Genomic DNA, 115,343 nt, shown 5'->3' with positions numbered 1-115,343 from the left:
CGCGGGCACGTCGCCCCGGGACGTCCCGGCCGTGCGCCCGTCCCCGGACGCGCGACGCGGATGTCTGTCATGTTTTCGGGCCATGAACCCACGATTGGCACCCGACACCACGCGCGCTGCCGATCACAGGGATTTCGCCCCATTCGGCGGGCGGACGTGCGCCGTCGTGCCGTCCTCCGCAGACCAAGTCGCGTGCCGCTGGGCGCGCTCACACCCGGATCCGCCGCCACCTACCGCAACGCCGCGCAACGCCATCGATGTGCCGAAGCACGCTGGTTGTCACCAACGACCGCGCCGGGCTGCGACTTCCCGCCGACGAAGCACGCTGGTTGTCACCGGATCGGCACACCGCTTGTCGCCATCGGCCGACAAGGCACACGTGTTGTCCCCGGCCGGATCGCTCCGACCACTCCCCGACCTGCCCAAAAACGTGTCCCTCCGAGCAGAGATCCACGCGCCGGGCCGGATCCTCTCGATCATCCGCGAATCACGCGCCGAAAGCGAAAGCCCGCCCCCGGGATACCTGCCCCTCCTCCGGACCACGAAGGGCACACCACCCGGCAGCACGAACACGACCGCGCGCACGCCTTCCACCCCGCTCCTCCTCGATCGTCGTCCAGCGCTCCTGCTCTGTCATACCGGCCGGGATCCGATGAAGTGAGCAAATCGGCCGAGAAGGCAATCGCACGGGAACCGCCGCGACGCCGGGGGAAGAAGGAGATGGTCCAGTCGTCCGGGACCCTGGGCGTCAACGGTCGGGTGCGGGTCCTGTCCGCCATGCCGGTGGCGGGGCTGCGGCGCAGCGACCGGGCGGCGGCGGTGGGATCGGTGTGGTTGGGCGTGTGGTCGGTGCGCGCCTGTGACGAGCCGACGGACGGCGCGGCCGGGTTGTTGTTGCGACTCGCGGACCGCCGGTTCTTCGGGGCGTGGTGACGTCGACGGTGCCGGCGCCGCGCCCGGGAGGAATCCGGTGTGAGTGGACCGGCGGCCCGTCGGGTGAGGGACAGGATGCGGTCGTCGAGTCCCAGTCGGTGTCGCGTGTGTCGGGGCACGAGTGCGGGTTCGAGGTCGCCGTTGGGATCACGAGGGACCGGGAGGGTGGTCCCGCCCGCGGGGTCGCGGGCGAGGCTGCTGCAAAGCGGAAGCTGTTTTGCCTGATGGTTGCGTACCGTCCGGGCTCGTAGGGGCTCACCACGCACGTCTGGGAGGCAGTACATGTCGATCGGCCACATGCCCGAGGGATACACCGCCGTCACCCCGTGGATCATCTCGCACGACACCGCGGGGCTGCTGACGTGGATGGCGCAGGCGTTCGGGGCCCGGGAGACCGGCCGCTTCGTCAACCCAAACGGGAGCATCGGGCATGCCGAGACCCGCATCGGGGACGCGATCGTCATGGCGTTCGACGCCCCGGCAGAATGGCCCGCGACACCGGCGTTCCTGCGCCTGTACGTGGAGGACGCGCACGCGGTCCACGCCGCCGCGGTCGCCGCCGGCGGGGTGTCGGTCACCGAGGTCACGCACCTGTTCTTCGGCGACCTGGTCGGCCGTGTGCGTGACCCCTTCGGCAACCTGTGGTGGATCCAGACGCACATCGAGGACGTGACCGAGGACGAGGTCGCCCGACGCCTGGCCGACCCGAGGTTCACTGCGGCGATGGAGTACGTCCAGGGCGCGCGGCTCGTCGAGGACTGACCACCGGCGAACACACGGTCGTGGGCCTGTTCGCGCGATCGCGCCCCGGTCGGGCGGGCGGCTCGGGCCGGCGTCGTACCGGGCGCCGAGCCTCCGTGGACCACCGCCGTGCGGGCGCTGCGGCCCCGGCGCGGCTCCTCCGTCCGTCGGCGGCGTCCGTCCGGTTCGCCGGGGACGGAGCGGACACGCCGAACGCCGTCAGCAGCGGCCCGTGGTTGTGCCGGCGCGGGCTCGGCCGCCACGTGCGCGCAATGGACCGGGACCGTCTGGGCAGCAGACGCGGCGACCGGTCGACGGCGACCGTCCTGCCGTGCCCGGGATCGCCGTACACGCACACGACCCCGCGGGCGGCGAACGTGTGGGCGAGCTTCGGACACCGCGCCGAAGCGGCGCGTCGACACCGGGTGCGCGCCGGGTGCGTTCGCACCGGTCTCCGTTCGTATCGCGGGTACTGCTTGTGCTGCGGGTGCGGCGGGGATCGGGCGGTGCCCGGCGGGGCGGGCGCTGGTGCATGCGCGCCAGCCGGCCCGCGCCGGGTGTGGTGTGATCCGGTTTGCTCAGTGGTCGAGTTGGGCCTTGAAGACGGCGGGGTCGAAGTAGGCCCTGGCTTCCTGGATCAGGCCGTTGTCGTCGAGTTCGTAGACATTGATGCCGGACCAGTTGACCGGTTTGCCGGTGGGAGTGACGGCGGCGCCGTACCAGGTGACGGCGACGTGGTTGCCGACGGTGTGGGCATGTGTGGGCGTCAGGCCCAGGAAGGGTCGGAAGCCGGGCACGACGGAGGCGATGAAGTCGCGGATGGCGGTGCGCCCGGTGATCGGCGGGGTGCCTATGGGGTCGTGGAAGACGCCGTCTTCGGCAAAAGCGGCGGCCCAGGTCTCGGCGTCGCCGTCCCGGGAGGCGCGGAAGAACTGCAGCACGGCTGGGGGCATCGCAGGGAAAGTCACGACGGGATCCTTCGGAGTCGCGGGGTTGGTGGTATCGAGACGCACGTGTGCTTGGTGGCCGGGCGAGTGTCGTCCGGATCGACGCGGCCGGAACGGGTGTGTCCCGGATGGGCGTTGCCGGAGCGGGTCGGCCCGAACAGGGCCTTCGTGGAACGGGGCTTGCCCCGACAGGCGGCGCCCGTGCCGACGTTCCCCGGAGCTTCACCGGATCACGACCGTCGGCCGGGCCACCGCGGACGCCGCCGCGCCTTCGCCCGCCCCGGCCCGGCGCGAGAGGAGATGGACGATCAGCGCACCGCCGGCGGCGGTTGCGACCAGGCCGCAGACGCCGGGCCAGCCCAGCCGCGCGAAGGCGTGCACGCCGAGCCAGGATCCGACACTGCCGCCGAGGAACGAGCAGGTCATGTACGCGGTGTTCAGTCGGCTGCGAGCCTGCGGACGCAGCGCGAAGATGCGCGTCTGGTTGGCGACTTGGCCGCATTGGATGGCGAGGTCCAAGAGGAGCAGGCCGACGGCCAGCGCGGTGAGTCCGACGGCGCCGCCGAGGGTTCCGGCGGTCAGGACGGCGGCGGCGCCGAGGGTGGCGAGGACGCAGCCGAGGTTCACCCGGTTTGGGCCATGGCGGTCGACCAGGCGTCCGGCGGCCGGGGCGTAGCCCATGCCGGCCGCGCCGATCAGGGCCAGGAGTCCGACCGCTTGCGCGTCCAGGCCGTAGCGGGGGCCGGTGACCAGTAGGGCGAGCGCCGTCCATACGGCGCTGAACGCGCCGAAGAGCGTGGCTTGGTAGAGCGCGGAGCGGCGCAGGGCGGGTTCGGTGCGCAGCAGCCGTACGGTGTCGGCGAGCAGCTTCGGGTAGCGGGTGTGCCCGGACGGGGTGTCGGTGGGCAAAGCACGGGCCAGTACGACGGCCGAGAGTGCGGTGAGCGCGGCGGCGACGAGGTACGGCGCGCGCCAGCCCAGATGTGTGCCGACGATGCCGCCGAAGGTGCGGGCCAGCAGGATCCCGCCGATCAGGCCGCCTTGCAGGGTGCCGATGATCCGGCCTCGCCGCTCGGGGGCGACCAGGCCCGCGGCCATCGGCAGCAGTATCTGTGGGACCACGGTGGCGATGCCGACGGCGGTGCCTGCGGCGAGCAGTACGCCGAACGCGGGGGCCAGGCCCGCCACGAGCAGGGCGCACGCGGTCACTCCGAGCAGGACCGTGATCAGCGGCCGGCGTGGGAGCCGGTCGCCGAGCGGTACCAGTAGGAAGATCCCGGTGGCGTATCCGAGTTGGGTCAGTGTCGCCACCGTCGCGGCGGCGGCGGGCGTGAGGTCGAGGCCGTCCGCGATGAGCGGGCCGAGGGCCTGGGGGAAGTACACGTTGGCCACGGACACACCGCACACCAGCGCCATCAGCAGGGACAGCCGTCGGCGCGGCGCGGCGGCCGGGGCGAACCGATCAGTCGGGGTGGACTGATCGGGTGGGGCGGACCGATCGGTCGAGGACATCACACGACTCCAAACGAACGAACCAGATAGTTCGGAAGCTTGTCGGAGAGCCTGCCACGACACCACGTGCCCGTCAAACGAACCGGTTCCTTACAATCGATCCATGGCCTACGACTCCGCGGCAACCAGGGAACGCATCCTCGCGGCGGCGACCGCCGAATTCGCCGCGCACGGCGTCGCGGGCGCGCGCGTGGACCGCATCGCGGCCCACGCCAAGGCCAACAAACGCGCGATCTACGAGTACTTCGGCGACAAACAGCAGCTCTTCGCCGCCGTCCTCGAACGCCTCATGGCCGACCTCGCCGAGGCCGTCCCGCCCGGCGACGACGACCTGTCCGACTACGCCGAGCGCCTCTTCGACCACCACCGCGCCCACCCGGAGGCGCTGCGCCTGCTCATGTGGGAGGCGCTCGAACTCGGCGACCAAAGCGTCCCCGGCGAAGACGCCCGCACCCGCCACTACCAGGACAAGATCCGGGCCGCGGCCGGCGTGTCCCCGGACGACGACCCTCGCAGCCGGCTCTTCTTCACCCTGGGCCTCGTCGGTTGGACCCTGTCCATGCCGCACCTGCGTCGAATGATCCTCGGCACCGACACCAACCTCGACCAACTCCGCCCCGCCATCTCCCGTGCCGTCCGCACGCTCCCGTGAACCCGCGCCCACCCCGACGTCCCGGCCGTACCGCCCACCGAGATCGGTGACGAATCGCACGGTGGGTCGATCCCGAACGAGTGGTAGGTCGATCCCGAACGAGTGAGGGCCTTCCGGGTTCGGTGCGGACCGGGACACCCGCACTCGCGGTGGGACACGGGAGCCCTTCGCCGGTGCCGGTGCGCCCCCGACCGAGAGCGGACGCCTCGCCCGGGCCCGCCTGGTCGTCGACGACCGACGGCCGCCGCGACGATCCGCGGAACGCTCCCGGGTCTCGGGCCCCACCGCCGCCCGACGGACGGGCCGCCACCGCGGTGTCCGGGTCGGGGCCGGGGGTGGCGTAGGCGTGAGAGGTGATCTTCGCCCGGGTACGGAACTTCTCCCGCGCGTGCGCCCGGTCGGCGAGGAGCGGGTCCTCGTCGGTCGCGGCATCCCGCCGAGGGTGGAACAGGCGGAGTACGCACGGGACTTGGGAGGCGTCGGAGCGGGGTGTATTTCCGGGTCGGGACGCGGGAAACGAGCGCGGGTGCACGGGCCGGGGGTGCGCGCGACGCCCGCCCCGCACGGCACCGGGCTGGTATGGGCGGTGGGGCGTCCGCCAGGAGGCCAGGTAGCCCGGCTCGAGGGCGGCGACGCGCCGAACGTCGTCGACGACCCGGACGTCCGGTTCCTTCGGCGCGTCGACGCGCACGCCGTCGGTGGCGTCCGTCCGGTTCACGGGGGGACGGAGCGGACACGCCGAACGCCGTGAGCAGCGCGGCCCGTGGTTGTGGTGGCGCGGGCTCGGCCGCCACGTGCGCGGGATGGACCGGGAGCGTCTGGGCCGCAGGCGCGGCGACCGGTCGACGGCGACCGTCCTGCCGTGCCCGGGATCGCCGTACACGCACACGACCCCGCGGGCGGCGACCGTGTGTGCGAGTGCTTCGGCCACAGCGCCGAGGCGGAGCGTCGACACCGGGTGCACGCCGCGTGCATACAACCGCGCGACAGAACGTCGCCTGCGACACGACCCGGGTGCTCGAGGAGCTCCGCCTTCGGTGTCCTTGTCGGCTCCGGCACGCATCTTGCGGTGCGACGCCCTCATGCTCGGACCCACATCCGACAGACACGTCCGGAGAGCGTCGTCCGGCGTGAAACGCCGATGTCCCGGTGTAGCGGCACGGTCCGGCCGGCGTGCCGCGGCCGAGCCGGCGCCACACGGTGTGCTCGGACACCCCCACGGTCTCGGCAGCGACCCGCACGTGCGCGGGTGACGTCACCGGCCTCTCCCAGGGCCGGCCGACGCCGCACCACCACCGGCCGCAACACTGCCGTCGTATCCGAGGAACCCGCAGCAGGATGTACCGAAACCCAAGAACGATTGCTCGCCGTGACAGCCGGCGCACCCGCGCCACGGAGCCCGACACAGGAACGAAGCAACACCACGACAGAACAACCCACTTGTGTCAGGCACCCGACGTCAGTCGAAGGAGACGGCCGCGCAGGAACGTGACGTGCGACGGCCTCGTGCCGGCCGGACGACGCGCCACGCTCACCTGTACCGGAACCCGCTGGGTCGCCTTCGTCGCCTGCAGCAACGAAAAGGTCTACCAGGGCCCGTGAAGTCCGGGAAGCACACGATCGGGTTTGTCTGCCCGCCGAACACCCGGGCGGAAGGGATCGTCGCCTACGACGTCCGACCCGAGACCCCCTCGGCCACGGGAACCCTCGCCGTCCTTCGGGGATCGGCCGGTGGGTGGCTCGGCAGCGGCTCGGGTGGGACGGGCTCAAGGCGGCGCAGCGCGAGCGGCTTCACCGCCCCGAACCTATCCGGCCGAAGACGAATGGAGCACCGGCTCTTGGATGATCAGCTTCCGGGCCAGGGACGGGATCCCCCGGATGCTTTCCATCTCGTAGTTGGACAGGATCGCCGTCACGTACCCGCTGTCCGGGTAGAAGACCAGCTCGGCTGCGGCGCCGTTGGTGGCGCCACCGTTGTGTCCGTACGACCACCGGTCGCCGGCGAGCGTGGCGCCCGGGCCGTAGCCGCCGAACACGGTCAGCCGTTCCGGGCCGGGCGGCGGCGGCGTGGGCAGCTTCGGGCTGAGGGTCAGCCGGGTGTACGCCGGGTTCAGCAGCTTCTCCTCCCATAGCGCGTGGGCGAACCGCGCCATCTGGGCGCAGGTCGCGAACGCGCCGGGCAGGAAGATCTGTTCGCCGAGATTGTCGATCCGGTCCGCCGACCCCGGCGGGCGATAGTAGCCATGGGCGATCCGGCGGTCCTCGCGCATCTGCGGCAGGGTGTAGAAGTCGGCGCTGTCCATTCCGGCGGCGCGGAAGACACGCTCGCGGACGTAGTCGTGGTACTCCTGTCCGGACACCCGCGCGACGATCTCCCCGAGCAGGTGGTACGCCGAGTTGCTGTACCTGCCGCCCGCACCCGGTGGGAAGGCCGGCGTCTCCCTTCTGACGAACTCGCCGATGCCGTCCATCTGCTGCCGCGTGCCGGTCCAGGTGCGGGCCGTCTCCCAGAACCCGGGCGTGCCGAAGTAGTCGCCCAGGCCCGAGGTGTGGGTCAGCAGGTGGTGGATCGTCACCCGGTCGGCGATCTCGGCCGCGAACCCGTCCAGGTGCGTGCCGAGCGTGTCGTAATACTGCAGCTTGCCGCGTTGTGCCAACTGCGCGACCGCCACGGCGGTGAACAGCTTGGCGACCGAGGCCAGGCCGAACAGCGTGCCGGGCCCGTTGGGCACCGACCGCGCCTTGTCGGCCATGCCGTAGGACCGGGAGAGGACGGTTCGGCCCCGGTAGGTGATCAGGAGGGAGCCGGAGAACACGTCCTTGGCCGCCTGGTCCGCGACGAACCGGTCCAACTCGCCGCCGGGCCGCAGGCCCTTCGGTACCCGCCGCGCATCCGCGTCGGCCTTCGCCGACGCGGATGCGCGGGCCGTCAATACTCCGGTGGCGGCGACCGAGGTGGCCCCCAGTAGGCCGAGAGCGGCCCGGCGAGTCGTCATGCGAGATCACCCATTCCCGTCTGGATTTCCGCTTTGGCCGCATCCATCCACCCGAGCCGATCGGCGACCCATACGCGTTGCATAGGTCGCTGTCGCGATAGTTCGGGGATGCGCGTGCCTTGGACAAGGGAACGGTATGGCGTCCTTGCGGCCCGCCCGAACTGATTCACGAACGAGTTGATCGGAGCCCGCCGGAGTGTCCCCATGAACATCCGCGTACGTCTGACCACGACGGATCCAGGTCTGGTGGCCTTCGGCTGCTCACCGGGTCACGAGGCGCTGCGCAGCCTGCACGTGCTCGGCTCGGTCAAGCGGCATCCGCTGCACATTTCCTGGACGCTGAAGGCACGTGAGCGCATGGATGCCGATCTCCGGAGCGAGGCCGACCGATTCGCTTTCTGGTGCCGGGGCCGTCCGCTGGGTTTTCCGCAGATCTGGCGCCCTGGAGAAGTGGCGGCATGGCCGGACGAGCTGGCGGCGCTGCGCGACGCGCCGGTCGGGCATTACGCGGAACAACTGCTCGCCGGAGCACTGGAAGAGAACGGACGCGCGTCTCGCGTCCGGTTGGAGGAATTCCAGGCCACCCCCGCCCTACGCGAGCGGGCGATGAACGCCGTCCGGGCGCGGCACCCGGCCTCGCTGCCCGTTCTGCGGGAGCTCATCGACGATCCCGAGCGCTCGCGCGGACGATTCGCCGGGTTCCTGTCCGCGTACTGGGACGCCTGTCTCGCCCCGGAGTGGCCGTCCATGGAGAGGTATCTGCTGGCCGACATCGCCCGGCGCAGCCGCGCCGGGCACCGCCACGGCCTGGCGTCCATGCTGGACGAACTCGCCCCCCATCAGCGGGTCATCCACGAGAGGGACGAGCTGCTGATCGCGTCGGCACGCGGCCGCGCCGCCGCTCCGATGGAGTTCACGCTCGGACCGGAGGACCGACTCCTGCTCACGCCCTCCCACTTCGCCTGGCCCCTGGTCGCCGTCACCGGCCACCACGACCGCCGGGCGGGCCGTGAACGGCAGAGCGTGCACATCACCTACGCGCTGGACGCCATGCAGTGCAAGGCACACCCGCCGGTCCCCCCGGAGGACCTGCTCCGACTCCTCCGCGCGGCCGCCCACCCCACCCGGCTGCAGATCCTCCAGCTCCTGGCCGAGTACCCGCGATCCACCCGCGAACTCGCCGGCCTGATCGGCCTCACCGACGCGGCCGTCTCCAAACACCTGAAACTCCTGTCCGAGGCGGGCTGGGCGGAGCCCGAGCGGCACGGCTACTACGTCTACTACCGGCTGGCCCCCGGCACACACGACCGGCTCACGGACGCCCTGGACGAGCTGCTCGGCTGAACCCGGGACGTGCCACGCAGCCTGCGCTCACCACGCACAAGGGCGACCGCCACAAGGCCCATGTCACATGGGTGCCGACAGTCCCGTCAACCCGCCGCCCTCGGGCGGGTGGCCCGTCGTTCGCCGACCCCGACGAATCGCCGTGCCGCGACGAGCCCGGCCGTCACGCGCCGCGGATGTGTGCGGCGGCGCAGCGGTTCGGGAGCGAGGCGGCGGCGGGGACGCGGGCGTGGGGACGGGGCCGGGCGCGCATGAGGGCGACCGCGGTGTCGGCGCGTCCGGAGCGCAGGTGCGCGTGGTCGTCCACGAGCACGTTCCAGGCCTCGCACGCCTCGTCCAGGCGCCGAGCCCAAGCAGCGTCTCGGCGAGGATTCCGGAGGAGACGGCGCGGTGGCTGCGTTCGTGGGCGGGGCGGGCCCGGTTGCTGCGGGCCGTCGCGGCGGCCGCGGTCTTCAGGTAGGCCACGGCGGTGGCGCGGACCGCACCGGAGCCGTGCAGTTCCAGGCCCGGACTGCGGTCATCGCCAACGGCCCCGCAGCCGAGGGGGCAAGGGCCCTGCGTCCGGACGACGTCTCGATGGGCTCTGTCTCCGGAAGCGTGAATATGTGACTGCTGGTGACGTCGCCAGCGAGTGTGCAGGATGCGGTGCCGCAGGAGGTCGAGCTTGACCCGGCCGTACATCCGGCGCTTGAGCATCTTGATCCGATTCACGGCGCCTTCGGTCGGTCCGTTGCTCCGGGGCAAGGTGAGCCCGGCGAAGACGGCAGCGTGATCCCGTTGGAGGCTGTTCGCGAAGCTGTGTACCGCAGGAAGATCGTCGGTGCGGACCCGACTGAGCCACTGCGGCAGTCGGGTCCGCCCAGGTATCGGATCATGTCGGCGAAAATGCGTATGTAGGCGTGAACGGCCGCGAGTTCGGGGCAACGGGCGAAGATGCCCTTCAGTTGCGTGGCCGCGCCGGCTGAGAGGTGCTCGGGTTCGGTCAGGATCCACTGCACGACTCGACGCGGCTTGGGTGTGGCCGCAGTGGGTTCGGGAGGGGGTCCCGGGGTCCGCAGGTTCTGGGCGCGACGGGATACGGTGCGCTCGTTTCCGCCCCATCCCAAGTCCCTTATTTCGCGGTGGAGTTCGCTGGCATTGGTGCAGCCCTCGATCCATCGCTTGTGGATGTAGCGCTTGAACCGGTCGAGGGGGTGTCGAGTTCCGGGACGATGTCGAGGTAGGCCGAGGCGCCGGGGGTCAGGCCGGTGAGCGGCCACAGGAAGCCGTAGTCGATCGGCGGGGCGTCGTGCAACGGGACGAACATCATTCCCGGGTGGGAGTAGAAGTCCTTGGCGCGCAGCGCAACGGGGCTGACGCCGACGCCCATGCCGACGTGGACCAGGACCTCGGCCCAGCACCGGTTGGCCGGCCCTTGTGAGATCGGCCGACCGGACGGGGTTCTTCGCGGATAGTGGTAGTCCATCCAGTAGTCGGGTACGTGTTCCGAGGCGAGCGTGACCAGGGTCGTGTCGGCGAGTTCCTCCATCGAGACGGACTCATGCCCAACGAAAACGAGCCGGCGGGCCGCCCGGCCACATCGGCGAGCCCGACGAGATCGAGCACCTCGTCCACGCGCCGCGCGCCCAGCCCGTTGCTGCGGGCCATGGCGAGCAGGTGCCCGTGGGCACTGCGCCTCGGATGCACGGCGCCGGCGTCGAGCAGGGCACCGACCCGGCGCAGCGGATGGGTCAGTTCGGCGTAGGGATTCCCGTCGATCAACGCGGTGCCCGCCGTGGGACGGTCCAGACCCACGATCATGCGCATCGTCGTGGACTTTCCCGCGCCGTTCGGACCGAGGAAGCCCGTCACCGCACCGGATGCGACGTCCGGTGTCAGATCGTCGACGACGGTCCTGCTCCCGTACCGCTTGGTCAAACCCTTCAGGGTGAGCACCGTCACCACGTCCTCCCGTTCGGCGCGAGAGCGGCCACCGGACGGCCTGCGCCGTCGCGGCGTCACGGGCCGGACCGCTCCGAGAGGCGGCCCGGCGGGATCCGGGGTCAGTTCGCCGGCAGCGTCCGCAGATGCCGCCGGCGCCGGAGGCGGAGTGCGGAGACCACGGCCAACGCGAGCGAGAACAGGAGGGCGCACGCCAGGCCGTGGGCGACGCCGCGCACGAGGAAGCCGGTATCGGTGTGGTCGATCGCGTAGGTTCCGATCTCGCGGCCCGACCAGAACGGCATCAGTCGTGCCGTGGTCGTCGCGGGGTCGGCGACCATCTGTATCCCGACGGTGACGAGCAACAGCAGCGTGCCCTCGAACTCGCGTGACACCACGGCGCCCAGGAGCAGGCCGAACGGTGCCGCCACGGCCACACACAGCACCATCGCCACGGCGAGCGCACCGTGGCGCACGCGTGGTTGATCCACCACGACGAGCGCCAGGTAGGGCAGCGTCACCACCGTTCCGATCAGCCACAGGGCCGACATCCTGCCCATCCACAGGTGGTGGGCACGGTAGCCCGAGAGGCGCAGCCGCGGGTCGATGGCGCGCCCGCTGTGCGCGACGAACATGGCGGAGCCGCTGATCGCCCAACTCAGGCCCACGAACAGGAATCTGATCGCCTGTCCGGGGTGCTCGGCGCGTTGGAGCAGATAGAACGGCAGCGGAAACAGCAGCAGGAGGAAGAGCACCGCGCGGCGGCGCAGGATTTCCCGCCCCGTCATCTCGGCTATGGTCGACAGTCGCCTCACCGCGGTTGGGTTCCCTTCGGATGGTGCCGGCCGCGAACACCCGGGGCCGCGTGGGGGGATGGCGTCAGGTCGACGACGGTGTCGGCGCGTTCGAGCCGGTCCAGCAGGTGGGTGACCACGACGATCGCCCGGCCCTCGTTCGCCCATTCCCGGACCCGGTCCCAGAAGTACATGTACGAATCGCGGTCGAAGCCCTGGTAGGGCTCGTCGAGGAGGAGTACGTCCGGGTCTCCGAGCGCGGTCAGGATCACCTCGAGCTTCTGTCGGGTGCCGCCCGACAGGCGCGCGGCCGCGATGGGCGCCGGCCGGGGCCACCACAGGTGTTCGGCCAGGGCCCGGCCGGCTCCGCGCGAGCGGTCGCGGCCGAGCCCGCGACCGGCGCCGACGAGGACGAAATGCTCGTCGGGGGTGAGGAAATCGCTGGTTCCCCCGCCCTGCGGGCAGTAGCCGATCGAGCCGCGCACCACGACGCGGCCCGCGTGCGCGCGCTCGACTCCCGCGCAGATGCGCAGGAACGTGCTCTTGCCGCAGCCGTTGGCGCCGACGATCGCGGCCACCTCGCCGGCGTGCACGGTCAGGTCCACGTCGTGCAGCAGGCGATGCCGGCCGTGCCGTTTGCCGATGCCCGTGGCCTGCAACCGAGGCGCCTCCGCCCGAACCACCTTTCGTCGCGCCGGAATCGGTGGCGTGCCGAGGCTTTCGTGCACCGCCGCCGCGTAGGCCGAGGGCGTGCCGAACGCGCGGGCGGGATCCTCGCCCGCGTCCCACAGATGGGCTCGGGTCTCCCCCAGCACCCGGGTCACCTGATCCTCCGGCAGCCCGCGGAGTCGGAGCTCGCCCGCCAACACGTCGAGCCAATCGGGATCGTCGATCACTGTCGCACCCCTTCCAACATCGTGCCCACGCGCGCGGCGAACACGGACCATTCATCCGCCGCGGCGCGCAGTTCCCCCTCGCCCAGGGGCGTCGACCGGTAGTACTTGCGAGCCGGGCCCGCATCGCCCACACCCCAACGCGACGAGATCAACCCGTCGCGTTCGAGGCGCAGTAGGACGGGATACAACGTGCCGCCGCGAATCGTGCCGAGGCCGGCCGCCTCCAGCGCCTGGGCGAGCCGATACCCGTAACTCTCACCGTCGGCAAGCAGGCTCAGGACGCACAAGTCCAGTACGCCACGCAGCCATTGGCTGTGCCGCTCCGCATTCATGCGGCGATACAGTAGCAGGGCTATCTACTTGGCGCCGCTGACTAGTGTCTCCGTCTGGCCGGCCGGGAGGGGGCGCCGCACGACGGATGAGGGGCCTCGCATTTTTCGGACATGCGCTGCGCGGCGGGCCCGCGCCGGGGGCGTCCGCGTCGGGTCGATCCGTACGAGGCGGACGGCCCGGACGGCGACCCGATGGGGATCCCGGGCCGGCGCCGGACCACCTCGCCGGCATGTCCCTGGTCGACGGCAACGACCCGGCCGCCACCCTCGCCGTGCTGCGCGACGTCGCCACCGCGCGGGAGACGATCGTGAACACCACCACCCGCGCGGGCCGTACCCGATCCGCATCGGAGCGGTGAGCACCTGCGGCGCGATGATCCCCCGTGGTCGACGGCGGCGGTCTTGAACCCCTGGTCCACCAGGCCCTGTGCACCGTGTCGGTGTCGGCGGTGGCCTTGTCCGGCAAGGCGATGCCGGCCGCGTTGTCGTGCGCGGACGCGGCCGGCACCACCACCGCGATCACCAGACCGAGAACATCAACCGCCAGGCCGCAGGCAGGCTTTGGGTGCCGAGCACCACCGGGCTGGGGTCGGCCTTGCGCCCCGGCTTTCGCGGACCTGTCGGCGCAGCAGGTCGTGGATGGTCTGGTCGGTGCCGTCGTCGCGCCACTTGTGGAAGTAGGCGACCGCCACATCCTCGAACTCCGCTTCTGGGACGACCTCACCCAATCCGAGAGCGGCGACCGGCTGGGCTGTCCCGGATGCGCGTCTCCCGCCTGCTCTCCCGTGCCTTCACCACCCTGCGCACCGGCAGGCTCGCCGGCACCCGAACCCCACCGGGGCGAAAGATCCTGTACCGAAAGATCCCGTACCGGGCGAGCCGACTCCCACCGCACCTCGACACACACGTCCGGGACACCCACGACGTCGACGGCGCCGCCTACACCCCACAACGCACCTCCGGCGCCGTGTTCGTCCACGTCGACGCCCGCGCAACACCGTGGACGATGGGGGCTTTCACGAGGTGCTTCTGCTGTCGGTGGTGGGGGCGGGACGGGTTGTGGTGACGGCGACCGTGTTCGCACCGACGATCACCAGCATGGCGAGCCATGCCGTCGCGTCGAGGTGCTGGCCGAGCACGGCGAGACCGATCAGTGCGGCGAAGAGCGGGTTGACGCTCATGAACACGCCGAAGAAGTGCGTGGGAACTCGCCGCAGTGCCAGCAGATCGGCCAGGAAGGGCACGGCGGAGGACAGCACGCCGGCCGCCAGCGCGCAGGTTATGGAGGCTGCGGTGGGGGGATGCAGCCGCAGCGCCAGGACGCCGACGGGAAGGTAGAGCGCGCCCGAGACGGCAGCGGCGGCGGCCGAACCCTCCAGGCCGGGCAGACGGAGGCCCACGATGCGGTTGAGCAGGATGTAGCCGGCCCAGCACACCGCGGCCAGCAGGGCCAGGGCGATGCCCGGGTAGTCGGTGGAGGGCGAGGGGCGGGCCAGGACGACGACCGCGGCCGCGGCGGCCACCGCGCACCAGGCGTCGATGCGGCGGCGTGAACCGGCCAGGGCCACCGTGAGCGGGCCCAGGAACTCCAGCGTGACGGCCAGCCCGAGACCGACGCGGTCGATGGCCGTGTACAGGGAGAGGTTCATCACGGCGAACACCAGCGCCAGTCCCAGGACCGGCCGCCACTGCGCCGCGGTGAACGACCGCGGCCGCGGCCTGCCGGCCGCCCACAGAACGGCGGCGGCCACCCACTGGCGCACGGCCACCACTGCCACCGGGCCGATCACCGGGAAGGCGAGCGCCGCCACCGAAGCTCCGGCCTGGGTCGACAGGCCGCTGCCCAGCATCAGCGCCACCCCGGCCAGGCGCTTGCCGTCCCGGCCGGTACCACCGTCGTGGACGGCGCCGGAGGTGTGTCCGGCGCCGTCATGAGAGATCTTCAGCACCATGCCCTCGACCGTGGAGCCTGCGCGGCAATTCACAAAATGCATCCGCCGGCCCATTGATACGCTGAGCGTATGGATAGGCAGCAGTGGAGTGCCGCCGGCCTGGAGCTGAAACACCTGCGCTGCCTGGTCGCCATCATCGACACCGGCAGCTTCACCGACGCCGGCCTCGAACTCGGCATCTCCCAGGCCGCCGTCTCCCGCAACCTGAACGCCCTGGAACGGTTCCTCGGAGTACGGCTGTTGCACCGCACCAGCCGCACGATCGAGCCCACGTCCGCGGGCGTGCGGGCCCTCGCCCGTGCACGCATCCTGCTCGTCGGCGCCGACGACCTCGTTGCCGAAGCCACCGCCGGCCACGCCCTGCTCCACATCGGCCACGCCTGGTCCGCCTTCGGCCGCCACACCACCGAGTTCCAGCGGCGCTGGCACCAGAGCCACCGCGAGACCGAACTCCGGCTCGTCCGCCACAACTCCCCCACCGGCGGGCTGGCCGAAGGAATGTGCGACCTGGCCGTCGTCCGCGCACCGCTCGACCTCAAGCCCTGGTCGCACGCCCTGGTGGGCCACGAGCCCCGGGTCGTCGCACTCGCCTCCGACGACCCCTGGGCCCGCCGGCGCAGCATCCGCCTGGATGAAATCCCCGCCCGCACCCTCGTCATCGACCGCCGCACCGGCACCACCACCTTGAACCTGTGGCCCGAGAACGAGCGGCCGGCCGTCACCTACACCCACGACATCGACGACTGGCTCGCCGCCATCGCCACCAGCCACTGCGTCGGCCTCACCCCCCAGGCCACCGCCGCGCAGTACCGCCGCGACGGCATCGTCTACCGCCCCCTGCGCAACGCCACCCCCGTCCCCGTCCACCTCATCTGGCGCCGCCAGGACCCCCATCCCGCGACCCACGCCGCCCTCGCCCTCGCCATCGACCTCTACCACGAGAACCGCAAGGCCCCGAGCCCACGGACATGACGGACGGGAGGCTCCACGAGCGCCTGGTTCGATCACGTTCGCGCAGGTCGCCGTGCCCAACGGGCCACGGGCACCCTCACCGCTCAGGCGGCTTGGCCGAGACCGGCGAACGCTCGGGCCCTGGCCGCGGAGCCGGCTGAAGTCGATGTCGAGCTTGGGATCGTATGCCTCGGGCCGGCTGCCGAGTTCGTGAGTGGAGTACTCGCCGAACCGTTCTGACGGATGATCTCCGCGATGGCCGGGGCGTTGTGGAAGATCACCGCGTTCGTGCTGATGTACGCGGTGATCCGTGCGCCGTTACCGCGAGCGGGGTGTCGGCACACCCGAGGGCACGCACTTGAGCGAGCGCGGCATCCCGCGAGGGTGGTCCTGCCGATTTCAACCACGTGGTGAACACGTTCCCAGGGCTTACGCATCCGGCATTGACCGGGGAGCAGTGGCTGCCGGATATCCCGCCTCTCGGCAGCGTCGAGGGATCCGCATCGATGCCTCACGGGTGGAGAGCGTGATCGGCGCCGAGAAATTTGACTCAGGACAGCTCGTGATGCCCGGGAGTCAGCGGATCAAGTAGGTTCCGGGAGTAAACGGGTGGGCCGTGCAGCGACTTGTGATGGACAAGGGGAACTTGCGGTGAAGTGGAATCTGCGCCGGGCGGCCGCCAAGCGCGACATCCGGCAGCTCAGTGACCTGCTCGCCGCGTTCCGACAGGTCGGTTTCAACCCGCCGTTGAGTAGGGCCGCCGCCTTGTGGAACGCCGAGCCGGTCTCGGTCCGGCTCGACGACCTGGACAAGATGTGCGCGGCCCTGGGCTGTACGGTCGCCGATCTGCTGGAGGCCGAGCCGCCGGCCGTTCGGTGAAGGAGGCGAGCGGGAGATCGGCCGCCGGGCGATCGGTAGCGGTGACGACCGGGGCGGGCCGGTGCGGCCGACTCCACGTTGAAGCGGGGGCGGCCCGCGGCGGTCGCCGCCGCCGAACCGACGCCGTGCCGGGCCATCGATCCTGGCCGGTCGGACATGGCCCGGTCTGTCTGGGCTGGGTTAAGAAGCCCCGCAGTTCGTTGATCTCGGCCGGGCGGGCCCAGTCCTGGTGGCTGGTGCGCAGGTAGTGGCGCAGGTGGGAATCGCCGGCCAGGCCGCGCGGCGGCGAGACCGGGGCGGTGATCCCCCGACCGGCGTGGGCCGTCGCCCGGCCGGCTGCGGTGAGCCGCACCTTCACACACGGAGTCATGGCGAACAGGCCGCGGGTACAGTCGTCCCGGCGCTCGACCAAGCCGCGCGAGGCCGGCGCGGCGAGGGTGGAGCCGGCCCCGGGGTCGAGGTGGCCCCGGTACGGGTTTCGGCGTGTTGTGGAACAGGCGTTGATCGACTCGTGCGTCGGTTGGACGCCGGGGGTTGGGAGCGATCTCCCCGACGCAGTGTTTCCCGCGTGCACGGGGCCGACTCCCAGGTGTGGCCGGAATCATCGCCTCTCGGGTTCGATGGCCGGTGCTGTCCGGGATGAGAGATCCGCCAGTACATCCGCGGCCCGGATCGCGGTGGGGTTCAGCGGACTTGGTGAACTCCGTTGACGACCTGACCATGGAACGTCGGATGTCTGAAATCGAAGTGCACTTCGTAGCTCGTGTGCATCTCGTCCGCGGGTGTGCGCTCGCTCTTGAGTTCGCGAGCGATATCGGGATTTTGTGCCAGGTCGGTCCGGACCACCGCGGCCCAGGCCGCGATGTCGTTCCTGAAGGTCGGGTCCGCGGCCACACGAGCCTGCAATGCCTGCTCCAGCCGTTGCGCCCGGTCGAGGTGGGGATCGTCCTGGAGGTCGTCGAGCGCGGCCTTGGCTCGTCGATAGGACACGAACGCGGTCGCGGTCAGGGCGACTGCCGACGCGGGCGGCGTGGCGACGAGGTTTGCAAGGAGCAGCCAACCCCGACGACTCAGGCGGCCTGCTGCCAAGGCTGCGAGCAGCGGCGTGGAGATCGGATCCATCACATCACCCCTTCGTCAACTGTGCCCGAGCGGTGGCACGGTGACCACAACGATTTACGCCGTCTTTAGTCATCGCCGGCGTCCTGGCGTGTCGGTGTGTCGGCTCGTGCGGCGTCGACGGCGACGAGTCCGACGTGCCGCGCCCGGGTTTGCTCACGTAGATCTCCGATCCGTTGGGCTGAAACGGGGTCGTCGGCTCGGGCGAACGCCTCTTCGGCGGCCTCGAAGAGGGTCAGGGCCTCGTCGGTGTGGCCGCTTCGTGCCTGTGCGGTCGCGTAGTTCGCCGTCAAGGTCGCCTCGAGATGTGGGTCGCGCGAGAGGCGGGCGGCGTGGACGGCCTGTTCATGGGCCGCGAGAGCCTCGTCGTCTCGATCGGTCGCCTGCAGTACGAGGGCGAGCTTTTGCCAGATGATCGCTTCGTTGTGTCGATCCGAGTCGTCGCGCAGGAGTTCGATGGCGCGTGCCATGTGGGTGGAGGCGTCGTCGATGTCGCCCATGCGCAGGAGCGTCCCGCAGAGATTGGCCAGGGCGAACGCCTCGTTGGTGCGGTCTCCGGATTGTGTGAAGAGCTGGTGTGCGTCGGCTTGGACCCGGTGGGCCGAGACGAGGTCGTCGGATTCGAGCAGGGCGGTGCCCAGGTTCGCGAGGGCGCATGCCTGGCTGTGGTAATCGCCGGCTTGGCTGAAGAGGTCGGCGGCTTGCGTGTGCGCGTGTCTGGCCTCGTCAAGTCGTCCAAGCCTTCGGAGGGTGACGCCGCGATTGTCTTGTGCCGACGCCTGACCGTGGGTGTCGGCCATGCTTCGGAAGAGTTCGAAGGCGCTTTGGTGGGCGTCTGCGGCTTCCTCGAAGCGTCGGGTGTCGGTGAGGGCGAGTCCGAGGTTGTTCCATGCGATGGCTTGGCCGTGTCGGTCGCCGCTGTGTGTGAAGAGCTCGAGCGCGAGGCGGAGTTCGTGGAGGGCATCCTCATGTCTGCCCATGTCCCAGAGCAGGAGTCCGAGGTTTCCGTGGGCTTGGGCAAGGGCGGGCTGGTCGTCGGTTCGTCGTTGTTGGAGGGCGAGGGCCCGACGATGGGCGGCGAGTGCTTCGTCGAGGTTGCCTGCGCGGCGTAGGGCGAGGCCGAGGTTGTTGGCCGCGAAGGCGAGTGTTCGGGTGTCTCCACTGTCGAAGGCGAGGTGTTCGGCCTCCAGGAGTGCGGATCGAGCCTCGTCGGATCGCCCGAGTTCGTACAGGGCCAGTCCCAGGTTGTTGAGGGTGTCGGCGAGTCCGTGGGGGTCGTCGATGCGCCGCTGCAGGAGGGCGGCTCGCTCGAGGGCGTCGACGGCGTCCGTGTGGCGGCGGTGGAGATGGAGGGTGACGCCGAGGTTGTTCGCGGCGGTGGCCTCGCCTCGGGGGTCGTCGACCCGTGCGAAGAGGTCTTCGGCTCGTTGGAGTGCGGAGGTCGACTCGTCGAAGCGGCGTTGGCCGCGCAATGCCTGTCCGAGGTTGTTCCACGCGGCGGCTTCGGCGGGGGTGTCGTTGACGCGGCGGTAGAAGTCGCGGGCCATGGTGCTGACGGTGTGCCAGTCCTCGAAGTGGCGGCGTTGCTCGAGGTACGGGCCGAGGGTGAGGGCGAGTTCCACGTGCTCGCCCGTGTCGACGGCGACGTGGACCATGGCGATCAGGCACGCGCGTTCGGCATCGAGCCAGGTGAGCGTCGATCGGGTCTCGTCGGGGGCGGGTCGTTTCTCCTGCGGGGCGTGTAGCCCTTGGTGCGTGGTCAGTCGTTGGACCGCGGTGTCCGCGGCGGAGGCGTAGTAGCGAAGGATTCTCCGCTGCGCCGTGGTGTGTTCCGCGGGGTGTGAGGGCGAAAGGTGGTCGCGGAGGTGTTGGGCGTGTGCCCGTACGAGGTCGTGCATGGCCAGGCGAGGGCTGCTCGTCGGGGTGGCGACGAGGTGGAGGAGGCCTGCGGCGACGAGCCGGCGTAGGCGGCGCCGGGCGGTGTCGTGGGCGGTGTCCAGGAGGACGATCGCCGCTTCGAGGGAGATGTCGGGTCCCGGGTGGACGGACATCAGGCGAAAGGTGAGGGCCTCGTCCGCGGTGAGGCGACCGTAGCTTTCGTGGAGGACGGCCGTCAGCGCGGTGTCGGTGGCGTGCGAGGTGTTCGTGTGTCGGATGCGGTGGACGAGGTCGGCGATGGGCTGCCTGGGTTCCGCGACGAGTCTTCCCGCTGCGATGCGTAGGGCCAGGGGCAGATGTCCGCAGAGCGCGGCGAGTGCGCGAGCGTCCTCGGGGTGCTCTTCGACGCGTGTGTCGCGGGGGTCGGCGGCTCTGAGGGATTCGTCGATCAGGGCCAGTGACGCGGGCGGGAGGAGCCTGTCGAGCGTGATCTGCGGGACGAGGCCCTCGGCGACGGGTTGTTCCGCGCAGAGGACGAGTCGGTGGGGTCGGCCGGGGAGGAGGAGTTCCCAGTCGATGGTGGGAAGCACGTTGTCGACGGTCACGAGGACGCGTCGACCCTGGTCGGCGAGTGTGGCCAGAGTGCGGCGGTACAGGTCCGTGCGGTGTCCGGTGCTGTGAGGGATGCGCGTGTCGGGGATGCCCAGGGCGACGAGGAGCGCTTCGAGTGCCTGCCGTTCGAGGGCGGGGGCGACGTCGTCGTGGAGGTCGAGGGTGAGGAAGGTGTCGAACCAGCGTCGTGCCTGGGCGACGCGGGCCGCGGTGAGGGCCAGGGTTGTCTTGCCGACGCCGGGTAGACCGCGAAGGAGCACGCACTCCGGGGGTTGTGATTCGCTCTCGTCGTCGTGGGGGGCCAGGGCATCGAGGAGCAGGTTCAGCTCGGGTCCGCGGCCGGTCATGTCGTGATGGATCGGGGGAAGCGAAGTAAGGACGTGGGGGGTCCAGGACGGGCCGAGGGGTTTGCCGGGCCGAGGTGCGTGTGTCGCGGAGGGTGGTGTCGCGGAGCCGTTGCGGATCTCGGCGAAGGGCGCGCCGGGGGGTGGGGTTTCGCCGGGTCCGTAGAGCCAGGCAGGGAATCCGGGTGTCTTGCCGGCGAGTTCCTCGAGGCGGGCCGAGATCGCGGCGGCGCACTGTCCGACTGCTCGCGGGGGGACGGTTTCGGCGAGGAGCGGGCCGATGTCGTCGTCGAAGGTGAATGCCTGGTCCGGTGGGGCGATCGCACCTCGTGCGTGGTCCGGGGGGTGGAAGCTCTTGAGGAGTCCGGCCAGGACGACTTCGGCGAGGGGGACCGTGCCGGCCTCGCCGAACAGGGCGGAGCGGACGAGGTCCATGACGGGGATCGTGAGGGGTGCCATCGCGGCGAGGTGACCCGCCAGGTGTTTGGCCTCCGGGGACGCGGCGCGGACGAAATGCTCGAGTCTGGCCCGGGGGGAGGGAGGGACGATGTCACCGGTGCCGGCGACCACGTCGGTCCACAGGGGCAGTTCGACGCATTCCTGGCGGGCGGTGACGGCGTGCGCCCACCGGGTCAGGGCTGCGGGTGTCAGGTCCAGGACCGGCACGGGCGCACGGTCGTCGGGGTGCTCGATGGGGAGGGCGGGGTGGGTGACTCGCCACGCGGTGTTGGGGCTGCCGGGGTGTTCCGCGTGGACGAGCCACGGCGCGGCGCGCAGGCTCGATCCGTCCCACAGCTGCGAGGGCAGGGTCTGGATGACCGCGGTGGGGCCGATGCGTGCCCAGTCGTCGACGACGGTCCGCATGCGACCGTCCTTCCAGCCGTTGCCGGCGCCGTCGGTGACCAGCAGGACCATCGTCTGTCCGGAGGGGTCGACGAGGCCGTGGGGGCTCTTGGCGACCCCGGAGGTCTCGAACGGGCGCACGAGTGCCAGGGGTTCGCTGCGGGAGGAGGGGTGGAGCAGGCCGTGGACCTGGATGTGACGGAACGCGCCGGTGCGTTCGAGGATCTGCCTCAGGTGGGTGGTCAGGCGGCGCCACAACAGCATGGAGGGGCCGCCGTCGACGACCAGGGCCAGTCGCAGCCAGCGTTCCTTGGCCGGTCGCAGGACGGGATGGGGGTTCCCGGCGGCCAGTGCCTCGGCGGTGGCGATTTCGTCGAGGACGTTGCGCACCGGGCTGGGGCGGGTGCGTTTGAGGCCGTGCAGCGCCTGGCCTATGTCGAGCTCGCGGGAAAGCGGGCGTTCGCTGGGCAGTGACACGGGGACGGCCGGCCGGGTTCGCCCACCGCGACCTCCCGGGCCGTCGTGGCCGCGTTGGCGGGGCAAGGGCGGCGGGACCGCGATCGCGGGGACCGCCGTATGACCCGTGGTGGGAGCCGGGCGTGGCGGGGCGTCGATGCCGGGCGGGCTTTCCGCGCGATGGGGCGTGGACGGGCGGACGTTGTGCAGGCGCGCGAGTGGCGTGGTGGCGTGGCCGAGACGGGCCGCGAGCCACAGGGTGTCGAGGATTCCTTCCGCGAGGAGGGGGTCGTCGGGCGTCCGCAGGATGGCCTGGATCTTTTCGAACACGGTCACACGACTCCGCTGAGGCGGTGCAGGACCACGCGCAGCAGTTTCTCCGGGTCCAGCGTCGTGCCGCCGCGGCGCAGGAACACCGCGTTGAGGAGTTGGTCGGTGGCGAGTTCGCCGCTGTTGCGTCGGTTGAGGAACGCGGTGACGATGTCGTGGGCCTCGTCGGCGGCCTCGGAGCCGAGGTGGGCTTCGATGATGTCGCGCAGGCGTTCGCCGCCGGGCTCGGGGAGATACAGGGGGATGCAGCGCCGGCGGAAGGCCGGCGGGAAGTCGCGTTCGCCGTTGCTGGTGATCACGACGATGGGGAACTCGGTGCAGTGGACCTGGCCGCGGGGTACCTCGACGTGCTGGTGGGGGTCCGCGGTCAGGACCTTGACCGGGTCGACCAGGTCGGGCAGGCGGGACAGTTCGGTGATGTCGAAGGCGCCTTCCTCGAGGACCGTCAGCAGGTCGTTGGGAAGGTCGATGTCGCCTTTGTCGAGTTCGTCGATCAACAGGACCCGAGGGCGGGTGGAGGGCACGAGTGCGGTCCCCACGGGCCCGAGGCGGATGTAGGTGCCGATGTCGCGGTTGTCGGACTCCGCCGGGCCGCTGATGGTGCGTTGCTGTAACCGGCCGATCGCGTCGTAGCGGTACAGCGCCTCCTGGAGGGAGGAGCGGCTGTTGACGGGCCAGTGCAGGACGGGTCCTAAGACGAGTTCGTGGGCGATGGCCCGGGCCAGGGACGACTTGCCGGTGCCGGGGTGACCGGTGACCAGGAGGGGGCGCCGTAGGTGCAATGCGGCGTTGACGACGTCGATCTCCTCGGGGCCGATGATGTACGAGCGCCCGAACCCGTTCTTCCCGGACTCGCCGTCGCCCGGGGTGGGGTCCGCAGTTGCGGTGTCGCTCCCGGCCCGGCGACCGGCGAAACGGCGCCAGGGAGGCGCGGCGGGCATCGACGTGCGTGGTCGGGGGCGCCCGTCCCCGTGGAACAGTGTCCATTCGTCGTCCGGCGGCGTCGCCTCCTGCGCCGAGGGTGGGGTGGTGGTCATCGGCTACTCCATCGTCGCGTCTGGAAGGGCGGTCTGGACGAGCGTTTCGGGCAGGGCCCGGCTGGGGTCTTCGAGCATCAGCACGTAGTCGGGGGCCGCAGCGTCGGTGAGCGCGCCGGCGCGGTACACGCGCAGTTGTTCGGGGAGTTCGAAGGGGTTCCCGGCGAGGGGCAGCGGGTCGAAGTGATCCTCGGGAACGCCTTCGAGGGCCCGGGCGTCCCACACCACGACCGGGCACCCGACCTCGGCGGCGACGCGGGCGACGTCCAGGCGGTGCCGGGGCGCGGCGAGGACCTTCGCCCGGGCGGTCGTGGGGTGTTCGCGCAGCGCACCGTAGGCCGCGGTCCTGGGGTCGGTCGCGAGCGTCGACGTCGGTGGGAGGGGGACGACGTACGCGTCCTGGTGGCGCGCGTCCCACCGGTCATCGAGCGAGCGTCTGCGGGCTTCGGCCGAGCTGGGGTGGGCGCCTTCGTAGCGCAGCACCACCGGGTGGTCCACGCCCAGGATCTGCGGCAAGGGGCTGCCCGTGGCCGGGGCTCCGTCCCAGGTGTCGGGGCGCGTGCCGAACTCCGTGAACGGAACCAGACATTCGATGACGGCGTCCGAGGCGTTCGCGCGGTCCCCACCCAGGACGTGGTCGACCGCCTTGTTGATGTCCCGCACCACCTCGGCGTCGGAGCAGCCCGTCGCCGTATGGACCAGGTCGAGTTCCCCTTGGCCGCGATCGGTCCAGATCGTGGAGGAATAGCTGCCGGGAACCACCGGTCCGGGCGGGCGTTCCGTACGCAGGCGCACCACGACACGCGGGGTGGCCCTTTTGCGTTCCCGGCCGCGGTCCCACTCCTGGACGAGGTGGCGGTGGCTCGTGAGCTCCCGCACGTCGATGCCCAGACGCTCGGTGACTCGGGCACCCCATCCGTGCAACCTTTTGGTCTGGGACGCGCTCACCACCGCCAGGTACTCGGTGAACCGCAACAGGTGCGGCAGTCTGCCGAGTCCGGGATCCGGGGTGCCGAACGTCTCCAGGTGGGCGCACAGCTTCACGACCCACTCGCCGAAGCCGTCGCCTCGGGCGGGTGCCGCTCCCGGGTAGGGGGCGTCGCCGTCGCACCGGGGTTGCGGCGAGAGCGCGTGATACCGCAGGGAGGCCTTGAGAACGGCGTCGGCCTCCCAGCCCTGCAAGGGTTCGACGGCCCGCAGGACCTCGAGGAGCGCCCGGTGTTCGGCGGGCGACAACAGGAACGGCGACGGCACCTCGCACGTCGTGATCGTGGTGGCCGCGTCGTGACTGCCGCCGAGCCGCAGTTCCTCGATCAACGCCGGCACGGCCCTGGGCACGCCGAGCACGATCGCGGCCAGGGCCCGTGCCGCCATGGGGCGGCGCTGGCGCGGGATGGTAACGCGGCACTGGCCGGCGACGGCGTCGGCGAGCGGTTCCAGGTCGCGGGGCATCCCGGGCGAGCGCAGCATCAGGGCGAGCATCTCGAGGTGGGCCGGGTCGGGGGCGCCCGGGCCGGACAGGAGTTCGTGGTGTTCGTACCCGGGTCCGTAGCTGAGGTAGAACAGGGCGGGTTCGTGCCCGGGGCCGCCCGCTTCCGCAACCGACGCCAGGTGTTTGCGGATGTATGTGGACATGTCCAGGAGGTTCGGCGTCAGTCCGCCGTCCTCCTGGGGTTCGAGCCAGTCCAGCAGGGCCCCGCAGAAACCCTCGCGCCCGGGGTTGTCGCCGGCTCCCTGGCCACGTCCGGCGGAGAAGAGGAAGAACTGTTTCAGGTCTCCGCGCGGCGCACCGACATCGATCCGGCGCGTCATCAACGAGGAGAGTTCGTCCTCGGACAGGAACGTCGCACACGCGTCGACCATGATCAGTTGCCGGGGGAACGCCGGGACGCGATCGGACGACAGGAGCAACGCGAGTTCCTCGACGACGACCGCCCCGCCGACGCCCGGACCGGCGGCGGGCCCGTACAGGATGCGTCGTTGCTCGCCGTCCATCGCGCCGTGGCCGCCCCAGAAGACCCACAGCAGGTCGCCGTCCTCGACCGGGATGCCCGCCAGTGTGGAGACGAACGTCTCGAGGATGAGGTCGAGATCGGTCGCCTCGCGCACCGTCACCGGGTGTGGGGTCGACCCGTTCGGCGAGACGACACCGGCCGCGGGGGGCAGCGTGGAGGACCACCGATGGATCTGCCTCGGTGGCACTCCGCGGGCGAGGAGCCAGTCGGTGAAGCGGGTCGCGTCCGAGTGCGGGCCGCGCAGGTTCCACGCGGTGTCGGTGTACTTCTCCAGCCCGACGACGACGGCGTGTACTCGCTCGGGATCGACCGGACCGAACGTCTCGTTCAGCCAATCCACGACGCCGCCGCCTCCCACACGTGCGGGTTTCCCCAGTAGGCGCTGTGGGACGTCGGGAAAGGCTGCCCGTTGGAGACCTGCACGTCGGTCACCCACGGGCCGAACACCGAGGCCGGGTAGGACAGCATGTCCTGCGGATCGTGGATGTTGAGCCACCTGCGGGGGAAGTGTTCGGGCAGCCCGGCGGGCGCCTCCACGCTGCGCAGCGCACCGATCTCGTGGAAGTAGCCGGCCTGGGATCCCACGGTGATCAACCGGTCGACACGCTCGGGTGGTTCCGTCGCCAGCAGGTCCACGCACGCGATGCCGCCGAGGCTGTGCCCGAGCAGGGTGACCGGGCCGTCGCCGGGCACGTCGTCCACCGACCGCGCGATCAACTCGTGCAGTCCTTCGCCGTGCGCCTGGTACCGCAGGATGTCCCCCAGCATCCGGGTGATCGCGTCGATGTGCTTGCCGCGGCGTGACCGCAGATACAGGGTGCCCAGGTCCTGCACCCATCCCGGGACCTTCTTGCGGATCGCGTCCAGGTCCCGCGCGACGGCCTCGAGCACCACGTTGCGTCCGGCACCGGTCGGCGCCGGCGCCTCCCCCAGGGCCACGATCGCGTACGCGACCAACGCCCGCGCCACCACGTACCGGTGGGCGTGCGCGTCGATCTCCGCGGTCTTCGCCGCCGCCCGCAACTCCGCCGACGCCCGCACCCGCGCGAGCGCCTCGTCGAACGCGGCCGAAAGCCCGTATCCGGTCAGCGTCTTCCGCAGGTCCGGTGACGGCTCCCATTGCTGGATCCCTCGCAGGAACACCTGCTCGGCGGGCTCGGCCCTGGGGCCGGCACGCCTCGCGGTCGCCTTCTGCAGGCCCAGGAGCCGCAACTCCCGCCAGGGGTCGGTGTACAGCACCCGCCACATCGCCGGCTGCTCGTCCTCGGGATCCGCGATCCCGCCGCCGGAGGTCTCGTAGCCCGGCACGGAGGCCTGGCTCGCCGAACTCGCGCCCTCCGCGTCCGCCCAATAGCAACCCCTGAACCGCACGTCCCGGAAGCGCTCCGCGAAGACCCCGGACAACACGCCCATGGTCTCGTCGAAACTCTTCGCCCTCACCCCGGTCCCGTGCACGAACAACACCGAACGCGCCATGCGGACCTCCCCCCGGTCGGCGATCGCGCCACCGCACCGACCGCGGCACCGCCCCCTGATCGCTCCGTAATCGTAGAGTCACGGACGAGCCCGCGACGCGCGAAGACCCGAACTCGGTGGCCGGAAAACGAACCGCGGTGGGACTGTGGAACCAACGGTGGAACCTGATCATGAAAGTGACACCGAGAGATGACTGACGTGATGTCAGAACCTGTGCAGGACGGTGGGGTTGACGTGCCTCCGGTGGATGTGGTCGACGAGTGGCCGATCGACCGGTTGGTGGGCCGGGCTCCTGCTCAGAGCCTGGACCCGGTGGGCGAGGGCGGGCTGTTGCGGCAGCCGGCCGAGCGGATCCTTGAGGGCGGCCCTGCGGCGATGTGAACGGGCCCGGGGCGGGCGAGGGTGGTCGGGTCTCGCGTCGCCCGCGGTGCGTCCGTGCCGTGTGTGCGTGTTCCCGGGGGGCGGGGGTGGTGTTCAGAGGTGTCGGACGAAGTCGTGTACGGCGGTGCCGATTTCGTGTGGGGAGTCCTCTTGGATGTAGTGGATGCCGCGTACGGTGACCTCGGTCTGGTTGGGCCAGGTCCGGGCGAACTCGAGCGCGCGGCCGACGAGGATTGCGCCGGGCTCCGCCGAGATCAGGAGTTTGGGGATCGGGCTGTGGGCGAGCCAGCGTCCGTATTCGTCGACGGCGTGTGCGACGTCGGAGGGCGTTCCGTCGATGGGGAGTTCGCGCGGGAACACCAGGGTGGGCTTCCGGGAGGCCCGGGTTCGGAACGGCGCCCGGTAGGCGTCCATCTCGCGTTCGTCGAGCGGGCGCAGGATGCTCTTGGGGAGGACGGTCTCGATGAAGAAGTTGTCGTCCATGATCATCCTTTCGCCGTCCTCGGAGCGCATCGCGCGAAAGAGCGCGTCGCGGCCGGCGGGGAAGTCCGACCACAGGCGGGGTTGGACGATCGCCTCCATGTAGGCGATCCCCTCGATCCGGTCGGCGTGTCGGCGTGCCCAGTCGAACCCGAGCGCCGAGCCCCAGTCGTGCAGGACGAGTGTTACCGGGCCGGTGGGCAGTACGGCGTCGAACCACGCGTCGAGTCGGCGGGAGTGGTCGGTGAAGCGGTAGGCGCCGTCGGGGGCGGGGTCCGAGTCACCCATGCCGACCAGGTCCGGGGCCAGGCAGCGTCGATCGCCGGCCACGTGTGGGATCACGTTGCGCCACAGGTAGGACGAGGTCGGGTTTCCGTGCAGGAAGACCACCGGGGCCGTGGTGTCGCCGCCGGATCCGGTGTCGACGTGGACCATCCGGGTATCGAGCACGTTCACCGCGGATCGCGGGTGGGTGTCGTCGACGGGGATGCCGAGCGGCGTGCGGGTACGGGTGTCGGTGCCGGTGTGGGTGCCGGTGCCGGTGCCGGTGTGGGTGTGGGTGCCGGTGTGGGTGCCGGTGTGGGTGTGGGTGTTCGTCATGGCAGGTGTCCTTTCGGGCACGAACAGGTTTGGGGGGGTGGCGCGTTCGCCCCGCGCGGGTCGGGACGGCCCGGGCGCGGGGATCGAGTGGAGGGCGTCAGCGGCCGGGTGCCGGTGCGAGCACGGTGGTGAAGACGACCGCCTTGAACCGCTCCAGGGGTTCCGGGTCGCGTTCGACCTTCATCCGCAGGATCGCGCCGTGCCACGACGCCAGCAGGAAGTCGGCGAGGTCGAGGACGGGCACGGTGGGCCGGACGTCGCCGGCCGCGACGGCGTCCTCGAGGCAGCGGGCGAAGGGTTCGCGCCAGCGCGCGAAGTATTCCGCGATGCGGTTGCGCAGGAGTTCGCTGTGCTCGGTGGAATCCAGGCTGGTGTTGCCGATCAGGCACCCGTCGCGCCAGCCGCGGTCCTCCAGGCGGGCGGTGACCGCGTCGAAGTAGGCCCGCAGGCGTTCCAGGGGCGGCCGGGTGTCGTCCTCCAGCGTCGCCGCGACGATGGTCAGCACGTCGCCGAAGTAGCCGTCGAGGACCTCCAGGCCGAACGCCTCCTTGGAGGCGAAGTGGTTGGAGAACGAACCCAAAGGAACCCCCGCGCCCGCGGTGATGTCGCGCACACTCGCCCCCGTCAGGCCCAGCCGCCTCACGGTCTCGGTACCGCCGGCCAGAAGTTGCGTCTTCTTCGATGGTCTCGCCATGACTTCAATATGGACGACCATATTGGAATTGTCAACGGTTCCCCGAGGATCCTTGTCTCCACCGGGCCGGCGTCGGTCGGCCCGGTGGAGTCGGGCTCGCGCCACCTTCACGCCGGACACCGCCGGGCCGGTAATTTCGCGCGCCACCCGGACGATCGGGCGAGGACCGTCCAACACCGGGCGAACGGCCTCGTCCTCGAACTGCGGCGTATATCTCTTCGGCACGTACCTTCTCTTTCCGGCTCCCTGCGAACCCACGCGGGCTGCTGTCCGGAAGGTCGAGGGCGTCTCGGACCCAGCGACGCCGTTTCGAAGGGTCGAGCCCACTCCGGTGTCCAGCCGGGGCCACGACGCGGGAGTATGGCACTCGTCGCACTGCCGGTTCCTCCCGAAGCGGCACCGAGACGCCGGCACGACCACGATCCGGGACCCGGCGACGTCAAGAGAGGCACCGTGCAGCATTCCTTGCCACTTTTCCCGTCCGAGACCTCACCACGTCCCGTACGCGGGCCGGTATCGCCACTGCGCCCGCACCAGCGCGAGGCCGTGGACGCGATCGTCCGCGCCCTGGAGAACCCCGATGTGGACACGGCCCCGGACGGGCCGCACGGTGGCACCAGGGCCACCGCGGTGATGGCCTGCGGCACCGGCAAGACGAGGATCGCCGCAGCCGTGGCCGCAGCCCTCGCGCCGCGCGGGCGGGCGCTGGTCCTGGTCCCCACCCTCGATCTGCTGACCCAGACCGTCACGGCCTGGCGAAACGCCGGGCGCACCGCGGGGACGCAGATCGCCGTGTGCTCCCTGGCCGGCGATCCCACCCTGCACGAAGCCGGCGTGCGGTGTACCACCAGCGCAGCACGACTCGCCCTGTGGGCCAGTAGTGCCCAGGGGCCTTTGACGGTGTTCGCCACGTACCAGTCCCTGAGCGCCGTCCTGACCGCCCAAGCGGGCGTACACGGCCTCGCCCCGGCCGGATTCGACCTCGTGATCGTCGACGAGGCCCACCGCACCAGCGGGTCCGCCGGGAAGGAATGGGCCGCCGTTCACGACAACACCCGACTCCCCGCCACGCACCGGCTCTACCTCACCGCCACCCCCCGGGTGTGGGAGCCGCCCGCGAACAGCGCCTACAGCGAAGCCGCCACGCCGGACGCCGACCCCGAACTGCCCCCGGCCCTGGCCGAGGACGACGTCTGGGAGGACGACGTACGGGAGAACCTCGACGTCGCGGGCGAGACCGGGACGTGGGACGACGAGGGCGGGGACGATCGGCCGGTTCGCGTGCGGGGCGGGCGGCCCGTGCACTCGGCGCTGGAGGCGCGCGCGGTCGCGTCGATGGACGACGAGACGATCTTCGGCCCGGTGATCCACCGCCTGGAACTCGCCGCTGCGGCCCGTATGGGCCTGATCGCGAGGCCGAGGGTGGTGGTCGTCGAGATCACCGATCCGGAGGTCCAGGAGCTCGCCGCGGCCACCGGCAGCGACCTCAACCGAGGTCTCGGCCGGCGCGGCATCGACGAGGTCGAGCGCTACCGGGCAGCGCGCCTGGTCGCGCTGCAGACCGCCGTCCTGCGCGCCGCCGCCGACCACGACCTCGACACCGTCATCGCCTACCACTCCCGCACCCTGGAAGCCCGAGCCTGTGCGGCGAGCCTGCCGGACGTGGCCGCGCGCCTGCACCGGGACGACCCGGAACGCCACCCGGAACCGGTGTGGGCGGACTGGTTGAGCGGCGAACACCCCGCCGAACACCGGCGCGACGTCCTGGCACGATTCGTCGAACGCGCCGACACCGACGGCACCATCGCCCGCAGGGCGGTGCTCAGCAACGTCCGCGTCCTCGCCGAAGGCGTCGACCTGCGTGCCCGGGCGGTGGCCTTCATGGACCCCAAGTTCAGCATCGTGGAGATCGTCCAGGCCATCGGCCGCGCCCTGCGCCAACACCCGGGCGAGGGACGCACCGCCACCATCATCGTCCCCGTCTTCCTCGCACCCGGCGAACGACCCGACGACATGCTCCTCTCCGACAGCTACCACCCCCTCATCCGCACCCTCCACGCCCTCGCCGCACACGACGCACGCGTCCTGGACATGCTCGCCACACCCGCGCCCAGCGGACCCAAGACCCGGGCGCGGGCTGCCGACATCGAGGACACCGACCGCCGAACCGCCGACGCCCGCGAGCACATCGAGGACCGGGACGAGGTAGAGCCCGGTGACGGCGACCAGGACGACGCCGGCGTCGAGGAGCGGTTCCTCGTCCGGTTCATGACCGACCGCGACCCCACACTCCTGCGCGACTTCATCAACCTACGCGTCGTCAACCCCGAACGCCGGGACTGGCGACGCGGATACCACGCCGCCAAACGCTGGCACACCACCCACGGTCACCTGCGCGTGCCGCTGGAAAGCATCGACTACGACACCGAAACCGGGACGTCCTACCCGATCGGACAATGGGTCGGAGACCAACGACGGGCCTACGCGGCCGGGTCGATCACCCCGCATCGGGTCGAGCTGCTCGAACTGCTGGGCATGGTGTGGAACACCGACGACACCGCCTTCGAAACCGGACTCGCCATAAGCCGCGCCTACTTCGCCGTCCACGGCCACCTCGCCGCACCCAAACCCGCCGCGATCAACGGTTACCCCATCGGCCAATTCCTCGCCAACTGCCGACGGCCACTCGAAACCCGCAAGAACCCCGAACGGTGGCACCGACGCTGGGCGCGGCTGGCGGCCATCGACCCCGATTGGAACCCCACCGGACGCGACGACCCGGCCAAGCGGTGGTCGTCGGACTGGCAACGCATGCTCGCCGCCGTACGCCTCCACGTCGAAGCCGGTGGCCGCGTCCGCGACCTGGTGCCCGGACACACCGTCGGCGGCGAGGACGTCGGGGCCTGGCTCCGGCGGCAACGGCGCATCGCGGGGAGTCTGACGCCGGCGCAGCAGGCGGCGTTGGCCGAGGTCGGCGTCGACGTCGACGTCACCGAGCGCACGGAGCAGCCGGCGAGGGCAGCGGCGGCGCGAGCGGACCGATGGGCCCGCACGCTCGCCGCGGCGACCGCGTACCGCGAGCGCGAGGGGCATCTCACCGTCCCCCGCAAGCACGTCGAGACCGTCGAAGACGGTGGCGAGGTACATGAGGTCAAACTCGGCATCGCCCTCGCCAACGCACGACAACGGCGGGCAACGTACCCACCGGAAAGGCTCGACGCCCTCACCGCACTCGGAATGAGATGGACCTGAGTTCGGCACCGGGGCCGGGGCCGGGCGCGGGTGCACTGCGGGCCCGACGCGCGAGCCGGATCCGGTCCGCGATCGGCAACCCGCCCCGGGCGCGGACGACTTCCGGTCGGCGCCATCGACCCCGCCGCCGCAGGGTCTTGCCTCGCGCGGTGTGGGGCGTGCGGTCCCGGGTCACGCCTCGGGTACGGCCCTCGCGTCGAAGGTGCGTCACAGGTGTTTCGAGTGTGCACGAAAGGGTGCGTGGTCGGGTGGCGGTACGCGACGCCCCGGCCGGGGTCTTCCCGCCCGTCGAGGCGTCGGTGGCCATGACGGCCCCGACGGGCGGCTACGTGTCGCGCGTCGCACGGGCCCGCGCTCGGGCGATTGGGGTTCAGGCGGCGAAGCCGACTCCGGTGGCGTATTCGTAACCGCCCCAGTCGGATCCGAGGTCGGCCAGAACCTCGTCGGTCCACTCGTCGTCCAGGGTGCGTTCGTCGCCGGCCGCCCAGGCGCGGACGATGGCGTCCCAGCGGCGGACGTTGACGCTGCGGTGCCCGGCAACGCCCGCCCGGCGGTGTGGCTCGCGTACGCCGGACTGGTCGTGGGGGTGCAGTTCGACGCGGGTGCCTCGCCCGTTGTTGTTCAGCCGGCGGGTCAGCGAGCGGGCCACGTTGCGGCGGCGCAGGTCGCGGTAGGCGGCGTCGATGCGGCGCAGGTTGGCGCGGTTGGGGGTTCGGTCCTCGGCGAGCCAGGCGGCGAGGGTACGTGGGGTGGCGGTGATGCCGGCGGTGTCCATGGCGGTGTAGCCGGCGGTGGAGGCGGTGAGGTAGCGCAGGCGTGCGGCGAGCCCGCGTTCGGTGTCGACGGGGGAGACAACGCCGTCGGCGAGCTCGTCCAGGCGCCGCGCGGCCAGGGCCGAGGCGCGCGTGCCGTGCATCCCGTACTTGCCGGGCTCCAGGGAGCGGTACGGCATCCGCGGTCAGTTCCTTTCCTTGGTCTGGAGGGTGTACGTGTCCTTGATCTTGACGTCGCCGACGCCGCGGCCCTCGGTGAAGACCGTGCGCCAGTCGCCGCCGGTGAGGTGGAGTTCGTCGGTGCCCATCACCCGCACCACGGCGAGGCCGCCCTGGTGGGCCTTGAAGGCCTTGACCCACAGGTTGGAGAACGCCTGGCTGCGGATGATGTGCATCCAGTCGGGGCGGTTGATCTCCCGGTTGTAGTTCGAACCACCCATCGTGGAGACCAGTTTGGCGTACATCTGCTTCACGTAGTCCAACGTGACGTCGTCGCCGTCGGCGATCGCCGTGTCGCGGGCGTCGCGCAACGCGGCCCGCAGCCGCTCCAGGAGGTTCTCGGTGGCCACCGCCGTCCAGGACTCGAGGACCCGCGGTTCCTCGCACAGGCTGCCGTACGCGGGCGACGCGCAGCGCAGGAGGAGACGCAGCGTGGGGTCGGTGATCCACAGCGGGCCGGGCTCGTCGCGGTCGCCGAGGGGGTTCGGGAGGTCTTCGTGGTCCCAGGCCGGGGGGTCGACGAGGTAGATGCCGGCGCGGCGGCGTCTGCGGCCGCGCGGGCCCTCGAAGTCGTCCAGGTCCGGGCCCGCGCGGTGTTCGAGCGGGCCGATCGGCAGATGGGCCTTGAGCGCGGACAGGTACGCGGCGTTCATGTCCAGGGCGGTGACGTCGTGATCGCCCGGCGGCAGGTTTTTGTTGCGCCACTTGGGGCGGGCTTCCCAGATCGCGTCGGATTCCTCCTTGCTGCGCTTGCGCAACAGGTCCGGCAGGGGCGGGTACCAGGTGTGCTCGTACCGCGAACCCGCCCGGGACAGGCGCAGGAGTTCCATCACGTCCGGGATCGCCCGGCGGGCCAGGGCCTCGCCTGCGGCGGTGATGTCGCCCTGGGCGGCGGCGAGTTCCTGCGCGACGGCGGCGGCGATCGTGCCGGGCAGGGGGTCCTCGTCGGTGTCCGGTACGACCCTGCGCGCCTTCGACGCGGCCGGGGCTTTCGGCGCGGCGGACGCGGGGCGGGCACCGGTGCGGGCGGGCGTGGTCGAGGGGCGGGGCGCGGTCGCCGGTGTGCCGGCCGGGGGCCGGTCTTGGCGGCCCCGCGCCTGTTCGCGAGATGCGGGGGCGGGCGGTTCGGCGTTGTCGGCCGGACCGGCCTCGGCCCCGACGGTCGAGGCCGGTGGGGGGTCGGTGAAGCGGACGTGGGCCAGGTCGGCGTGCAGTGCCGCCTGGGCGACCGGGCCGAGGTCGCGTTCGGCGACGATCGCGAACGCCTGCTCACCCTCACGGGTCAGATGCACCACGCTGTCCGCGTCGGCCAACGCCGCTGCGACCTCCGGAGGTTCGCCGGCTCCCGTCTCCCACACGGCCACCACCGGCACGTCGAGATCCGCGGCCAACCGGCGCAACGCGGCCACGCCGTGGCGAACATCGGAAACGGCGGGACCGGCGCTGCCGAGAAGGTGGTTGAGCGGGTCCACCGCGATCAGGCGCAGGCCCGCGATGTCGGCGGCGGTCTCCCGGAGCAGGTCCAGGGTGAGGTCGGCGCCGTCGTCCAGGAGCAGTCCCCCGGCGGCCAGGCGGGCGGACGCCGCGTCGGCGGCGTGGCGTTCGGTCTCGGCGAGGGTGCCCGCACGCAGCCTGCGGTGGTCCACCCCGGCGGCGGCCGCGGTCAGGCGGGCGGCGATGTCGGCGCGGGGGCGGCCTGGCGTGCACGAAAGCACCGTGTGGGGTGTGTCGGGGTCGTCGGCCGGGGCCAGGGTCGCGGACAGCACCGTGCCCGCCGCGAGCAGGCCGGCGCCGGCTCCGGGCGCACCGACGACCAGGACCAGGCGGCCGGGCAGCGCGCCGCCGCCCAGGGCCTCGTCCAGGGCGGCGGGGCCGAAGGAGACGGCGCGGCGACGGGCGGTGGTCGCCTCGCCCAGCGCGGTCGCGAACCCCGCGACACGACGGCCGGTCTTCGGGGTGGCGGGCGGGTCCGGCGCGGTGGTGTCGGGGTCCGGGCGCGTGGTCGTCGGCGGTGCGGGTCGGACGGCGGCCGGGGGTGCGTTCGCGGGTGTCGGCGCGGCCGAGAGATGGGTGATCTGGGCGTAGACGGTGCGGTAGCGCAGCAGCAACTGCGGCGTGCCCTCCGCCGCCGCCCGAACCAGGTTGCCCAGGCCCTGCCGGGCCGCGGTCATCGTGAACACCGGCAACTCGCCCTGCGCCGCGATCACATCCGGGGTCGGTGGTGCCAGCACGGCGCGTACGCCGTGGGGGGCGTGGACCACGATCCGGGCGCCGGCGGCGGCGTCGGCCACCATCCGGGCCCACTTCCGGCGGACCTCCTCCACACCCAACGCCACGTCCGGACCGGGACCGGGACCGGTCGCGAGGGGGCGCGAGGGCTCCGCCCGCTCGTCTCGATCCGACGCCCGGCTCTCGTCACCCATCCGCCTGACCTCTCGCATGATGACATCAGTACGCTCTGATCCTACCGCAAACCGACGTAATAAGCTGGCGAATGATAAGGAATTCAAGTCGAAATGAAGTCATGGTCGGTACTCGGGCCATGGCCATGGGTTGCGAATCGAGTCACGTGCGTCCGCCGGTCGAGCACCACCGGGACCGGTCGGTACGACGCCCCGAGTACCGGCTGGGACGGCACACTTCCCGACGACCCGCGTTCGACGGCGTGGCCGCGGAGCGGTTCCGCGACAGCATCCACTCTCCCCGGACGGCTGCCGGATCGTCGTCTCCCGTGCCGCCGAACGCGCAGGCCCGGACATGAAGTCGACCGGGCACAGCGCCCGCCGCGGACGCGTCACCACCGGCCGCCGGCGCGGCAGGAAGCCCGAAGAGCTGCGCAAGCAATGTCGGTACGCCGCGCACGACCCGGTGTTCCGGAGCCACGGCGAGGACGGCGGGACGTGTGAGGACGCCGGCATCGACAACATCGGGCTGTGGACACGCGTATGCTCCGCTTCGGAGGTAGTCCTTTCTCGGGTGGGGCCGAGCGGATGGTTCGTGACCATCGGGACACGTCATGACGGCGCGGCCGGACAGCCCTGATTCCGGAGAGTCGACCCCTCTGAGGGCCTGCACCGGATGAAGCGAAAGACCTGCGCGAGCGACAGTCGACGGCCCCGATCCGCGACTGCGGACGCGCCGGGACTGGAATGCCGGTCCGGATCAGGACGGCCGTCACGGCGGAACCTCCTGGCGCTTGACGGGTTCCCGGGCAACGGGTGTGTCACCCACGCGGCCGCGTTCACGATCCCATCGCGCCAGTTCGCCGGCAGCGGGGCAGACATGTTCGAAACGGGGGCGTAGCAGTGCGAGACCTGCTCTTGGGGGGCCGCTACCGGTTGGTGCGACAACTCGGCGTGGGCGGAATGGGGCAGGCGTGGGAGGCGCAGGACGAGACGCTGGGCCGGCCCGTCGCGGTCAAGGTGATCTCCCTGCCGGCCGACGGCGGAAGTCGCGGCGACGAGGCGCGCGCCAGGTTCCTCCGCGAGGCACGCATCACCGCCCGGCTACAGCACCCCAACGTCGTTACCATCCACGACCTCGGCGAGACCGGCGCCGAGAGCAACAGGGTCCCGTTCCTGGTGATGGAGTTGGTTCGAGGCGAAGGGCTGGAGGCGAAGCTGCGCCGGGGCGCCGTCGCCCTGCCGGACGCGGCCCGGTGGGGCGCGCGGATATGCGACGCGCTCGCCGAGGCGCACAACGCCGGGATCATGCACCGGGACATCAAGCCCGCCAACATCCTCGTCACACCTTCCGACATCGTGAAGGTCCTCGACTTCGGCATCGCGCGGGCGGCCGACCCCTACGCGACCGCGGACCGGCTCACCCGGACCGGTTTCATCGTGGGGACGCCCGCGTACATGGCACCCGAACAGGCCCGCGGCTTCCCCGAACTGCGCAGCGACCTGTACGCGGTCGGCTGTCTGCTCTTCGAGCTGATCACGGGCCGGCTGCCGTTCCAGGCGCCCGACACCATGGGCTACCTCTCGGCTCATCTCACCCAGGAACCACCCGCGCCCAGCTCGGTGTCCACGGACATCCCCCCGGCCTGGGATCACCTCGTGCTCACCCTGCTGCACAAGGACCCCTATCAGCGGTACCCGAACGCCGCCGACCTCTCCCGGGCACTACGACAGATCGACCACACACCCGGGCCCGAATCCCGAGACGGCCGTACCCGACTCCTCACGGTCTCCCCGCACCGGCCGCGCTCCTCCGAATCCGGGGGCCGCGATCGTGCTGACGTGACGCTCACCGTGGACGCCCTGCTGCCGCAGGAGTTCGTCAACGACGTAGCCATCAGGTTCGCGCGAATCGCCGCGGGCACCCACCACCCCCGTGAGGCGGGCCCCGACCACCTGGCCGAGGAACTCACGCGCCGTGACTGTACCGAAGTGGTGGCCGGTGTCTACGCGGAACAGCCCGGTCCCCACGCCACGCCCGAGAACCCCGTCTACGTCTCCGTCCAGGTCTTCGCCTTCCCCGACGCGAAGACCTCCCTGGACGCGTTCGAGTACCTGAGGGGCGCGGCGCGCTGGGACCTCACCATCTGGAGGGCCCGGGACGGGGGCGGCCTCGAGCCCTGCCCCGACGAGGTCTACCGCAGCTATCGCTGGAGTCACTCCTGGCGCCGCCACAGTTACGTGACCGTCACGCTGGCCTACCGCGCCGACCTCACCAACGACGGCTCCATCAGGCCCTGGCTCGCCGCGGCCGCCCGCCGGGCCGCGATCTCCGCCGCGCCGCAGAACCACCACGGCTCCTGACCAGGCCGTGTAGAGGGCCGCCATCGGATGACCGACACCGTCCTCGCCGTCGCGAACATCGCGAAGTCCGGCCGGTGTTCCCTATGGGAACGCCGGCCGTGTCGTGTGGCCGGCGTCGAGGTGGTCATTACGACTTCCCCTTCGCCGACCGCTCCTCCAGCCGGCGCACGGTGCCGTTCCGGCGCGACCCTCGGGGATGCTCACACCGGGACGCGGTTGCCGGGCTTGTGGGACACGGCGCGGGCGCGTGCCGTGGGCGATCGGGTGAACCTCGACGTCGTGCCGGGTTCGACCGGCGGGTGTTTCACGTTGTCCCGCCATCGGGGGCGCGGTTCGCCCGTTTCTCAATGCGCGATCGTGGTTCGGCCGGGTGGGGTCGAATCAGCCGCGGAAGCCGGGTGCACGACCACGACGTGGCCGTGCCCAGGGATGTCTTCGCTGCAACGAGAGACACCCGTTTCCCCTATTGGTGTCGAGTGGCAACGGCCGGGGTGGACCGCGTTTCGAGGGTGGCCCGCGCGCAAGGAGGCGCGTGGCCGGCATGCCTTCGGCCCTTGCGGGCCCGGCACGCGGAGAAAGGCGACCGGCGGCGCCCATGCGGCATCGACGCGCACGTCGGCGAGAGCGGCGCCATCGTCCTTCCTCCTTTTTCGGCGTGGCCGGTGAACATCCCGGCCGACGGTCAGGGTTCCGGCGCGGCCTGCGAGAAGGTCGTCCGCCGGTGTCCGGGGCGGGGGGATCGCGACAGGGAACGGGGAACGGACCGCACACGAACCGGGACCATCACGAAGATCGCCGTGTACCTCATCGGTGCTTCCTCCCTCTCCCGTATCGGACCAGCACACGTCCTCCCGAGGAGGCTCCCCCGGTAATCGGCTGCGAGATGAGAGTGCCCCTTTCGCCGTCGTGTCACCAGTGCTCGAAGGCGGCGGATCGCGGACGACGCGTGAAACACGCAACGGGATTGTTCCTCGGCCGACCCCCGGGCCTGGGGAAACGGGTGAAATCCGTTGCACTCCCAAGTGGGACACCGTGAAACACGGAGGGTGAGAGCGGCTTTACGCCATGTGCCGAAGGGCTTGAAAATGGCCCCGAGTACTCGGACTTCGCTCGTCCTGCAAGACGTGCGGATCACCACCCCCCGAGGACTTCGTCGAGTGGCAACGAGTCGAGGGAGTGCATTCTTTGATGAAGAAGCCGTTGAAGAACCGCCGCGCGCTGTGCGGTTGCCCGCCCGCGCCGACGACCGGACCGGCGCTGCCCGGGTCGGCCGTCATCGTCGTCGTCGTCATCCTCGTCATCGCCGCGGGACTCAGCGTCCGCGGATACACGATGGAGAGCGTGACCACGATCCTCACCGTCGGCGGCCTGATCGCCGCCGAGATCATCCGTCGCCTGGTCGCGGTCTTCACGCCGCGCCGTACCGCCTGATCCGGGCGTGGGGCGCCCCACCGGCGCCTCGGCGAAGCCCGACCCCGTAACGGTCCAGGCGCAGTGGCTCAAGTCACTGCGCCTGGACCACGGGTTGAGCCTTCGTCGGATGGCGCAGATGACGACCGGCCGGGACTGGGCGGTCACCTACACCAAGCTCTTCCGCGCCGAGCAGGGCATCACGTCGCCCAAGTGGGAGACCGTGCTCGCCTACGTCGAGGTGTGCGGCGGCAACGCCCACAAGGCCCGACGGTTGTGGAACGCGGCCGACGCCGTGACCTCCACGACGACACCGACCGAGACGGCTCCGGCGGTCCGCACCGTATTGCCGCCGGAACACATCTCGGAGCCCCTGGAGTTGCTGCACGCCATGCGCGCCTTGCGCACGGCCCGCGGCCCCCGCCCACTGCGCGAGCTCGAGGACGCCGCCCGCGTGGACGGCGTCAGCTTCCTGCCGCGCAGCACCCTGGGCGCGATCCTGTCCGGCAAGCGCATGGTCTCGAAGCAGACGCTCCTCCACTTCGTCGGCGCCTGCACCGGCGCCGAACCCGACAGCACCACCATCCGGGCCTGGGCACGGGCATGGGACCGTGCGGACGCGCACCGCAGGGGGCTGCACACCCGACCGGCCCTGGCGAACCTCATCGAGGAATTGGAGACCAAGACGACCGAACTGAGCCGGGCACGGGAGGAACTGGCCCGACACACCACTACCCCGGCGGCGAACCCGACCGGCACCGACGTCACCATCGGGCACGTCGAGAGCGGCGACATCATCACGGTCGCCGCCCCGCCCCCGTCGAAACCGGCGCGCGTCTGGCACAAGATCCGTGCCCTGGTGGGCACCCTCCCCCACAAGTCCGGCCCGGCGCCCACGACGAAGATCCTCCGACCGGGTCCGATCGCCTCGCCGTAGGAGGACCCACCTCGCGGCCCGCCCCGTTTTCGACCCGGGGCGGGCCCGACCTCACAAGGCGGCCTTGTCGCACGGCCGTTCGCGCCGTACGTCGCGGTACCGCCTACTATTCGATCCTGCCGAAATCCGCTCCGGGCCCGTACACCTTGCGGCGGTCCCCCGATCGGCGGGTCCGGCGGTGGGCGAGACCGAGAAGCCGGCCCACGGTGAGCGGCCCGCCCTCCGCGTCGCCGTAGGGGGCGGCCTTCGCCAACATCTTGGACACCGCCTGCTGACCGACACCCGCCACGTCGGCGATGCGCTTCTGGGACCACCCGAAAAGTTCGGAGAGCGTCGGGGCGAGGGCGGCTCGCTGCTCGGCCGCTTGCCTCCCGTCGGCGATGCGCCTGTTCAGGTCGGCGAACCGGTCGGCGGCGTACTCCTCCTTGAAGCGCCGCGCGGGATGGGCTTCGAGGATCGCGTCGATCTCGTCGTCGGTCGCGCCGTCGGGGAGGACGGAGGCGGTGTAGCCGTAGGGCGGCGTGACGTCGTCGTCCTCGGGGCTTTTCATGGGAACTCCGTTCCGGGAAGCACGCTTCAGCCGATGACAACCTGGTTGTATCGCGCCACCCTCCCTGATCACAATCGGGTTGTCCGGCAGCGCCTGGCCGGTTCGTGGCTCACGGAGTCGGGGCCGCGGACACGGCGTCGCGTGTGTGGTTGCGTCCGCCTTTGGGGCCGACACGGTCGGCCACCCGAGCTCGGGCTTCCCGCGGGGCTCGCCCGAGGTGAGGGTGTCGGTCAGTCACACCAAAGCACGATGAGCAGCTGCTGCCGGGCCGCGTCGAAGTAGAACTCACGCAGGGCGTTGAAGTGTTTCGTCAGGTACTCCTTGGGGCCGCCGATGATCTGGTCGGCGCCGTGGCCGATCAGGGAACCGGCCTGCCGGCCGTCGGCCGGCAGGACTGCGAGGAGAGCCGAGATGTCGATGCGTCCGAGCAGTTCCGCGACGTCGGCCACCTGAGCAGCGGACAGGGCGGTGGGTGTGGGCCCGAAGGGACCGATTTCGTGTGGGTGCGTGTCGAGGAAGCCCACATCGACGGCGGTGTCGCCGTCGGTGGCCCGGCGAAGCGCGTCCATGCGGATGCTGTCGAGCCCGGCCAAATCGCCGACCCGCTGCAGCAAGGGAGGGGCCCAGTCCAGATCCAGCACATCCGCCGACGGTGGATCCCAGTGCGGATCGCCGTCCGCGGACGTGGCGGCGGACCGGCGGCAGGCGGCGAGGTATTCCACCGGGACGCGGGCGAGTTGCTGGGTAACGGCCACGACGACAGTATCCCGACGACGTCCACCGACTTTCGGGCCACGCCGGGGGGACTTCCGCGACGAACTCGCCGACGCGCACGCCCGCATCGACGGACTGCCGAACGCCCCGGCCCGACCTCGCCGAGCCACTGCACGGCCCGGTGCGCGGTGCGGCAGGGGCGTGCTCGACGAGTCTCGGCGGACCGGGTGCTCGGGGATGGGTGCTCGGGGGCGTGGGTCGGCGGTGGGTGTTCGGGTGGGGTGTCTTGGGTGATGGGTGTTTATTGGTTGCCGGGGGCGTCTATGAGCTTGGCGCCGGTTTCCGTCAGACGTTCGGCCGTGTAGGACACGTCGAGCAGTGCCTCGGGGGTGTGGATGCCCGGCGGTACGGCTTCGCCGCGCAGGCCGAGCAGGCGTTCGACGCCGAGGGCGATGCCCAGGGCGGTCAGCGGTCGCTGCCCCTGCGGATGGACGAGGTAGCGGTGCAGGCTGCGCGGTTGGCCTCCCGGGCCGGTTCCTTCGACGTCGATCCGGACCTCGAGTGAGGCGGGGCCGCCGCGGCGCCGACGTGCGGACTCGCCGACGGCGAAGTCGAAGCGGACGTTCGGCGCTCCCGTCGCCAGCGCGAGACTCGGCACGTCGAGGATGGCGATGCTCCGGCCGGGCACGAGGATCCCGTCGGTACTCGGCACGGCCGTCCGCGCATCGGGTTCGGCGACCCAGGTGAACACGCCGTCGCGGCGGATCAGTCCGGCCGAGGTGGCGGTGGCCCATCGCTCCAGATCCGCCAGCCCCGCGGGGCCGCCGGCATCCGACTCGTCCAGGACGGCGCCGATCCGGATCGTGTCGATCCGTTCGAACTCCCTCGCGGCGTACAACGTCGCCAGAACGACGATCCCCGCGCAGAAGTGACTCGCCACCAGGACCGGTGAACCGCCCGGCCGTTGGGCACTCGCGACGATCTCGGGCGCGATGTCCACCAGGCCGCTGGAGATGCTCAGGTATGGCAATCCGCGTTCCTGCGCGTACCGCAGCCCCCGCAACCGGTCGTCCCACAGCGCGGCGACGACCGCCAGGTATTTCCCGTCGGTCGGCAGGCCCAGATCCCCGCGCCGCAGGTCGACGGTCGCGGCCGTGGCCTCGCCGAGTTCGTCGGCGACCCGCTGCGCGCGGTCGAGGTCGCGGCCGGCGATCGTCAGGGGCAGTTCCGGGTGCCATCGGCGCAGCACGGCGGCGGCGCCCGCACCCGCCTGCCCCGAACCGCCCAGGATCAGGACCGAGTTGGGCCGTCCCATGGTGGATCTCCTTCGCAATCATTGACCTACATTTTGTAACCTACGCTTTGTAACATAGTCTGGGAGGCCACAGCAAGGGAGGACCATGGCGACCACACCGACCCGCCTGTCCAAGCCCGCCAGACGGGAGCAGTTGCTCGACACCGCCATGGCGATCGTGCGCGCCCGGGGCGCCGACGGACTCACGCTGGTCACCCTCGCCGAGGCCGCGGGCGTCAGCAGGCCCATCGTGTACGACCACTTCGGCACCCGCCCCGGCCTGCTGCTCGCGCTCCACCGGCGACTCGACGAACGCCACCGGGCCTCGGTCACCCGGGCACTGCGCGACGCCGCGCCCGCCGCCGAGGAGGTCGCCCGCGTCATCGGCACCGCGTACTTCGCCTGCGCCACCGACATGCCGGAGCTCAACGCCGTTTCCGCGGCGCTCAAGGGCAATCCGGACATGGAGGCGGGCGGACAGGAGACGGCCGACAACCACGCGGACCTGATGACCGCCGCGCTGCGGCCGTACACGGATCTCGAGCCCGACGCCCTTCGGCTGCGCTGTGCCGCCGTGCTGGGAGCGGCCGAGGCACTCGCCACCGAACTCAACCGCGGGCGGGCCTCGGTGGATGATGTGGTCGACGCGCTGACCGGCCTGATCGTGGGTGGACTCGAGACCGGGACCGACAGCTAGTGTCCGGCGCCGGACGAGACGGCCTCGAGTCGGCCGTCGGGTTCCCGGTGTCGGGCACCCAGGACTTCGTCGGTGTGCGATCGGTGGCAGGTTCCCGGTGTCCGAGGACGGCGGGCTCTCGTGGGGGCGTTCCCGGCGTGGGTCACGCGGGTCGGTGCCGGGCTCCGGTGCGGTGTTCTTCGCCTGCGAGGTGGTAGCCGTCGCGGTCGGAGAAGTCGGCGGTGACGCAGAAGCGGTCTGCGCGGACCAGGGTTTGGCGCCACTCCACGATCCGGCCCTGCCAGCTTCCCGCGCGGTCGATCGCGAAGACGGCCGTGCCCTTCGGGCACGCGAGCAATCGGTGTTCGGCGGGGTTGGGTACCAGGGCCCGAATGCGCTCCCACCCGCCCATGACGCGGATCCCGCAGTGTCGCGCGAGTTCCGCGTACAGGCCCGTGTGCGTGAAGTCGGCCTTCAGCAGCGGGGATGCCAGATCCGCGGGCAGCCATACCCGGTCGACCGCTAGCGGTTCCTCGTCGGCCAGGCGCAGTCGTTCCACGTGGACGAGCGGCGTGGACTCCTCGAGCCCGAGCCGGGCGGCCGCGACGCCGTCGGCTCGCCGGTCCAGGACCCGGACCGTGCTGCGTTGGACCGAACCGATCCGCTCGACCGCGTCGAAGAGGCTGTAGGCGTTGCCGATGTGCTGTTCGATGGGGGCGGCGGGTCTGGACACCCTGCCGCGTCCGGCGATGACGTGTCCCTCGCTGCGGAGCTTGCGCAACGCCTCGCGGACGGTGTGGCGACTGACGTCGTACTCGGCGACCAGGGCGTGCTCGCCGGGGAACGCCTCGCCGAACTCGTTCGCCGCGAGTCGGCGGCGCAGGTCCTCCCGCAGTTGGGCCCACAGCGGGACCCGGCTGGTGCGGTCGAGCGGTGTGGGCCCGGCGCCCTGCACTGTCACTTGCCGTCCCCTGGGTGCGTGGACCGGGCTTGGGTCGGCACGACTGTACGATCGCCGGCGCGGGGCGGGCAAGCCGAAAACGATCGTGTCGCCTTGCCGCGTGGTCGGCCCGAGGGGAATCCTCTCCCCCGGGCGGCTCACTCCCCCGGTGCGTGTCCGGCGTGGGAGTCGTCGTCCGCGCGCGTCGGTCGGTCGGCCGGGTACCGGGCCCGCCACGCGGCGAAGCCGCCCCGTAGGTCCGCGACCCTCGTGAATCCGCGGGCCCGGAGCGTGGAGGCGGCCACCGAGGAGCGGGTCCCGCCGGCGCAGAAGATCACCGTGTCCCGGGTCGGGCTCAACTCGTCGATCCGGGCCGGGAGTCGCGACAGCGCGATGTGCGTCGATCCCGCGATCGTGCCGTGTTCCCGGATCTCGCCGAGGTCCCGGACGTCGACGAGCAGGGTTTCCCGGCCGAGCGCCGCGACCTCCTCCGGGGTGAGCCGGTGCGCCCGGGCCCGCGCCCGCTCCGGGATCTCGGCCGGGCTCGAACCCAGGCCGGCCACCACGTTGTCGAAACCGACGCGGGCGAGGCGGTTGCGCGCCTCGATCTCCGTCCCCGGGGCCGAAACGAGCAGCAGGCAGGCGTCGGCGTCGAGTATCCCTCCCGCGAGGCCGGCGAACCTGCCGGCGAGGGCGACGTTCAGGGACCCGACGACATGGGCGTCGGCGAATTCGTCCGGGTCCCGGGTGTCCAGCACGACGCATCCGGCGGCGCGGGCGCTCAGGAAGTCCGCGGCCGCCAGTAGCGGGACGGGCTCGGCCTCGTCGAGGAGCGGGCGGTGTTCGCGGTTGCGAGCCGCGACCCTCGCGAAGTAGGTCGGTGCGGCGGATTGCCCCGCGCAGACCACACGCACGAACTCGTCCTCGGCGAGGGGGGCCAGCGCGTAGTTCGAGACGCGCTGTTCGCCGATGGTGCAACTGGTCTTGGAGGAAAGGTTCTTGCCGCACGCCGACCCGGCGCCGTGGGCGGGATACACCCCCGTCGGGTCCGGCAGGTCCAGGAGCCTGCGGGTCGATCGGAACAGCGCGCGGGCCAGGTCGGTGGCCGACCACCCGTTCGCGCCGAGCAGGTCGGGGCGCCCGACGTCCCCGACGAACAGGGTGTCCCCGGTGAGCACACCGAAGGGCACCGCGTCGCCCGCCGCGGCGCGAACGACGACGCAGATCGACTCGGGGGTGTGGCCGGGGGTGTGCAACACCTCCAACTCGACGTCGCCGAGGGAGATCCTGCGGCCGTCCTCCAGGAGGTCCACCTCGAACTCGACCGAGACCGGCGACCCGTAGGAGATTCGCGCACCCGTGCGCGCGGCGAGTTCCAGGTGGCCGGAGAGGAAGTCGGCGTGCACGTGCGTCTCGATCACGCGCTCGATGGTCAGTCCGTGGTGGTCCGCATCGGCGAGGTACTCCGCCACGTCCCGTCGCGGGTCCACGACGACCGCGCGACCGGTGCCCCGGTCGCCGACGAGATACGAGGCATGGGACAGGCAATCCAGGTAGTACTGCTTGAAGAACATCCGGTCGATCCGTCGCATCGAGGCGCCCCTTGGCGGTGTCGGCGGACGTGCGGGGCCACCCGCCTCCGGGCGGCGGCGCGCCGACGCCGGACGGCGGTGGGAGGCGGCTCGGGGCTCAGGCCCGGCCGCGGAGCATCAGGTTCCAGTAGAGGAAGGGCAGCCCGCGACGCTTCAGGTGCCACATGTCCGTGCGCTCGCGAACCGTGTCGATGAGGGGGATCGACGGCGTCGGCTTCTTCGAGTAGTCGAATTCCGCGAGCAACACCTTGCGCCGGGCCGTGGTCAGCGGGCACGAGGAGTAACCCTCGTAACGCGCCCGCACGGGCGACGCGTTCATGGTCGCGACGAGGTTTCGCACGACGACCGGTGCCTGCTTGCGCACGGCCGCGCCGGTCTTGGAATTCGGGGTGGAACCCACGTCGCCGAGCGCGAAGACGTCGGGATAGCGCGTGTGTCGCATGGTGTGCCTGTCGACGTCGACGTAGCCCGCGGGGTCCTCGGGATCCGCCAACGCGCTCTTCTTGATCCAGTCGGGCGCGCTCTGCGGGGGCACCACATGGGCCATGTCGCAGGGGAGTTCGCTCTCGACCCCGGTGGCGTTGTCCCGGATCACGACGCACTTGCGGTCGGAGCGGACCCGGGCGACCTCGCTGCCGAAGTGCACGTTGATCCCGTACCGGGCGACGACGTCGTCGAGGACGCGGGAGAACTCCGGGACACCGAACATGGTCGGCGTGGGGAGCACGAGGTGCACGTCGATGTCGCGGAGACGGCCCCGCGCGCGCCAGTGGTCGGCGGCGAGGTAGGCGATCTTCTGTGGGGCTCCCGCGCACTTGATCGGGCCGGACGGCATCGAGAAAACCGCCGAACCGGACTTGGTCGCGCGGATGAACCGCCAGGTCAGCGGGGCGAGTTCGGCCAGGTAGTTGCTCGAGACCCCGTCCCGGCCGAGGGTTTCCTCAAGCCCCGGGATCCGTTGCCAGTCGAGCTGGATGCCGGCGCACACGACCAGGTACGCGTACCCCACGATCGATCCGTCGTCGAGCGTCACCTCCCGCGCCTCCGGGTCGACGGCGACCGCGCCGCGGCGGATCCATCGCACCCGCGCCGGCATCACGGACCGCTGGGGCCGCCTGCTCTCCTCGATCGGTGCGCGGCCGCCGCCGACGAGCGTCCACAGCGGCTGGTAGTAGTGGTCCGACGCCGGATCGACGACCGCGATGTCGGGCACACCGGCGCGGACCAGACGTGCCGCCACCGAGATGCCGGCGCTGCCGCCCCCCACGATGACGATGCGGTGCCGGTGCCGTGTGGTCACAGTACGCCCCCGTCGCTCGTAATGTACGGACATATAAAGCTAGGCATACGGCCCTCCGGGGACAAGGGATCCCGGCGAAAGTCCTTTGAATGTCCGGACATTCAGTCGAGTCGGGGAGACCATGCGGCCCCGGGACGTGGACGGCGACGTCCTCGTGGAACGCCCGCCCGTCGGCCCGCGACCGTCACTCGACCGTCGGCGTACGCGTGTGGGCCGTGGGTGTGGGGGTCACCGTGATGTCGAGGTGTTTCATGATCGGCTGGTCGCTCTGGGTGGAGTGGTCGCCGATCGCGCACAGCACGTTCATCTCCGGCATGTAGCCGGCCGCGCAGCCTCGGGGCAGGTCGTAGGGGATGGCGAGGTAGCCGTGCAGGGAGCGGGTGGAGCCGTCGCGGGCGGTGGCGGTGATGTCGACGGGGTCGAACCCGGCGAGGCCGCGTTCGCGCATGTCGTCGGGGTTGAGGAAGACCAGCGTGCGCAGGTTCTTGACGCCCCGGTAGCGGTCGTTGTCGGAGTAGATGGTGGTGTTCCACTGGTCGTGCGAGCGCATCGTGCCCAGTACCAGGGTGCCGGGAGCGGGCAGCACGTCCGGGAGTGGTGCCGCGGAGAACTCGGCCTTCCCGGACGGGGTGAGGAACACGAGTTCGCGGGCGGGCTGCTTGATCCGGAAACCCAGCGGCAGGCGGACCCGCCGGTTGAAGTCCTCGAAGCCGTCGAGCACCTTCGCCATCGTGTCGCGGATCCGGTCGTAGTCCTCGACGTACCACTCCCACGGTGTGCCGCTGTCGGGCAGCGCGGCCCGGGCCAGGCCGGCGATGATGGCGGGCTCGGAGAGCAGGTGCGGGGAGGCGGGTCTCCTCTTCATGCCGACCGACAGGTGGACCATGCTCATCGAGTCCTCCACCGAGGTGGCCTGGAGGCCGCCGCGCCGGCGGTCCTGCTCGGTGCGGCCCAGGCAGGGCAGGATCAGTGCTCGGCGGCCGTGCACGAGGTGGCTGCGGTTCAGCTTGGTGGACACGTGCACCGTCAGCTCGCATCGGCGCAGCGCCTCGCACGTGTAGGTGGTGTCGGGTGCGGCGAGCGCGAAGTTGCCGCCCATGCCGACGAACACCCGCACCTCGCCTCGGGCCATCGCCTCGATGGTCGCCACCGTGTCCTTGCCGGGTTCGCGCGGCGCGTCGATTCCGCAGACGTCCGAGAGGCGGTCGAGGAATTCCGGTGCGGGCCGGTGGTCGATGCCGCAGGTGCGGTTGCCCTGCACGTTGGAGTGCCCGCGCACCGGCGAGGGGCCCGCGCCCTCGCGGCCCAGGTTGCCGCGCAGCAGCAGGACGTCGACGATCTCGCGGACGGTGTCGACCCCGTGCTCGTGCTGGGTGATGCCCAGGCACCAGGAGAAGATCGACCGGTCGGCCTCCCGGTAGATCCGGGCGGCGTGCAGGATCTGCTCGCGGCTCAGGCCGCTCTGTCGTTCCAGTTCCTCCCACGGCGTGCGCTCGCACAGCTCGCGGTAGGCGGCGAAGCCGGTGGTGTGTCGTTCGATGAACTGCTCGTCCAGCGCCTTCGGGTCGTGCGCGGACTGTTCCAGGACGGCCTTGGCGATGCCGCGCAGCAGCGCCATGTCGCCGCCGATGCGGACCTGCAGGTTGAGGGTGCTGGTCGCGGTGGCTTTGAACAGCGCCATGTCGGTGAACTCGTGCGGCACGATGGTTCGGGTCGCGGCCGCCTCCACCAGGGGGTTGACGTGCACGATCTGTGCGCCGCGCCGGTGGGCGTCGGCCAGCGCGGTGAGCATTCGGGGCGCGTTGGAGGCCGCGTTGACGCCCAGGATGAACAGCGCGTCGGCGCTGTCCCAGTCCTTCAGGTCGGCCGTACCCTTTCCGGTGCCCAGCGCGGCCCGCAGGGCCCGCCCGGAGGCTTCGTGGCACATGTTCGAGCAGTCGGGCAGGTTGTTGGTGCCCAGCTCGCGGGCCATCAGTTGGTACAGGAACGTCGCCTCGTTGCCGAGCCGCCCGGAGGTGTAGTAGGCGGCCCGGTTCGGGTCGTCCAGGGCGCGCACCGTCTCGCCGAACAGGTCGAACGCCTGCTGCCAGCCGATCGGCACGTACCGGTCCGACTCCGCGTCGTACACCATGGGTTCGGTGAGCCGGCCCCGGCTCTCCAGTGCGTGGTCGCTCCACCGCGCCAGTTCGGTGACGGTGTGCCGCGCGAAGAAGTCCCGGTCCACCCGCTTGCGGGTCATCTCCCAGGTGACGTGTTTGATGCCGTTCTCGCAGATGTCCAGGTGCAGGCCCTTGGTGTCGTCCGGCCACGCGCACCCCGGGCAGTCGAAGCCGCCGTTCTCGTGGTTCATCCGCTTGATCGCCCGGGGGCCGTCCAGCAGCGCCCGCTCACGCACCAGGAGCTCCGTCACGCTCTTCGCCGCGCCCCAACCCGCCGCCGGATGGCGGTAGGGCGCGAACTCCGGCGGTCGCGCCGGGTCCGCACCGCCGCTCGGCTCGCGCGCCGCCGCCGGGTCGTCGTCGTGCGACCCCGTTCCCGGGTTGTCGCCAGCGTGCACGGCACTCACCTTCCTCGATTCGGGCGGCGGACGCCGCCGTGCGGCGTCCGCTCGTGGAATCCACCGGTTTCCGTCTCCTTCCAGGAAGCCGGCCGGGAGGGCATCGCGCATCCCGTGTCACCCGGGTGGACAGCCGCCCGTGGTGACGAGGTACGGATCCTGTGCCTTCAGCCGCCGACGAGCCGCTTCTTGGCCTGGCTGAACTCCTCGTCCGTCAGCGCACCATGGCGGTGCAGGAGGGCGAGGCGTTCGAGTTCGTCGAGCATCGCGGATCCACCCGGCGAGCGGGCGAGCGTCGCCGCCTCGACCGCGTGCCGCACGTCCGCGGCGGTGACGGCCTCGCGCAGCCTCGCGGCGAAGGTGTCGGCTTCGCCGACGTTCTCCCAACTGTGCGCGCCGCCGACGCCGGTGATCCTGAGTACGTTCCCGGTGAGCCGGGACCTGGTGACCCGGACGTCGGTGATACCCGCCAGGGGCACCACCGTGGTCGGCCTGCCGTCCTTGGCGTAGATCAGCCGGTGGGTGGTGAGCGCCAGGCGTCCGTTGCTCCACTCCTGGCGGGCGCGGGCGGAGGTCGTCCATACGGGGGCTTCCCCGGGCACTGCGGTGGTGTCGGCAGCCTGTGTCACGGTGTTCGTGCCGTCGAACAGGTCCGACGCCAGGTCTGCCAGAACTTCCCAGTCCATGATCATCACTTTCCGTTTCCGACTCGAATTGCCGTGTGGAGACGGCCCCGACCGCGCGGATCGTGCGGTCGGGGCGCGGGTGTCGTGTCTAGTCGGTGCGCAGGGCGGTGAGGACGTCGAGTTTCGCGGCGCGCCGTGCGGGCCACGCCGCGGCGAGGACGCCGACGATCGCGGCGAGGATCAGGAAGATCAGCACCCTGTCCCAGGGGATCACCACGGTGAGGTCCTTGGTGGAGCGGGCCATGCCCTTGGTGCCGCCGACGCCGGCGATCAGGCCGAGGACGACGCCCAGCAGGCCGCCGAAGAGCGAGATGATCAGGGATTCCAGGCGGATCACCCGTCGGGTGCGGCGTCGGTCGAGGCCGATGGCACGCATCATGCCGATCTCGCGGGTGCGTTCGAACACGGACATCGCGAGGGTGTTGACGACGCCGAGCACGGCAATGACGATCGCCATCGACAGCAGGCCGTAGACGATGTCGAGCATGATGTCGAAGAGTTTGTTGAAGTCCTTGCGGACCTCCTTCGACGTCTGCACGTTGATCGCGGGGCTGTTGCCGACCGCCTTGCGGAGCGCGTCGCGCATGCCGTCCCCGTGCCGGGGCGCGACCTTGGCGAGGAGGAAGTCGTCGCCGACGACGTCGATGTGCGGTGCCAGCGTCCCGAGCGAGACGGTGAGGGCGCCGAGCAGCGGGGCCCGGTCGTAGATTCCGCCGATGGGCAGGTGGGTCCGTTGTCCGTCGGGGAAGGTGACCGCGACGGACGTCCCGACCCGCCACGCGCGGTCGTCGGCGGTCTGCTTGGACACCAGCAGCCCGGTCGGCAGCGACTGGGGGCCGCCCTGGGTGAACGTGGTCGCGAGCACGGAGAACGCGCTCGCGGGGTCGACCGCGGTGAGGTCGAATTCCTTGCCGTCGACGGTCGCCCGTGCCGTGCGAACGGGACTGACCGCGGTGACACCGGGCACCTTGGCGACGGTGGCGGCGATCTCCGGTGCCAGTGCCTGCCCTTCCGCCGACGAGCTGAGCACGAATTCGGCGGTGATGCCCTTGGAGAGGGTGCGGTCGACGAGGTGCTTGAGCGAGGTGCTGAAGACGGTCAGCGAGGTGACCAGCACCATCCCGATCATCAGGGCGGCCGCGGTGGCGGCGGTACGGCGCGGGTTGCGGGCGGCGTTCCGGTACGCGAGCCGACCCTCGACGGGGTACACGCGCCCGAGCAGCGCGCCGAACACGCGGATCACGGGGCCGGAGACGAGCGGGGTGAGCACGATGACGCCGACCAGGAGGATGCCCGCGCCGCCCATCACGGTGAACACCTTGGTGTCGCCGGTGGCCGAGCCCTTGATGCCCGTGAGGAGCACGGCGCCGCCGAGCAGCATCGTGATCGCGCCGGCGATGCCGCGCCGGCGCAGGCTCGACGTGGTGGGTGGCAGGTTCGTGCGCAGTGCCGCGACGGGCGGGATCTCGGCGGCCCGGCGCACCGGCAGCCACGCGGCGAGGAGGGTGACGCCGATGCCGACGGCCAGGCTGAGCAGGGCGGTCGTGGGCGCGACGACGGTCGGTCCCGGGGTGAGGTCGGCGCCGACGGTGTCGAGGATCGCGCGCAGGCCGACGGCGAGTGCGATGCCGATGGCGAAGCCGCCGAGGCCGGCGACGACGCCGACCGCGAGCGCCTCGCACATCACGGAGCGGGTGACCTGTGTGCGGGTGGCGCCGATGGCGCGCAGCAGGGCGAGTTCGCGGGTGCGTTGGGCGACGAGCATGGAGAAGGTGTTGGCGATGATGAAGCTGCCGACGAACAGGGCGATGCCGGCGAAGACCAGGAGCAGGGTGCGCAGTGACGCGATCTCCTTGTCCACCTTGTTGCGGTCGTCCCGGCGCAGCGCGTCGCCGGTGAGGGCTTCCGCGCCCTTGGGGATCAGCGGGGCCGCGGCGGCGCGGAGTTGCTCCTGCGAGGTGCCGGGTCGTGCGTGCAGACGCAGTTCGCTGTAGACGCCGGGTTCCAGGTAGAGCTCCTGGGCGGTGGCGGTGTCGAGGAGGGTGAGCGATCCGCCGGCCTCGACGGCGGCGCTGTCGGTGGTGAAGACGCCGACGACGCTGCGGTCGAGGACGGGGCCGCGCGCGACGATCCGGATCCGGTCGCCGACCTTGTACTTCGCGGCCTTGGCGGTCCTGGTGTCGAGCGCGACCTCGCCCGCCTTGGCGGGCAGGCGTCCGGCGGTCAGGGTGTACCTGGGGTCCTTGCCGTCGGGGCCGGGCAGTGCGTTGGCGCCGGTCGCCTTCGATTTTTTGCCGACGAGTCTGCCGTCGCGGTCGACCACGGCGGTGAAGCCGGTGACGTGGCCGGTGACCGAGGCGGCGCCGGGGAGCGCGCGGAGTTTGCCGACGAGGGCTTCGCTCAGGGGTGGGGTCTGGAGGTGGTCGACGGAGTGCTTGGTCGCGCGGACGTCGACCGAGATGCCGCGGTGCTCGCGCAGTGCGGCGTCGGTCATGGCCGCCTTGAGGGTGTCGCCGAAGACCAGGACGGCGGCCACGAACGCGACGCCGAAGACGACGGCGAGCGCGGTGAGGGCCAGGCGCACCTTGTAGGCGACGAGGTTGCGCAGGGATGTGCGAAGCAAGGTCGCGTCCTTCAGAGGGGGAGGGCGGAGAGGGCGGTGGCGGATTCGCCCGGTTTCCGGTTGAAGCGGCGCATGCGCTCCAGCACCCGGTCGGCGGTGGGCTCGGCCATGTCGTCGACGATGCGACCGTCGGCGAGGAACAGGACGCGGTCGGCGTACGAGGCGGCGACCGCGTCGTGGGTGACCATCACGATGGTCTGGCCGAACTCGGTCACCGACGCGCGCAGGAAGCGGAGGACTTCGGTGCCCGAGTGCGAGTCGAGGTTGCCGGTGGGTTCGTCCGCGAAGACGATCTCGGGTCGTCCGGCGAGGGCGCGGGCGCAGGCGACCCGTTGCTGCTGTCCGCCGGACAGTTGCGCGGGGCGGTGGTCGAGGCGGTTGCCCAGGCCCACGGTCTTGATGACCGTGTCCAACCACGTGGGGTCGACGCGGCGTCCGGCGATGTCCAGCGGCAGGGTGACGTTCTCCAGCGCGGTCAGCGTCGGGAGGAGGTTGAACGCCTGGAAGATGAAGCCGAGTCGGTCGCGCCGCAGGTGGGTGAGCCCGTTGTCGTCGAGGGACGCGAGTTCGACGTCGCCCAGGCGCACCGAGCCCGAGGAGATCTTGTCCAGACCCGCCATGCAGTGCATCAGGGTCGACTTGCCCGACCCCGAGGGGCCCATGATCGCGGTGAACTCACCGGCGCGGAAGCCGACGGACACGTCGTCGAGGGCACGAACCTCGGTCTCCCCTTCGCCGTAGACCTTCATGAGGTTCGCTGCGACGGCGGCGTACGGCGCGTCCTCGCCCGACGGTGGACGCGAGCCGGCGGCGCCGCGGGAGTGACGGGATGTGCTCATTGGGTTCTCCAGGGTCGGAGTCCGCGCCTCGATCGAGGCGCGGACTCGGCCCGCCCGAAGGGCGGACCAATAGTAGATCGACTGATCGGTCTAACATAACGTCACGCTTCGCCGGCGCCGTCCGTCGGACGGAGTGGAAGCGGATCAGCCTCGAGGTGGACGTGGACGGGGCGCCGTCGCGCCCTGTGCCGCGGGAATCAGGGCGTGGCCAGGGCTCGCGCGTGGACCTTCTCGGCCGCCCGGCGTGCCGACACCATCGAGCCGTGCTGCCAGCCGAGCATGTTGCTCAGCCAGTCGCCGGCGAAGAAGACCCGTCCGGTCGGATCGGTGAGCGGTCGGAACCGCGGGGTGTTGACGGTGCCGTTGTTCTCCTGGTCGGCCGCCTGCCAGCCGCCCTCGACGAACCGTTCGAGCCCCCACATCACCGAGATCGAACTCGCGAGCTCGGTACGGGCTTTCGCGCCGTGCACCCGCTCGTTGCGGTTGACCGCCTCGGCCGCCCGCCTGGCGGGCGACCACGACTGGATCGTCGTCTCGGCCCGTTCGAAGTAGGCGACCATCACGCCGCGTTCGCCGTGGGGATCGTGGGACGGGTACCACAACGACCCGTCCGCGCCGTACGACGTGAGGCCGCCGTAGACGGCGTGGTCGTCCTCCCACCATCGACTGCGGTACTCCAGCCCGATCTTGCCGGGGAACTCCGCCATGAAGCCGCCCAACAGGCCGGTCACCTCGGTCGACAGTCCGGCGATGCGCGCGGCCACGAGCGGGGGCGTGGTCACGATGCAGTAGTCGGTGTCGAGCACGCCGGTCGCGGAGCCGCGATACGACACCCGTGTTCCCTGCGGGCCGTCGGCGAGGGAGGTGACCTCGATGCCGCACCGTATGCGGGCCCGACCGATCGCGTCCGCCAGCGCCTCGACGATGCGGTCCATGCCGCCGACCGGCTGCAGCAGGGTCGAGGCCATGTCGAAGCCGGCGTCCAGGTACCAGTGTCGCGAGAGTTGCTCGGAGAAGACCCGGTCCAGCGAGCCCTTCGGGGGCAGCGGTTCGCCCGGCGAGCCCGCGGCGCCGGGTTGCACCGCGAACCCCCGCCGGCGCGGGTCGCCCCGGTGGACCCCGTCGGCGCCGAGATCGCCCATCGTCGTGAGGAACCCCAGCAGACGTTCCTTGTCGGCCGCCGACAACCGGCCGTCGAGCGCACCCTGGTTCGTCACCTTGGCCAGCAACTCGGCGACCACACCGTACGCGTCCGCCCGTGCGGTCAGCAGCCGCGTCCGGCCGGGCCGGCTCGGGTCGAACACGAACGTGTTCGCGTTCGAGATCGAGAACACCTCCAGCGGCACGTTCAACTCGCGGCAGTAGTGCGTGCTGACCGACCACTGCGGCAGCATCGCCGGCCCGGCGTTGAGGTACTGGCCCGGCGCGAAACCCGCCCGCTGGGTCACGCCGTTCGTGTCGGTCAGGGTGTCGCCGCCGCGCAGGGTGAGACTGCGTCCGCCGATCCGCGGACGGGCGTCCAGCACGGTCACGTCGTGGCCGGCCTTGCGCAACTCGTACGCCGCGGTCAGGCCGGCCACGCCGGCGCCGACCACCGCCACCCGCACGGGCCTGCGGCCGGTAAGGCTGAAGTCGGACGCGCGCGGGGCGCGAAAGGGCGGCGTCGCGGCGCTCGCCGACGTCGGCGCCAGCCCGAGCGCGCCCATCGCGGTGAGCGCCGCGCCGGCGCCGCCCACGGCGCCCACTGCTTGGAGGAATCCTCGGCGGCTGGTCGACGGCAGGCCGGGTCGTGGTGAGTCGGTCATGTACGTGCCTCCTCTGGGACGGGAGCGCCAATTGATTGATCGACGCGTCGGTCTATTATTAATCCAGACCCGCCCGTCACATCAAACCGTCCGGGCCGCCCGGTAAGGTGAGCAGGCCATGCGCACAGTCGATCCCGCCAAGCACGCCGCCAAACGCCGCCAGATCATGCAGGCCGCCGCGCTCTGCTTCGCCGACAAGGGCTTCCACGGGACCCGGACGGCGGACATCTGCGCCCGCGCCGGCATGAGTCCCGGCAACGTCTTCCACTACTTCCCGAGCAAACACGCGATCATCGTCGCGTTGATCGAGCAGGAGGGGGCCGACACCGCGGCCTACCTCGCCGACCTGGCGGACGCCGAGGACCCGTTGGCCGCGCTGTTCGACCTGATCGACGCGGTGGTGCGCCTGGCGGCCGACCCCGCGTACGCCGGCCTGACCCTCGACACCGCCGCCGAGGCCCGGCGCGACGAGGGCATCGGCACCCTGGTCGCCGACAACGACCGCCGACTGCGCGCCGGCATCGCCGACCTGCTGCGCCGGGCCGCCGCGGCCGGCCGGATCGACGACGCCCTCGACCCGGACGGGGCCGCGACGTGGGTGGCCGCCCAGATCGACGGCCTCTTCGCCCGGGTCGCCACCGACCCGGACTTCGCGCCGCTGGACCAGGCCCCGATGTTGCGGCTCCTGCTCGCCCGCTTCCTGGGCGCACGAGACACCTGAGACCCACGCACGGGTCCGGTCGCGAACCGTCCGACGTCATCGGGCACACGAAGACCCGAACCGGACGACTCCCGCCGTGCGATCCGTCGTCAACCTCCGTGGGCCATACGGCTAGACCGGGCCGGTGCCCGTGGCGGCGTCGATCGCGTACACGTAGCCGTCGTCACTGCCCAGGTACACCACGCCGCCCACCACCACCGGCGACGACCCGATGTGGTTCCCGGTGGCGAAGACCCACTTCTTCGTGCCCGCGGTGGCGTCGATCGCGTACACGTTCTTGTCCGTGCTGCCGACGTACACCACCCCGCCCACCACCACCGGCGACGACGTGACCCGGTTCCCCGTGGGGAAGACCCACTTCTTCGTGCCCGTGGTGGCATCGATCGCGTACACGTAGCCGTCGTCACTGCCGAGATACACCACGCCGCCCACCACCACCGGCGACGACCCGATGTGGTTCCCCGTGGGGAAGACCCATTTCTTCGTGCCCGTGGTGGCGTCGATCGCGTACACATAACCGTCGTCACTGCCGACGTACACCACCCCGCCCGCCACCACCGGCGGCGAGGAGACGGGTGTCCCGACGTGGAAGGCCCACGGCTTCTTCGTGATGGTGGGCGCGGTCACCGACGGAAACGGGGTGGCCTGATCGCCGGCGGCCGGGCGCGGGCGCGGTGTGGCGGGTTGGTCGGCGGGGTTGAGCACAGCGGTGATGCCGCCCGCGGTGCGGGCCGTCGCCGTACCGGTGGCGGGCCTCGGGGACCGGCGGCGCCCGAACTTCGGGGGCGGCGGTGCGTCCTCGCGGGAAACGGTGAGGGCCCGCAGGCGCCGGTGCACGTCGTCGGCACCGGCGGGCCGGTCACCGGGGTCCTTGGCGAGGAGTTCGAGGACGAGCTCTTCGAGGGCCGCGGGCACGCCGAGTTGCAGGTCGACGAGACGGGTGGGCGTGCGGCGCAGGTGCGCGTTCATCATCTCGATCGGGTTGCCCCGGTCGAACGGGACACGACCGGTGAGGAGTTCGTACAGGACGCAGCCGAACGAGTACAGGTCGGATCGGGCGTCGCCGGGCTGTTCGTCGAAGCGTTCGGGCGACATGTACGCGAGGGTGCCCATGACGTTGCCGGAGCGCTCCGCGGATCCCATGAACCGCGCGATCCCGAAGTCCAGGATCTTGACCACGCCGCCGTCGGTCACCATCAGGTTCGCCGGCTTCAGATCCCGGTGCACCACCCCCGCGTCGTGCGCGTGGGCCAACGCCACGGCCGCCTGGGCCGCCCAGTCCACCACCACGCGCAGCGGCGGCACGCCGCCGTCGCGCAGCACCGATGCCAGATCCCGGCCGTCGACGAACTCCAGGACCAGGAACGGCGACCCGTCGGCATCGTCCTGCCCCAGGTCGAACACGGCGACCACGCCGCCGTGGTGCAGGGCGCCGGCGGTGCGTGCCTCCCGGAGGAACAGCGCCGCGTCCGCGGTGTCGTCCTGTTCGTACGCGAGGAGCTTGACCGCGACCCGTCGCCCGATCGCCCGGTCTCGGCCCTCCCACACCTCCCCCATCCCGCCTCGGCCCACGAACCGCACCAGTTCGTAGCGTCCGGCCAGCACCCGCGCGGCCGCCTCCTCGGGATCGGCACCGCCGTCGAAACCGCCGTCGGTCCCGACGCGAGGAATCGCGGAATGTCGATGGACGCGCCCTGCGTTCATGCGGCCCTCGCCGGTGGGCGGGTGGCGGGCCGGCCCACGATCGGGGGTCGGCTCGTGCCGGCGAACGAGGTTTCGAGGCCGGTGACGCGGTCGGCGCGTACGGAGGGCCGGCAGCCGTGGTGGTGGCAGCCGTCGCAGATCGACCGCCTGCCGATCGATGGGCGGGCGCGGGCACGGCCGCGGGCCCGGACACAGGTACCGACGCGAACCACCGAGGACCCCCCTATCGGCTGAACACGGCCAGGAGAAACAGCAACAGCAGGAAGATCCCCACCACTTGGGCGCAGCTCATGCCGTCGGGGCTCTTGGCGCTGCTCTCCACCTGGCCACCCGGGGGGATTCCGGGGTGGCGGCGGGTGTAGTGCTCGATCTGTCGCTCCCGACCCTCGGACTCGGTGAGCCAGGGCGTCTTGAAACCGCACTCGCCGCACCAGTAGCGGTACGCCATGTCGCCTCCTCGTCCGTCGTCGGCATCGGTGAGCCGGCCGGATGTGCTCGGGTTCGGGTTCGGCGCGCTCCCGTACGGGAGTTGCGGTTTTCGGGAATCCTCGGTGGGCGGCCGGCGGTGTCGGCGCGGCCCGTCGGGCACTGCCGATCCTGGCGTTCGCGCTGCTCAGGGGACAGGCCACGGAACCGGTCACATATGGCCGGTCGTCACGGTAGGCTCGCGAACGACCGCGCTCGGTGGTGGAGGGGTGTCGCATTGACGGACGAACTCAGCGCGCTGCTGCGCCGATTACGAACCCAGTCGGGACTGACGCAGGAGCAGACGGCGGAGCGATCCGGGGTGAGTGTCCGCACCATTCGCAGGCTCGAGACCGGCACATCCAGCGACCATCGGCTGAAGACCCTGCACCTGTTGGCGGACGCCCTGAACGTCGGCCCCGAGGATCGTCGACTGCTCGAGACCACACTCGCGAGGACGCGCACCGCGTCGGATCCTCCCCCACCCGAACCGGCCCCGGGCACACCCGAGCGGATCGCCCGTGCGCCGGAACCGATCGACGCCGCCCCCGCGTCGCCCGTCGCGGCGCCTTCCGCGCCCGGCCGCGGCGGGCCGCCGGTCGACGGCGTACTCGCGGCGGCCGTCGCCGAGTTGGCCCGGGAGGTCGGGCGCCGCCTCCGGCGCGAGGAGGAGCACCGCCGGGTCCACGATCCGTTTCCGCTGCCGGTGCGGTGGCACCGGGCGCCCGCGCACCTGACCGACCACGCGGAGAACGTCCAGCGCCTCTCACCCGGAGCGACGTCGCCCGCGATGGATCTGAGCGGTGATCTGCGAAGCGTCGCCGAGATCTACCGGCGCATCCCCTCCGAGCGCCTGGTGGTGCTGGGTCGGGCCGGTTCGGGCAAGTCGATCCTGGCGATCAGGTTCGTCCTGGACTGCTTGAAGAGCCCGACCCCGCACGACCGGGTGCCGGTGATCCTCGGTCTCGGATCCTGGGACCCGACGGCCGTCGCCCTGCGGGACTGGCTGATCGATCGACTCGTGCGCGACCATCCGCACCTGAACCGCAGGGCCCCGGGCGGAGCGACGCTCGCCACCGCCCTCGTCGACGCCGACCTCGTACTCCCCGTTCTGGACGGCTTCGACGAGATCGCCGAAGGACTGCGCCAGGCCGCGCTCGAAGCACTCAACGACACCTCACGCCCCCTCGTCCTGACCAGTCGCGCCGACGAGTACGCCGAGGCCGTCGAGGCGATCCGCGCCCCGCTGCTGTGGTCCGCCGGCATCGAACTCACCGACCTCACGCGCGACGACCTCGACGCCTATCTGCCCAGAACCGCACGGCCGATCGCCCGCGACGGCCGCACGAGCGCGGTGTGGGAACTCGTCCTCGCGCACCTGCGGGATCACGGGAAGACCGCGGCAAGCGTGAACCTCGCCGCGGTCCTGAGCACCCCGTTGATGGTGGCCCTCGCCCGCACGATGTACAGCGAGTCCCCCGACCGCGATCCCGCCGAACTCCTCGACGACACCCGGTTCCCCACCGAACACGCCATCGAGGAACACCTGTTGGCGGGCTTCGTGCCGACCGTCTACCGGCGCCGCGTCCCCGAACGGGCCGCGGCGGGCCGGCGACGGCGGGAACGCAACTGGGATCCGGAGCACGCCGAACGCTGGCTCGGCTACCTCGCCCACCACACGGTCCGACTCGACCGTGACCGGCAGGACCTCGCCTGGTGGCAGATCGGGGAATCGGTGCGGCGCTCGACCCGCGTCATGATCGTCGTGGTGCTGGGCACGCTGTGCGCCGGCGTGGCGGAATGCGTCGTCGATCTCCTCGTCTACGACAAGGCGTTCGACCGGATCGTCGTCAAGGCGACCCTGGCCGGGCCGATCGCCGGCATCGCCGGCGGAACGGTGTACACGATCTTGATCGGGTTCGGCGGCGGAGTCTTCGAACCGGCCCGGGTACGGCCACGCCTGCCGGGCACGGGCGGCAGACTCGGCGGAAGACCGCTCCGCACGTTCATCGCAAGCTTCGGGCTCGTCCTGCTGGGCGGATTCGTGCTGGGCGCCGGGTCCGCCTGGGTCCCCGCCCTGGAGAACAGGCTCTACCACGGCCGGCGACTCACCGACGGCGCGGTGATCGACAGCACCCTCACCCACATGCTCGTCCTCGGCCTGATCTTCGGATTCGGCGGCGGATTGGTCTTCGGGCTCCTGGCCATCCTCGAGGCGCCCCTGGACATCACCTCCGCGTCGGCCCCGGTCAGCCTGCTGGCCACGAACCGCGCCACCGTAACCCGGCAGATCCTCGTCCTCGCACCCACGATCACCCTCGCGATCGCCCTCGGCGGGCGCGGGATCACCGACCTGCTCCGGCCGTCCCTCGGACCGCTGGAGTGGGGACTGCCGGACGGTCTCGCCGTCGGAGCCGTCAGTGGGCTCGCCGGCTCGATCTCGTACGCGTTGCTGTTCACCGCCTGGGGGCAGTGGGTGATCTTCTCCCGGTTCTGGCTGCCCCTGACCGGCAAACTGCCCTGGGACACCGCCGCCTTCCTCGACGACGCCTACCGACGCGGGGTCCTGCGCCAAGCCGGCGCCGTCCACCAGTTCCGCCACATCCGCCTCCAGCACCACCTCGCCCGCACCCATCGCCAACAACAGACCAGGTACACCCCGGCCAGACTCGAACTCGAGACGTAACCGGTCCCCCGGCGCTCACCGGGCCGACGCGACGAGGGGACGGGCCCGCCGGGAGCGTCGTGCGCCCGGCCGGGCGGTTCGCCGGCGGGCGCCGGTCGGAACGACCCGTCGCGCAGCGCCTCGTGTCGGCGGCTCGGCGGGATCCGGGGTCTGCTCCGTTCGGTGCCGTTCGCGGCGGTCGACCAGTGGGTGTCGCCCCGGTCGTCGGTCCGGAACAGGTCACCGTCGGGCCGGGACGGGACCATCGGGGACGGTCCGGCCGCGTCGGCGTCGGCGTCGGCGTCGGTCGAGGAGACAGGCGCGGACCACGGCGCCGTGACACCGCGATGCCGGAGGGCCGGGAGTGCCGGTCACCCGGATGCGGCGGCCGCTGCCGTCGTGAGCAGTTCCGGCACCGTTCCGCTGAAGTCCGGGAGCAGCATCACGGCCACCGCCCACGCCTCCGGGTTGTCGGCGACCGTCGCCCGCGCGTGCTCGGCGATCATGGCCGAGGCTTCGGCGTGGCCGTCGGGGAGGACGCCGGACAGGTCCGCCAGTGCTTCCAGCAACCGCTCCGCCGGGTGGCCGAGTTCGACGAACTCCGCGATCGAGAGCACGTCGTCGGCGAGGGCGTTGGCGAACCAGCCGAGTCCGAGGCGGGCCTGCCGCGATGTGGGCGGGAGTGGCCCGGCGAGTGCCGCGAGCGCCTGCTCGCGCGAGCCGGCGGCCAGTTCGACGGCCAGGCGGGCGTCCACGTCCGCGGCCCGACGGAGCAGTTCGGCGGGACACGACCGATGCCGGGCGAGGAGCACCAGCGCCGCGCGGGGCAGCGGGTCGTGCTCGTCGGCGGCCACGGCCGCGGGCCAGAACGAGTCCGGCACGTGTCGCGCCGCGCGGGCGGGCCGTTCGCGGATGGCGGCGACGAGTTCGTCCGGCTGCTCGTGGCGCAACGTTTCGGCGCGCAATCGGGCCAGGCCGTCGGGGGCGTCGAGGGCCCACCGCCGGGCCTGCCGGGTGGCGGGCGTGCGGCGCAGCGTCGACCGCAGCCGGGGGTCGAGCAGTGCCCCGCGGCCCTGTGCCTCCCACAGGCTGAGCAGCCCCCGCAGCATGCCCGCCGGGCCGAGGTCGTCCGCGCGGCGGCGCAGCACCGTGCGCAGCAACGCGGTGTGATGCCCGTGCACCGCCTCCAGGCAGCCGTCCTGGTACGGCCCGTTCAGCCCACTGCGCGCGTGTATCGTCAGCCGCACGCGGGGTGACGCGTCGCGGCGGGTCGCGGCGTAGGCCGCGTACAGGGTCGCCGCGTCCGACGACTCGGCCAGTAGCGCTGCGTTGATGTGCCGGTCGTGTCTGGCGAGCAGCGCGTCCACCGTGTCCGGATCGGGGATCAGGTGGCGGACGAGGGCGTGCGCGTCGAGTTCCGGGTCCCGCATCAGCGCGAGGACGACGTGGCCGGCAAGCGGCTCGTTGACCCGCCTGAACACGCCGCAGACGTCGGCCGGCAGCATCGCGAGCACGGCGGCGGCGTCCTTCGGCGGGAGCCGGCCCAGCAGTCCGAGCGGGGACGTGTGGCCCCAGCGCCGCGACATGGCGGCGGCGGTGTCGGCATCCGGCGGGTCGGGCCATGCGGGGGGCACTCCGGGGGTGGCCCGGTCGGGGCCGGCGGCGCGTGCGGCGTCCGCGCACAACTCGGTGAACGTCCCCGGGTAGTCCGGCGCGTGGCGCGCCAACCACGCCCACGCGGCCGGGTCGGGGCCCGGGAGCATGCGGGCGGCTTCGTCCAGGAGGCGGTCGAGTGGTGCGATGCGGGGCTCGGCGTACACGGCGCGCGCGTGCCGTGCCAGGGTGCTGAGCGCGCGCCACGCGGGTCTGCCCTCCAGGGCGAGTCGACGGGCGGTCAGGACGCTTCGGTCCAGCGCCGTACTGAACGCGGTGCCCTGGCGCGCCGTGATGACGTCGAACGGCGACTCGGCGGCCAGGACGAGGGCGGCGTCGGTCGGGCAGTCGGGGTGGACGATCAGCAGGCGGGCGATCTCGTCGCGGTATGGTGCGCGCAGGTGCTCGGCGGCCACCATGTCCCAGTCGTCTCGGGAGTGTCCGTCGAGGACCGCGCCGTCCACGCGGGTGGAGGGGTCCCGTAGCCAGGTCGCCAACGGAGTGCTCGGGTCCGGGCCCGCCGCGCCGTCCGGGGGCGACGGCGTGCCGGATGCCGCGGCGCCGATCGGGGCGTGGTGGACGGCGGTTGCGACGTCGGCGTCGACGGCCGACGGCCCGAGGCGGGCACGGACCCGCGCGGCCGTCGCCGCGTCGGTGTACTCGAGCAGCAGCTCCGCCGGGGACACCCGGCCGCTCTCGTCGTCCTTCACCCCGCGACGATACCGGGGCCCGACGCCGGCGGTCGGACGGGGCTCGACGGCGCGGGCATGCTCGTCGGGATTCGGGCCGCGCTGCCGGACGGGCCGCGTGCCCGGTTCGGCGCGGGCCGTCCCGGGGGCGGCGTACCGGCCACGGGTGGGTCTCGGAGTGGTGTGACATGGGTGTGTGTCAGCACAGGACGGTGCGGATGTATCGGCCTCTTGCGGAGTTCCACCTCGAGGTGGAGCCTGCCGCCAGTGTGATACATGCGCTGCCGGGGGCGTTCTCCACGACGATTCGCACCTGCACGGCACTGCCGCAGGTGTTTTCGAGGTGTACGGAGAAGCCCTGTGGATTGAGGTCCACGTCGCGCGTGACGCAGGCGGGGGCCGAGTCGCCGGGAGTCGCCTGGGCGGGGGCGGCGGCGGAGCCCAGTGCGATTGCGGTGCCGACGAGGGTGCCGACCGCCATGTGACGAATGCGCATGTGTCACTCCGTTCTTCGGGTACGTGCCGGGGTCTCGGACGTGGTCGCTTCACGCGTCGGCCCGGCTTGTTCGGAGGGTGTGGACGTGTTCGGTGATGTGCTCCGGTGTGACCCGTTCGATTCGGAGCGACGTCCATATCCTCCGGATCCGCGCCGCGCGGCGAAATCCCAGATGCATGGGAGCTTTGCGGGAATGGCACGCCGGCGCGCGGGTTCGGCCGAGGGAGAGTCCTCGATCGAACCCGGGGCGACGGGCCGCGCAATCCCGCCGCGCATGCGAACGCCGGGTGGACCGGTGTTCTGTCGTAGGGTCTGTTCGATGAGGGAGCCGTTCGGCGGGTGGACAGAGCAGGCCTTCGACGTACTCCTGCGGCTCGAGGGGGAACCTTCGACCGCCGAGCGGGAGCGCCATCGCGGGGACCGGGAGCGGCTGGTCAGACGACCCATGATCGCGTTGCTGTGCGACATCGCGGACGCGAACCCGGCGCTGGAGAACTTCTCCGTCTGGGGCTTCCGCAAGGAATTGTGGTGGTGGCAGCACCAAGGGGCGGTGATTCGGATCGCCCGCAACGTCGAGATCTCGCTGCGTCTGGACCTGGACGGTTTCCGGGTCGCGGGTGGCTGGTACTACCCGGATCCGGGGCGGGTTCCGCTCTTTCGCCATGCGGTCGCCGACGAGGAGAGCGGCCCTCGACTGGCCGACGCGCTGTCGCGTCTGGGCGAGCAGGGGTACACGACCGACGGCGACCTCATGACGCGCATGCCCCGGGGATACGACGCGACGCACCCGCGCGCGAGCCTGCTGCGTCACCGGTCCCTCCGGGCGGCCCGGATGGTCGGGACCGAGCAGGATCTCCACTCGGCCTCCCTGGTCGATGTCGTACTGGACGCCGCGGCCGAACTCGGGCCCTTCCTCGGGTGGTTCGCCCGCCACGTGAGCGGGCCCGCGATCGAGGACCGCGACGCGACGCGCGTCGCGTCGGAGGTTCCGCGCGGCTGACCCCGTGCTGCGGCCGACGGGTGGGACGCGCCGTTTCGTGCCCGGATTTCGGCTCGCCTACAACATCACGTTCGTCCTGCGGATCGAGGCCCCCTCGAAGTCCCCCGGTCGGCGGCGGCGTTACGGGAGGCTGGTGGTTCGGCGGCATCGTCGCGCACACCATTGCCGTCCTGGCCGAACAGGCGGGAGAACAGGTGGCGTTGCCGGCCGTCCGGACGCGGCTCCCGCTCGACGCGGATACGATCGCCGCCATCGGCGCGAACGAGCGGTACGGCGGGGATCTTGTGCTCTTCGCGGCCACGCGCTCCGGGCATGGGCCGCATGGGCCGAAGAGCGCGTGGGACCCCTGCGTCGCCGGCGCGGTCACGGTGCACGAAGTGGCCGGCGGCCACCACGGGATGCCGAAGCCGGAACCCATCGCCGAGTTCGCGCCGGTGCCCGCTCGACACCTCCGGGGTGGTCGATCGTGTCCCTCTCCGCTCGGCTGCCGCGAAGGCTTGGCCGGTGGCAGCGTGTCGTCGAGATGGGTGCCGAGCGGAGGGGACCCGGGGGCGGTTTGTCAGCTCTCGGGCCGGGTGGCGGCGACGCAGAACTCGTTGCCCTCCGGGTCGGCCATCACCATGTGGTGCCCGCCGTACTCCTCCAGGATGGCCGCGCCCGCCTTCACCAGCCGTTCGGCCTCCGCCTCGATCCGCGCCCACCGCTCGTCGGCGTCGCCGTGTCCCGGCACGCGCAGGTCGATGTGGAGCCGGTTCTTCACCGTCTTGGGCTCGGGAACCTTGAGGATGGAGAGCCGGGGCCCGACGCCTTCGGGATCGCAGAGCCAGGCCACGTCGTCCACCGAGTCGTCCGCCGGCAGGTTGAAACTCGCGTGCCACTCCTCGCGGGTTTCGAAGGGAGCGGGCGGCGGCTCGTCGACGTAACCCAGTGCCGTTTTCCAGAAGTCGCCGAGCAGTTTCGCGTCCGTGCAATCCAGGGTCAGACTGATGTTGCTTGCCATGGCGCGACCGTACTGTGCGTCGGTGACAATCGCGGTCCGCCGCGGGTCGTGCGGGGCGAAACCGCCGTGCCCGTGGGCCGTGGCAGGGAGGTGTCGTCGCGTTCGGCGGGTCGTTCGACCATGCGGCCTCCGACTTCGGTGCCGGAAGCCGGGCGTCGGATGACGGTTGATTCGGAGGGGCCGAGGGGATTTGGTGACGACGGGTTTCTGCGTGGTGAGGGGTTTGCCGTGGCGCTGCATCGTCTGATGTCCATCACGATGGGGGTCCCCAACGTGGCCGAGACGGCCGCCTATTACGGCGAGTTCGGACTCGTGCCCGAGGGCGACGGCTGGTTCGCCGCTCGGGACGTGGGGCGCCAGTTGCGGGTCGTACCCGCCGCGACGCGCCGGCTCGTGGAGGTGCGGGTCGGCGCCGACTCCCCCGACGATGTGGCCGCGGCGGCCTCGCGGTTGCGGCGGCTCGGGGTCGTCGGGCGGCTCGACGGGGACACGCTGACCGCGTACGACGCGGCCACCGGCGTCCGTGCCGTCCTGGAGGTAGTGCCGCGTCTGGTGGAGGGTTCGGTATCGGGCACCGCCTACAACGGTCCCGGCCGGGTCGAGCGGGTCGGTGCGCGGGCGCCGGGGATCGTGCGTACCGGGCGGGTGCGGCCGCGCAGGCTCGGGCATGCCGTCGTGGGCAGCCCGGACTTCGAGGCGACGACCGCCTTCTTCCGCGACGGGCTCGGTTTTTCGGCGTCCGACTACATCAAGGGGAGCGGGGCGTTCCTGCGGTGTTCCACGGACCACCACAACGTCCTGGTCCTGGCCGCGCCCGTGGCCTTCCTGCATCACTCGTCCTGGCTGGTCGACGACATCGACGAAATCGGGCGCGGGGCGGCGGCGATGCTGGAGGATCATCCCGAGCGGCACGTGTGGGGGTTGGGGCGGCATCTCGCCGGGTCCAACTTCTTTTGGTATCTGAAGGATCCGGCGGGCAATTTCACCGAGTACTACTCCGACATGGATTGCATCGTCGACGACGCGTCGTGGACGCCGGAGGTCTTGGAAGGGGCGAGGAGCCTGTTCGCCTGGGGCCCTCCTCCCCCGCCGTCGTTCCTGGCTCCCGAGGACCTTGCCGGGCTGATGATCGGTACGCACGGCTCGGGCTGAGGGCGGCGCTCCGCTTCGGTCCGCGCGTGGCGGGGCCGCACCCGATTGCTCGACGACCCCGCCGCCGTCGGTCGTCCTTTCGCGCACGGGCGTCGGGCGACCGGCCGTCGGGGGTTACAGGCTTGCCAGGAGGGCGGTGAGGGGGGCGGGCACCCGGGTGGGGGTCAGGGCGTCGGTCAGGAGGTGGGCGTAGCGGATTTTGCGGCCCTTCCTGGTGCCGAGGAAGCGGCGCATGCGCTGCGCGGGGAGTCGGTCTTGTTGGGCGGGTTGGCGTACGAAGGTCTGCCAGGCTCGGAGGTCGCCCTCGGTGCGGACGATCTCCTCGATCCGCGGCACGCCGAGGGCACGGACGAGTTCGTCCTCGAGGTCGGCGGTACACACGAACAGCCCTGCGCGAGACGCGTGTGCCCGGTCGAAGCCGCGGTCGTAGAAGGGCTTTTCGGCCTCGTCGCACAGTCCGACCAGGCGTAGGCCCAAGCCCGGCGGTCCCAGGAGGTCGGCGTAGCGGCCGATGCTCATCGCGCCGCCCATCGCCAGGACGCACACCCCCTCGGAGGCCAGGTCGCGGCCACGGCGAGCGGCGAGCGTTTCGACGGCCGCGACGTCGCTCGGGCCCTCCAGCAGCACCGCCGTCCGCACTTCCAGTTCCCGGGCCGACTCCGCCGCCGACTCCGCGGAGCCACCTGCCGCCCAGCCCGTGACCGCATCCCGAAACGCACCCATGTCCGCCATGCGGGGATTCTGCCCCGGCGCGGACGGGTGGGGCACGCGGATTTCATCCGGCGCGCGGCGGGGGAAAGTGCGTTGCCTCGGGTCGGGGGCTCGGCGCGGGGCTGTCGGCGCCGGTCACGACCCGGCCGGTCGCGGAGACCCTGGGCATCCCGACCGGCCACCCCTCGTCCCGGCCGTCCACGCGGCCACCGGCGGGAGTCCGTCGTTGCTCGCGGCCCTGGTGGAGGTGGCCCGCCCGCCGGTGCGGCCGACCGAGGACGAGGTGCCCGGGGAGCCCGGGGCGGGGGCCGTGAGGCTCGCTCGGCCCGCGGTACCGGCCGGTCGACATGGACCCGGTGACCTGTGCCCGGATCGTCCGGGCGGTGCGCGACGCGGGCCCGCTCGACGGTCGTATGCCCCCGACGAGATGCGGAGCATGGCGGAGGTTGCCGGGTTCCGGCTCGACGAGCCCTGTCCCGACGGGAGCCGGGTCGGGGCTTGTCGCGGCGGGAGCCGGGTCAGGGCTCGTCGCGGCGGAGTGCTCGGCCGGGGAGGGCGCCGGTGGGGGTGCCGTCGCGAAGTGCCGGGACGCCGTTGATCAGGACGTGGCGCATGCCTCGGGCGTAGCTCTTGGGGTCGGCGTAGGTGGCCGTGTCGGTGAAGTCGGCGAGCCGGAGGATCGCCACGTCGGCGTGCGCGCCGGGGGCGAGGAGGCCGCGGTCGCGCAGGCGCAGGTTCGTGGCGGGCAGGGAGGTCATGCGGCGGATGGCCTCCTCCGGGGTGACGATGGCCTCGTCGCGGGCGTAGCGGCCGAGCACGCGGGCGAAGGTGCCGAAGGCTCGGGGGTGGACCGGGTGGTCGGCGAAACGTTCGTCGGCGGCCGGGGCGTCGGAGTCCGAGCCGACCGAGACCCAGTCGTGGGCGAACGCCAGGCGGGTGTTGTCCTCGTCGCCGATGAAGTAGGCCGCGTCGGCGTGCGGGGCGGCCAGGACGATGTCGAGGAGGGTGGTGATCGGGTCGGCGTCGCCTCGGGCCTCGGCGATGTCGGCGATGGTGGATCCGGCGGGGACGTCGATGTCCGGGTGGTGGGACAGGACCACGACGCCGGGGGCGCCGCCACTCATCCGCCACAGGCTTTCCCAGTCGCCGCCGTCGCGGATGGCGGCGGTGATGGTCGCGCGGTCGTCGGGGTCGGCCAGGCGCTCCCGCAGCCGGTCGGCGCCGCCGAGGTGGAAGGGCGGGGGGATGGCGGAGGCGAGCAGGGTGCTGCCGGCCGCGTAGGGGTAGATGTCGGCGGTGACCTCGATACCGGCCGCGCGGGCGGACTCGATCCGCTCCAGGACCCGGCGCATCTTGGGTCGGTTGTCCCGGCCGGCGGTCTTGAGGTGGTAGATCTCGGCGCGCGCGCCGGAGTCCCGGGCGATGTCGAGGAGTTCGTCGACGGCCTCCAGGAGGCGGTCGCCCTCGTTGCGCAGGTGCGAGATGTACAGCGCGTCGTGCCGGGCCAACACCTGTGCGTAGGCCGTGAGTTCGCGGGTGTCGGCGTAGGTTCCCGGCGGGTAGATCAGGGCCGAGCCGACGCCGAGCGCGCCGTCCGCCAATTCCTGGTCGAGCAGGGCACACGCGCGGGCGAGCTCGTCGTCGTCGAGCGGGCGGCCCTCGATGCCGGCGACGGACATCCGCAGGTTGTCGGCGCCGACGAAACTGGCGACGTTCTGGCCGACGCCCGTGGATTCCAGGTGCACCAGGAAGTCGCGCAGGCGTGGCCACGCGGCGCGGGCCCCCTCGGGGAGCGCGCCGACGAGTTCGATCATGGACTCGGTCATCGCCCCGGTCACCGGGCCGAGCGAGACACCCTCGCCGAAGATCTGGGTGGTCACGCCCTGGTACAGGTCGGACAGGCCGCGGGGATCCTGCTGGAGGGTGAAGTAGGCGTGGCTCAGCACGTTGACGAAGCCCGGACACACCACGCAGCCCCGCGCGTCGATCTCGTCACGCCCCGTGATGGTGCCGATGTCGCCGACCGCGACGATCCGCCCGTCGTCGATCGCGAGGTCGCCGTCGAACGCGGGGGATCCGCTGCCGTCGACGAGGGAACCGGCACGGACGACGAGGTCGACGAGCCGGTCGGCCGGCACACCGGTGGCGTGCTCGTTCACCGGCGTTTCGACGGCCGCGTCGGGTCGCGCGTCGGGCTGCGGGTCGTGCTGCATGTGGAACCTCTCGGATATGGGAACCCACCGCCTCCCCGGGGCTCCCCGACTTCCCGAGTATCCGCCCGCGCTCCGACCGGGAGCCTCGGATCCGCACACGAGTGGCGTGCCGAAGATGTGTCCGCGCGGACGAAGACCGAGGGAGTGGGGGGTGGGAAGGGTCCGGGCGCCCGGTCCACGACCGCGCCGATCCGAAACCGGCGGCGGCTCACTCGTGTCGGTCGGTGCGTGCGGCCGGCGTCGGGAGCAGGGTGCGGAAGGCGTCGGCCCACTCGTGCATCGGGCCCGGGTCGACGCCGTCGATCACCCGGCGGCGGGTCATCGCCGCGACCAGGGCGCCGAGCGCGTGGGGGCGCAGGTCCACGGCCGGGTCGACCCCGAGGCGGGTGGCGGCGGTGGTGACGACGCGGTGCGCGACCGTGTCGATCAGGGCCACGCCGTGGTCGTGTACCGCGCGCACGCCCAGGAAGCGGCGGCGCAGCGCGTGGCGGCGGGCGGTGTGTTCGGCGTGGTCCTCGAGGTTGCCCTGGCTGACCGTCATCGCGTGTTCGAGTGCGGGGATCAGGTCGAGGTCGGCGGGGGCGGCGGCGAAGGCGTTCAGGATGAGGTCGCCGAAGTCCCAGCCGAACAGCAGCGATTCCTTCGTCGGGAAGTAGCGGAAGAAGGTGCGGTGGGCCACGTCGGCGCGGCGGCAGATCATGTCGACGGTGGTCTGTTCGAAGCCCTGGTCCTCGAACAGGTCGAACGCGACCGTGGAGATCACCTGCCGGGTGCGCGCCTTCTTGCGCTCGCGCAGGCCCGTGGGTGCCTTCGACTCCCCCGTAGGTCCGTCCATGTCGTCGCACCCCTGTCGCTCGTGGCCCGGCGCCGCCCGCCGATCCCCGGAGATGGTACGCAACCACGAGGGCCCCGGGGTCCGCGACGGGCGACGCGCAGCCGACATCGACTGTTCGGCGGCGCGTAACGCTCACCGGGCACGAGCGGGCGCGGACCGGCGGCCGGGGCCGGTCCGCCCTTCCTCGTCGGTGGTCACGGGGCGTACGTCAGGGGTAGTTCGGCGAGGCCGCGCAGGAAGTCCGAGGCGCGCCAGCGCAGCTTTTCCGCCGGGACCGCCAGTTCGAGGGTCGTGAAGCGGGTGACGATTTCGGTGAGGGCCACCTTGATCTCCTGGCGGGCCAGGCGTTGGCCGAGGCAGAAGTGGGGGCCGTGGCCGAAGCCCAGGTGGGCCGTGGTGGAGCGGGTGATGTCGAAGGTATGCGGATCCTCGCGGATCGCCGGGTCGCGGTTGGCGGCGGAGAGCAGGAAGCGGACCAGGTCGCCTCGGCGCACGACGACGCCGCCGATCTCCAGGTCGGTCAGCGCCACCCGGTTCGTGGTGGACAACAACGAGCCGCGAAAGCGCAGCGCCTCCTCGACGGTGCCCTCGACGAGCGTCGGGTCGGCCCGGAGCGCGGACAATTGGGCCTTGTGGGTGATGAGTTCGTACAGCGCGGCGGCGATCAGGTAGGCCGTGGTGACGTGGCCCGCGAACAGCAGCACGGAGCCGAAGCCGATCAGTTCGTTGGCCGACAGCCGCGATCCGTCGTCGAGTTCGGCCTGCACCAGCTCGCTCAGCAGGTCCTCGGTCGGCTCGGCGCGCTTGGCGTCGACGAGGTTGGCGCAGTAGGCGACGAACGCGTCCATCGCCGCCCGGCGTACCGCCGTCGAGGGCGAGTCCATGTTCTCCACGCGGGTGCGGAACACCTCGCGGTCCGCTATCGGCACGCCGAGCAGTTCGCAGATCACCTCCAGGGGGAAGGGATTGGCGAACGCCTCGACGATGTCCACCGTGCCGCCCTCGGCCGGCAGTCGGTCGAGCAGTGTGCGCGCGATGTCGACGATTCGCGGTTCCAGGTCGCGCACGGCCCGCGAGGCGAACGCGGCGCCGACCAGGCGGCGGTAGCGCGCGTGGTCCGGGTTGTCCTGCTCGAACAGCACGGTCGGACCGTCGGCGGACTGGGCCGCGTGCGGCGCGTGGGTATGCAGGTCGTTGGACAGCCGCGGGTCACCGAGGAGTTGCCGGGTCAGCCCGGCGCCGAGCACGGTCCACGCCTCGATGCCGCCGACCTGTCGGGTGCGGATGATCGGGTATCGCCGGGCCAGGTGCTCCAGTTCCCGCTCGGCGTCGGGGAGTGTGGAGATCTGGACCAGTTCGAGCACGGGAATCATGGCCGGGTCTCCTCCGGAACGGGCGGGTCGGCGGGACGCGGCGCCGGCAACTCGGCCAACCACAGGTGCCGGTCGGCGATCCGCCACCGGCTGCCCTGCCGGGCCAGCACGTCGGCGTACACCCCGCTGCGGGTGAACTCCTGCCGGCCGTCCTGCGGATGGGCGAAGGCGACCGCCATCAGCGATCGCACCTCGGCGGTGTCGCCGTCGAGTCGGGTGATCACCGTGTTGGTCACGAAGTGCCGCTGGTGGCCGCCCCGGGTGCGCAGGTTGTGCTCGCGCAGCGCGGCCATGGCCGCGACGATCTTGTCCCGGCCGGACACCGAGGGCGGAAAACCCTCGGGGGCGGGAGTGAACGCATACGTCGCGTCCTCGGTGAACAGGTCGCCGAGTCCGTCGTAGTCGCCCGCGTCGTAGCTCAGGCTGTACGCGGCGACGAGATCCTGGATCGCGGCCCGGTGTACCAGGAACCGCGCGTCGAGATGGTCGACGGAGCCGGGATGCAGGTATCGCGAATATCGCGGGTCGGTCATGCCGTGCCTTCCCTCGTGTCGTTCGAAACCGCCCTGTCACCGGCCAGCCACGCGCGCACCACCGCCCCGGTCTGCTCCGCGTGTTCGCCGATCATCGTGCAGTGGTCGCCCTCCACCTCGGCGGCGGTGTGCTCGTGCGGCCAGGTGGAACGCCAGTCCTCGCCGGTCATCGGCTCCTCCGGCGAGCCCGGGACGCACCGCGAGGGCCGCACCACGAGCGTCGGCGCGGAGCCGGGCTTGGGCTCCCAGCCCCGGAACATCCGGCGGTAGGTGCCGATCGCGGTCAGCCCGATGTAGTCGAGCGCGGTGAACGCCTGCCGCCGCACGATCACCTCGTAATTCATCGCCTTGCGCATCCGCCGCGACATCGTGGCGGGCAGGTAGGTGTCGAGCAGTACGACCCCGGCGGGCGGCCGGCCGGCCGCCTCCAGACGGGTGGCCACGCCCTGTGCGAGCCAGCCGCTGGAGGAGTAGCCGAGCACGGCGAACGGGTCGTCCCCGGCGCACCGCAGTGTGGCCTCGGCCAGCAGGTCGAGCAGCACGTCCAGCGAGGCGGCCAGCGGCTCACCGGGCCGGAAGCCCGGTACGGTCAGCACCGCCGTGTCGTGCCGGCCCTCGAACGCGCCCGCCAGCCGGCCGAACTGGATGGCGCCCTCGACCGGCGCGAACGGCGGGAAGCAGATCACCCGGGGCCGGGCCGGGCCGCGCGCGAGCCGGGTGAAGCCGGGTGTCCGCGGGAGCCGGTTCGGGTCCTCGAAGGTCTGCCGCAGGCCGGCCGCGCCGACCAGGAGCGATTCCGCGTCGTCCATTCGGCCGAGCAGGGCCAGCTTGCGGTAGACCGTGCCGAGCATTTCGTCGGAGTCCTCGGCGCGGCCCGCCTCCGCCCGCGCCGGGCGGGTCTCGGGCACACCGTCGCGCAGGGCGTCGGCCAGGTGTGCGGCCAGGGCCGAGGGCGTCTCGTGGTCGTAGATCAGGGTGCCTGCCAGGTGTACGCCGGTGGCCTCGGCGACGCGGTTGCGCAGGCCGACGGCGGCCAAGGAGTCGAAGCCGAGGTCGCGGAACGGCCGCTCGGGTTCGATCGCCTCGACGCCGGCGTGCCCGAGTTGCGCGGCGACCTCGGCGCGGACCAGGTCGAGCAGTTCGGCGGCGAGCCGGGCGGGCGAGCGGGTCACCGTCGGGTCCCACACCCCGCCGGGTCGGGTCGGCGGGGCGGCCTCGGTCGGCGGCTCCGCGTCGATCAGGTCGGCGATCAGCGGCCGGGGGCGGGCAGAGGTGTAGCCCGCCGCGAACCGGGGCCGGTCCAGGTCGGCCACCGTCACGCAGGTGAGGTCCTCGACCAGGGCCCGGCCCAGTGCGGTCAGCGCCGCGGCCGGGTCCATCGCCCGTACGCCGACCCGGGCCAGGAGCCGTTCGCCCTCGCCGTCCGCCATCCCGCCGGCCGCCCACGGCCCCCACGCGATCGCCGTGGCGGGCAGGCCGCGTTGCCGACGGCGCACGGCGAGCGCGTCCAGGAAGGCGTTGGCCGCCGCGTAGGCGCCCTGTCCGGCGCCGCCCCACACCCCCGCGCCGGAGGAGTAGAGCACGAACGCGTCCAGGGCCCGGTCCGCCCCGAAGAGCGCGTCCAGGGCCAGCGCGCCGGCGACTTTGGCGGTGACGGTGTCCGCCACCGCGTCGGCGTCGGTCGCGGTGGGCGAACCGGGCACGCCCGCCGCGTGCACGACGGTACGGATCCGCGCACCCGTCGCGGGCAACGCGGCACGCAGCCGCTCCGCCGCGTCGGGCGCGGTCAGGTCGCAGGCGATCGGCACCACCTCGGCGCCGGCCGCCTCGAGGTCGGCCCGCAGCGCGTCGAATCCGGGTGCCCGCGCGCCGCGTCGGCCGAGCAGGATCACCCGTTCGGTGCCGTGCGCGACCAGCCAGCGGGCGGCGTGCGCGCCCAGGACGCCGGTGCCGCCGGTGATCAGCGCCGCCTCGCGGGTACGCACCACCCGGCTCGACTCCTCGGCCGGCAGCGGGGTCAGCCGCCGGGTGAACACGCCCAGCGGGCGGATGGCGAACTGGTCCTCGGCCGAAGTCCCGGCCAGGATCGCGGCCAGCGCCCCCAACGCGCGGGCGTCCGCGGCGGCCGGCAGGTCGACCAGGCCGCCCCAGCACCCGGGTTGCTCCAGGCTCGCCACCAGGCCCCTGCCCCACAGGCCGGCGCCCACCGGACTGTCCAGGTCCTCGCCCAGGACCGACACGGCCGCCCGGGTCACACACCACAGCGGGGCGGCGACCTCGAACCGGCGCAAGTCCGCGAGCAGTTCACCCATCGCCGCCACGGCGCCCACGAGGCCGGCGCACTCCTCACCCACACCCGAACCGGAGCCCGAGCCCGAGCCCGAGCCGGAACCCGAGCCCGAGCCGGAACCCGAGCCGGGGCCGGAACCCGAGCCGGAACCGGAACCGGAACCGGAGCCCGAACCGGAACCCGAGCCCGAGCCGGGACCCGAGCCGGGGCCGGAACCCGAGCCCGAGCCCGAGCCGGAACCGGGACCGGAGCCCGGGCCGGAACCCGAGCCGGAACCGGGACCCGAGCCGAAGCCGAGGCCGATCAACGACACCACCCCCGCGACGGGTTCGGACCCGAGGTGCGACCCGATGCCCTCCTCCCCGACCCGCACCACCTCCGCGCCGCGCTCGGTCATCTCCCGGGCCAGCGCGTCCGCCGGATCGCTCGCGGTCGGGTGCACGAGCAGCCAACGCCCGGACAACGCGGCCGTGTCGGGCGACCCGCCCGCCCACGGCTCCCACCGCACCGCGTAGCGCCACGACGCGGCCGTCGCGTCCACCCGCCGCCGGGCCCGCCAGGACGACAGCGCCGGCACCACCTCGCGCAGCGGCGCGTCCTGGGACACGCCCAGGATCGTGGCCAGTTCGTCCGCCCCGGCCCGCTCGACCGCATCCCACAGGGGACCGTCCACCGGATCCGGACCGGCCCGCGTCACCGATTCCTTCGCCGGCTCCAGCCAGTAGCGCCGCCCCCGGAACGCGTAGGTCGGCAGCTCCACCCGCCGTCCGCCCGGGCCGCCGAGCGCCCCGACCCAGTCCACCGGCAGCCCCCGCACGAACGCCGTGGCCAGCGCGCCGGCCAGGGTCGCCACGGCCGGTCGGCCGCGCCGCTGGGCCGGCACTCCCAGCACCTCGCCCTCGCCCGCCGTGCACTCGGCCACCATCGCGGTCAGCGCCGCGTCCGGGCCCAGTTCCACGAAGGTGGCCACACCCCGCTCACGCAGCGTGCCGACCGCGTCCGCGAAGCGCACCGCTCGGCGCACATGCCGCACCCAGTACTCCGGATCACCCACCTCCTCGGCGGACACCACCCGCCCGGTGGTGTCCGACACCAACCCGATCTCCGGTGCCCCGAACGACAACCGGCCCAACGCGTCCCGCAGTTCGGCCAGCATCGGCTCCATCAGCACCGAATGGAAAGCGTGCGAGACCCGCAATCGCGAGCTGCGCCAACTGCGCGCCGCGCACCGCGCCGCCACCTCGTCCACGGCCGTCAGCGCGCCCGAAACCACCACACTCGCCGGGCCGTTGACCGCCGCGATCGACACCGGAAGCCCACCCGACAGCGCGGTGACCTGCGCCTCGCTCGCCCCCACCGCGAGCATCGCGCCCCCGCCCGGCAACGCGCTCATCAACCGGGCCCGGGCCGCGACGAACGCCACCGCGTCCGCGAGCGAGAACACCCCCGCCACATGCGCCGCGACGATGCCACCCAGCGAGTGCCCGACCACGAAGTCCGGGACCGACCCCAGCGAACTCCACACCCGGTACAACGCCACCTCGAACGCGAACAGCACCGGCTGGGCCACCCCGGTGTCCTCGGCATCGACACCGAGCGGCCCCGTCCCGTCCGCGCCGAGCAACACGTCCCGGACCGAGAACGGCACCACCGCGTCGAACGCCGCACACACCTCGTCCAGCGCCCGGGCGAACACCGGGAAAGCCGCGTACAGTTCCCGCCCGATCCCGGGCAACCGGCCACCCTGCCCGGCGAACACCACCGCACCCCGCCCGGCGACCCGACCACCCACACCGCCCGCTCGCGGCACATGCCCGGTCACCACGACCGGAGTTCCCGCCTCGGACGGCTCGACCGCACCCGGGGCCCCCGCCGCCAACGCGGCCAACCCGCGCCCCGACTCGGCGGCGTCCCGGCCCAGCACCACCGCCCGATGCTCCAGCAACGCCCGTCCCGTCACCAAGGATCGGCCCACGTCCGCCGCGTCCTCGACCCCCGACTCCCGCAACCGTGCCGCCTGCGCGCGCAACGCCTCCGGAGAGCGCGCCGACACCACCCACGGAATCAACCCACCGACACCCGGGGCGGGTTCGACCACATCCTCCGAAACCCCCTCGATCGCCGGCGCCTCCTCCAGGACCACATGCGCGTTCGTCCCGCTGATCCCGAACGACGACACACCCGCCCGACGCACCCGAACGCCCGAGGGCCACGGCACCTCGTCGATCAGCAGCTCGACCCGTCCCGCGGTCCAGTCCACGTGCGGCGACGGCCGGTCCACGTGCAACGTGCGCGGCAACAGCCCGTGCCGCAGGGCCATCACCATCTTGATCACCCCGGCGACCCCGGCCGCGGACTGGGTGTGCCCGATGTTGGACTTCACCGACCCCAACCACAGCGGCCGATCCGCCGGCCGGTCCCGCCCGTAGGTGGCCAACAGCGCGTGCGCCTCGATCGGGTCGCCGAGCACCGTCCCGGTCCCGTGCGCCTCCACCGCGTCCACATCGGCGGCCGACAGGCCGGCGGCCGCCAGTGCCTGCCGAATCACCCGCTGTTGCGACGGCCCGTTCGGCGCGGTCAAGCCGTTCGACGCGCCGTCCTGGTTCACCGCCGAGCCGCGCAGCACCGCCAGTACGGGATGGCCTCGACGCCGCGCGTCCGACAAGCGCTCCACCAGCAGCAGCCCGACGCCCTCACCCCACCCGGTGCCGTCCGCCGCCGCCGCGAACGAGCGGCAGCGGCCGTCCGACGCCAATCCGCCCTGCCTGGAGAACTCCACGAAGGCGGTCGGCCGGGCCATCACCGTGACGCCGCCGGCCAGGGCCAGGTCGCACTCCCCCGCACGCAGCGCGTTCGCCGCCAGGTGCAGCGCCACCAGCGACGACGAACACGCCGTGTCGAGGGTGACCGCCGGCCCCTCCAGGCCGAGCGTATAGGCGATCCGCCCCGAGACGACGGACATCGAGCCGCCGGTGACCCGATGGGCCTGGATCTCGGCGTTGTCCGCGCGCATCCCGCCGCCGTAGCCGAGCGCGCCGGCGCCGACGAACACGCCGGTTCGGCTGCGCCGCATCGACAGCGGATCGATGCCTGCCCGCTCGAAGGTCTCCCACGCGGTCTCCAGGAGCAGCCGCTGCTGCGGGTCCATCGCCGACGCCTCGTGCGGCGAGACACCGAAGAACTCGGCGTCGAACTCGGCCGCGTCGTAGACGAATCCGCCCTGCCGGGTGGTCGACCCGCCGGATCCGCCCACGCCGCCCTCGCCGCCCGGCAGGCCCGCGTACACGTTCGCCGGATCCCAGCCCCGATCGCGCGGGAAGCCGGCGATCGCGTCCGTCCCGGTCCGCACCAGCTCCCACAGGTCCTCGGCGGAGCGTACGCCGCCCGGCAGGCGGCACCCGATCGCCACGATCGCCACCGGCTCGCGGGCGGCCGACTCCACCTCGTGCAGCCGCTGCTTGGTGCGGCGCAGATCCGTGGCGGTCTCCCGGAGGAAGTGCCGCAGCCGCTCTTCGTTCGACATGTCCGTACGTCCGTCCTCTTCCTGGTCGAACCCGATCGAGCCGTGTGTCGTCGGACCGGCGGCCGGCGGTCGTCGCCGGCCCCGCTCAGGAGATGCCGAACTCCTTTCCGAGCATGTCGAACATCTCCTCGTCCTCCACCGCCGCGAAATCCCCGCCCTCGGGCTCGGCCTTGCGGCCTGCGGCCTCGATCTCCCGCCACTTCACGACGAGTTCGGCCAGCCGGGCACCGACCCTCCCCCGTTCGGCGAAGTCGTCGCCCAGTTCGCCCAGGGCCGCCTCCAGACGGTCCAGTTCGGCCAGGATCGGGACCGTCCCGACGGTCTCCCCGAAGAGTTCGCCGTCGATGTGCGCGGCCAGCGCGACCGCCGTCGGGTGGTCGAAGACCAGCGTGCTGGGCAACCGGAGACCGACGGTCGCGGTGAGTCGGTTGCGCAGGCCGACCGCCGCGAGCGAGTCGAACCCGAGGTCGCGGAAGGGCCGTTCGGGTTCGATCGCGGCCGGATCGGCATGGCCCAACTGCGCCGCGACCTCGGTGCGGACCAGCGCGAGCAGTTCGGCCTCCCGCTCCGCCGCGCCCAGTTCGGCCAGGCGGGCCCGCCACACACTCGGACCGTCCGACTCGGCCGCCCCGCGCACGTCGGCGGCGGGCACCGCCGGGACCTCCGCCGCCACCAGGTCCACGATCAGCGGTCGCGGCCGGGCCGCCGTGTACCCGGCGGCGAACCTCGGCCAGTCCACGTCGGCCACCGTGACGGCGGTCAGGTCCTCGTCCAGGGCCTGTCGCAGTGCCTCCAGGGCCCGGTCCGGGTCCATCGCCGGCACCCCGATCCGGTCCAGGTGCGCGCCGGCCGCGCCGTCGGCCATCCCGCCGCCGGCCCACTGCCCCCACGCGATCGAGACGGTACGCAGCCCGCGCGCCCGGCGCCGCTCGGCGATCGTGTCGAGGCAGGCGTTGGCCGCCGCGTACGGCCCCTGACCCGCGCCGCCCCACACCCCGGCGGCGGAGGAGAACAGCACCATGGTGTCGGGTTCGTCGGCCCGCAGCAGCTCGTCCAGGAGCAGCGCGCCGCCCACCTTGGCCGCCGAGGCTTCGGCCAGGTCCGCGACGGTGCCGCCCGCCAACGGGCCGACCACCACCGCGCCCGCCGCGTGTACGACGGTGTCGATCCGCCGGCCGCCGGCCCGTACCTCCGCCAACAGCGCGGCCACCGCGTCCCGATCGCCCAGGTCACAGGCGAGCACCGCCACCTCGGCCCCGGCGGCCGTCAGTTCCTCGCGCAGTCGGTCCGCGTCGGGCGCGTCGGGTCCACGCCGCCCGGCCAACACCACCCGCTCGACGCCTTCCCGGACCAGCCACCGCGCGACCCGCCCGCCCAGCGCACCGGTACCGCCGGTGACCAACGCCGTAGCACCGGGCCGCCACCGGCTCGTCCCGCCGCCTTCCGGCCCGGCCATCCGCGCCAGCCGCCGGACGAACACCCCCAGGGGCCGAATCGCGATCTCGTCCTCACCCGGGTCGGTGCCGCCCGTCCCGGCCGCCAGGATCCCCGCCAGCGTCTGCGCCACCCGGCCGTCCACCACCTCCGGCAGATCGACCAGCCCACCCCAGCGCCCGGGATGCTCCAGCCCGACCACCCGCCCGAGCCCCTGCACGGCCGCACCCGCCAGGCTGGTCGGCTCTTCGCCCAGCACCGACACCGCGCCCCGCGTCAGCACCCACAGCGGCGCCTCGATCCCGGCGTCACCCAGCGCCTGCACCAGCGTGAGCACCGGCGCGAGCGCGGACACGGGGTCCGCGTCACCGGTGCGACCCACCGCCGACAACGACACCACCCCGGCGAGCACGCCCTGCTCGCCGATCGCCGCAAGCCGCCGCGCCAGCGCGCTCCGCTCCCCCGCCGCGGACAGCACCACCACCTCGGCGCCGCGCTCGGCCAGCGCGCCCGCAAGCACGTCCCCGACCTCGCCGTCCGGAGCGACGAGCAGCAGACGCCCCGCCCCGTCGACGGAGGGGGCCGGCGCCGCCCACGGCTCCCACCGCACCCCGTATCGCCAGGACCGCACCGTCGCGTCCGCCCGCCGCCGCGCCCGCCAGGACGTCAGCGCCGGCAGCACGTCGCTCAGCGGCGCGTCCGCCGCCACCTCCAGTTCGGCCGCGAGGTCCTCGGCGCCCGCCGCCGCCAGCGCCTCCCACAACCTGCCGTCCTCGGCGTCGCCCACGACCGGCGCCGATGCCGCGCGGCCGGGCAGCGCCGTACCCATGTCCGGTTCGAGCCAGAACCGGCGGCCCTGGAAGGCGTACGTCGGCAGTTGCACGCGCCGGACCCCGTCGTGGCGCAACAGCCCGGCCCAGTCGACCGGCAGGCCGCTCACGAACGCCGCCGCGAGTGCCGCGACCAGGCGTTCGGGGCCGCCCTCGCCCCGGCGCAGCGTCTCCACGACCGTGCCGGACGTGCTCCCCAGGGCGTCGAGGGTGTCCCCGAGCGGCACCACCAGGCCGGGATGCGGGCTGCATTCGACGAAGACCGTCAGCCCGTCCGCCGCCGCCGCGCCGACCGCCGTGGCCAACCGCACCGTGCGACGCAGGTTTTCGAACCAGTACTCCCCGCCCAGATCCGCCGGATCGGTGACCTTCAGCCCGCTCACGGTCGAGTACATCGGCACCCGTCCGATCCCCGGCCGCACCCCGGCCAGCGACTCGGCCAACACCTCGCGTACGTCGTCCATCCGCGCCGAGTGCGAGGCGTAGTCCACCGGGATCCACCGCGCCCGAACGCCGTCCCGCTCGCACTCGGCCACGATCGGGGCCAGGCCCTCGACCGGCCCGGAGAGCACCACGCTGCTCGGGCCGTTGACCGCCGCGAGGGACAATCCCTCGCCGCGTGCCACGAGTTCCCCGCCACGCTCGGCGGACACGCCCACCGACAACATCCCGTCACCGTCGGCCGCCAGCCCACGCAGTGCCCGGCTGCGCAGCACCACGATCCGGACCGCGTCCTCCAGGGACAGGAAACCCGCCACGTGCGCGGCGGCGATCTCCCCCTGGGAGTGTCCGATCACCGCGCTCGGCCGCACCCCGCACGACTCCCACCAGCGGGCCAGGCCGACCATCACGGCGAACAGCACGGGCTGGATCACATCCACCCGCTCCAACAGCGCGGCGGACGCGTCCCGGAGCACGTCGAGCAGTGCCCAGTCGGCCAGCAGCGGATCCATCGCCGCCGCGCACTCCGCCACCGAGTCCGCGAACACCGGGCAGCAGGCCAGTAGTTCGGCCGCCATCCCGACCCACTGCGAGCCCTGGCCGGGGAAGACGAACACCGGCCCGGCGGCCGGCTCGCCCGACCCGCCGATGCCGCCGGCGAGCACGGAACGCACCCCCGCGTCCCGCCCCGCCGCCAGCGCGTCCAGGCCCGCCGTCAACTCCGCGCCGTCCCGGCCCCACACCACGGCGCGCCGCTCGAACACGGCCCGTCCCGAGGCCAACGACCAGCCCACGTCGGCCGGATCGACGTCGGGCCGGGCCCCGGCCCAGTCCCGCAACCGGGCCGCCTGGGCCCGTACGCCCGCCTCGGTCCGGGCCGAGAGCACCCAGGGCAGCACCCCGCCGACGCCGGCGTCGGCCGCGGACCGGGCAGCGGGTTCCGGCTCCTCGTCGGCCTGTTCGAGGATGACGTGCGCGTTGGTCCCGCTGATCCCGAACGAGGACACCGCCACCCGGCGGGCCCGGCCCACCTCGGGCCACGGCCGGCCCTCGGCGAGCAGTTCGACCCGTCCGCTCGACCAGTCCACGTGCGGCGAGGGTTCGTCCACGTGCAGCGTCGGCGGCAACATCCCGTGCCGCATCGCCATCACCATCTTGATCACCCCGGCCACCCCGGCCGCCGCCTGGGTGTGGCCGAAGTTCGACTTGATCGAGCCCAGCCACAGCGGTCGTTCCGCCGGCCGGTCCCGGCCGTAGGTGGCCAGCAGCGCCTGGGCCTCGATCGGGTCGCCGAGCACCGTCCCGGTGCCGTGCGCCTCGACCGCGTCCACATCCGCCGTGGCCAACCCGGCGTTGGCCAACGCCTGCCGGATCACCCGCTGTTGCGACGGGCCGTTGGGCGCGGTGAGGCCGTTGGAGGCGCCGTCCTGGTTGATCGCCGAACCCCGCAGCACCGCGAGCACCGGATGCCCGTTGCGGCGCGCGTCGGCCAGCCGCTCCACCAGCAACATGCCGATGCCCTCGCCCCACGCGGTGCCGTCGGCCGCCGCGGCGAACGACTTGCACCGGCCGTCGGGCGCCAGGCCGCGCTGCCGGGCGAACTCCACGAACACGCTGGGCGTGGACATCACCGTCGCCCCGCCCGCCAGCGCGAGATCACATTCCCCGCTGCGCAGCGCGTGCGCCGCCCAGTGCAGCGCGACCAGCGAGGACGAGCAGGCCGAGTCGACCGTCACCGCCGAGCCCTCCAGGCCCAGCGTGTAGGCGACCCGGCCGGAGGCGACGCCGAACGAGTTGCCGTTGCCGATGTACGCCTCCAACTCGTCGCCGACGTCGCCCACCCGACCCGCGGCGTAGTCCGCGTACATCAGGCCCGCGAACACCGCCGTGTTGCTCCCGCGCAGCGAGCTCGGATCGATGCCCGCGCGTTCGAACGCCTCCCAGGAGGTCTCCAGGAGCAGCCGTTGCTGCGGGTCCATGGCCAGCGCCTCGCGCGGGGAGATCCCGAACAGTTCGGCGTCGAACCGGTCGATCTCGCGCATGAACGAGCCCTCGCGGGTGTAGCAGCGCCCGGAGCGGTCCGGGTCGGGGTCGTACAGCGCGCCCAGATCCCAGCCCCGATCGGTCGGGAACGGCGAGGTCAGGTCCACGCCGCCGGCGACGCAGCGCCACAGCTCCTCGGGTGTGTCGATGCCGCCCGGGTAGCGGCAGCTCATCGCCACGATCGCGATCGGCTCGTCCGAGACCCGGGCCCTCGCCGGGGCGTTCGCCGCCGCCTGCGCGTACTGCGGTACGCGCAGCGTCTCGGTGCGCAGGAAGCGGGCCAGCGCGGCGGCGTTGGGGTAGTCGAACAGCACCGTGGCGGGCAGTCGCAGGCCGGTGACCGTGTTGAGCCGGTTGCGCATCTCCAGCGCGGTGAGCGAGTCGAAGCCCAGTTCGGTGAACGCCCGATCGGCGGCGACGGCGTCGGCGCCCGCGTGGCCGAGCACCACGGCGGCCTGGGCGCGGGTCAGCTCGGTGAGCAGACGCAGTTGTTCCGACTCGGAGCGACCGGCGAGGCGCTGGGCCAGTCGGCGGGTGTCCGCCACGCCGGATCGGCTGCCGTCCCGGCGTGATGCGGGCACCAATCCGCGCAGGATGGCGGGGAGTTCGTCCTCCAAGCGGCGCAGCGCGGTCGGGTCCAGGCGGACGGGGGCCAGGATCGGCTCGCCGTGCGCGAGCGCCGCGTCGAACAGCGCCAGGCCCTGCTCGTCGGACAGCGGCAAAACGCCACTGCGGTTGATCCGCTGCCGGTCGGTTTCGGCGAACTCCTCGCGCATCAGCCCGCTTTCCTCGGCCCACAATCCCCAGGCCATGGACACCGCGGGCAGCCCGAGGGCGCGTCGGCGCTGCGCGAAGGCGTCCAGGAAGGCGTTGCCGGCCGCGTAGTTGGCCTGTCCGAGGCTGCCGATCACGCCGGCCACCGAGGAGAACAGCACGAACGCGGTGAGGTCCGCGTGCCGGGTCGCCTCGTGCAGGTGCAGCGCCGCGTCGACCTTGGGCCGCAACACCCGGTCCACCCGTTCGGGCGTCAGTGCGCCGATCACCCCGTCGTCGACGACACCCGCGACGTGCACCACGGCGGACAGCGGGTGTGCGGACGGGATCGCGGCCAACTTCTTGGCCAGGTCGGCCCGGTCCGACACGTCGCAGGCGACCACGTCGACCGTCGCGCCGAGTCCGGTGAGTTCGGCGGCGAGCGCCCCGGCACCCGGCGCGGCGATCCCGCGCCGGCTGACCAGGAGCAGCCGGCGCACCCCGTGCGCGACCACCAGGTGCCGTGCGACCAGGGCGCCGAGCGCACCGGTGCCGCCGGTCACCAGGGTCGTACCGTCGGGTGCGAACAGCGGCTCGCTCGGTTCGATCGCGGGTGTCCGGGTGAGCCTGGGCAGGTACGCCACCCCGGCCCGTACCGCGAGTTGCGGCTCGCCCGCGCCGATCGCGGCGAGCAGTGCCTCGGGCGAGGCCGCGTCCTCGTCCAGGTCGACGAGGACGAGCCGGTCCGGGTGCTCGGACTGGGCCGACCGGACCAGGCCGCCGACCGCGGCGGCGGCCGGGTCGCGCACCTCCTCGTCCGCGACGGCGACCGCGCCCCGGGTGACCACGACGAGGCGGGCGCCGGTGAACCGCTCGTCCCCGAGCCAGGTCTGCACGGTCGCCAACGCCCGGTGTACGGCGACGTGTACGTCGTCCGGGTCGGGCACGTCGCCGAGCGGACCCGCCGGGGTCGTGGGCCACGCGAGGACGACCACCTCGGGTGTCGGCAGCCCGGCGTCCAGCGCGTCGCCGAGCGTGGTCAGATCGGGATGCACGGTACCGCCGAGCCGGCCCGCGAACGGGTCTCCCGACCCCGACTCGGCGATGATCGCGGGGGCTCCGGTGCCCGGCGCGGCCGATGTCCGGGGCAGCGGCGTCCAGCGCAGCGTGTACAGCGGGTCGCGGCGACCCGCCGTCGAGGTGCGCAGTCGTTCGGCCGAGATCGGCCGCACGGCCAGCGATTCGACCTCGGCGACGGGTCGGCCGTCCTCGTCGGCCAGGCTCAGCGTCACCGACTCCGGCCCGGTCCGCACCACCCGCGCCCGTACCGAGGCCGCGCCGGGGGTGTGCAGCCGTACCTCACGCCAGGAGAACGGCAGCGCCAACCCGCCGTCCTCGGTCTCCGCCGGGTCCGCGAACGCGGCCACCCCGAGCAGGTGCTGGGTGGCGTCCATCAGCGCGGGGTGCACACCGAACCGGTCGGCCTCGTACCCGACCTGTTCGGGCAGCGCGATCTCGCCGAAGATCTCCTCCCCGCGACGCCAGACCGCCCGCACCGCTCGGAAGCACGGCCCGTAGGCCACGCCGTTGTCGGCCAGCCACGGGTAGAAGTCGTCGATCGGCACGGGCGTCGCGCCCGCCGGCGGCCAAGGGCCGGCGTCGGCGGCGGTGTCGGCGGGCGCCTGGTCCTCGACCGGCGCGACCGTGCCCACCGCGTTGCGGATCCACCCCTCGTCGCCGTCGCCGTCGTCCGGCCTGGAGTGGATGGTGATCGCCCGCCGCCGCTCGTCGGGACCGGCCGCCTCGATCCATACCTGCACCTGGCAGCCGCCGCGCTCGCCGAACGCCAGCGGGGTCTCCAGGGCCAGTTCCTCGACCCGCTCGCAGCCCACCCGGCGCCCGGTGTGCAGGGCCAGTTCCAGGAACGCGGTCCCCGGCAGCAGTACGGTGTCCAGGACGACGTGATCGGCCAACCACGGATGCGTGTCCAGGGACAACCGCCCGGTGAACAGCGAGCCGTGCCCGTCGGCCAGGCCCACCACCGCGCCGAGCAGCGGGTGATCCACCGTGCCCTGCCCCAGGCCCGTCGGATCGCCCGCGCCGGTGCCGGCGTCCAGCCAGAAGCGCCGCCGGGTGAAGGCGTACGTGGGCAGGTCGACCCACCGCCCGGGCACCAGCGCCGCCCAGTCCACCGGCGTGCCGTGCACGAACACCCGGGCCAGCGCCTCGACCGCACCCGTCACCGGGTCACGCTCGCGCCGTCGGGTGGCGACCGCCACCACGTCGTCCGCGTCGGCCGTCACGTCGGCGACCATCGGGGTCAACGCGGCGTCCGGTCCGATCTCGACGAACGTACGCACCCCGTCGGCGCGCAGCGCGTCCAGCACATCGCCGAAGCGCACCGCGCGCCGCACGTGGTCCACCCAGTAGCGCGGATCGCACAGTTGCTCCGCCGACCCGATCCGGCCGGTCAGGTTCGATCCGATCGCCATCCGCGCCGGACGCAGCGTCAATCCCGCGACCACCCGGGCCAGTTCGTCCAGCATCGGTTCCATCAGCGCCGAGTGGAACGCGTGCGACACCCGCAGCCGGGAGCTGCGAAGCCCGCGCTCGACACACACCCGGGCCACCTCCTCCACGGCCGCCGCCTCGCCGGAGAGCACCACACTGGTGGGGCCGTTCACCGCCGCGATGCCCACCCCCGGGTGGTCGGCGAGCAGCCGGGCCGTCGCGCTCTCCGACGTGCCGACCGCGACCATCGCTCCCCCGGCCGGCAGCGCGCTCATCAGCGCGGCGCGGGCCGCGACGAACGTGACGGCGTCGGCGAGCGAGAACACTCCGGCCACATGGGCCGCGACCACCTCGCCGAGCGAGTGCCCGGCCACCGCGTCGGGCGCCGCCGCCCACGAGGTCCACAACCGGTACAGCGCCACCTCGTAGGCGAACAGGGCCGGTTGCGCGACGCCGGTGTCCTCGCCGCCCTCACCCTCGCCCTCCCCCTCCGCGAGCAGCACGTCCCGCACCGAGAACGGCGACACGGCGTCGAACGCGGCACACACCTCGTCCAGCGCCGCCGCGAACACCGGGAACGCCGCGTACAGTTCGCGCGCCATTCCGTGCGAGCGCACCCCCTGGCCGGTGAACAACACGGCGGTACGGCCCGATCCGCGTCGGGCCTCGCCCACGATCGCCTCGGGTTCGCCGTCCACCACGGCGGACAACGCCTCGACCAACTCCGCCGTGTCCCGGCCGAGCACCACGGCGCGGTGGCCGGACAGTGCCCGCCCCGAGGCCAACGACCGGCCCACGTCGGCCGGATCCGCCTCCGGACGGCCGATCGCCCACTCCCGTAACCGCTCCGCCTGGGCCCGCAGGCCGTCCTCGGTACGCGCCGACACCACCCACGGCGTCACCCCGCCGAGGGGCCGGATCGGATCGGCCGCCTCGGCCGGTTCCGCCACCGGCGGCGCCTCCTCCACGATCACGTGCGCGTTGGTCCCGCTCACCCCGAACGAGGACACTCCCGCGCGGCGCACCCGTTCGCCCGCCGGCCACGCCATCGGCTCGGTGAGCAGCGCCACCCGCCCGGCGGACCAGTCCACGTGCGGCGTCGGCTCGTCCACGTGCAGCGTGCGCGGCAACACCTCGCGCCGCAGCGCCTGCACCATCTTGATCACGCCCGCCACACCGGCCGCCGCCTGGGCGTGGCCGATGTTCGACTTGATCGAGCCCAGCCGCAGCGGCCGCTCGGCCGGCCGATCCCGACCGTAGGTGGCCAGCAGCGCCTGGGCCTCGATCGGGTCGCCGAGTCGGGTGCCGGTGCCGTGCGCCTCCACCGCGTCCACATCGGTCGCGGCCAGTCGGGCGTTGGCCAGCGCCTGGCGGATCACCCGCTCCTGGGCCAGGTCGTTCGGCGCGGTCAGTCCGTTCGAGGCGCCGTCCTGGTTGACCGCCGAGCCGCGCACCACCGCGAGCACCCGGTGTCCGTTGCGGCGCGCGTCGGACAGCCGCTCCATCAGCAGCAGGCCCACACCCTCGCTCCAGCCGGTGCCGTCGGCGCCGGCCGCGAACGACTTGCAGCGGCCGTCGCCGGCCAGGCCCTGCTGCCGGGAGAACTCGTCGAACGCGCCGGGGGTGGCCAGGACGGTGGCCCCGCCGACCAGGGCGAGGTCGCACTCGCCCGCCCGCAGCGCTTGGCCGGCCAGGTGTACCGCGACCAACGAGGACGAGCACGCGGTGTCCACGGTGACCGCCGCGCCCTCCAGGCCGAAGTGGTAGGCGAGGCGGCCGGAGGCCACGCTGACCAGGCTGCCGGTCAGCAGATGGCCCTCGACCTCCTTGGGCACCCGGGCCAGCCGCGACAGGTAGTCACTGGCGATCACCCCGACGAACACCCCGGTACGGCTGCCGCGCAGCGTGGTCGGATCGATCCCGGCGTGCTCGAACACCGTCCAGGACGCCTCCAGGAGCACCCGCTGCTGCGGGTCCATCGCCAGCGCCTCGCGCGGCGAGATGCCGAAGAAGTCGGCGTCGAAGTCGGCCGCGTCGGTCAGGAAACCACCCCGGTACGACGTCCCGTTCGCGGCCTCGTCCACCTCCCAGCCCCGGCCCGGGGGCAGTCCGGTGATCGCGTCGGTGCCGGCGTCGACCAGGTCCCACAGGTCGTCCGGCGAGGCGACCCCACCCGGGTAGCGGCAGTGCATGCCGACGATGGCGAGCGGTTCGTGCCACTTGTCCTCGGTCTCGCGCAATCGCAGTCGCGTTTCCTGGAGTTCGGTGGTGGCCCGGCGCAGATAGTCGCGGAGCTTGTCTTCGTTCGCCATCGGTGCTTCTCCTTGCCTGTTCAGGAGGACGGGTGAGTCCCAGCCCCGCGATCGGTGGTCAGTGCTCGATCCCGCCGTCGATGAAGTCGAACAGCTCCTCGTCCGTGGCCGCGTCGAACCGTCGGCCGCCGGCCGCTCCGGGCGTGTCCCCGTTCGCGCCGAACTCGCGCTCGGTGAGCGGGTCTTCCGGGCGGCCGATCAGGTCCCGCAGCCGTTCCGCCGCCCGGGCCCGGTCCTCGTCGTCGAGTTGCGCGAGCATCGCCTCGACCCGGTCGATCTCGCCGAGCACCGAGTCCCACGAGACCCCGTGCTCGCGGCGCAGCAGGCCGTGCAGGTGCCGGCCCAGCGCCGCCGCGTTGGGGTGGCTGAAGATCAGCGTGGCCGGCAGGGTCAGACCCAGCGCGGCGCGCAGCCGGTTGCGCATCTCCAGGGCGGTCAGCGAGTCGAAGCCGAGGTCCTTGAACGCCGATCCGGTCTCGATCGCGGTCGGATCGGTATGGCCCAGGATCGTGGCGGCGCAGCCTCGGACCAGGTCGACCAGGGCGCCTTCCCGCTCGTCGTCCGGCAGTTCGAGCAGGCGGCCGATCACTGCGGGTGCCGCCTCGGCGGCGGCTCCGGCGCGCTGGTTCGGGTCGGCCACCAGCGCGGTCAACAGCGCCGGCAGCGCGCCCGGTTCGGCCCGGCGCAGCGCCGAGGTGTCCGGCGCGAGCGGGATCAGGGCCGGTTCGGGCAGGGCGAGGGCCCGGTCGAACAGGGCCGTGGCCTGCTCGGCGGACAGCGGCAGCAGCCCGGCGACGGGTGCGTCCGCCGGTGCCCAGGCGAGCGCGAGCGCGGGCAGCCCGGCATCGGCCCGGTGCCGGGCCAGGGCGTCCAGGAAGGTGTCGCCGGCCGCGTGCTCCGCGCGTCCGGGGTCGGCGAGCACGCCGTCCAGGGCGGTGCAGAGCACGAAGGCCGACAGGTCGGCGTCGCGCGTGAGTTCGTGCAGGTGTACGGCCGCGTCCACCCGGGCCCGCAGCAGGTCCTCGGTGTCCGCCTCGGCCGGCCCGGCGGCGTGCACCACGGCGGTCAGCGGGCTGTGCTCCGGGATCGCCACCAGCAGCTTCGCCAGTTCGGCGCGATCGCTCACATCGCAGGCGACCACGTCGATCTCCGCTCCCTGCCGGGCCAGTTCCCGGGCGAGCGGCGTCTTGGCGCCGGACCCGCCGGCGAGGATCAGCCGGCGCACCCCGTGGGCGGTCACCAGGTGCCGGGCCAGCAGCGCGCCGGTGTCGTCGGTGCCGGCGGTGATCAACACCGTGCCCTCCGTCGGGAAGCCCGCCGTGCCGGTCTCGCCCGCCGCCACCCGGGCCAGGCGCGGCAGCAGCACCGTGCCCGCACGGATCGCGAACTCGGCGCGACCGGACGACGCTTCGGCCAGCAGCACCGGCCAGGACCCGTCCTCGCCGTCCACGTCGGCGAGCACGAACCGCTCGGGCTCCGCCGCCCGGGCCGCCCGCACCACGCCCCACACCGCCGCCGCGCCCGGATCGACGACCCGGTCCTCGGGGCGCGCCGACACCGCGTCGTGGGTCACCACGACCAGGCGCGAGGCGGCCAGACGCGGTTCGGTCCGCCACTGCCGCACCGTCTCGCGCACCGTCCGGATCGTGGCCCGGATCGCCTCCGGATCGAGCCCGCCGGCGGGGTCGATCCGTACGGGCAGCGCGACCAGATCCGGGACCGGGACGCCGACCTCGACGGCCGCGATCAGTTCGGCGGCGGTGGCGTAGGCCGCCACCCCGTCCCAGGCCCGCGCGCCGAGCACGGCCCAGCGACCGCCGGCCGCCGGTGTGTCGGTCGGCTCGACCCGGGCCCACTCCCAGCGGGTCAGCCACGGTCGGGCCCGCCCGGCGGCCCGCACCTGTCCGGCGGTCCAGGGCCGCAGCGCCACCGACTCGATCCGGGCCACGGATCGGCCCGCCTCGTCGGCCAGCTCGACCTCGACGCCGTCCTCGCCGGCGGCCCGCAGCCGGATCCGGCCGGCGGTACCCGCGTCGCCGCCCAACGTCACCCCGCGCCAGGCGCCGGCCGACCGTACCGCGGCCGGTTCGCCGTCATCCGTGGTTTCCGCCCCGGGGGCCAGTCCGTGCAGGGCCGCGTCGAGCAGGGCCGGGTGCAGGCCGAATCGGGCGGTGCCGCGTTCCGCGTCGGCGGTGCGCGCGACCTCGGCGAACAGGTCGTCGCCGCGCCGCCACGCGGCCCGCAGTCCGGCGAGTGTCGGGCCGTAGCCCAGGCCCGTTTCGGCCAGTCGCCGATACACCTCCGCCACGTCCAGCGGTATCGCGCCGATCGGCGGCCACGGCCCGGAGTCCTGCTGCGGTCGGTGCGCGCCCGGGGTCACGGTGCCCGAGGCGTGTCGGGTCCACGGCTCGGCCGCGGGCGCGTCCTCGGGCCGGGAGTGTACGGTCAGCGCCCGCACGCCCGCGTCGTCCGGCGCCTCGACGGTGACCTGGATCCGCACCCCGTCCGCGTCCGGCAGCACCAGCGGCTCGTGCAGGGTCAGCTCCGCGACCACCGCGCAGCCGAGCGCGCCGCCCGCGCGCAGCGCCAGGTCCACGAACACCGTTCCCGGGACCAGGACTTCGTCGAGTACGAGGTGGTCGGCGAGCCATCCGTGCGTGGTGGTGTCCAGGCGTCCGGTGAACACGGTCGCCGAGCCGTCGGCCAGGTCGACGCCGGCGCCCAGGATCGGGTGCTCCACCGCGAACTGCCCCCAGCCCGCGCCCCCTCGGGCCGGTCCGACGGGGTCCACCCAGTGCCGCCGACGCTGGAAGGCGTACGTGGGCAGGGCGACTTGCCTGCCGGGCAACAACCCGGCCCAGTCGACCGTGCCGCCGCGCACGAACATCGCGGAGAGCGCGGCGAGCAGCCGATCGGCGCCGCCGTCCGCGCGGCGCAGCGTCTCCAGGGTGGCGCCCGGCACCCCGAGCGAGTCCAGGGTGTCGCCGAGCGGCACCACCAGGCCGGGGTGCGAGCTGCATTCGAGGAACACGGTGTGTCCGTCGGCCGCCGCCGCGCCGATCGCGTCCTCGAACCGCACCGTGCGCCGCATGTTCTCGAACCAGTAGTCGATGTCGAGCAGCGCGTCGTCGGCGAGCCGGCCGCCGGTGACCGTGGAGTACATCGGCACCCGCCCGGGGGTGGGCTCGATGCCCGCGAGCAGCCGTTCCAGGTCGCCGCGCACGGCGTCCATCTGCGGCGAGTGCGAGGAGTACGCCGCCGGGATCCAGCGCGCCCGTACGCCCTCCCGCTCGCAGTCGGCCACGATCAGGGCCAACGCGTCGGTGTCGCCGGACAACACGGTGTTGGTCGGGCTGTTGATCCCGCCCACGTGGACCAGGTCGCCGGTGCCGGTGCGGGCGATCAACTCCTCGGCGTGCGCGGCGGACACCGCGACCGCCACCATGGCGCCGCGGATCATGTCGGCGGCCTGGACCGCGCGGATCCGCAGCGCGGCGATCCGCGCGGCGTCCGGCAGGCTCAGGTGGCCGGCGATGTACGCGGCGGCGATCTCGCCCTGGGAGTGCCCGATCACCGCGGCGGGCCGCACCCCGCAGGACTCCCACCACCGGGCCAGGCCCACCATCACCGCGAACAACACGGGCTGCACCACCTCGACCCGGCGCAGCAGTTCGGCCGTCTCCTCGTCCGTGCCGCGCAGCACGTCGAGCAGCGCCCAGCCCGGCAGCAGCGGATCCATCACCTCCGCGCACCGCGTGACGGTCTCCGCGAAGACCGGGCAGCAGGTCAGCAACTCGGCCGCCATGCCCACCCATTGCGAGCCCTGGCCGGGGAAGACGAACACCAGGCCGGGCCCGATCGCCGCCGGCGCCTCGCCCGTCGCCGACGCATCCACCAACTCACCGAGCGCCGCCACGAGTTCGGCGGTATCCCGGCCCCGGACCACCGCACGCCGCTCGAACACCGCCCGCCCGCGCACCAGCGAGGCGCCCACGTCGGCCGGGGCCAACTCCGGGTGCGCGGCGGCCCAGTCCCGCAGCCGCGCCGCCTGCGCCCGCAACCCGGCCTCGGTCCGCCCGGACACCACCCACGGCACGATCCCGCCCGGTGGGCCGGCCGGCGGGGCGTCGGCCGCGACCTCCGCCGGCGCCTGCTCGATGATCACGTGGGCGTTGGTCCCGCTCACCCCGAACGAGGAGATCCCCGCCCGGCGCACCCGCTCCCCCGCCGGCCACGGCACCGGCTCGGTGAGCAGCCGCACCCGCCCCGAGGCCCAGTCCACATGCGGCGTGGGCGCGTCCACGTGCAGCGTCGGCGGCAACGTCGCGTGCCGCAGCGCGAGCACCATCTTGATCACCCCGGCGACGCCCGCCGCGGCCTGGGTGTGTCCGATGTTGGACTTGACCGATCCCAGCCACAGCGGCCGTTCCGCCGGCCGGTCCCGCCCGTAGGTCGCCAACAGCGCCTGCGCCTCGATCGGGTCGCCGAGCGTCGTCCCGGTGCCGTGCGCCTCGACCGCGTCGACGTCCGTCGCGGCCAGGCCCGCGTTGCGCAACGCCTGCCGGATCACCCGCTGTTGCGAGGGACCGTTGGGCGCGGTCAGCCCGTTCGAGGCGCCGTCCTGGTTGACCGCCGAGCCGCGCACCACGGCCAGTACCGGATGCCCGCGCCGGCGCGCGTCGGACAACCGCTCGACCAGTACCAGGCCGACACCCTCGCCCCAGCCGGTACCGTCGGCCGCCGCCGCGAACGGCTTGCAGCGCCCGTCCGCGGCCAGCCCGCGCTGCCGGCTGAACTCGATGAACGCCTGCGGCGACGTCAACACCGCCACCCCGCCCGCGAGCGCCAGGTCGCACTCGCCCGCACGCAGCGCGTTCGCCGCCAGGTGCAGCGCGACGAGCGACGACGAGCACGCGGTGTCCACGGTCACCGCCGGCCCCTCCAGGCCCAGGACGTAGGAGACCCGGCCGGAGATCACGCTGGTCGCGGTCCCGGTCAGCAGGTAGCCCTCCTGGCCCTCGGCCATCGCCTGCGAAGTGCCGTGGTAGTCCTGCGCCATGGCCCCGACGAACACCCCGGTCGCGCTGCCGCGCAGCGCGGTGGGGTCGATGCCGGCCCGCTCGAAGGTCTCCCACGCGGTCTCCAGCAGGACCCGCTGCTGCGGGTCCATCGAGGTCGCCTCGCGGGGCGAGATCCCGAAGAACTCGGCGTCGAAGTGCACCGCGTCGGCGACGAATCCGCCCTCGCGCACATACGACTTGCCCACCCGGTCGGGGTCCGGGTCGAAGAGTGTGTCCAACTCCCATCCCCGGTCCCTGGGGAAGGGACCGATGGTGTCGGTGCCCTCGGCGAGCATCCGCCACATCTCGTCCTGTCCGGCCACTCCGCCCGGGTAGCGGCAGCCGACGCTCACGATCACGATCGGGTCGTCGTCGGTGTGCGGAGCGGGTCGATCGGGCTCGACGACCACGGGTGCCGTGCCCAGGAGTTCGGCGCCCACGTGGTCGGCCAGTGCCTGCGGGGTCGGGTGGTCGAAGACCAGGGTGACGGGCAGACGCAGGCCGGTCGCCGCGCCGATGCGGTTGCGCAGTTCGACCGAGGTGAGCGAGTCGAAGCCGAGCGCCTTGAACGGGCGCAGCGGCACGACCGCGTCCGGGCCGGCATGGCCCAGGACGGCGGCGGTCTCGGTGCGGACCAGGGTCAGCAGGGCCTGCCGGCGCCGCTCCTCGGGCAGTCGGGCCAGCCGCTCGGCCGGGGACGCGGCGTCCGGCGAGGTGTCGGCGGCGGCCCGGCGGCCGCGCGGACGGACCAGGTCGCGCAGGAGCGCGGGCACGGTCGGGGCGGCGGCGCGCAGCGCGTCCGGGTCCAGGCGCGCGGGCACGATCGTGGGCCGGTCGGCCGCGCGGAGCGCGTCGTACAGGGTGAGTGCGTGGCCGGTCTCCAGTGCGGCGACGCCGGTGCGGGCGATGCGGTTCAGGTCCTCGGCGCCCAGGTGTCCGGTCATTCCGCTGGCTTGCGCCCACAGGCCCCAGGCGGCCGAGGTCGCGGCCAGGCCGCGGGCCCGGCGGTGCTGGGCGAGCGCGTCCAGGAAGCTGTTCGCCGCGGCGTAGTTGGCCTGTCCGGCGCCGCCGAAGGTGCCGGCCATCGAGGAGAACAGCACGAACTCGGCCAGGTCGAGGTCGCGGGTCAACTCGTGCAGGTTCCAGGCGGCGTGCAGTTTCGGGCGCAACACCCGATCCACCCGCTCGGGGGTGAGCGCGGTCAGCGCGGCGTCGTCGATCACCCCGGCGGCGTGGATCACCGCGGTGAGCGGGTGTTCGGCCGGGATGTCGGCGAGCAGCGCGGCCAGCGCCGCGCGGTCGGCGGCGTCGCAGGCGGCGATGGTCACCCGTGCGCCGAGCGCGGTCAGGTCGGCCTGCAACTCGGCAGCGCCGGCGGCGGCCGGGCCGCGCCGGCCGACCAGGAGCAGGTGTCGCACCCCGGCGGTGCGCACGAGGTGGCGGGCGAGCAGGCCGCCGAGGGTGCCGGTGCCGCCGGTGATCAGGACCGTACCGGCCGGATCCGGGGCGGCGCCGAGGGTGGGCGGCAGGGTCAGCACGATCTTGCCGGTGTGCCGGGCCTGGCTCAGGTGCCGGAAGGCGCCGACCGCGTCACGCACGTCCCACGTGGTCACCGGCAGCGGGTGCAGCACGCCGGCCTCGAAGAGTCGGTACAGGTCGGCCAGCATCTCCCGGATCCGCTCGGCCCCCGCGTCCATCAGGTCGAACGCCCGGTAGTCGCGGCCCGGATGGGCGGCCAGCACCTCGTCCCGGTCGCGGATGTCGGTCTTGCCCATCTCCAGGAACCGGCCGCCCGGCGCGAGCAACCGCAGTGAGGCGTCCACGTATTCGTGGGCGAGCGAGTTGAGCACCACGTCGACCTCGCCGAACCGGTCCGCGAAGTCGAGATCGCGCGAGGACGCCAGATGCGCGTCGTCCACGCCCTGGCCGCGCAGGGTTGCCCATTTGCCGGGCGAGGCGGTGCCGAACACCTCCGCGTCCCAGTACCGGGCCAGTTGCACGGCCGCCATGCCCACCCCGCCGGTGGCGGCGTGCACGAGCAACGATTCGCCGGCGCGCAGCCCGCCGAGGTCGGCCAGGCCGTAGTAGGCGGTCAGGAACACCACCGGGACGGCCGCGGCCTGGGCGTAGGTCCAGCCGGTGGGGATCGGCGCGAGCAGCCGGTGGTCGGCCACCACGATCGGTCCGGTGCCGCCGCCGAACAGGCCCATCACCCGGTCGCCGGGGACGAGTTCGGGTACGTCGGGGCCGACCTCCACGACGATCCCGGCGCCCTCGCCGCCGGGCGGGCGGGTGTCGGTGACCATGCCGAGGGCGACCACGACGTCGCGGAAGTTCAGCCCGGCGGCGCGGACGGCGATCCGGACCTGTCCGGGCGCGAGCGGGGCCGCGGCGTCGGCGTTCGGGAGCAGCGCGAGCCGGTCCAGGGTGCCGCCGTCGAGCAGGTCGAGTCGCCAGGCCGGGGTGCCGGGCGGCGGGCTCAGACGCGGTTCGGTCCCGGTACGGACCAGTCGGGGCGCGGACACGGTGCCCGCGCGGATGGCCAGTTGTGGTTCGCCGACGTCGGCGACGACGGCGGCGCGCAGTGCGGCGAACGAGTCGGCGTGGTCGTCCAGGTCGGCCAGGACGATCCGGCCCGGGTGCTCGGTCTGCGCGGAGCGCACCAGGCCGACGATCGGCGCGGCGACCAGGTCGGACACGTCCTCGCCGTGGTGCCCGGGCACCGCGCCCCGGGTCAGCACGACCAGGGTGCCGGCGGCGAGGCGCGGGTCGGTCAGCGCGCGCCGGAGCAGGTCGAGTACGCGGTGTGCGGCGGCTCGGGCGGCTTCGGGGACGTCGTCCCCGGCCCGGCCGGCGCAGGTGATCAGCAGCACGTCGGCGGGGTCGGGGTCGCCGTCCGCGTGCACCTCGGCGCCGGCGGCGCGCAGCCCGGCCACCGCCCGCACCTCGTCCGGGCCGAGCAACGCCCAGCGGGCGGTGGTGGGTTCGGTGGGGGTGGGCAGCGGGGTCCACACGACGTGGTGGAGGTCGCGGTGGGCCGGGTCGGCGGCGGGCGTGAGCCGGTCGGCGGTCGCGGGGCGGCCGACGAGGGCGCCGACGGTGGCGACCAAGGCGCCGGTGTGGTCGGTCAGTTCGAGGCCGACGGTGTCCGGGCCGAGGCGTTCGAGGCGGACCCGGAGCGCGGCGGCGCCGACGGCGTGCAGGCGGACGTCGGTCCAGGCGAAGGGCAGGCCGATGACGCCGTCCCCGTCGGATGTGCCGGATGTACCGCCCGCCGCGTGCAGTGCGGCGTCCAGCAGAGCCGGGTGCAGCGCGAAGTCCCGTGCGCCGTGCGCCTCGTCGGTCGGCGCCACCTCGGCCAGGACCGTGTCGCCCAGGCGCCACGCGGCCCGCACCGCGCGAAAGGCCGGTCCGTACCGGTATCCCTGCCCGACCAGCCGGTCGTACATTTCGTCCACGTCCAGCGCGACGGCCCCGGCGGGCGGCCACGCGGCGTCGGTGGCCGGCGCGGCTCCGGGCCCGTCGGCGACCGGCGCCAATACCCCGCTCGCGTGCCGCGTCCATGCCTGCCCGGCGGGTGCGTCGTCGGGGCGCGAGTGGATGGTCAGCGCTCGGCGGCCCTGCTCGTCCGGCTCGTCGAGCAGCACCTGCAGGTGTACCGCGCCGGTGTCGGTGAGCCGCAGCGGGGCCTCGACGGTCAGTTCCTCGATCAGGTCGCAGTCGACCCGATCGCCCGCCTGGAGGGCGAGTTCGACGAACGCGGTGCCCGGGAGCAGCACCGTGTCCAGGATCGTGTGGTCGGCCAGCCAGGGGTGGGTGCGCAGCGAGATGCGGCCGGTGAGGATGTGCCGATCGCCCTCGGCGGGTGCCACGGCCGCGCCCAGGAGCGGATGGGCCGCCGGATGCAGGCCGAGGCCGGCCGCGTCGGTCGGCGCGTTGCCCGCCGCCAACCAGTAGCGCTCGCGTTGGAACGCGTAGGTGGGCAGGTCGACCGGCCGCGGTCGGTGCCCGGCGTGGGTCGCGGACCAGTCCACCACGACGCCGCGCACGTGCAGGCCGGCCGCGGCGGTGAGAAGACGGGCGAGGGTGTCGGCGTCGCGCCGGAGGGTGCCCACGACCGTCACGTCCGTACCGGTGCGCCGGGCGCTGTCCTCGACGGCGGGCGCGAGGACCGGATGCGGGCTGGTCTCGACGAACACCGTGTGGCCGTCCCGCAGCAGGGCGTCGGTGGCCCGGTCGAAGGCGACCGTGGTGCGCAGGTTGCGGTACCAGTACTCGGCGTCGAGCGCGGTGCCCTCGACGGGTTCGCCGGTCACCGAGGAGTAGAGGACCGCGTCGGTGGTCGGCGTGGGCACGATCTCGCCGAGGGCGGCGAGCAGTTCCTCGCGGACCTGCTCGATTTGGGCGGAGTGCGAGGCGTAGTCGACCGGGAGCACCCGGGCGCGGATCCCGTCCGCCTCGCAGCGGGCGTGCAGTTCGGTGAGCGCGTCGGCCGCGCCGGAAACCACCACGGCGGCGGGTCCGTTGACGGCGGCGATGCCGATCCGGTCCGCGAATCCGTCGAGCAACCGCCCGACCTGCTCCGGGCCGGCCGCGACGGACATCATCCCGCCGCCGCCGGACAACCCGCGCAGGGCACGGCTGCGCAGCGCGACGATCCGGGCCGCGTCGTCGAGGGTGAGGGCGCCCGCGATGTGGGCGGCGGCGATCTCGCCCTGCGAATGGCCGACCACCGAGGCCGGCCGTACGCCCAGCGAGCGCCACAGTTCGGTGAGCGCGACCATCACCGCGAACAGCACCGGTTGCACCACGTCGACCCGGTCGAGCGGCGGCGCGTCGGGCTCGCCGCGCAACACGGCGAGCAACGACCAGTCGGTGTGCGGCGCGAGCGCCGCGTCGCAGTCGCGGATCCGGGCGGCGAAGACCGGCGACTCGGTGAGCAGTCGGGCGCCCATCCCGGGCCACTGCGAGCCCTGGCCGCCGAACACGAAGGCGATCCGGCCCGGTTCGCCGGCCACGCCCACCGGTACCGCCGCGTCCGGCCGGTCGGCGCTCAGCGCGTCCAGCCCGGCCCGCAGGCCGGCCGCGTCCTCGGCGACCACCACGGCGCGGTGTTCGAACCGGGATCGGCCGCCGACGAGCGCGTGCGCGATGTCGACGGGCCCGTCCTCGGGGTGCGCGTCCAGGTGTGCGCGCAGCCGCTCGGCCTGCCCGCGCAGCGCCGCCGCGCTCGCCCCGGACAGCGGCCAGGCCAGCGCGGCCGGAGGTGCCGGTGGCGGTTCGGCGGGCGCGGTCGGGGCGGCGTCGCCCTGTTCCAGGATCACGTGCGCGTTGGTCCCGCTGATCCCGAACGAGGACACGCCCGCACGGCGGGGGCGCCCCGTCTCCGGCCACGGGGTCGCGGCGGTGAGCAGCGAGACCGCCCCCGCCGACCAGTCCACGTGCGGCGAGGGGGCGTCCACGTGCAGCGTCGCGGGCAGTTCGGCATGCCGCATCGCCATGATCATCTTGATCACGCCGGCCACGCCCGCCGCCGCCTGGGTGTGCCCGAGGTTGGACTTGACCGACCCCAGCCACAGCGGCCGATCCGCCGCCCGATCCTGCCCGTAGGTGGCGAGCAGGGCGCGCGCCTCGATCGGGTCGCCCAGCGGCGTGCCGGTGCCGTGCGCCTCCACGGCGTCCACGTCGGACGGGCTCAACTCGGCGTGCGCGAGCGCGTCCCGGATCACCCGCTCCTGGGCGAGCCCGTTGGGCGCGGCCAGGCCGTTGCTGGCGCCGTCCTGGTTGATCGCACTGCCGCGGACCACGGCCAGCACCGGATGGCCCAGCTGGCGCGCGTCCGACAGCCGCTCCACCAGGAGCAGACCGATGCCCTCGGACCACGACGTGCCGTCCGCGCCGGCCGCGAACGACTTGCATCGCGCGTCCGGGGCCAGGCCGCGCTGTCGGGAGAACTCGACGAAGGTGGCCGGGGCGGACATCACCGTCACCCCGCCCGCCAGCGCCAGATCGCACTCGCCGCGCCGCAGTGCGTTCGCCGCCAGGTGCAGGGCGACCAGGGACGACGAGCAGGCGGTGTCCACGGTCACCGCGGGCCCCTCCAGGCCCAGCGTGTAGGCCACCCGCCCGGACGCGATGCTGCCCGCGCTGCCGTTGCCGAGATAGCCGTCCACACCCTCCGGCGCACTGCTCAGCCGCGACGCGTAGTCGGCGTACATCAGGCCCGCGTACACCCCGGTACGACTGCCGCGCAGCGATCGGGGATCCAGGCCGGCCCGCTCGATCGTCTCCCAGGACGCCTCCAGGAGCAACCGCTGCTGCGGATCCATCGCCAGCGCCTCACGCGGCGAGATGCCGAAGAACTCCGGGTCGAACTCGGGCGCCTCGTAGAGGAATCCGCCCTCGCGAACATACGAGGTCCCGGCGTGTTCGGGGTCCGGGTGGAACAGCTCGGCCAGGTCCCAGCCCCGGTCCCTCGGGAACTCCGAGATGGCGTCGGTGTGTTCCGACACCAGTCGCCACAGGTCCTCGGCGCTCGCGACGCCGCCAGGGAAGCGGCAGCCGATCGCGACGATCGCGACCGGCTCGTCGGTCACCGGGCGGGCGACGGCCGCCGCCCGTCCGGGGGTCGGCGCGTCGAGCAGCCGCGCGCGCAGGTGTACGCCCACGGCGCGGGCGCACGGGTGGTCGAACAACATCGTGGCGGGCAGGCGCAGTCCGACCGCCGTGCTCAGCCGGGTGCGCAGCTCCAGCGCCGCCAGCGAGTCCAGGCCCAGTTCGCCGAACGCGCGGTCCGGGTCGATCGTGCGCGCGTCGGCGTGGCCGAGCACACCTGCCGCGTGGGTACGGACGAGGTCGACCAGGAGCCGGTCCTGCTCGGCCTCGGGCAGCGCGGCCAATCGGCGCACCAGCGCGCGGGCGGTGTCGGAGGTACGGGCCGGCGCACGCCGGGCCCGGGTCGGTATCAGCCCGCGCAGCACGGGCGCCACCCGCTCCTCCGGACCGCGCAGGATCGCCGGGTCGAGGCGCAGCGGGGTCAGCACCGCCTCGGGCCGACCCGCCGCCGCGTCGAGCAGCGCGAGGCCCTGCTCGACGGACATCGCCCGCACACCCGCACCGGCCGCCCGGCGCCGGTCGATCGCGCTCATCGTCCGGGTCAGCGTGCTGTGTTCGGCCCACAACCCCCACTGCAACGAGACGGCCGGCCGGCCGAGCGCCCGACGCCGGCGGGCCAGCGCGTCGAGGGCGACATTGGCCGCCGCGTAGTTGGCCTGCCCGGCGTTGCCGACCAGACCGGCGGCCGAGGAGAACAGGACGAACGCCGACAGGTCTGCGTCGGCGGTGAGTTCGTCCAGGTGCAGCGCCGCGTCGACCTTGGGCCGCAACACCGCCGCCAGCCGCTCGGGGGTCAGCGCCCCGACCAGACCGTCGTCGATCACCGCGGCCAGGTGCACCACGCCGGTCAGCGGGTGGGCCGCCGGAATGGTGGCCAATGCCTGGGCCAGCACGTCCCGTTCGGCCGCGTCACCGGCGGCGAAGGTGACGTGCGCGCCGGCCTCGACCAGTTCGGCCCGCAACTCGGCGGCGTCGGGGACCTCGTCGCCGCGACGGGAGAGCAGCAGGAGCCGGCGCACCCCGTGGACGCGCACCAGGTGCCGGGCGACGTGTCGGCCCAGGGCCCCGGTGCCGCCGGTGATCAGGACGGTCCCGTCGGTGGCGAACCCGAAGTCGGCCCGCGGCGCCACGGCCGCGCGGCGCAGGCGTGGGACCAGGACGCGGCTGGCCCGCACGGCCACCTCGGGCTCGACCGCCACGGCGGCGATGACCTCCGGAGACACCTCGTCGAGGTCGTCGGCGTCGACGAGCGCGAAGCGCTCGGGGTGTTCGGCGCAGGCGGTACGAAGCAGGCCGCGCGCCGCTGCGGCGGCCGGGTCCGGCGTGTCGTCCTCGGCGGCGGCGACCGCGTGGCGGGTGCGCACGATCAGGCGGGCCGACGCGAAGCGCTCGTCGGCGAGCCAGGATCGCACCAGGTCGAGCGCCTGGGCGGCGGCTCGATGTACGGCGTCGACGGATGCGCCGGGGTCGGTGGCGACCAGGTCGTACAGGACCGTCTCGGGTACCGTCGAACCGGCGAGCGCGGTCCGGTCGGCATGGTGCGCGGCCCCGAATCGAACTGCGGTCGAGGCGAGTTCGGGGCCACCGACTACGGCGCCGAGCGTGCCCGCCGTGTCCTCCGGTGCCCGCGGTGTCCACTCCGGCTCGAACAACTCGCCCGCGCTCGGATCGGGTTGCGGCAGCCGGTCCCGCGAGGGTTCACGCACCGCCAAGGCCTCGACCGAGACCACCGGTCGGCCCGTCTCGTCGGTGGCCGTCACCGCGATGGTGTCGGCCCCGGTGGGACGCAGCCGAACCCGTAACGTACCTGCCCCGGACGTGTGCAGCGCCACTCCGCGCCAGGAGAACGGCAACCGCAGACGCGGCGCCTCCGCGTCGAGCAGGGTCAGGCCCAGCGGGTGCAGCGCGGCGTCGAACAGCGCGGGATGCAGCTCGAACCGGGCGTCGGCGGCCGGGTCGTCGGCCGCGAGCACGATCTCCGCGAACACCTCGTCGCCACGGCGCCAGGCCGCCTGTACGCCCTGGAACGAGGGTCCGTAGTCGACGCCGGTCTCGACGAACCAGGGATACAGCTCCGCCGTGTCCGTCACGGTGGCGTCCGCGGGCGGCCAACTCGTCGTATCCGAGGGTGCGGGCGGCTCGCCCGACGGAGCCAGGATCCCGGTCGCGTGCGGCGTCCAGGGCAGCTCCGCCGAATCCGGCCGAGCATGCACCGTGATCGTCCGGGTCCCGGTCTCCTCCGGTGCCCCGACCCGGACCTGGACTTGCACACCGCCCGTCGACGGCAGCACCAGCGGGGCGGCGAGGGTCAGTTCGTCGACCCGCTCGCAGTCCAGGAGGCGGCCGACGTGCAGCGCCAGCTCCAGGAATGCCGTGCCCGGCAGCAACACCACGCCCGAGACGCGGTGTTCGGCCAACCACGGATGGGTGTCCAGGGCCAGGCGGCCGGTGAACAGCACGCCCTGGTCGTCCGCCAGGCCCACCACCGCACCGAGCAGCGGGTGGTCCACGACGCCCTGCCCGAGCCCGACCGCATCGCCGGCGTCCACCCCGGCGTCCAACCAGAAGCGCCGCCGCTCGAAGGCGTACGTCGGCAAGTCCACCCGCCCCCGTCGCCCGGAGCCGGTGGACAACGTGGCCCAGTCCACCGTCGCGCCACGCACGAACACCCGGGCCAGCGCCTCGACCACACTCGACACGGCGGCTCGACCCCGGCGCCGGGTCGGTACGGCCGCCACGTCCTCCGCGCCGGCCGTGCCCTCGACCACCATCGCGGTGAGCGCCGCCTCCGGCCCGATCTCCACGAAGGTGCGTACGCCTTCGGCGCGGAGCGTGGCGATCGCGTCCCCGAAGCGCACCGCCCGGCGCACGTGCCGCACCCAGTATTCGGGATCACCCAACTCGTCGGTGCCGGCCACCCGCCCGGTGGTGTCCGACACCACCGGGATCTCGGGCGTGCCGTAGGTCAACCCGTCCAGCACATCCCGGAGTTCGGCCAGCATCGGTTCCATCAGCGCCGAGTGGAAGGCGTGCGACACCGGCAGGCGCGAGATCCGCCACCCACGCACCACGCAGTCCGGTTCGAGCGCGGCCACCGCCTCGGCGGGGCCGGAAACCACCACACTCGCCGGGCCGTTCACCGCCGCGATCGTCACCTCGGCCGGGCACGACGCCGCCACCTCGGCCTCGCCCGCACCGACGGCGAGCATCGCACCTCCGCCCGGCAGCGCACCCATCAACCGGGCCCGTGCCGCGACGAAAACCACCGCATCCGCAAGCGAGAACACTCCCGCCACATGCGCCGCGACGATCTCGCCGAGCGAATGCCCCACCACGAAGTCCGGCGTCCGCCCCCACGAGGTCCACAGCCGGTACAGCGCCACCTCGAACGCGAACAGCGCCGGTTGTGCCACCCCGGTGTCCCGCGCGTCCGCCTCCGACATCCCTTCGGCGCCGAGTACGACGTCCCGCACCGAGAACGGCACCACGCCGTCGAAGGCCGCGCACACCTCGTCCAAGGCCGCGGCGAACACCGGGAACGCCGCGTGCAGTTCGCGACCGATGCCCAGCGTCCGCACTCCTTGGCCCGTGCACAGCACGGCGGTCTTCCCCGGCCCGCGACCCACCGCGCCGACCACCGCGCCCTCGGCCCCCGCCGCCACGGCGGACAACCCCTCGCCCAGTTCGGCGAGATCGGTACCGGAGACCACCGCCCGATGGCCGAACAACGCCCGATCACACACCAACGACCGGGCCACTTGGGCCGGATCGAGATCCGGACGGTCGGCGACCCAGTCCCGCAACCGGGCCGCCTGCTCCCGTACCGCTGCCTCGGACCGCGCCGAAACCACCCAGGTGTGCCGCCCGCCGAGCCCGGAATCGGCCACCGCGTCCGACACGTCGGCGATCGGCGGTGCCTCCTCCAGGACCACGTGCGCGTTCGTTCCGCTGATCCCGAACGACGACACCCCCGCCCGACGCACCCGCTCACCCGCCGGCCAGGCCACCTCGTCCGCCAACACCTCGACCCGACCCGCCGACCAATCCACATGCGGCGTCGGCTCGTCCACATGCAACGTCCGCGGCAACACCCCGTGCCGCAACGCCAACACCATCTTGATCACCCCGGCCACCCCCGCCGCCGCCTGGGTATGCCCGATGTTCGACTTCACCGACCCCAACCACAACGGCCGATCCGCCGCCCGATCCCGCCCATACGTCGCCAACAACGCCTGCGCCTCGATCGGATCACCCAGCGTCGTCCCCGTCCCGTGCGCCTCCACCGCGTCCACATCGCCGGTCGACAACCCGGCGCTGTCCAACGCCTGCCGAATCACCCGCTGTTGCGACGGCCCGTTCGGCGCGGTCAACCCATTCGACGCGCCGTCCTGGTTCACCGCCGACCCACGCACCACCGCCAACACCGAATGCCCGTTGCGCCGCGCATCCGACAACCGCTCCACCAGCACGAGGCCGACTCCCTCGCCCCAGCCCGTGCCGTCCGCCGCCGCCGCGAACGACCGGCACCGGCCGTCGGACGACAGGCCGCGCTGCCGGGAGAAGTCGAGGAACACGCTCGGCGTCGACATCACGGTGACGCCGCCCGCCAGGGCCAGATCGCACTCGCCCGACCGCACCGCGTGCACCGCCAGGTGCAGCGCCACCAGGGACGACGAGCACGCCGTGTCCACGGTGACCGCCGGCCCCTCCAGACCGAACGTGTAGGCCACCCGGCCCGAGGCGACACTGCCCACGTTGCCGTTGCCGATGTAGCCCTCCAACTCGTCCGGCACCTTCCGCAGCCGGCCGCCCGCGTAGTCGTAGTAGATGGCACCGGCGAACACCCCGGTTCGGCTGCCGCGCAGCGAGGTCGGATCGATGCCCGCCCGCTCGAACGTCTCCCACGCGGTCTCCAGGAGCAACCGCTGCTGCGGGTCCATCGCCAGCGCCTCACGCGGCGAGATCCCGAAGAAGTCCGGGTCGAAATCAGCGGCGGTGTCCACGAATCCGCCGGTGCGCACATAGGTGCTGCCCGGTCGGTCCGGGTCCGGGTCGAAGATGCGCTCGACGTCCCAGCCGCGATCGGTGGGGAAGTCGGTGAGGGTGTCCACCCCACCGGCGACCACGTCCCACAGATGTTCGGGCGCGGTGATGCCGCCGGGGAACCGGCAGCCCATGCCGACGATCACGATCGGATCGTCGGCGGTGTCGGAACCGACCGAGGGCGTCACGGGCGCTCCGACGGTCGAGCCCACCGGACCGGTGTTCTCCTCGGCGAGCCGATCGCGCAGCCACCGGCCCAGGAGCACCGGGCTGGGGTAGTCGAAGACCAGTGTGGCCGGCAGCCGCAGGCCGGTCGCCGTGTTCAGCCGATTGCGCAGTTCCAGACCGGTCAGCGAGTCGAAGCCGAGGTCGCGGAACGCCCGCGTCTCGTCGATCTCGGTCGCGTCGGCGTGGCCGATGACGGCGGCGGCGTGGACGCACACCGCCCGAATCAGCGTCCGCTCCCAGTCGGCCGCCGAGACACCCGCCGGAGGACGGCGCAGCGCCGCAGCCGAACCCGTCGCCCCGGCACGGCGGTTGGGGATCCGGGCCAGACCGCGCAACAGTGCGGGCACCGCGGATCCGGCGGTGCGCAGGACCGCGAGGTCCATCCGGACCACGGTCGGGGTCGGTTCGGCATGGTTGGTCGCCGCGTCGAACAGGGCCAGCCCCTGTTCCGGGGCCAGGGGCAGGACGCCCAGGCGCGCCATGCGCTGCCGGTCGGCGTCGCCGAGCCCCGCGGTCATCTCGCTGGTCGGCGCCCACCAGCCCCAGGCCAACGAGCTGCCGGGCAGCCCCTCGCGGCGCCGGCGGCGGGCGAGTGCGTCCAGAAAGGCGTTGGCCGCCGCGTAGTTGCCCTGGCCGGGGTTGCCGAGCACGCCCGCGGCGGAGGAGAACAGGACGAACGCGGTCAGGTCCAGGTGCCGGGTCGCCTCGTGCAGGTTCCACGCGGCGTCCGCCTTCGGGCGCAACACCGCGTCCAGCCGGTCGGCGGTGAGGGACTGTACGACGCCGTCGTCCACCACGCCCGCCGCGTGGATCACCGCGGTCAGCGGGTGTTCGGCGGGAATGCCCGCCAACACCCGCTCCAACGTGGCGCGGTCGGCGGCGTCCCCGGTCACGCAGGTCACCTCGGCCCCGTGCGCGGCGAGTTCCGCGACCAGGTCCGCCGCTCCGGCGGCCGTGACGCCGCGCCGACTGAGCAACAGCAGGTGGCGCACGCCGTGTTCGGTGACCAGATGCCGGGCGAGCAGCGTGCCCAGGGTGCCGGTACCGCCGGTGATCAGGACGGTGCCGTCGGCGGCGGGCGCGAATCCGGCCGATCCGCCGTCCGCCGCTGCCCGAACCAGGCTCGGTGCCAGCGCCGTTCCGTCGCGCAGGACCAGCTGATCCGCGCCGGTCCGCAGGGCCCGGGCGAACTCGGGGCCGGGGTCGTCGAGCGAGTCCGCGTCCACCAGGACGAAGCGCCCCGGGTGTTCGGACTGGGCGGAGCGGACCAGGCCCCAGACCGCCGCCGAGGCGGGACGTACGTGCTCGTCCGCGACCGCGACCGCGCCGGAGGTCACGAACACCAGCCGGGAGTCCGCGAATCGCTCGTCGGCCAACCAGTCCCGGAGCGCCGTCAGCACCTGCCGGCATGCCGTGTGCGCCGCCGCCACCGGGTCGGCGTCGTCGACGGACACGGGCAGAACCACCGCGTCCGGTACGTGCGTTCCGGTGTCGAGGGCCCCGATCAACGCGGCGAGATCGGCCGTACCGCCGCCTGGGAGGGTCCCGTTCGGCACGTCGTCGTCGGGTTCCGGCAGCTCCAGCGCCGTCCACGCCAACGTGAACAGGGAGTCGCGGGCCACCGAATCGGGGGTCCGCAACCCGTCCGCCGAGACCGGACGGATGGTCAGCGACTCGATCGCCAAAACCTCTCGGCCGTCCTCGTCCCACGCCCGAACCGCCACCTCGCCGAGCACCGAGGGCGAGCCCGACACCGGGCGCGCCAAGCGGACCCGCAACCGCCGCGCACCCGGAACACCGGCCCGGATGCCCCGCCACACGAACGGCAACCCGGCCGCGAGCGGCGTGTCGGCACCGGCCGTGACCACCAGCGGGTGCAACGCGGCATCGAGCAGCGCCGGGTGCAGCGCGAACCGGTCCGCGTCCGCGTGTGCCTCCTCCGGCAACTCCACCTCGGCGAACAACTCGTCGCCGCGCACCCGGACCGACCGCAGCCCCTGGAACACCGGACCGTAGTCGAAGCCCGCCGTCGCCAGCCGCTCGTAGGCGTCGTCCACCTCGACCGCGGTCGCGCCCGCCGGTGGCCACGGACCGGCGAGCGCGTCCTCGGCCCGCTCCTCGCCCACCCCGACCAGCACCCCCGAGGCGTGCCGGGTCCACGGGTGGTCCGGCGGCGCGTCCTCGGCCCGCGCGTGCACCTCGACCGTCCGGGCCCCGTCGCCACCGTCGCCGTCCGCCGCTCCGACCACGACCTGTACCAGGACGCCCGTGGCATCGGGCAGCACGAGCGGCGTGTGCAGGGTCAGTTCCTCGATCGCCGGGTAGCCGACCTCGGCCCCGGCCCGCAGGACCAGGTCCAGGAAGGCCGTGCCGGGCACGATCACCGTGTCAAGCACGGCGTGGTCGGCCAGCCACGGTTGGGCGGTCGTCGAGAGCCTGCCGGTGAACACCGTGCCCGCGTCGCCGGCCAGGTCGACGGCGGCGCCGAGTACCGGATGCAGCACCGCCCGCTGCCCCCAGGCCGCGCCGCCGCCGGCGGGCGATTCGGCGTCGACCCAATAGCGCCGATGCCGGAAGGCGTACGTGGGCAGGTCGGCCCGCCCCCGGCCCGGATACAGTCCGGCCCAGTCCACCGGCACACCCGCGACGAACGCCGCCGAGAGCGCGGCGACCAGCCGATCGGGGCCGCCGTCGTCCCGCCGCAACGTCTCCAGGACCGTGCCGTCGTCGACGCCCAGTTCCTCGAGGGTGTCCGCGAGCGGCACGACCAGGCCCGGATGCGGGCTGCACTCGACGAAGGCGACGTGTCCGTCGGCGACGGCGGCCTCCACGGCGGTGGTCAGCCGTACCGTCCCGCGCAGGTTCTCGAACCAGTAGCCACCGCCCAACACGGCCGGGTCCGTGACGGCTTCCCCGGTCAGCGTCGAGTACATCGGCACCCGTCCCGCACGCGGCGTCACCTCGGCCGACAGGCGCTCGACCTCGTCCCGGACCACCTCCATGTGGGCGGAATGCGACGCGTAGTCCACGGGGATCCAGCGGGCCCGCACGCCCTCGCGCTCACACGCGTCGACGACGACGGCCAGTGCTTCACGGTCGCCGGAAACGACCACGCCGCGCGGCCCGTTGACCGCCGCGAGCGACAATCCGGGGGATCCGGCGACCAGTTCCTCGGCCCGCTCGACGGACACCCCCACGGACACCATGCCGCCACCGGCCGCCGTGATCCCGCGCAGCGCCCGACTGCGGAACACCACGATCCGTATCGCGTCCGCCAACGACAGATGGCCGGCCACATGCGCGGCGGCGATCTCCCCCTGCGAATGCCCGATCACCGCACTCGGCCGCACCCCACACGACTCCCACCACCGCGCAAGACCCACCATCACCGCGAACAAAGCCGGCTGAACCACATCGACCCGCTCGGCCGACGCCCCGCCGGCGCCGGCACGCAACACATCCAGCAGCGACCAATCCGCCACCAACGGATCCATCACCGCGGCACATTCGGCGACCGCCTCCGCGAACACCGGCGAACACTCCAACAACCGCGCCGCCATCCCCACCCACTGTGACCCCTGCCCCGGGAACACGAACACCGGCCCCGGGCCGGCGAACATCGGCCGCGCAGCGGCGAGTTCACCGCCGTCGGCCACCTCGCCCACCCCGACGCCGAGTTCCGCGACATCCCGCCCGCGCACCACGGCACGACGTTCGAGCACCGCACGCCCCGCCGCCAACGACCGGCCCACGTCGGCCGGATCCGCGTCGGGGTGCTCGTCCAGCCAGTCCCGCAGCCGCCCGGCCTGCGCGCGCAAAGCCGCCTCGGACCGGGCCGACAACACCCACGGCAGCACGCCGCCGACGCCTGCGGGCCGGGGGACCTCCGTGACATCGTCACCACCCTCCGGCGGCGCCTCCTCCACCACCACGTGCGCGTTCGTCCCGCTTGCCCCGAACGACGAGACACCGGCCCGGCGCGGCCGGTCCGAACTCGGCCACGGCACCGGCTCGGTGAGCAGTTCGACCCGCCCGGCCGACCAGTCGATGTGCGGCGAGGGCGCGTCGACGTGCAGTGTCCCGGGCAGCACGCCGTGCCGCAGGGCCAACACCATCTTGATCAGCCCGGCCACCCCCGCGGCGGCCTGGGTGTGTCCGATGTTGGACTTGATCGACCCCAATCGCAGCGGGCGAGCCGCGGGCCGGTCCTGCCCGTAGGTCGCCAACAGCGCGTGCGCCTCGATCGGGTCGCCGAGCGTGGTCCCGGTGCCGTGCGCCTCCACGGCGTCCACGTCACCGGTCGCCAGCCCGGCGTTGTGCAGGGCCTGCCGGATCACCCGTTCCTGGGCCGGTCCGTTCGGCGCGGTCAGCCCGTTCGACGCGCCGTCCTGGTTGATCGCCGAACCGCGCAGCACGGCCAGTACCGCATGCCCGTTGCGCCGCGCGTCGGAGAGCCGTTCGATCAGGAACAGGCCCGCGCCGTCGGAGAGGATGAACCCGTCGGCCGCCGCCGAGAACGGCTTGCACCGGGCGTCGCGGGCCAGTCCGCGCTGCCGGCTGAAGTTGACGAAGCTCTCCGGCGTGCACATCACCGTCGCGCCGCCCACCAGGGCCAGGTCGCATTCCCCCGAACGCAGCGCGTTGCCCGCCAGGTGCAGCGCCACCAGGGACGACGAGCACGCCGTGTCCACGGTCACCGCCGGCCCCTCCAGGCCGAGGATGTACGCCACCCGACCCGCCAGCAGACTGGCCCCGTTGGCCATGCCGAGCGTGCCGTCCCGCCCCTTGGCGGTCCGGGCCAGTACGGTCGTGTAGTCGAGGCCGTTGATCCCGGTGTAGATCCCGGTCCGGCTGTGCCGCAGCGACGTCGGGTCGATGCCCGCGCGTTCCACCGCCTCCCACGCGATCTCCAGGAGCAACCGCTGTTGCGGGTCCATCGCCGCCGCCTCACGCGGCGAGATCCCGAAGAACTCGGCGTCGAAGTCCGCGACGTCGTACAGGAATCCGCCCTCGCGGACGTACGACGTGCCCGGCCGGTCCGGATCCGGGTCGTACAGGGCGTCGACGTCCCAGCCCCGGTCGGTCGGGAAGTCGCCGATCGCGTCGCCTCCTTCGGCGACGAACCGCCACAGGTCCTCCGGTGTATTCAAACCGCCGGGGAAGCGGCAGGCCATGCCCACGATCGCGATCGGCTCGCGCTGCCGGTCCTCCAACTCGCGCACCCGGCGGTGCGCGTCGCGCGCGTCGGTGATGGCCTTCCTCAGGTACGAGCGCAGTTTCTCTTCCGACTCAGCCACGTTGCCTCTACTCCTTGCCGACACGGTCGTATGCGTGGATGGGCCGGGTCACTCGAAGCCCTGGTCGACGAGCGAGAACAACTCGTCGTCGGTGGCCGACTGCACGTCCGAGACGTCGGCGGCGGGGGTGCTCTCGTCCGGCGCGGTACAGCGGGCCAGCAGCCGACGCAGCCGCTCGGCCAGCCGGTCGCGGGCCTCCGTCTCGCCGAGGACCGCGTGCAACTCGTCCTCGAATCGGTCCAGATCGGCCAGCAGCGCACCGGCCGGGGAGGCCGCCTCGACCAGCCGGCCGCTCAGGTGGCGGGCCAGGATGCGCGGCGTGGGGAAGTCGAAGACGAGGGTGGAGCGCAGGCCGACCCCGGTGCCCCGGATCAGCCGGTTGCGCAGTTCCACCGCGGTGAGCGAGTCGAACCCGACCTCCTTGAAGGCCCGTTCGGGTCCGATCTCGCCGGTGCCGGCGTGCCCGAGCACCGCCGCGGCCTGGGCCCGCACCAGGCCGACCAGTTCGCGCTCGCGCTCCTCCTCGGACAGCGCCGCCAGACGCCGGACCAGCGCCTCGCCGTCCGTCGCGGCCGGGGTCTCGGCGGGGACGGTCGCACCACGCGCGCTTCGAGAGGGCAACAACGGTGACGTCGACCCGGGCCCGGTGAGGTCCGTCGACGCCGAGACCAACACGGCGTCCTCCCGGCACATCGCCTCGTCGAACAGGTCGGGCAACCCCGACAGCGGATCCGTCCCGCAGGCCAGCGACACCCCGGGCAACCCGTGCGCCCGCCGATGTCCGGCCAGCGCGTCGAGGAAGGCACTCGCCCCGGCCGTGGCCGCGTGCGCCGTCGAACCGAGCAGGTTCGCCGCCGACGAGAACAGCACGAAGAATGCCAGATCCGTGTCGACGGTCAGCTCGTGCAGGGCCCGCGCGCCGTCCGCACCGCCCGACGCGTCCACCACCCCCACCAGCGGGTGTTCGGCCACGAGCGCGGCGAGCACGCCCGGGTCGTGCCCGTCCCAGGCCGCCGACACGACCTCGGCGCCCGCCTCACGCAGCCGGGCGGCCAACGCACCGGATCCGTCACCCGACGGATCCGCGGACGACAACAGGAACCGACCCACCCCGTACGCACCGGCCAGATGCTCGGCCACCCCCGCACCGACCGCCCGGTCCGCACCGGCGATCAACACCGTGCCGGTCCCCAGCGCCGATCGCGCTCCGCCGGAGGCCGGAACCCGCTCCAACCCCGGCACCCACACCCGACCGCCGCGCACCGCGAACTGCGGCTCACCACCGGCCGACGCCACCGCCGCCACAATCGCCGCGGAGGCCGGGTCGTCGTCCAGGTCGACCAGCACGATCCGCTCCGGATGCCCGGCCTGCGCCGCCCGAACCACTCCCCAGACCGCCGCCGACGCCGGATCACCGAGGCCCGTGTCGCCATCCACGACCACCGCCGAACGAGTCACCACGACCACCCGGGCCGCCGCGAGCCGTTCGTCACCCACGAACGCCTCCAGCCGGGCCGCCAATTCCGCCGTCGTATCCCGCATACGCCGCTCGGAGAACGGCACATCGGGATCCGGACGGCCGACGGGCAGCAGGACCAGGTCGGGCAACGGCCCCTCGTGGGCGGCAAGTTCGGCGACGCCCGGATACCGGTCCACCGGTCCGCCCGGACCGGGCGGATCCCACTCGCCGACCACCGCCACACGCGGCGCCGCCACCGGTACGGATACCGCCGAAGCCCGCCACACGAGCCGGAACAGCGCGTCCCGCCCACCGCCGGCCCGCCGCACCTGCTCGGCCGAGATCGCCCGCACCGTCAACGCCTCGATCGCGGCGACCGCCCGTCCGGTCTCGTCCGCCACCCGCAGCGACACCGCACCCTCGCCCGACGGCACGCACGACACCCGCAGCCGGGTCGCACCGCCCGCGAAGAGCCGCACCCCGTGCCAGGAGAAGGCCACTCGGATGTCGTCCCCGTCGACCTGCCCCGGATCCACCCGCAGGGTCTGCACGCCCGCGTCGAGCAGCGCCGGATGCACCCCGAAACGATGCGCGTCGGGCTCCTCCTCGGCCGGCAGCGCCACATCGGCGAACAGCTCGTCCCCACGCCGCCAGGCGGCCCGCATCCCGCGAAACGCCGGCCCGTAGTCGACCCCGGAATCCACCAGCCGCCGATAGAAGTCCGCCACCTCGACCGGCTTCGCGCCGACCGGCGGCCACACCTCGGGAGCCGCGTCGGGACCCGCGTCGTCGTCGGCAACGAGGACCCCGACGGCGTGCCGGGTCCACGGCTCGTCGTCGGGCGCGTCCTCCGGCCGGGAGTACACCGCGACCGCCCGGGCCCCGACGTCGTCCGGCCCGTCGACGGTCACCTGTACGTGCACGCCGCCGTGCTCCGGCAGCACCAGCGGGGTGTGCAGGGTCAGTTCGTCCACCACCGGGCACGCCGCCTCGGCCCCGGCCCACAGCGCCAGGTCCACGAACACCGTGCCCGGCACGATCGTCGAGCCGAGCACCACATGATCCGCGAGCCACGGGTGGGTCGCCGTCGACAACCGCCCGGTGAACAACAGCCCCGTGCCCTGCGCCGGCCGTACCGCCGCACCCAGCAGAGGATGTCCGACCGCGGCCAGTCCCAGCCCGCCCGGATCCCCCGACCGCGCCCCCTCCGCCAACCAGTAGCGCCGCCGTTGGAACGCGTAGGTCGGCAACTCCACCCGCGCGCCCACGATCATCCCGGCCCAGTCCACCGCGACGCCCGCCACGAACGCCGCCGAGAGCGCGGCGACCAGCCGATCGGGACCACCCTCACCCCGCCGCAACGTCTCCAACACCGCGCCGTCCACCCGCAGCGCCTCCAGGGTGTCCCCCAGCGGCACCACCAACCCGGGATGCGGACTGCACTCGACGAACGTGGTGAGCCCATCCGCCGTCGCCGCACCGACAGCCCGCTCCAACTCCACCGTACGACGCAGATTCTCGAACCAGTACGACCCGCCCAACTCGGCCGGATCGACGACCACTTCCCCGGTCACGGTGGAGTACATCGGCACGCGACCCGGCTGCGGCGTCACATCCGCCAACAGCCGCTCGACCTCGCCCCGCACCGCCTCCATCCGCACCGAATGCGACGCGTAGTCCACCGGAATCCACCGCGCCCGCACACCATCGCGCCCACACACCTCGACCACCGCGGCCAGCGCATCGACATCACCCGAAAGCACCACACTCGTCGGCCCGTTCACCGCCGCCAACGACAACCGATCATCCCCCGCGACCAACTCCCGGGCACGATCGGCAGACACCCCGACCGACACCATCCCGCCACCCGAGGAGGCCACCCCGAGCAGAGCCCGACTCCGCAGCACGACCACCCGCACCGCATCCGCCAACGACAGATGACCCGCCACATGCGCAGCCGCGATCTCCCCCTGCGAATGCCCGACCACCGCACCCGGCCGCACCCCACACGACTCCCACCACCGCGCCAAACCCACCATCACCGCGAACAACACCGGCTGAACCACATCCACCCGCTCCAACCCACCGGCGGACCCGCCCCGCAACACCTCCAACAGCGACCAATCCCCCACCAACGGATCCATCACCGCCGCACACTCCGCCACCGCCTCCGCGAACACCGGCGAACACTCCAACAACCCCGCCGCCATCCCCACCCACTGCGACCCCTGCCCCGGAAACACGAAC

Annotated in this window: 60 protein-coding genes and 4 pseudogenes; 18 read left to right on the top strand and 46 right to left on the bottom strand. The window is 72.8% G+C overall.

The genetic code is table 11. The annotated features are described in order from the left end of the window. The first annotated feature begins 720 nt into the window (after window positions 1-720). The gene (locus tag EMA17_RS43250) at window positions 721-933 is read left to right on the top strand and encodes a hypothetical protein (RefSeq protein WP_126642716.1); all 213 of its coding nucleotides are present in this window, start codon (window positions 721-723) and stop codon (window positions 931-933) included. Between the two features lie 282 nt (window positions 934-1,215). After that, the gene (locus EMA17_RS43245; RefSeq protein ID WP_126642715.1) at window positions 1,216-1,695 is read left to right on the top strand and encodes a VOC family protein; all 480 of its coding nucleotides are present in this window, start codon (window positions 1,216-1,218) and stop codon (window positions 1,693-1,695) included. Between the two features lie 557 nt (window positions 1,696-2,252). On the opposite strand, the gene EMA17_RS43240 is transcribed toward EMA17_RS43245, so the two are convergent. Further along, complete coding sequence (locus EMA17_RS43240) at window positions 2,253-2,642, bottom strand: nuclear transport factor 2 family protein (protein ID WP_126642714.1); 390 nt, start codon at window positions 2,640-2,642, stop codon at window positions 2,253-2,255. Window positions 2,643-2,843: 201 nt separating this feature from the next. Then, the gene (locus EMA17_RS43235) at window positions 2,844-4,133 is read right to left on the bottom strand and encodes an MFS transporter (RefSeq protein ID WP_218043247.1); all 1,290 of its coding nucleotides are present in this window, start codon (window positions 4,131-4,133) and stop codon (window positions 2,844-2,846) included. A gap of 103 nt (window positions 4,134-4,236) precedes the next feature. Between EMA17_RS43235 and EMA17_RS43230 the strand changes: the two genes are divergently transcribed. Beyond that, window positions 4,237-4,785: a TetR/AcrR family transcriptional regulator gene (locus EMA17_RS43230; RefSeq protein WP_126642713.1), complete on the top strand. Its 549-nt coding sequence runs from the start codon at window positions 4,237-4,239 to the stop codon at window positions 4,783-4,785. A 1,805-nt stretch (window positions 4,786-6,590) separates the two neighbouring features. On the opposite strand, the gene EMA17_RS43225 is transcribed toward EMA17_RS43230, so the two are convergent. After that, window positions 6,591-7,781, bottom strand: coding sequence for a serine hydrolase domain-containing protein (locus EMA17_RS43225; RefSeq protein ID WP_126642712.1), 1,191 nt, complete (start codon window positions 7,779-7,781; stop codon window positions 6,591-6,593). A gap of 204 nt (window positions 7,782-7,985) precedes the next feature. On the opposite strand from EMA17_RS43225, the gene EMA17_RS43220 reads away from it, so the two are divergent. Then, entirely contained in the window at window positions 7,986-9,125 is a 1,140-nt protein-coding gene (locus tag EMA17_RS43220; RefSeq protein ID WP_126642711.1) for an ArsR/SmtB family transcription factor, read from the top strand. Between the two features lie 163 nt (window positions 9,126-9,288). Here the strand turns inward: EMA17_RS43220 and EMA17_RS54870 are convergent, their stop codons facing one another. The 7 genes and pseudogenes from EMA17_RS54870 to EMA17_RS43195 form a co-directional block, all read right to left on the bottom strand. Beyond that, window positions 9,289-9,438, bottom strand: a complete 150-nt coding sequence (locus tag EMA17_RS54870; protein ID WP_246127271.1) for a hypothetical protein — start codon at window positions 9,436-9,438, stop codon at window positions 9,289-9,291. 338 nt (window positions 9,439-9,776) lie between these two features. Continuing rightward, window positions 9,777-10,226, bottom strand: a pseudogene (locus EMA17_RS56210) (transposase); the annotation flags it as partial. Window positions 10,227-10,236: 10 nt separating this feature from the next. Continuing rightward, window positions 10,237-10,653, bottom strand: coding sequence for a hypothetical protein (locus tag EMA17_RS54865; protein ID WP_246127276.1), 417 nt, complete (start codon window positions 10,651-10,653; stop codon window positions 10,237-10,239). Window positions 10,654-10,664: 11 nt separating this feature from the next. Further along, window positions 10,665-11,060: pseudogene (locus EMA17_RS54860) on the bottom strand (ATP-binding cassette domain-containing protein); the annotation flags it as partial. A gap of 107 nt (window positions 11,061-11,167) precedes the next feature. After that, window positions 11,168-11,833, bottom strand: coding sequence for an ABC transporter permease (locus EMA17_RS43205; RefSeq protein ID WP_218043246.1), 666 nt, complete (start codon window positions 11,831-11,833; stop codon window positions 11,168-11,170). 23 nt (window positions 11,834-11,856) lie between these two features. Then, window positions 11,857-12,735, bottom strand: coding sequence for an ATP-binding cassette domain-containing protein (locus EMA17_RS43200; RefSeq protein ID WP_246127270.1), 879 nt, complete (start codon window positions 12,733-12,735; stop codon window positions 11,857-11,859). Next, window positions 12,732-13,067 carry a PadR family transcriptional regulator gene (locus tag EMA17_RS43195; protein ID WP_126642707.1) on the bottom strand — a complete coding sequence of 112 codons (336 nt, stop codon included), beginning with the start codon at window positions 13,065-13,067 and terminating at the stop codon, window positions 12,732-12,734. The genes EMA17_RS43200 and EMA17_RS43195 overlap by 4 nt, the downstream gene beginning before the upstream one ends. Before the next feature lie 230 nt (window positions 13,068-13,297). Between EMA17_RS43195 and EMA17_RS55650 the strand changes: the two genes are divergently transcribed. Continuing rightward, complete coding sequence (locus tag EMA17_RS55650; protein ID WP_281290611.1) at window positions 13,298-13,426, top strand: hypothetical protein; 129 nt, start codon at window positions 13,298-13,300, stop codon at window positions 13,424-13,426. Between the two features lie 21 nt (window positions 13,427-13,447). On the opposite strand, the pseudogene EMA17_RS55865 reads toward EMA17_RS55650, so the two are convergent. Then, a pseudogene (locus tag EMA17_RS55865) lies at window positions 13,448-13,747 on the bottom strand (transposase family protein); the annotation flags it as partial. A gap of 80 nt (window positions 13,748-13,827) precedes the next feature. Between EMA17_RS55865 and EMA17_RS43185 the strand changes: the two are divergent. Continuing rightward, window positions 13,828-14,133, top strand: coding sequence for a hypothetical protein (locus EMA17_RS43185; RefSeq protein ID WP_126642706.1), 306 nt, complete (start codon window positions 13,828-13,830; stop codon window positions 14,131-14,133). Here EMA17_RS43185 and EMA17_RS43180 read toward each other — a convergent pair. Beyond that, the gene (locus tag EMA17_RS43180; RefSeq protein WP_126642738.1) at window positions 14,084-14,917 is read right to left on the bottom strand and encodes an EamA family transporter; all 834 of its coding nucleotides are present in this window, start codon (window positions 14,915-14,917) and stop codon (window positions 14,084-14,086) included. The two genes, EMA17_RS43185 and EMA17_RS43180, sit on opposite strands and share 50 nt — an antisense overlap. 171 nt (window positions 14,918-15,088) lie before the next feature. On the opposite strand from EMA17_RS43180, the gene EMA17_RS43175 reads away from it, so the two are divergent. Together EMA17_RS43175 and EMA17_RS43170 are read left to right on the top strand one after the other, a co-directional pair. Continuing rightward, window positions 15,089-15,991, top strand: a complete 903-nt coding sequence (locus EMA17_RS43175) for a LysR family transcriptional regulator (RefSeq protein ID WP_126642705.1) — start codon at window positions 15,089-15,091, stop codon at window positions 15,989-15,991. A gap of 630 nt (window positions 15,992-16,621) precedes the next feature. Continuing rightward, window positions 16,622-16,931, top strand: a pseudogene (locus EMA17_RS43170) (helix-turn-helix domain-containing protein). Window positions 16,932-17,533: 602 nt separating this feature from the next. Here the strand turns inward: EMA17_RS43170 and EMA17_RS43165 are convergent. The 5 genes from EMA17_RS43165 to EMA17_RS52275 form a co-directional block, all read right to left on the bottom strand. After that, window positions 17,534-17,971 (bottom strand): hypothetical protein, encoded by a 438-nt coding sequence (locus EMA17_RS43165; RefSeq protein WP_126642703.1) that lies wholly within the window; start codon window positions 17,969-17,971, stop codon window positions 17,534-17,536. A gap of 65 nt (window positions 17,972-18,036) precedes the next feature. Next, window positions 18,037-22,437 (bottom strand): tetratricopeptide repeat protein, encoded by a 4,401-nt coding sequence (locus tag EMA17_RS43160; RefSeq protein ID WP_126642702.1) that lies wholly within the window; start codon window positions 22,435-22,437, stop codon window positions 18,037-18,039. Continuing rightward, window positions 22,434-23,468 carry a MoxR family ATPase gene (locus tag EMA17_RS43155; RefSeq protein ID WP_126642701.1) on the bottom strand — a complete coding sequence of 345 codons (1,035 nt, stop codon included), beginning with the start codon at window positions 23,466-23,468 and terminating at the stop codon, window positions 22,434-22,436. Before EMA17_RS43155 ends, EMA17_RS43160 begins: the two co-directional genes overlap by 4 nt. Before the next feature lie 3 nt (window positions 23,469-23,471). Beyond that, entirely contained in the window at window positions 23,472-25,823 is a 2,352-nt protein-coding gene (locus EMA17_RS52280) for a VMAP-C domain-containing protein (protein ID WP_160161776.1), read from the bottom strand. Then, window positions 25,811-26,959 carry a hypothetical protein gene (locus tag EMA17_RS52275; protein ID WP_160161775.1) on the bottom strand — a complete coding sequence of 383 codons (1,149 nt, stop codon included), beginning with the start codon at window positions 26,957-26,959 and terminating at the stop codon, window positions 25,811-25,813. The genes EMA17_RS52280 and EMA17_RS52275 overlap by 13 nt, the downstream gene beginning before the upstream one ends. Window positions 26,960-27,193: 234 nt before the next feature. Here EMA17_RS52275 and EMA17_RS52270 point away from each other — a divergent pair, with 234 nt between their 5' ends. Continuing rightward, window positions 27,194-27,340: a hypothetical protein gene (locus EMA17_RS52270; RefSeq protein WP_160161774.1), complete on the top strand. Its 147-nt coding sequence runs from the start codon at window positions 27,194-27,196 to the stop codon at window positions 27,338-27,340. A 93-nt stretch (window positions 27,341-27,433) separates the two neighbouring features. On the opposite strand, the gene EMA17_RS43145 is transcribed toward EMA17_RS52270, so the two are convergent. Next, window positions 27,434-28,420 carry a haloalkane dehalogenase gene (locus tag EMA17_RS43145; RefSeq protein WP_126642700.1) on the bottom strand — a complete coding sequence of 329 codons (987 nt, stop codon included), beginning with the start codon at window positions 28,418-28,420 and terminating at the stop codon, window positions 27,434-27,436. A 97-nt stretch (window positions 28,421-28,517) separates the two neighbouring features. Next, the gene (locus EMA17_RS43140; RefSeq protein WP_126642699.1) at window positions 28,518-29,114 is read right to left on the bottom strand and encodes a TetR family transcriptional regulator C-terminal domain-containing protein; all 597 of its coding nucleotides are present in this window, start codon (window positions 29,112-29,114) and stop codon (window positions 28,518-28,520) included. Window positions 29,115-29,123: 9 nt separating this feature from the next. Between EMA17_RS43140 and EMA17_RS43135 the strand changes: the two genes are divergently transcribed. Further along, window positions 29,124-32,366, top strand: a complete 3,243-nt coding sequence (locus tag EMA17_RS43135) for a DEAD/DEAH box helicase (RefSeq protein WP_371863133.1) — start codon at window positions 29,124-29,126, stop codon at window positions 32,364-32,366. Between the two features lie 370 nt (window positions 32,367-32,736). Here EMA17_RS43135 and EMA17_RS43130 read toward each other — a convergent pair whose 3' ends face one another. Then, window positions 32,737-33,318, bottom strand: coding sequence for a transcriptional regulator (locus tag EMA17_RS43130; RefSeq protein WP_126642697.1), 582 nt, complete (start codon window positions 33,316-33,318; stop codon window positions 32,737-32,739). Between the two features lie 6 nt (window positions 33,319-33,324). Next, the gene (locus EMA17_RS43125) at window positions 33,325-35,781 is read right to left on the bottom strand and encodes a DnaB-like helicase C-terminal domain-containing protein (RefSeq protein WP_126642696.1); all 2,457 of its coding nucleotides are present in this window, start codon (window positions 35,779-35,781) and stop codon (window positions 33,325-33,327) included. Window positions 35,782-36,663: 882 nt separating this feature from the next. Here EMA17_RS43125 and EMA17_RS54855 point away from each other — a divergent pair. The 3 genes from EMA17_RS54855 to EMA17_RS43110 all read left to right on the top strand — a co-directional run bounded on the left by EMA17_RS54855 (window position 36,664) and on the right by EMA17_RS43110 (window position 40,471). Next, window positions 36,664-38,124, top strand: coding sequence for a serine/threonine-protein kinase (locus EMA17_RS54855; RefSeq protein WP_246127268.1), 1,461 nt, complete (start codon window positions 36,664-36,666; stop codon window positions 38,122-38,124). Window positions 38,125-39,312: 1,188 nt separating this feature from the next. Then, window positions 39,313-39,555, top strand: coding sequence for a hypothetical protein (locus EMA17_RS43115; RefSeq protein ID WP_126642695.1), 243 nt, complete (start codon window positions 39,313-39,315; stop codon window positions 39,553-39,555). Between the two features lie 7 nt (window positions 39,556-39,562). Next, window positions 39,563-40,471 carry a helix-turn-helix transcriptional regulator gene (locus EMA17_RS43110; protein WP_126642694.1) on the top strand — a complete coding sequence of 303 codons (909 nt, stop codon included), beginning with the start codon at window positions 39,563-39,565 and terminating at the stop codon, window positions 40,469-40,471. A gap of 106 nt (window positions 40,472-40,577) precedes the next feature. On the opposite strand, the gene EMA17_RS43105 is transcribed toward EMA17_RS43110, so the two are convergent. The 3 genes from EMA17_RS43105 to EMA17_RS43095 all read right to left on the bottom strand — a co-directional run bounded on the left by EMA17_RS43105 (window position 40,578) and on the right by EMA17_RS43095 (window position 43,050). Further along, window positions 40,578-41,021 (bottom strand): cyclic nucleotide-binding domain-containing protein, encoded by a 444-nt coding sequence (locus EMA17_RS43105; protein WP_126642693.1) that lies wholly within the window; start codon window positions 41,019-41,021, stop codon window positions 40,578-40,580. A 230-nt stretch (window positions 41,022-41,251) separates the two neighbouring features. Beyond that, window positions 41,252-41,776, bottom strand: a complete 525-nt coding sequence (locus tag EMA17_RS43100) for a DUF1877 domain-containing protein (RefSeq protein ID WP_126642692.1) — start codon at window positions 41,774-41,776, stop codon at window positions 41,252-41,254. A 260-nt stretch (window positions 41,777-42,036) separates the two neighbouring features. Next, window positions 42,037-43,050: a saccharopine dehydrogenase family protein gene (locus EMA17_RS43095; RefSeq protein ID WP_126642691.1), complete on the bottom strand. Its 1,014-nt coding sequence runs from the start codon at window positions 43,048-43,050 to the stop codon at window positions 42,037-42,039. A gap of 85 nt (window positions 43,051-43,135) precedes the next feature. Here EMA17_RS43095 and EMA17_RS43090 point away from each other — a divergent pair, with 85 nt between their 5' ends. Further along, window positions 43,136-43,726 carry a TetR/AcrR family transcriptional regulator gene (locus EMA17_RS43090; RefSeq protein ID WP_126642690.1) on the top strand — a complete coding sequence of 197 codons (591 nt, stop codon included), beginning with the start codon at window positions 43,136-43,138 and terminating at the stop codon, window positions 43,724-43,726. A 142-nt stretch (window positions 43,727-43,868) separates the two neighbouring features. Here EMA17_RS43090 and EMA17_RS43085 read toward each other — a convergent pair whose 3' ends face one another. From EMA17_RS43085 to EMA17_RS43050, 8 genes are all read right to left on the bottom strand, one after another. Then, window positions 43,869-44,666, bottom strand: a complete 798-nt coding sequence (locus tag EMA17_RS43085) for a GntR family transcriptional regulator (RefSeq protein ID WP_218043245.1) — start codon at window positions 44,664-44,666, stop codon at window positions 43,869-43,871. 137 nt (window positions 44,667-44,803) lie between these two features. After that, window positions 44,804-46,237, bottom strand: coding sequence for an MBL fold metallo-hydrolase (locus EMA17_RS43080; protein WP_246127267.1), 1,434 nt, complete (start codon window positions 46,235-46,237; stop codon window positions 44,804-44,806). 97 nt (window positions 46,238-46,334) lie between these two features. Then, window positions 46,335-47,570 (bottom strand): NAD(P)/FAD-dependent oxidoreductase, encoded by a 1,236-nt coding sequence (locus EMA17_RS43075; protein WP_126642689.1) that lies wholly within the window; start codon window positions 47,568-47,570, stop codon window positions 46,335-46,337. Between the two features lie 151 nt (window positions 47,571-47,721). Next, on the bottom strand, window positions 47,722-50,103 hold the full coding sequence (locus EMA17_RS43070) for an FdhF/YdeP family oxidoreductase (protein WP_371863132.1): 2,382 nt from the start codon (window positions 50,101-50,103) through the stop codon (window positions 47,722-47,724). A 158-nt stretch (window positions 50,104-50,261) separates the two neighbouring features. After that, window positions 50,262-50,780: an SHOCT domain-containing protein gene (locus EMA17_RS53535; protein ID WP_160161773.1), complete on the bottom strand. Its 519-nt coding sequence runs from the start codon at window positions 50,778-50,780 to the stop codon at window positions 50,262-50,264. Between the two features lie 88 nt (window positions 50,781-50,868). Next, window positions 50,869-53,403 (bottom strand): ABC transporter permease, encoded by a 2,535-nt coding sequence (locus EMA17_RS43060; protein ID WP_160161772.1) that lies wholly within the window; start codon window positions 53,401-53,403, stop codon window positions 50,869-50,871. Window positions 53,404-53,414: 11 nt separating this feature from the next. After that, the gene (locus EMA17_RS43055) at window positions 53,415-54,152 is read right to left on the bottom strand and encodes an ABC transporter ATP-binding protein (protein WP_126642735.1); all 738 of its coding nucleotides are present in this window, start codon (window positions 54,150-54,152) and stop codon (window positions 53,415-53,417) included. A 287-nt stretch (window positions 54,153-54,439) separates the two neighbouring features. Then, the gene (locus EMA17_RS43050) at window positions 54,440-56,047 is read right to left on the bottom strand and encodes a flavin monoamine oxidase family protein (protein WP_281290610.1); all 1,608 of its coding nucleotides are present in this window, start codon (window positions 56,045-56,047) and stop codon (window positions 54,440-54,442) included. Between the two features lie 118 nt (window positions 56,048-56,165). Between EMA17_RS43050 and EMA17_RS43045 the strand changes: the two genes are divergently transcribed. Then, a complete protein-coding gene (locus tag EMA17_RS43045) occupies window positions 56,166-56,768 on the top strand; it encodes a TetR/AcrR family transcriptional regulator (protein WP_126642685.1) in 603 nt (200 codons plus the stop codon). Between the two features lie 111 nt (window positions 56,769-56,879). Here the strand turns inward: EMA17_RS43045 and EMA17_RS43040 are convergent, their stop codons facing one another. Continuing rightward, complete coding sequence (locus EMA17_RS43040; protein ID WP_126642684.1) at window positions 56,880-58,472, bottom strand: serine/threonine-protein kinase; 1,593 nt, start codon at window positions 58,470-58,472, stop codon at window positions 56,880-56,882. A gap of 223 nt (window positions 58,473-58,695) precedes the next feature. After that, a complete protein-coding gene (locus tag EMA17_RS43035) occupies window positions 58,696-58,920 on the bottom strand; it encodes a hypothetical protein (RefSeq protein ID WP_126642683.1) in 225 nt (74 codons plus the stop codon). A gap of 255 nt (window positions 58,921-59,175) precedes the next feature. On the opposite strand from EMA17_RS43035, the gene EMA17_RS43030 reads away from it, so the two are divergent. Then, window positions 59,176-61,623: a helix-turn-helix domain-containing protein gene (locus EMA17_RS43030; protein ID WP_246127265.1), complete on the top strand. Its 2,448-nt coding sequence runs from the start codon at window positions 59,176-59,178 to the stop codon at window positions 61,621-61,623. Window positions 61,624-61,973: 350 nt separating this feature from the next. On the opposite strand, the gene EMA17_RS43025 is transcribed toward EMA17_RS43030, so the two are convergent. Next, entirely contained in the window at window positions 61,974-63,965 is a 1,992-nt protein-coding gene (locus EMA17_RS43025) for a hypothetical protein (RefSeq protein WP_126642681.1), read from the bottom strand. Between the two features lie 178 nt (window positions 63,966-64,143). Continuing rightward, entirely contained in the window at window positions 64,144-64,440 is a 297-nt protein-coding gene (locus EMA17_RS43020; protein ID WP_126642680.1) for an alpha-amylase inhibitor, read from the bottom strand. Window positions 64,441-64,759: 319 nt separating this feature from the next. On the opposite strand from EMA17_RS43020, the gene EMA17_RS43015 reads away from it, so the two are divergent. Continuing rightward, complete coding sequence (locus tag EMA17_RS43015; RefSeq protein WP_126642679.1) at window positions 64,760-65,440, top strand: DUF2461 family protein; 681 nt, start codon at window positions 64,760-64,762, stop codon at window positions 65,438-65,440. Between the two features lie 559 nt (window positions 65,441-65,999). Here the strand turns inward: EMA17_RS43015 and EMA17_RS43010 are convergent. Further along, window positions 66,000-66,440, bottom strand: coding sequence for a VOC family protein (locus EMA17_RS43010; protein WP_126642678.1), 441 nt, complete (start codon window positions 66,438-66,440; stop codon window positions 66,000-66,002). 228 nt (window positions 66,441-66,668) lie between these two features. On the opposite strand from EMA17_RS43010, the gene EMA17_RS43005 reads away from it, so the two are divergent. Further along, window positions 66,669-67,592 carry a VOC family protein gene (locus EMA17_RS43005; protein WP_126642677.1) on the top strand — a complete coding sequence of 308 codons (924 nt, stop codon included), beginning with the start codon at window positions 66,669-66,671 and terminating at the stop codon, window positions 67,590-67,592. A 114-nt stretch (window positions 67,593-67,706) separates the two neighbouring features. On the opposite strand, the gene EMA17_RS43000 is transcribed toward EMA17_RS43005, so the two are convergent. From EMA17_RS43000 to EMA17_RS42855, 9 genes are all read right to left on the bottom strand, one after another. After that, window positions 67,707-68,324 (bottom strand): TOPRIM nucleotidyl transferase/hydrolase domain-containing protein, encoded by a 618-nt coding sequence (locus EMA17_RS43000; protein WP_126642676.1) that lies wholly within the window; start codon window positions 68,322-68,324, stop codon window positions 67,707-67,709. 497 nt (window positions 68,325-68,821) lie between these two features. Next, entirely contained in the window at window positions 68,822-70,516 is a 1,695-nt protein-coding gene (locus tag EMA17_RS42995; protein ID WP_126642675.1) for an N-acyl-D-amino-acid deacylase family protein, read from the bottom strand. 208 nt (window positions 70,517-70,724) lie between these two features. After that, window positions 70,725-71,351 (bottom strand): TetR family transcriptional regulator, encoded by a 627-nt coding sequence (locus EMA17_RS42990; RefSeq protein WP_126642674.1) that lies wholly within the window; start codon window positions 71,349-71,351, stop codon window positions 70,725-70,727. A gap of 194 nt (window positions 71,352-71,545) precedes the next feature. Continuing rightward, window positions 71,546-72,724, bottom strand: coding sequence for a cytochrome P450 family protein (locus EMA17_RS42985; RefSeq protein WP_126642673.1), 1,179 nt, complete (start codon window positions 72,722-72,724; stop codon window positions 71,546-71,548). Continuing rightward, the gene (locus EMA17_RS42980; protein WP_126642672.1) at window positions 72,721-73,257 is read right to left on the bottom strand and encodes a nuclear transport factor 2 family protein; all 537 of its coding nucleotides are present in this window, start codon (window positions 73,255-73,257) and stop codon (window positions 72,721-72,723) included. Before EMA17_RS42980 ends, EMA17_RS42985 begins: the two co-directional genes overlap by 4 nt. Continuing rightward, window positions 73,254-79,070, bottom strand: a complete 5,817-nt coding sequence (locus tag EMA17_RS55645; RefSeq protein ID WP_174861524.1) for a type I polyketide synthase — start codon at window positions 79,068-79,070, stop codon at window positions 73,254-73,256. The genes EMA17_RS42980 and EMA17_RS55645 overlap by 4 nt, the downstream gene beginning before the upstream one ends. A gap of 85 nt (window positions 79,071-79,155) precedes the next feature. Further along, window positions 79,156-89,394, bottom strand: a complete 10,239-nt coding sequence (locus EMA17_RS54830; RefSeq protein ID WP_126642671.1) for a type I polyketide synthase — start codon at window positions 89,392-89,394, stop codon at window positions 79,156-79,158. A gap of 58 nt (window positions 89,395-89,452) precedes the next feature. Then, window positions 89,453-111,637, bottom strand: a complete 22,185-nt coding sequence (locus tag EMA17_RS54825; RefSeq protein WP_246127264.1) for a type I polyketide synthase — start codon at window positions 111,635-111,637, stop codon at window positions 89,453-89,455. 48 nt (window positions 111,638-111,685) lie between these two features. Further along, window positions 111,686-115,343, bottom strand: a 3,658-nt coding sequence (locus EMA17_RS42855) for an acyltransferase domain-containing protein (RefSeq protein ID WP_126642670.1), incomplete at its 5' end; no start/stop codon positions are given.

Origin of the sequence: Embleya hyalina (genome assembly GCF_003967355.1) — a bacterium.
Taxonomy (GTDB): Bacteria; Actinomycetota; Actinomycetes; order Streptomycetales; family Streptomycetaceae; genus Embleya; species Embleya hyalina.
The sequence above is the reverse complement of the archived record's forward strand: the minus strand, read 5'-3'. Positions and strand labels throughout refer to the sequence as shown.

What these genes read in the sequence shown, in the direction of transcription:
- EMA17_RS43220 (WP_126642711.1), top strand. Translation starts at nt 7,986, where the DNA reads ATGAACATCCGCGTACGTCTGACCACGACGGATCCAGGTCTGGTGGCC.
- EMA17_RS42990 (WP_126642674.1), bottom strand. Translation starts at nt 71,351, where the DNA reads ATGGACGGACCTACGGGGGAGTCGAAGGCACCCACGGGCCTGCGCGAG.
- EMA17_RS43125 (WP_126642696.1), bottom strand. Translation starts at nt 35,781, where the DNA reads ATGGGTGACGAGAGCCGGGCGTCGGATCGAGACGAGCGGGCGGAGCCC.
- EMA17_RS43050 (WP_281290610.1), bottom strand. Translation starts at nt 56,047, where the DNA reads ATGACCGACTCACCACGACCCGGCCTGCCGTCGACCAGCCGCCGAGGA.
- EMA17_RS43115 (WP_126642695.1), top strand. Translation starts at nt 39,313, where the DNA reads ATGAAGAAGCCGTTGAAGAACCGCCGCGCGCTGTGCGGTTGCCCGCCC.
- EMA17_RS43250 (WP_126642716.1), top strand. Translation starts at nt 721, where the DNA reads ATGGTCCAGTCGTCCGGGACCCTGGGCGTCAACGGTCGGGTGCGGGTC.
- EMA17_RS43175 (WP_126642705.1), top strand. Translation starts at nt 15,089, where the DNA reads ATGGATAGGCAGCAGTGGAGTGCCGCCGGCCTGGAGCTGAAACACCTG.
- EMA17_RS42985 (WP_126642673.1), bottom strand. Translation starts at nt 72,724, where the DNA reads ATGATTCCCGTGCTCGAACTGGTCCAGATCTCCACACTCCCCGACGCC.
- EMA17_RS42980 (WP_126642672.1), bottom strand. Translation starts at nt 73,257, where the DNA reads ATGACCGACCCGCGATATTCGCGATACCTGCATCCCGGCTCCGTCGAC.
- EMA17_RS43090 (WP_126642690.1), top strand. Translation starts at nt 43,136, where the DNA reads ATGGCGACCACACCGACCCGCCTGTCCAAGCCCGCCAGACGGGAGCAG.
- EMA17_RS43235 (WP_218043247.1), bottom strand. Translation starts at nt 4,133, where the DNA reads ATGTCCTCGACCGATCGGTCCGCCCCACCCGATCAGTCCACCCCGACT.
- EMA17_RS43035 (WP_126642683.1), bottom strand. Translation starts at nt 58,920, where the DNA reads ATGGCGTACCGCTACTGGTGCGGCGAGTGCGGTTTCAAGACGCCCTGG.
- EMA17_RS43145 (WP_126642700.1), bottom strand. Translation starts at nt 28,420, where the DNA reads ATGACGAACACCCACACCCACACCGGCACCCACACCGGCACCCACACC.
- EMA17_RS43055 (WP_126642735.1), bottom strand. Translation starts at nt 54,152, where the DNA reads ATGAAGGTCTACGGCGAAGGGGAGACCGAGGTTCGTGCCCTCGACGAC.
- EMA17_RS43140 (WP_126642699.1), bottom strand. Translation starts at nt 29,114, where the DNA reads ATGGCGAGACCATCGAAGAAGACGCAACTTCTGGCCGGCGGTACCGAG.
- EMA17_RS42995 (WP_126642675.1), bottom strand. Translation starts at nt 70,516, where the DNA reads ATGCAGCACGACCCGCAGCCCGACGCGCGACCCGACGCGGCCGTCGAA.
- EMA17_RS43075 (WP_126642689.1), bottom strand. Translation starts at nt 47,570, where the DNA reads ATGTCCGTACATTACGAGCGACGGGGGCGTACTGTGACCACACGGCAC.
- EMA17_RS55650 (WP_281290611.1), top strand. Translation starts at nt 13,298, where the DNA reads ATGTCCCTGGTCGACGGCAACGACCCGGCCGCCACCCTCGCCGTGCTG.
- EMA17_RS43180 (WP_126642738.1), bottom strand. Translation starts at nt 14,917, where the DNA reads ATGCTGGGCAGCGGCCTGTCGACCCAGGCCGGAGCTTCGGTGGCGGCG.
- EMA17_RS43080 (WP_246127267.1), bottom strand. Translation starts at nt 46,237, where the DNA reads ATGCGACGGATCGACCGGATGTTCTTCAAGCAGTACTACCTGGATTGC.
- EMA17_RS43205 (WP_218043246.1), bottom strand. Translation starts at nt 11,833, where the DNA reads ATGACGGGGCGGGAAATCCTGCGCCGCCGCGCGGTGCTCTTCCTCCTG.
- EMA17_RS43130 (WP_126642697.1), bottom strand. Translation starts at nt 33,318, where the DNA reads ATGCCGTACCGCTCCCTGGAGCCCGGCAAGTACGGGATGCACGGCACG.
- EMA17_RS43230 (WP_126642713.1), top strand. Translation starts at nt 4,237, where the DNA reads ATGGCCTACGACTCCGCGGCAACCAGGGAACGCATCCTCGCGGCGGCG.
- EMA17_RS43245 (WP_126642715.1), top strand. Translation starts at nt 1,216, where the DNA reads ATGTCGATCGGCCACATGCCCGAGGGATACACCGCCGTCACCCCGTGG.
- EMA17_RS43020 (WP_126642680.1), bottom strand. Translation starts at nt 64,440, where the DNA reads ATGCGCATTCGTCACATGGCGGTCGGCACCCTCGTCGGCACCGCAATC.
- EMA17_RS43155 (WP_126642701.1), bottom strand. Translation starts at nt 23,468, where the DNA reads ATGACCACCACCCCACCCTCGGCGCAGGAGGCGACGCCGCCGGACGAC.
- EMA17_RS54865 (WP_246127276.1), bottom strand. Translation starts at nt 10,653, where the DNA reads ATGGAGGAACTCGCCGACACGACCCTGGTCACGCTCGCCTCGGAACAC.
- EMA17_RS53535 (WP_160161773.1), bottom strand. Translation starts at nt 50,780, where the DNA reads ATGGACTGGGAAGTTCTGGCAGACCTGGCGTCGGACCTGTTCGACGGC.
- EMA17_RS43105 (WP_126642693.1), bottom strand. Translation starts at nt 41,021, where the DNA reads ATGAAAAGCCCCGAGGACGACGACGTCACGCCGCCCTACGGCTACACC.
- EMA17_RS43195 (WP_126642707.1), bottom strand. Translation starts at nt 13,067, where the DNA reads ATGAATGCGGAGCGGCACAGCCAATGGCTGCGTGGCGTACTGGACTTG.
- EMA17_RS43015 (WP_126642679.1), top strand. Translation starts at nt 64,760, where the DNA reads ATGAGGGAGCCGTTCGGCGGGTGGACAGAGCAGGCCTTCGACGTACTC.
- EMA17_RS43225 (WP_126642712.1), bottom strand. Translation starts at nt 7,781, where the DNA reads ATGACGACTCGCCGGGCCGCTCTCGGCCTACTGGGGGCCACCTCGGTC.
- EMA17_RS43045 (WP_126642685.1), top strand. Translation starts at nt 56,166, where the DNA reads ATGCGCACAGTCGATCCCGCCAAGCACGCCGCCAAACGCCGCCAGATC.
- EMA17_RS43000 (WP_126642676.1), bottom strand. Translation starts at nt 68,324, where the DNA reads ATGGCGGACATGGGTGCGTTTCGGGATGCGGTCACGGGCTGGGCGGCA.
- EMA17_RS43095 (WP_126642691.1), bottom strand. Translation starts at nt 43,050, where the DNA reads ATGGGACGGCCCAACTCGGTCCTGATCCTGGGCGGTTCGGGGCAGGCG.
- EMA17_RS43010 (WP_126642678.1), bottom strand. Translation starts at nt 66,440, where the DNA reads ATGGCAAGCAACATCAGTCTGACCCTGGATTGCACGGACGCGAAACTG.
- EMA17_RS52275 (WP_160161775.1), bottom strand. Translation starts at nt 26,959, where the DNA reads ATGGCGCGTTCGGTGTTGTTCGTGCACGGGACCGGGGTGAGGGCGAAG.
- EMA17_RS43185 (WP_126642706.1), top strand. Translation starts at nt 13,828, where the DNA reads ATGCGCGTCTCCCGCCTGCTCTCCCGTGCCTTCACCACCCTGCGCACC.
- EMA17_RS43135 (WP_371863133.1), top strand. Translation starts at nt 29,124, where the DNA reads ATGGACGACCATATTGGAATTGTCAACGGTTCCCCGAGGATCCTTGTC.
- EMA17_RS55645 (WP_174861524.1), bottom strand. Translation starts at nt 79,070, where the DNA reads ATGTCGAACGAAGAGCGGCTGCGGCACTTCCTCCGGGAGACCGCCACG.
- EMA17_RS43040 (WP_126642684.1), bottom strand. Translation starts at nt 58,472, where the DNA reads ATGAACGCAGGGCGCGTCCATCGACATTCCGCGATTCCTCGCGTCGGG.
- EMA17_RS43165 (WP_126642703.1), bottom strand. Translation starts at nt 17,971, where the DNA reads ATGGATCCGATCTCCACGCCGCTGCTCGCAGCCTTGGCAGCAGGCCGC.
- EMA17_RS54830 (WP_126642671.1), bottom strand. Translation starts at nt 89,394, where the DNA reads ATGGCGAACGAAGACAAGCTCCGCGACTATCTGCGCCGGGCCACCACC.